The organism is Micromonospora sp. CMU55-4, from assembly GCF_011602315.1.
Classification (GTDB): Bacteria; Actinomycetota; Actinomycetes; order Mycobacteriales; family Micromonosporaceae; genus Micromonospora; species Micromonospora chalcea.
The window spans coordinates 111,218-224,605 of record NZ_JAAOLH010000002.1 but is presented as its reverse complement, the minus strand read 5'-3'; the positions used below and the strand labels follow the sequence as shown (position 1 = coordinate 224,605).

At 72.5% G+C, this 113,388-nt stretch carries 107 protein-coding genes and 1 tRNA gene (2 of these 108 only partly in view); 46 read left to right on the top strand and 62 right to left on the bottom strand.

Annotated elements, in window-relative coordinates; genetic code table 11:
• On the bottom strand, window positions 1–820 hold the 5' portion of the coding sequence (locus HA073_RS04230; RefSeq protein WP_043327164.1) for a DUF3027 domain-containing protein. Its footprint begins 20 nt before the window's first position; 820 of the gene's 840 nt are visible here — the first part of the coding sequence; its start codon is at window positions 818–820; its stop codon lies beyond the left edge, outside the window.
• An 87-nt stretch (window positions 821–907) separates the two neighbouring features.
• On the opposite strand from HA073_RS04230, the gene HA073_RS04225 reads away from it, so the two are divergent.
• Both HA073_RS04225 and HA073_RS04220 read left to right on the top strand, forming a co-directional pair.
• Window positions 908–2,521 (top strand): MFS transporter, encoded by a 1,614-nt coding sequence (locus HA073_RS04225; RefSeq protein WP_043327166.1) that lies wholly within the window; start codon window positions 908–910, stop codon window positions 2,519–2,521.
• A complete protein-coding gene (locus HA073_RS04220; RefSeq protein ID WP_064448810.1) occupies window positions 2,518–3,195 on the top strand; it encodes a futalosine hydrolase in 678 nt (225 codons plus the stop codon). The genes HA073_RS04225 and HA073_RS04220 overlap by 4 nt, the downstream gene beginning before the upstream one ends.
• 56 nt (window positions 3,196–3,251) lie before the next feature.
• Here the strand turns inward: HA073_RS04220 and HA073_RS04215 are convergent, their stop codons facing one another.
• The gene (locus tag HA073_RS04215; RefSeq protein WP_166455739.1) at window positions 3,252–4,235 is read right to left on the bottom strand and encodes an NAD(P)-dependent alcohol dehydrogenase; all 984 of its coding nucleotides are present in this window, start codon (window positions 4,233–4,235) and stop codon (window positions 3,252–3,254) included.
• 117 nt (window positions 4,236–4,352) lie between these two features.
• On the opposite strand from HA073_RS04215, the gene HA073_RS04210 reads away from it, so the two are divergent.
• Window positions 4,353–5,063 (top strand): TetR/AcrR family transcriptional regulator, encoded by a 711-nt coding sequence (locus HA073_RS04210; protein ID WP_140946274.1) that lies wholly within the window; start codon window positions 4,353–4,355, stop codon window positions 5,061–5,063.
• Window positions 5,064–5,097: 34 nt separating this feature from the next.
• Window positions 5,098–5,928 (top strand): 1,4-dihydroxy-6-naphthoate synthase, encoded by an 831-nt coding sequence (locus HA073_RS04205; protein ID WP_043327170.1) that lies wholly within the window; start codon window positions 5,098–5,100, stop codon window positions 5,926–5,928.
• On the opposite strand, the gene HA073_RS04200 is transcribed toward HA073_RS04205, so the two are convergent.
• Together HA073_RS04200 and HA073_RS04195 are read right to left on the bottom strand one after the other, a co-directional pair.
• Complete coding sequence (locus HA073_RS04200; RefSeq protein WP_030503574.1) at window positions 5,889–6,275, bottom strand: cold-shock protein; 387 nt, start codon at window positions 6,273–6,275, stop codon at window positions 5,889–5,891. The genes HA073_RS04205 and HA073_RS04200 overlap by 40 nt on opposite strands.
• A 28-nt stretch (window positions 6,276–6,303) precedes the next feature.
• The gene (locus tag HA073_RS04195; RefSeq protein ID WP_166455738.1) at window positions 6,304–6,927 is read right to left on the bottom strand and encodes an HAD family hydrolase; all 624 of its coding nucleotides are present in this window, start codon (window positions 6,925–6,927) and stop codon (window positions 6,304–6,306) included.
• A gap of 37 nt (window positions 6,928–6,964) precedes the next feature.
• Between HA073_RS04195 and HA073_RS04190 the strand changes: the two genes are divergently transcribed.
• Window positions 6,965–9,427, top strand: a complete 2,463-nt coding sequence (locus HA073_RS04190; RefSeq protein WP_166455737.1) for a helicase-associated domain-containing protein — start codon at window positions 6,965–6,967, stop codon at window positions 9,425–9,427.
• A 4-nt stretch (window positions 9,428–9,431) separates the two neighbouring features.
• Here the strand turns inward: HA073_RS04190 and HA073_RS04185 are convergent, their stop codons facing one another.
• Together HA073_RS04185 and HA073_RS04180 are read right to left on the bottom strand one after the other, a co-directional pair.
• On the bottom strand, window positions 9,432–9,668 hold the full coding sequence (locus HA073_RS04185; protein ID WP_030503577.1) for a hypothetical protein: 237 nt from the start codon (window positions 9,666–9,668) through the stop codon (window positions 9,432–9,434).
• Window positions 9,669–9,793: 125 nt separating this feature from the next.
• The gene (locus HA073_RS04180) at window positions 9,794–10,669 is read right to left on the bottom strand and encodes a L,D-transpeptidase family protein (RefSeq protein WP_064448815.1); all 876 of its coding nucleotides are present in this window, start codon (window positions 10,667–10,669) and stop codon (window positions 9,794–9,796) included.
• Between the two features lie 186 nt (window positions 10,670–10,855).
• On the opposite strand from HA073_RS04180, the gene HA073_RS04175 reads away from it, so the two are divergent.
• A complete protein-coding gene (locus HA073_RS04175) occupies window positions 10,856–12,535 on the top strand; it encodes a DNA repair helicase XPB (RefSeq protein ID WP_043327178.1) in 1,680 nt (559 codons plus the stop codon).
• A gap of 51 nt (window positions 12,536–12,586) precedes the next feature.
• Here the strand turns inward: HA073_RS04175 and HA073_RS04170 are convergent, their stop codons facing one another.
• The 8 genes from HA073_RS04170 to ligD (HA073_RS04135) all read right to left on the bottom strand — a co-directional run bounded on the left by HA073_RS04170 (window position 12,587) and on the right by ligD (HA073_RS04135) (window position 20,621).
• Window positions 12,587–13,534 (bottom strand): zinc metalloprotease, encoded by a 948-nt coding sequence (locus HA073_RS04170; protein WP_069088087.1) that lies wholly within the window; start codon window positions 13,532–13,534, stop codon window positions 12,587–12,589.
• Between the two features lie 387 nt (window positions 13,535–13,921).
• On the bottom strand, window positions 13,922–14,638 hold the full coding sequence (locus HA073_RS04165; RefSeq protein WP_166455736.1) for a PaeR7I family type II restriction endonuclease: 717 nt from the start codon (window positions 14,636–14,638) through the stop codon (window positions 13,922–13,924).
• The gene (locus tag HA073_RS04160; RefSeq protein ID WP_309227985.1) at window positions 14,607–16,328 is read right to left on the bottom strand and encodes an Eco57I restriction-modification methylase domain-containing protein; all 1,722 of its coding nucleotides are present in this window, start codon (window positions 16,326–16,328) and stop codon (window positions 14,607–14,609) included. Before HA073_RS04160 ends, HA073_RS04165 begins: the two co-directional genes overlap by 32 nt.
• 93 nt (window positions 16,329–16,421) lie before the next feature.
• A complete protein-coding gene (locus tag HA073_RS04155) occupies window positions 16,422–16,721 on the bottom strand; it encodes a hypothetical protein (protein WP_166455735.1) in 300 nt (99 codons plus the stop codon).
• Entirely contained in the window at window positions 16,714–17,571 is an 858-nt protein-coding gene (locus HA073_RS04150; RefSeq protein WP_166455734.1) for a GNAT family N-acetyltransferase, read from the bottom strand. The genes HA073_RS04155 and HA073_RS04150 overlap by 8 nt, the downstream gene beginning before the upstream one ends.
• A 410-nt stretch (window positions 17,572–17,981) precedes the next feature.
• The gene (locus tag HA073_RS04145) at window positions 17,982–18,701 is read right to left on the bottom strand and encodes a TIGR03089 family protein (RefSeq protein ID WP_113972164.1); all 720 of its coding nucleotides are present in this window, start codon (window positions 18,699–18,701) and stop codon (window positions 17,982–17,984) included.
• 77 nt (window positions 18,702–18,778) lie between these two features.
• Complete coding sequence (gene ligD, locus HA073_RS04140; RefSeq protein WP_043327186.1) at window positions 18,779–19,693, bottom strand: non-homologous end-joining DNA ligase; 915 nt, start codon at window positions 19,691–19,693, stop codon at window positions 18,779–18,781.
• Entirely contained in the window at window positions 19,683–20,621 is a 939-nt protein-coding gene (ligD, locus tag HA073_RS04135) for a non-homologous end-joining DNA ligase (protein WP_043327188.1), read from the bottom strand. Before ligD (HA073_RS04135) ends, ligD (HA073_RS04140) begins: the two co-directional genes overlap by 11 nt.
• Before the next feature lie 87 nt (window positions 20,622–20,708).
• Between ligD (HA073_RS04135) and HA073_RS04130 the strand changes: the two genes are divergently transcribed.
• Window positions 20,709–21,728: a Ku protein gene (locus tag HA073_RS04130; protein ID WP_043327190.1), complete on the top strand. Its 1,020-nt coding sequence runs from the start codon at window positions 20,709–20,711 to the stop codon at window positions 21,726–21,728.
• A 50-nt stretch (window positions 21,729–21,778) separates the two neighbouring features.
• Here the strand turns inward: HA073_RS04130 and HA073_RS04125 are convergent, their stop codons facing one another.
• A complete protein-coding gene (locus HA073_RS04125; protein ID WP_043327192.1) occupies window positions 21,779–22,171 on the bottom strand; it encodes a PPOX class F420-dependent oxidoreductase in 393 nt (130 codons plus the stop codon).
• A 63-nt stretch (window positions 22,172–22,234) separates the two neighbouring features.
• On the opposite strand from HA073_RS04125, the gene HA073_RS04120 reads away from it, so the two are divergent.
• The 5 genes from HA073_RS04120 to HA073_RS04100 all read left to right on the top strand — a co-directional run bounded on the left by HA073_RS04120 (window position 22,235) and on the right by HA073_RS04100 (window position 26,946).
• Window positions 22,235–22,990, top strand: a complete 756-nt coding sequence (locus tag HA073_RS04120) for an FKBP-type peptidyl-prolyl cis-trans isomerase (RefSeq protein ID WP_166455733.1) — start codon at window positions 22,235–22,237, stop codon at window positions 22,988–22,990.
• Window positions 22,991–23,129: 139 nt separating this feature from the next.
• Complete coding sequence (locus HA073_RS04115; protein WP_205796178.1) at window positions 23,130–23,978, top strand: hypothetical protein; 849 nt, start codon at window positions 23,130–23,132, stop codon at window positions 23,976–23,978.
• A 31-nt stretch (window positions 23,979–24,009) separates the two neighbouring features.
• On the top strand, window positions 24,010–24,663 hold the full coding sequence (locus HA073_RS04110; RefSeq protein ID WP_166455731.1) for an HAD family phosphatase: 654 nt from the start codon (window positions 24,010–24,012) through the stop codon (window positions 24,661–24,663).
• Between the two features lie 41 nt (window positions 24,664–24,704).
• Window positions 24,705–25,841: a glutathione-independent formaldehyde dehydrogenase gene (locus tag HA073_RS04105; RefSeq protein WP_166455730.1), complete on the top strand. Its 1,137-nt coding sequence runs from the start codon at window positions 24,705–24,707 to the stop codon at window positions 25,839–25,841.
• Between the two features lie 91 nt (window positions 25,842–25,932).
• The gene (locus tag HA073_RS04100) at window positions 25,933–26,946 is read left to right on the top strand and encodes an NADPH:quinone reductase (RefSeq protein ID WP_166455729.1); all 1,014 of its coding nucleotides are present in this window, start codon (window positions 25,933–25,935) and stop codon (window positions 26,944–26,946) included.
• A 180-nt stretch (window positions 26,947–27,126) separates the two neighbouring features.
• Here the strand turns inward: HA073_RS04100 and HA073_RS04095 are convergent, their stop codons facing one another.
• Window positions 27,127–28,761 carry a fatty acid--CoA ligase gene (locus tag HA073_RS04095; RefSeq protein ID WP_176722787.1) on the bottom strand — a complete coding sequence of 545 codons (1,635 nt, stop codon included), beginning with the start codon at window positions 28,759–28,761 and terminating at the stop codon, window positions 27,127–27,129.
• Window positions 28,762–28,861: 100 nt separating this feature from the next.
• On the opposite strand from HA073_RS04095, the gene HA073_RS04090 reads away from it, so the two are divergent.
• Window positions 28,862–29,353, top strand: a complete 492-nt coding sequence (locus tag HA073_RS04090; RefSeq protein WP_030503787.1) for an NUDIX domain-containing protein — start codon at window positions 28,862–28,864, stop codon at window positions 29,351–29,353.
• Window positions 29,354–29,360: 7 nt separating this feature from the next.
• Here HA073_RS04090 and HA073_RS04085 read toward each other — a convergent pair whose 3' ends face one another.
• Both HA073_RS04085 and HA073_RS04080 read right to left on the bottom strand, forming a co-directional pair.
• The gene (locus HA073_RS04085) at window positions 29,361–31,028 is read right to left on the bottom strand and encodes an MDR family MFS transporter (RefSeq protein ID WP_064448866.1); all 1,668 of its coding nucleotides are present in this window, start codon (window positions 31,026–31,028) and stop codon (window positions 29,361–29,363) included.
• Between the two features lie 56 nt (window positions 31,029–31,084).
• Window positions 31,085–31,639 carry a type 1 glutamine amidotransferase domain-containing protein gene (locus tag HA073_RS04080; RefSeq protein ID WP_043327208.1) on the bottom strand — a complete coding sequence of 185 codons (555 nt, stop codon included), beginning with the start codon at window positions 31,637–31,639 and terminating at the stop codon, window positions 31,085–31,087.
• Window positions 31,640–31,758: 119 nt separating this feature from the next.
• Here HA073_RS04080 and rfaE2 point away from each other — a divergent pair, with 119 nt between their 5' ends.
• Both rfaE2 and HA073_RS04070 read left to right on the top strand, forming a co-directional pair.
• Window positions 31,759–33,624 (top strand): D-glycero-beta-D-manno-heptose 1-phosphate adenylyltransferase, encoded by a 1,866-nt coding sequence (gene rfaE2 / locus HA073_RS04075; RefSeq protein ID WP_069088078.1) that lies wholly within the window; start codon window positions 31,759–31,761, stop codon window positions 33,622–33,624.
• The gene (locus HA073_RS04070; RefSeq protein WP_166455728.1) at window positions 33,621–34,493 is read left to right on the top strand and encodes a glycosyltransferase family 2 protein; all 873 of its coding nucleotides are present in this window, start codon (window positions 33,621–33,623) and stop codon (window positions 34,491–34,493) included. The genes rfaE2 and HA073_RS04070 overlap by 4 nt, the downstream gene beginning before the upstream one ends.
• Here the strand turns inward: HA073_RS04070 and HA073_RS04065 are convergent.
• Genes HA073_RS04065 through HA073_RS04055 form a run of 3 tightly spaced genes read right to left on the bottom strand, consistent with a single transcriptional unit; the run spans window position 34,468 to window position 36,675 of the window.
• Window positions 34,468–35,628 (bottom strand): glycosyltransferase family 9 protein, encoded by a 1,161-nt coding sequence (locus tag HA073_RS04065; protein ID WP_166455727.1) that lies wholly within the window; start codon window positions 35,626–35,628, stop codon window positions 34,468–34,470. The two genes, HA073_RS04070 and HA073_RS04065, sit on opposite strands and share 26 nt — an antisense overlap.
• 7 nt (window positions 35,629–35,635) lie before the next feature.
• A complete protein-coding gene (locus tag HA073_RS04060) occupies window positions 35,636–36,172 on the bottom strand; it encodes an Hsp20/alpha crystallin family protein (protein WP_043327210.1) in 537 nt (178 codons plus the stop codon).
• Entirely contained in the window at window positions 36,169–36,675 is a 507-nt protein-coding gene (locus tag HA073_RS04055) for a DUF2231 domain-containing protein (protein WP_030503780.1), read from the bottom strand. Before HA073_RS04055 ends, HA073_RS04060 begins: the two co-directional genes overlap by 4 nt.
• A 167-nt stretch (window positions 36,676–36,842) precedes the next feature.
• Here HA073_RS04055 and HA073_RS04050 point away from each other — a divergent pair, with 167 nt between their 5' ends.
• The gene (locus tag HA073_RS04050) at window positions 36,843–37,463 is read left to right on the top strand and encodes a pyridoxamine 5'-phosphate oxidase family protein (RefSeq protein WP_030503779.1); all 621 of its coding nucleotides are present in this window, start codon (window positions 36,843–36,845) and stop codon (window positions 37,461–37,463) included.
• Between the two features lie 9 nt (window positions 37,464–37,472).
• On the opposite strand, the gene HA073_RS04045 is transcribed toward HA073_RS04050, so the two are convergent.
• Complete coding sequence (locus HA073_RS04045; RefSeq protein ID WP_309227984.1) at window positions 37,473–38,042, bottom strand: DUF3592 domain-containing protein; 570 nt, start codon at window positions 38,040–38,042, stop codon at window positions 37,473–37,475.
• A gap of 63 nt (window positions 38,043–38,105) precedes the next feature.
• Here HA073_RS04045 and HA073_RS04040 point away from each other — a divergent pair, with 63 nt between their 5' ends.
• Window positions 38,106–38,930: a TrmH family RNA methyltransferase gene (locus HA073_RS04040; protein WP_069088074.1), complete on the top strand. Its 825-nt coding sequence runs from the start codon at window positions 38,106–38,108 to the stop codon at window positions 38,928–38,930.
• A 15-nt stretch (window positions 38,931–38,945) separates the two neighbouring features.
• Here the strand turns inward: HA073_RS04040 and HA073_RS04035 are convergent, their stop codons facing one another.
• Window positions 38,946–39,308 carry a helix-turn-helix domain-containing protein gene (locus HA073_RS04035; protein ID WP_043327213.1) on the bottom strand — a complete coding sequence of 121 codons (363 nt, stop codon included), beginning with the start codon at window positions 39,306–39,308 and terminating at the stop codon, window positions 38,946–38,948.
• 96 nt (window positions 39,309–39,404) lie between these two features.
• On the opposite strand from HA073_RS04035, the gene HA073_RS04030 reads away from it, so the two are divergent.
• The 6 genes from HA073_RS04030 to HA073_RS04005 all read left to right on the top strand — a co-directional run bounded on the left by HA073_RS04030 (window position 39,405) and on the right by HA073_RS04005 (window position 44,423).
• Complete coding sequence (locus tag HA073_RS04030; RefSeq protein ID WP_166455726.1) at window positions 39,405–40,286, top strand: NAD(P)-dependent oxidoreductase; 882 nt, start codon at window positions 39,405–39,407, stop codon at window positions 40,284–40,286.
• Between the two features lie 102 nt (window positions 40,287–40,388).
• Window positions 40,389–41,060, top strand: coding sequence for a hypothetical protein (locus tag HA073_RS04025; protein ID WP_166455725.1), 672 nt, complete (start codon window positions 40,389–40,391; stop codon window positions 41,058–41,060).
• A gap of 452 nt (window positions 41,061–41,512) precedes the next feature.
• On the top strand, window positions 41,513–41,806 hold the full coding sequence (locus HA073_RS04020) for a hypothetical protein (protein ID WP_166455724.1): 294 nt from the start codon (window positions 41,513–41,515) through the stop codon (window positions 41,804–41,806).
• 117 nt (window positions 41,807–41,923) lie between these two features.
• Window positions 41,924–43,039 carry an acyltransferase gene (locus tag HA073_RS04015; RefSeq protein WP_166455723.1) on the top strand — a complete coding sequence of 372 codons (1,116 nt, stop codon included), beginning with the start codon at window positions 41,924–41,926 and terminating at the stop codon, window positions 43,037–43,039.
• 35 nt (window positions 43,040–43,074) lie between these two features.
• Window positions 43,075–43,644: an RNA polymerase sigma factor gene (locus HA073_RS04010; protein ID WP_069088067.1), complete on the top strand. Its 570-nt coding sequence runs from the start codon at window positions 43,075–43,077 to the stop codon at window positions 43,642–43,644.
• A complete protein-coding gene (locus HA073_RS04005) occupies window positions 43,641–44,423 on the top strand; it encodes a hypothetical protein (protein WP_069088066.1) in 783 nt (260 codons plus the stop codon). Before HA073_RS04010 ends, HA073_RS04005 begins: the two co-directional genes overlap by 4 nt.
• Before the next feature lie 44 nt (window positions 44,424–44,467).
• On the opposite strand, the gene HA073_RS04000 is transcribed toward HA073_RS04005, so the two are convergent.
• Together HA073_RS04000 and HA073_RS03995 are read right to left on the bottom strand one after the other, a co-directional pair.
• A complete protein-coding gene (locus HA073_RS04000) occupies window positions 44,468–44,788 on the bottom strand; it encodes a hypothetical protein (protein WP_030503768.1) in 321 nt (106 codons plus the stop codon).
• Window positions 44,789–44,912: 124 nt separating this feature from the next.
• A tRNA-Thr gene (locus HA073_RS03995) sits at window positions 44,913–44,986 on the bottom strand.
• Window positions 44,987–45,120: 134 nt separating this feature from the next.
• On the opposite strand from HA073_RS03995, the gene HA073_RS03990 reads away from it, so the two are divergent.
• A complete protein-coding gene (locus HA073_RS03990) occupies window positions 45,121–46,851 on the top strand; it encodes a metallophosphoesterase (protein ID WP_166455722.1) in 1,731 nt (576 codons plus the stop codon).
• A 30-nt stretch (window positions 46,852–46,881) separates the two neighbouring features.
• Here HA073_RS03990 and HA073_RS03985 read toward each other — a convergent pair whose 3' ends face one another.
• From HA073_RS03985 to tmk, 6 genes are all read right to left on the bottom strand, one after another.
• A complete protein-coding gene (locus tag HA073_RS03985; RefSeq protein ID WP_043327224.1) occupies window positions 46,882–47,724 on the bottom strand; it encodes a regulatory iron-sulfur-containing complex subunit RicT in 843 nt (280 codons plus the stop codon).
• Window positions 47,725–47,983: 259 nt separating this feature from the next.
• Window positions 47,984–48,652, bottom strand: a complete 669-nt coding sequence (locus HA073_RS03980) for a hypothetical protein (RefSeq protein ID WP_064448457.1) — start codon at window positions 48,650–48,652, stop codon at window positions 47,984–47,986.
• Entirely contained in the window at window positions 48,652–48,957 is a 306-nt protein-coding gene (locus HA073_RS03975) for a hypothetical protein (RefSeq protein WP_030503764.1), read from the bottom strand. Before HA073_RS03975 ends, HA073_RS03980 begins: the two co-directional genes overlap by 1 nt.
• 1 nt (window position 48,958) lies before the next feature.
• On the bottom strand, window positions 48,959–49,288 hold the full coding sequence (locus tag HA073_RS03970; protein ID WP_013473591.1) for a YbaB/EbfC family nucleoid-associated protein: 330 nt from the start codon (window positions 49,286–49,288) through the stop codon (window positions 48,959–48,961).
• Between the two features lie 135 nt (window positions 49,289–49,423).
• A complete protein-coding gene (locus tag HA073_RS03965; protein ID WP_166455721.1) occupies window positions 49,424–50,722 on the bottom strand; it encodes a DNA polymerase III subunit delta' in 1,299 nt (432 codons plus the stop codon).
• The gene (gene tmk / locus HA073_RS03960; protein WP_240925510.1) at window positions 50,719–52,944 is read right to left on the bottom strand and encodes a dTMP kinase; all 2,226 of its coding nucleotides are present in this window, start codon (window positions 52,942–52,944) and stop codon (window positions 50,719–50,721) included. Before tmk ends, HA073_RS03965 begins: the two co-directional genes overlap by 4 nt.
• Window positions 52,945–53,092: 148 nt before the next feature.
• Between tmk and HA073_RS03955 the strand changes: the two genes are divergently transcribed.
• The gene (locus tag HA073_RS03955) at window positions 53,093–54,301 is read left to right on the top strand and encodes an amino acid deaminase/aldolase (protein ID WP_166455720.1); all 1,209 of its coding nucleotides are present in this window, start codon (window positions 53,093–53,095) and stop codon (window positions 54,299–54,301) included.
• Window positions 54,302–54,364: 63 nt separating this feature from the next.
• Here the strand turns inward: HA073_RS03955 and HA073_RS03950 are convergent, their stop codons facing one another.
• Entirely contained in the window at window positions 54,365–54,940 is a 576-nt protein-coding gene (locus HA073_RS03950) for a TetR family transcriptional regulator (RefSeq protein WP_073826205.1), read from the bottom strand.
• A gap of 219 nt (window positions 54,941–55,159) precedes the next feature.
• Here HA073_RS03950 and HA073_RS03945 point away from each other — a divergent pair, with 219 nt between their 5' ends.
• Complete coding sequence (locus HA073_RS03945) at window positions 55,160–56,476, top strand: D-arabinono-1,4-lactone oxidase (protein ID WP_281605233.1); 1,317 nt, start codon at window positions 55,160–55,162, stop codon at window positions 56,474–56,476.
• 111 nt (window positions 56,477–56,587) lie between these two features.
• Window positions 56,588–57,508, top strand: a complete 921-nt coding sequence (locus tag HA073_RS03940; protein WP_069088098.1) for a DUF559 domain-containing protein — start codon at window positions 56,588–56,590, stop codon at window positions 57,506–57,508.
• A gap of 46 nt (window positions 57,509–57,554) precedes the next feature.
• On the opposite strand, the gene topA is transcribed toward HA073_RS03940, so the two are convergent.
• The 6 genes from topA to HA073_RS03910 form a co-directional block, all read right to left on the bottom strand.
• Window positions 57,555–60,380: a type I DNA topoisomerase gene (gene topA, locus HA073_RS03935; RefSeq protein ID WP_166455718.1), complete on the bottom strand. Its 2,826-nt coding sequence runs from the start codon at window positions 60,378–60,380 to the stop codon at window positions 57,555–57,557.
• A gap of 269 nt (window positions 60,381–60,649) precedes the next feature.
• The gene (locus tag HA073_RS03930; RefSeq protein WP_166455717.1) at window positions 60,650–61,258 is read right to left on the bottom strand and encodes a hypothetical protein; all 609 of its coding nucleotides are present in this window, start codon (window positions 61,256–61,258) and stop codon (window positions 60,650–60,652) included.
• Window positions 61,249–61,791: a hypothetical protein gene (locus HA073_RS03925; RefSeq protein WP_043327238.1), complete on the bottom strand. Its 543-nt coding sequence runs from the start codon at window positions 61,789–61,791 to the stop codon at window positions 61,249–61,251. Before HA073_RS03925 ends, HA073_RS03930 begins: the two co-directional genes overlap by 10 nt.
• A 102-nt stretch (window positions 61,792–61,893) precedes the next feature.
• Window positions 61,894–64,242, bottom strand: a complete 2,349-nt coding sequence (locus HA073_RS03920; protein WP_166455716.1) for a sodium-translocating pyrophosphatase — start codon at window positions 64,240–64,242, stop codon at window positions 61,894–61,896.
• 306 nt (window positions 64,243–64,548) lie between these two features.
• Entirely contained in the window at window positions 64,549–64,986 is a 438-nt protein-coding gene (locus HA073_RS03915) for an ATP-binding protein (RefSeq protein ID WP_043327241.1), read from the bottom strand.
• Window positions 64,986–65,336, bottom strand: coding sequence for an STAS domain-containing protein (locus HA073_RS03910; RefSeq protein WP_013283649.1), 351 nt, complete (start codon window positions 65,334–65,336; stop codon window positions 64,986–64,988). The genes HA073_RS03915 and HA073_RS03910 overlap by 1 nt, the downstream gene beginning before the upstream one ends.
• 133 nt (window positions 65,337–65,469) lie before the next feature.
• Here HA073_RS03910 and HA073_RS03905 point away from each other — a divergent pair, with 133 nt between their 5' ends.
• From HA073_RS03905 to HA073_RS03895, 3 genes are all read left to right on the top strand, one after another.
• Complete coding sequence (locus HA073_RS03905) at window positions 65,470–67,965, top strand: DEAD/DEAH box helicase (protein WP_166455715.1); 2,496 nt, start codon at window positions 65,470–65,472, stop codon at window positions 67,963–67,965.
• A gap of 243 nt (window positions 67,966–68,208) precedes the next feature.
• Entirely contained in the window at window positions 68,209–68,415 is a 207-nt protein-coding gene (locus tag HA073_RS03900; protein WP_043327245.1) for a hypothetical protein, read from the top strand.
• 141 nt (window positions 68,416–68,556) lie between these two features.
• On the top strand, window positions 68,557–69,135 hold the full coding sequence (locus HA073_RS03895) for a hypothetical protein (protein ID WP_030503750.1): 579 nt from the start codon (window positions 68,557–68,559) through the stop codon (window positions 69,133–69,135).
• 71 nt (window positions 69,136–69,206) lie between these two features.
• Here the strand turns inward: HA073_RS03895 and HA073_RS30470 are convergent, their stop codons facing one another.
• The 7 genes from HA073_RS30470 to ssd form a co-directional block, all read right to left on the bottom strand.
• Window positions 69,207–69,590, bottom strand: coding sequence for an Rv3654c family TadE-like protein (locus tag HA073_RS30470; RefSeq protein ID WP_166455714.1), 384 nt, complete (start codon window positions 69,588–69,590; stop codon window positions 69,207–69,209).
• Window positions 69,587–69,997 carry a TadE family type IV pilus minor pilin gene (locus HA073_RS30465; RefSeq protein WP_369830107.1) on the bottom strand — a complete coding sequence of 137 codons (411 nt, stop codon included), beginning with the start codon at window positions 69,995–69,997 and terminating at the stop codon, window positions 69,587–69,589. The genes HA073_RS30470 and HA073_RS30465 overlap by 4 nt, the downstream gene beginning before the upstream one ends.
• 92 nt (window positions 69,998–70,089) lie before the next feature.
• Entirely contained in the window at window positions 70,090–70,257 is a 168-nt protein-coding gene (locus HA073_RS03880; RefSeq protein ID WP_013283643.1) for a DUF4244 domain-containing protein, read from the bottom strand.
• A 22-nt stretch (window positions 70,258–70,279) separates the two neighbouring features.
• Window positions 70,280–71,008, bottom strand: a complete 729-nt coding sequence (locus tag HA073_RS03875) for a type II secretion system F family protein (protein ID WP_113972185.1) — start codon at window positions 71,006–71,008, stop codon at window positions 70,280–70,282.
• Complete coding sequence (locus tag HA073_RS30460; protein WP_309227983.1) at window positions 71,008–72,021, bottom strand: hypothetical protein; 1,014 nt, start codon at window positions 72,019–72,021, stop codon at window positions 71,008–71,010. The genes HA073_RS03875 and HA073_RS30460 overlap by 1 nt, the downstream gene beginning before the upstream one ends.
• Window positions 72,018–73,220: a TadA family conjugal transfer-associated ATPase gene (locus tag HA073_RS03865; RefSeq protein ID WP_166455713.1), complete on the bottom strand. Its 1,203-nt coding sequence runs from the start codon at window positions 73,218–73,220 to the stop codon at window positions 72,018–72,020. The genes HA073_RS30460 and HA073_RS03865 overlap by 4 nt, the downstream gene beginning before the upstream one ends.
• Window positions 73,217–74,320, bottom strand: a complete 1,104-nt coding sequence (ssd, locus tag HA073_RS03860; RefSeq protein ID WP_166455712.1) for a septum site-determining protein Ssd — start codon at window positions 74,318–74,320, stop codon at window positions 73,217–73,219. The genes HA073_RS03865 and ssd overlap by 4 nt, the downstream gene beginning before the upstream one ends.
• A gap of 257 nt (window positions 74,321–74,577) precedes the next feature.
• Between ssd and HA073_RS03855 the strand changes: the two genes are divergently transcribed.
• The 3 genes from HA073_RS03855 (at window position 74,578) to HA073_RS30455 (ending at window position 76,819) form a co-directional block, all read left to right on the top strand.
• Complete coding sequence (locus HA073_RS03855) at window positions 74,578–75,276, top strand: hypothetical protein (protein WP_166455711.1); 699 nt, start codon at window positions 74,578–74,580, stop codon at window positions 75,274–75,276.
• Window positions 75,277–75,327: 51 nt separating this feature from the next.
• Window positions 75,328–76,293: a phosphotransferase enzyme family protein gene (locus tag HA073_RS03850; RefSeq protein WP_113972190.1), complete on the top strand. Its 966-nt coding sequence runs from the start codon at window positions 75,328–75,330 to the stop codon at window positions 76,291–76,293.
• A gap of 217 nt (window positions 76,294–76,510) precedes the next feature.
• Window positions 76,511–76,819: a hypothetical protein gene (locus HA073_RS30455; RefSeq protein WP_240925509.1), complete on the top strand. Its 309-nt coding sequence runs from the start codon at window positions 76,511–76,513 to the stop codon at window positions 76,817–76,819.
• A 35-nt stretch (window positions 76,820–76,854) separates the two neighbouring features.
• Here HA073_RS30455 and HA073_RS03840 read toward each other — a convergent pair whose 3' ends face one another.
• Window positions 76,855–77,586, bottom strand: coding sequence for a DUF6928 family protein (locus HA073_RS03840; RefSeq protein ID WP_043327259.1), 732 nt, complete (start codon window positions 77,584–77,586; stop codon window positions 76,855–76,857).
• 512 nt (window positions 77,587–78,098) lie between these two features.
• Between HA073_RS03840 and HA073_RS03835 the strand changes: the two genes are divergently transcribed.
• Window positions 78,099–78,905 (top strand): HAD family phosphatase, encoded by an 807-nt coding sequence (locus tag HA073_RS03835; protein ID WP_043327262.1) that lies wholly within the window; start codon window positions 78,099–78,101, stop codon window positions 78,903–78,905.
• Between the two features lie 11 nt (window positions 78,906–78,916).
• On the opposite strand, the gene HA073_RS03830 is transcribed toward HA073_RS03835, so the two are convergent.
• Window positions 78,917–79,663, bottom strand: coding sequence for an oxidoreductase (locus tag HA073_RS03830; protein ID WP_043327263.1), 747 nt, complete (start codon window positions 79,661–79,663; stop codon window positions 78,917–78,919).
• Between the two features lie 222 nt (window positions 79,664–79,885).
• Here HA073_RS03830 and acs point away from each other — a divergent pair, with 222 nt between their 5' ends.
• The 5 genes from acs (at window position 79,886) to HA073_RS03805 (ending at window position 89,195) form a co-directional block, all read left to right on the top strand.
• The gene (gene acs / locus HA073_RS03825; protein ID WP_043327265.1) at window positions 79,886–81,874 is read left to right on the top strand and encodes an acetate--CoA ligase; all 1,989 of its coding nucleotides are present in this window, start codon (window positions 79,886–79,888) and stop codon (window positions 81,872–81,874) included.
• A gap of 231 nt (window positions 81,875–82,105) precedes the next feature.
• Window positions 82,106–84,889: an immune inhibitor A domain-containing protein gene (locus HA073_RS03820; protein ID WP_223201261.1), complete on the top strand. Its 2,784-nt coding sequence runs from the start codon at window positions 82,106–82,108 to the stop codon at window positions 84,887–84,889.
• A 358-nt stretch (window positions 84,890–85,247) separates the two neighbouring features.
• Window positions 85,248–87,650: an immune inhibitor A domain-containing protein gene (locus HA073_RS03815; RefSeq protein WP_043327268.1), complete on the top strand. Its 2,403-nt coding sequence runs from the start codon at window positions 85,248–85,250 to the stop codon at window positions 87,648–87,650.
• Window positions 87,651–87,819: 169 nt separating this feature from the next.
• A complete protein-coding gene (locus tag HA073_RS03810) occupies window positions 87,820–88,158 on the top strand; it encodes a hypothetical protein (protein ID WP_166455710.1) in 339 nt (112 codons plus the stop codon).
• A gap of 104 nt (window positions 88,159–88,262) precedes the next feature.
• Window positions 88,263–89,195 carry an alpha/beta fold hydrolase gene (locus HA073_RS03805; RefSeq protein WP_166455709.1) on the top strand — a complete coding sequence of 311 codons (933 nt, stop codon included), beginning with the start codon at window positions 88,263–88,265 and terminating at the stop codon, window positions 89,193–89,195.
• Between the two features lies 1 nt (window position 89,196).
• Here the strand turns inward: HA073_RS03805 and HA073_RS03800 are convergent, their stop codons facing one another.
• Window positions 89,197–89,562: a hypothetical protein gene (locus HA073_RS03800; RefSeq protein WP_166455708.1), complete on the bottom strand. Its 366-nt coding sequence runs from the start codon at window positions 89,560–89,562 to the stop codon at window positions 89,197–89,199.
• The gene (locus HA073_RS03795) at window positions 89,559–92,477 is read right to left on the bottom strand and encodes an SseB family protein (RefSeq protein WP_166455707.1); all 2,919 of its coding nucleotides are present in this window, start codon (window positions 92,475–92,477) and stop codon (window positions 89,559–89,561) included. Before HA073_RS03795 ends, HA073_RS03800 begins: the two co-directional genes overlap by 4 nt.
• Window positions 92,478–92,629: 152 nt before the next feature.
• On the opposite strand from HA073_RS03795, the gene mycP reads away from it, so the two are divergent.
• Complete coding sequence (gene mycP, locus HA073_RS03790) at window positions 92,630–93,835, top strand: type VII secretion-associated serine protease mycosin (RefSeq protein ID WP_043327278.1); 1,206 nt, start codon at window positions 92,630–92,632, stop codon at window positions 93,833–93,835.
• 46 nt (window positions 93,836–93,881) lie between these two features.
• Here the strand turns inward: mycP and HA073_RS03785 are convergent, their stop codons facing one another.
• Together HA073_RS03785 and HA073_RS03780 are read right to left on the bottom strand one after the other, a co-directional pair.
• On the bottom strand, window positions 93,882–94,175 hold the full coding sequence (locus HA073_RS03785) for a WXG100 family type VII secretion target (RefSeq protein ID WP_043327280.1): 294 nt from the start codon (window positions 94,173–94,175) through the stop codon (window positions 93,882–93,884).
• Window positions 94,176–94,195: 20 nt separating this feature from the next.
• Window positions 94,196–94,513, bottom strand: coding sequence for a WXG100 family type VII secretion target (locus tag HA073_RS03780; protein ID WP_030503719.1), 318 nt, complete (start codon window positions 94,511–94,513; stop codon window positions 94,196–94,198).
• A gap of 246 nt (window positions 94,514–94,759) precedes the next feature.
• Here HA073_RS03780 and eccE point away from each other — a divergent pair, with 246 nt between their 5' ends.
• The 4 genes from eccE to rarD all read left to right on the top strand — a co-directional run bounded on the left by eccE (window position 94,760) and on the right by rarD (window position 98,503).
• A complete protein-coding gene (eccE, locus tag HA073_RS03775) occupies window positions 94,760–96,544 on the top strand; it encodes a type VII secretion protein EccE (RefSeq protein ID WP_166455706.1) in 1,785 nt (594 codons plus the stop codon).
• A gap of 60 nt (window positions 96,545–96,604) precedes the next feature.
• A complete protein-coding gene (locus tag HA073_RS03770; RefSeq protein ID WP_030503717.1) occupies window positions 96,605–96,991 on the top strand; it encodes a phage holin family protein in 387 nt (128 codons plus the stop codon).
• Window positions 96,992–97,088: 97 nt separating this feature from the next.
• Entirely contained in the window at window positions 97,089–97,577 is a 489-nt protein-coding gene (locus tag HA073_RS03765; RefSeq protein ID WP_064448439.1) for a GNAT family N-acetyltransferase, read from the top strand.
• Window positions 97,574–98,503 (top strand): EamA family transporter RarD, encoded by a 930-nt coding sequence (gene rarD, locus HA073_RS03760; protein WP_166455705.1) that lies wholly within the window; start codon window positions 97,574–97,576, stop codon window positions 98,501–98,503. The genes HA073_RS03765 and rarD overlap by 4 nt, the downstream gene beginning before the upstream one ends.
• 84 nt (window positions 98,504–98,587) lie before the next feature.
• On the opposite strand, the gene HA073_RS03755 is transcribed toward rarD, so the two are convergent.
• Entirely contained in the window at window positions 98,588–99,277 is a 690-nt protein-coding gene (locus HA073_RS03755) for an anti-sigma factor (RefSeq protein ID WP_043327293.1), read from the bottom strand.
• Complete coding sequence (locus HA073_RS03750) at window positions 99,274–99,843, bottom strand: sigma-70 family RNA polymerase sigma factor (RefSeq protein WP_036343884.1); 570 nt, start codon at window positions 99,841–99,843, stop codon at window positions 99,274–99,276. The genes HA073_RS03755 and HA073_RS03750 overlap by 4 nt, the downstream gene beginning before the upstream one ends.
• Before the next feature lie 169 nt (window positions 99,844–100,012).
• On the opposite strand from HA073_RS03750, the gene HA073_RS03745 reads away from it, so the two are divergent.
• Window positions 100,013–102,136, top strand: a complete 2,124-nt coding sequence (locus HA073_RS03745) for a PhoX family phosphatase (protein ID WP_064448436.1) — start codon at window positions 100,013–100,015, stop codon at window positions 102,134–102,136.
• Window positions 102,137–102,209: 73 nt separating this feature from the next.
• Here the strand turns inward: HA073_RS03745 and HA073_RS03740 are convergent, their stop codons facing one another.
• Window positions 102,210–102,992 carry an IclR family transcriptional regulator gene (locus HA073_RS03740; protein ID WP_030503712.1) on the bottom strand — a complete coding sequence of 261 codons (783 nt, stop codon included), beginning with the start codon at window positions 102,990–102,992 and terminating at the stop codon, window positions 102,210–102,212.
• Window positions 102,993–103,145: 153 nt separating this feature from the next.
• On the opposite strand from HA073_RS03740, the gene HA073_RS03735 reads away from it, so the two are divergent.
• Entirely contained in the window at window positions 103,146–104,336 is a 1,191-nt protein-coding gene (locus tag HA073_RS03735) for an MFS transporter (RefSeq protein WP_166455704.1), read from the top strand.
• Window positions 104,337–104,360: 24 nt separating this feature from the next.
• On the opposite strand, the gene HA073_RS03730 is transcribed toward HA073_RS03735, so the two are convergent.
• The 8 genes from HA073_RS03730 to nuoH form a co-directional block, all read right to left on the bottom strand.
• The gene (locus HA073_RS03730) at window positions 104,361–105,401 is read right to left on the bottom strand and encodes a polyprenyl synthetase family protein (protein ID WP_043327297.1); all 1,041 of its coding nucleotides are present in this window, start codon (window positions 105,399–105,401) and stop codon (window positions 104,361–104,363) included.
• Between the two features lie 89 nt (window positions 105,402–105,490).
• On the bottom strand, window positions 105,491–107,044 hold the full coding sequence (gene nuoN / locus HA073_RS03725; RefSeq protein ID WP_043327299.1) for an NADH-quinone oxidoreductase subunit NuoN: 1,554 nt from the start codon (window positions 107,042–107,044) through the stop codon (window positions 105,491–105,493).
• The gene (locus HA073_RS03720; RefSeq protein ID WP_030500781.1) at window positions 107,041–108,573 is read right to left on the bottom strand and encodes an NADH-quinone oxidoreductase subunit M; all 1,533 of its coding nucleotides are present in this window, start codon (window positions 108,571–108,573) and stop codon (window positions 107,041–107,043) included. The genes nuoN and HA073_RS03720 overlap by 4 nt, the downstream gene beginning before the upstream one ends.
• A gap of 64 nt (window positions 108,574–108,637) precedes the next feature.
• Window positions 108,638–110,599: an NADH-quinone oxidoreductase subunit L gene (gene nuoL, locus HA073_RS03715; RefSeq protein WP_064448433.1), complete on the bottom strand. Its 1,962-nt coding sequence runs from the start codon at window positions 110,597–110,599 to the stop codon at window positions 108,638–108,640.
• A 7-nt stretch (window positions 110,600–110,606) separates the two neighbouring features.
• Window positions 110,607–110,906, bottom strand: a complete 300-nt coding sequence (gene nuoK / locus HA073_RS03710) for an NADH-quinone oxidoreductase subunit NuoK (RefSeq protein WP_013283611.1) — start codon at window positions 110,904–110,906, stop codon at window positions 110,607–110,609.
• Window positions 110,903–111,673 (bottom strand): NADH-quinone oxidoreductase subunit J, encoded by a 771-nt coding sequence (locus tag HA073_RS03705; protein ID WP_043327303.1) that lies wholly within the window; start codon window positions 111,671–111,673, stop codon window positions 110,903–110,905. The genes nuoK and HA073_RS03705 overlap by 4 nt, the downstream gene beginning before the upstream one ends.
• On the bottom strand, window positions 111,670–112,317 hold the full coding sequence (gene nuoI / locus HA073_RS03700; RefSeq protein ID WP_030500778.1) for an NADH-quinone oxidoreductase subunit NuoI: 648 nt from the start codon (window positions 112,315–112,317) through the stop codon (window positions 111,670–111,672). The genes HA073_RS03705 and nuoI overlap by 4 nt, the downstream gene beginning before the upstream one ends.
• Before the next feature lies 1 nt (window position 112,318).
• Window positions 112,319–113,388: the 3' portion of an NADH-quinone oxidoreductase subunit NuoH gene (gene nuoH, locus HA073_RS03695; protein ID WP_030500777.1), read on the bottom strand. The gene runs 283 nt beyond the window's last position; only the last 1,070 of its 1,353 coding nucleotides appear in the window; its start codon lies beyond the right edge, outside the window — the gene reads right to left on this strand; it ends in the stop codon at window positions 112,319–112,321.

The window sequence follows — 113,388 nt, the reverse complement described above, 5'->3', positions numbered from 1 at the left end:
CCGCCGGCTCGGACGCCTCGACCGACCCGGGGGCCCGGCTGACCGTCATGGCCTCGACCGCGCTGTCGTCGTAGACGGTGGGCAGCTCCTCGACCGGCGTCTCGGGCGTCTCCACAAGCGTCTCCGAGTGCGCGCCGCACCCGTGGTCGGCGCTGACCACCCGGCCGTCGTCGGGCGCGTAGAAGTTGCCGCACGCGCCGAAGGCCAGTCGCAGCGCCCCGGCCAGCGGCAGGTAGAAACCGCAGGTGCCGCAGCGGGCGGCGGCCGGCGCGGCCGTCGAGATCGCGGCGTCCGGGCCGTGGTCACCGTCGTACCAGCGCTGGGCGGTCTCGGCGCGCCCCTCCCGGGACAGCACCCGGGCCCGGCCCAGCCCCAGCTCCCAGGCGGTCTCCTCGACCGCCGGGTCGTCGGAGAGCAGGTAGCCGGGCGCGAGCCGCTCGTCGTCGGCCGGGGTGGGCAGCAGGTCGCCCGGGCCCAGGTCGCCCGGCTTGAGCCGCTCCTGCCAGGGCAACCAGCCCGGGGCGAGCAGCGCGTCCGGGCCGGGCAGCAGCACCGTCTCGCAGATGGTGACGTGCCGGCTGCGCGGCACCCGGGTCACCGTGACGGCCCAGCGCCAGCCGCGGTAACCGGCCATCCGGCATTCGAAGTAGTGGGTGACGACCCGGTCGCCCTCGGCGACGGCCTGGAGATGGTCGCCGATGTCTGTCGGCTCCACCTCGGTGATGGCGTCGCGGGCCACCTCGACGGCGGCGGCGCAGACCTGGTCGAGCCGGGGAGCGCGGGCGGAGGCGGGCCTGGTCACCGGACCATTGTTCCCCATGCCGGTCCACGGGTGACAGGCACTCCCCGGAGTCGTTCTCCGCGGGTGATGCGGCGCGCGTGGATCGAATGGGCGAGGATGGGACGCATGGCGCTGTCCTCCCGCTCCGGCCGCTCCTTTCTGGGGCGGACCGTCGGCACCGGCATCCGCGCCACCCGGCTGCTGTTGCGCGGGTCTCTGCACGGCGGGCGCTGGATGACCCGCCGCGCCGGCACCGCCCGGGCCCGCAGCGCCGGCAACGAGGTGGGCATGGTCCGGCTGTTCGACCTGCACGCCCTCTCCTGCGCCGGCGACACGCTCATCGCCATCGGCCTGGCCGGGACGATCTTCTTCGACGTGCCGCTGGGCGAGGCACGCAACAAGGTCGCCCTCTACCTGCTGGTGACCATGGTCCCGTTCGCCATGCTCGCCCCGGTGGTCGGCCCGCTGCTCGACCACTTCCGCCACGGCCGGCGGTACGCGCTGGCCACCACCATGCTCGGCCGCGCGTTCCTGGCCTGGCTGATCTCCGACTACATCGGCGGCTTCGGGCTCTACCCGGCGGCGTTCGGCGTGCTCGCGCTCTCCCGGGCGTACGGCGTGGCCCGCTCGGCAGCGGTCCCCCGGCTGCTGCCCGAGGGCCTGGGACTGTCCCAGGTCGGGGCGCGGGCGAGCGTCTACGGCACGGTGGCGGGCGCGCTCGTCGCGCCGATCGGGCTGGCCGCGTTCTGGTTCGGGCCGCAGTGGCCGCTGCGGGTCGCGTCGGTGATCTTCCTGGTCGGCATGGTGATCTCCCTGCGGCTGCCGCCGAAGGCCGACTCCGAGCCGCCGGAGCGGATGCCGCACCCGCTGCGCGCGATGCGCCGCCGTGATGGCGAGCGCCCGCTGGGCCGGGGCCGCCCGGCCGGCCGCCTGGTGATCGCCACGCTGATCGGCGCGGCGGCGCTGCGCGGGCTCTACGGCTTCCTGCTGCTCTTCCTGGCCTTCGCCATCAAGGCCGGCGACCTGACCACCGATTTCTTCGGCCGTGACCTCGGCGCCCAGGGCGCGCTGGGCCTGGTCGGCGGCGCGCTGGCCGTCGGCACGTTCCTGGCCACCGCGATCGGCACCCGGCTGCGCATCCACCGGCCGACCGCGCTCCAGTCCAGCGGCACGATAGTGGTGGCCGGCGTGGCGGTGCTCGCCGCGCTGAAGTTCTCCCTGCCCATGGTGGCGCTGCTCTGCCTGGTGGCGGCGATGATGAGCGGGATCGCCAAGCTGACGGTGGACGCCTCGATCCAGGAACGCATCCCGGAGCGGCTGCGGGCCAGTTCGTTCGCGCACTCGGAGACCGCGCTGATGCTCGCGTTCGTAGCCGGGGGCGGGCTCGGGCTGGTGCCGTTCACCGGGCTGATCGGGGTGACCGTCGCCGCCGTGGTGGCCGCGCTGGTGGCCGTACGCGGCGTGCTGGTCGCCGGCAAGCTGCGGGGTGAGCACCTGGTCGGCCGGCCGCTCGGCGACGAGGAACTGGCGGCGGAGCAGGCCACCCGAGCCGCGGAACCGGCCACCACCTCGTTCGACGACCCGGCGCCCACGTCACCGGCGCCTCAGCGTGCCGGCCCGCCGGAGGACGACGGGCTCGCGCCGCCCGGCTTCCACATCTACCGGCCCTCCTCATCGGTGGGCGGTTCCGGCGGCGTCGAGGACACCGAGCGGCGCGACCCCCGGGGGCCGGTGGCGTGACCGGGCTGCTCGTGGTCACGGCGGTACCCGCCGAGGCCGAGGCGATCCGCGCCGGCCTGACCGCATCCGCCGCGCCGGACGGGACGGCACCGCCGGACGTGACGGTGCTGCCGGTCGGTGTCGGCCCGGCTGTCGCCGCTGCCGCCACGGCACGGCTGCTGGCGCTGGCCGAGGCGGCCGGGCGGCCGTACCGGGCGGTGGTCAGCGCCGGTATCGCCGGTGGCTTCGTCGGCCGGGTCGCGGTGGGCGGCACGGTGCTCGCCGACCGCAGTGTCGCCGCCGACCTGGGTGCCGAGTCGCCCGGCGGGTTCATCCCGGTCGAGGACCTGGGGATGCCCCCCGAGCTGCTGGGCGGCGGCCGGATCGTGCCCGCCGATCCGGGCCTGCTGGCCGGGCTGCGGGCCGCCCTGCCGGGGGCGACTGTCGGCACGGTACTCACCGTGAGCACGGTGACCGGCACCGCCGCGAGCACGGCGGCGCTCGCGCAACGGCACCCGGACGCGGTGGCCGAGGCCATGGAGGGGTACGGCGTGGCGGTCGCCGCCGCCCAGGCCGGTGTGCCCTTCGCCGAGCTGCGTACGGTCTCCAACCCGATCGGTCCGCGCGACCGGAGCGCGTGGCGCATGCGCGAGGCATTCGCCGCGCTGACCAGCGCCGCAGCCGCCCTCCACTGATCTTGTCCACCTGTGGACAACCCTGTGGACAACTCGCCGGGCTGGGGACGACGGCCTCAGATGGTGACGACGACCTTCGCCCGCGCGTGCTCGGTTTCGAGGTAGCGGATGGCGTCGGGCACCTCGTGGAGCGAATAGGTACGGTCGATGGCCACGGTGAGCCGGCCGGCCTCGGCGTGCTCGCGGAGCGCGTCCAGGTGCGCCCGGCCGGGTGAGGTGGCGAGCGCGACGATGCGCTGCCGGACGAAGGGCGCCGTCAGCCGTCCGCGGGCGAGCAGCCCGACCGGTCCGATGAGGCTGCCGCCGCGGTAGACGCCGCCGCCGGAGAGCACGAGCGTCCCGGTCGGCGTCAACGCGCGCCGCAGCGCGCGCAGCGAACGGTTGCCGACCAGGTCGAACACCACGTCGTACCGGCGCCCGGCGCGGGTGAAGTCGTCGCGGGTGTAGTCGACCACGTGGTCGGCGCCGAGCGAACGGACCAGGTCGACGTTGCGGGTGCGGCACACGCCCGTCACCGTCGCGCCGAGCGCCTTGGCCAGCTGGACGGCGAGCGTGCCGACGCCGCCGGACGCCCCGTTGATCAGGACCCGGTGGCCGGGCCGGACCTGCCCGGCGTCGCGCAGCCCCTGGAGCGCGGTGACGCCCGCGAGAGGCAGGGCGGCGGCCTGCTCCGGGGACAGGTTCGCCGGCCGGGGCGCGACCAGGCGTTCGGGTACGCACACGTACTCGGCGAACGCGCCGTCGGCCTCGCCGAGGTCGGCGAAGACGGCGTCGCCGGGACGTATCTGCCGTACCCCGGCGCCGACGGCCTCGACCCGCCCGGCCACGTCGCGGCCACGGATGCGCGCCCGGGGCCGCGTGAGGCCGAGCGCCAGCCGCGACAGCCGGGGATCGCCGCGCATGACGTGCCAGTCGTACGCGTTGAGCGCGGCCGCCTCGACCCGGATCAGCACCTCGTCAACGGCGGGCACGGGCGTGTCGACGTCGACCAGCGTGAGTGTCTCGGGTGGGCCGTACCGGTCCTGGACGATCGCTCTCATGGTCCCGCTCCCTCCCAGGTGTACGGCGTACACCTCGATGGGACCAGGCTAGGTGTACGCCGTACACCAGTCAAGGCGGATACTGTGACAACCGCTCCCGGGAAGGCGAGGAACCACATGCCGAAGCAGGCGGAGAAGGTGCGCCGGGCACCGCTGAGCAGGGACCGGATTCTGCGTGCCGCCGTCGCGCTCGCCGACGGGACCGGCATCGAGTCGCTCAGCATGCGCAACCTCGCCCAAGACCTGGGCGTCGTGCCGATGGCGCTCTACAAGCACGTGGCGAACAAGGACGAACTGGTCGACGGCATGATCGACGTCGTGGTCGCGGAGATCGATCCGCCGGAGGCCGGTGACTGGAAGCAGGCGATCCGGCGGCGCATCCTCTCGGCGCGACAGGTGCTGCTGCGCCACCCCTGGGCGCCGCTGGCGATCGAGTCCCGCAGCACGGCGACGCCGGCCGTGCTCGCGTACCTGGACTCGACGGTCGGGGCGCTGCGCGCCGGTGGGTTCTCCACCGACCTCGCCCACCACGTGATGCACGCGATGGGCAGCCGGGTGCTGGGCTTCAGCCAGGAACTGTTCGACGCCACCCGGCAGGCCGGCCGGTCCGGCGCGACAGTGCCCGAGCCACCGGCCGACCTGCCGCCGGAGATGGCCGCCCGGTTCCCCAACCTCGCGGCGATCGCCACCGCGGCGTCGCACGACGGCGACTCGGTCGTCGGGCCGGGCTGCGACGACCAGTTCGAGTTCGAGTTCGCGCTGGACCTGCTGCTCGACGGCATCGAACGGCTGCACCGGGACGGCTGGACGTCACACCGGACGCTGTGACGGGCGGCCCGGCCCCCGGGGTTACGGTGGGGACGTGGCGCTCTCCCTGGCGATCTCCCCCTGCCCCAACGACACGTTCGTCTTCGACGCCCTGGTGCACGGCCGGGTGCCCGGCGCGCCGCCGGTCGAGGTGACCTACGCGGACGTCGACGTGACCAACACGGCCGCCGAGCGGGGCGCGTTCGACCTGGTGAAGGTCAGCTACGCGGCGCTGCCCTGGCTGCTGGACGACTACCACCTGCTGCCCTGCGGCGGCGCGCTCGGCCGGGGCTGCGGCCCGCTGGTGCTGACCCGCGGCGACCGGACCGACCTGTCCGGCGCGACGGTGGCGGTGCCCGGCGAGCGGACCACCGCGTACCTGCTGTTCCGGCTCTGGGCGGCCGACCAGGCGCCGGCGCGCATCGAGGTGGTGCCGTTCCACGAGATCATGCCGGGCGTGGCCGCCGGCCGGTACGACGCCGGCCTGGTGATCCACGAGGCGCGCTTCACCTACCCGCGGCACGGGCTGACCGCGCTCGTCGACCTGGGCGAGTGGTGGGAGGGCGACACCGGGCTGCCGATCCCGCTGGGCGCGATCCTGGCCCGCCGGGGCGCTGTCGACCCGGCCGAGGCCGCCGCCTGGATCCGCGAGTCGGTACGCCAGGCGTGGGCCGACCCGGCTGCGAGCCGCGAGTACGTCCTCACGCACGCGCAGGAGATGGAGCCCGACGTGGTGGACCGGCACATCGGCCTCTACGTCAACGAGTTCACCGCCGACCTGGGTGAGGCCGGCTTCGCCGCCGTGGAGGCGCTGCTGGGCCGGGCCGCCGACGCCGGGCTCGTCCCTCAGACCTCCAGCTCGCGCGCCACCGCGTGGACCAGCTGAGCGATCTTCTGGGAGGTCTTTCGATCCGGGAAGCGACCCCGGCGCAGGTCCGGCTGGACCTTCGCCTCCAGCACCTTGATCATGTCTTCCACCAGGCCGTGCAGTTCCTCGGCCGGCCGGCGGCGCAGCTCCGCCACCGAAGGCGGCGCCTCCAGCAGCTTGACCCCCATGGCCTGGGCGCCCCGCCGGCTGTCCACGACGCTGAAATCGACCCGCTGGCCACCCTTCAGGTCGGCGACACCCGCCGGTAGCGCGCCCTTCGGCAGGAACACGTCGCCACCCTCGTCACTGGTGACGAACCCGTACCCCTTGGCGGCGTCGTACCACTTCACTCGACCCGTCGGCACCTGTTGAACCCCGCTCCACTCGAACCGTCTACCCCTCCAAGGCTAGCCCGATGATCCGGTCCAGCGCCCTCGGGAATTCGACGAGATCATCAAGCACCAGGTACGCCCCGGCCTCGGTCAGTTCGTCGGCCGAGCACGGACCGGTCGCCACTGCCACGCCTGGGATTCCCGCAGCTCGCGCGGCGGCCATGTCGGCCACATGGTCACCCACGTAGAGCGTCGCGCCGTGCTCGCGCAACGCGACCGCCTTCTGCTCGGCGAACACGTCCCCGGCCAGCTCGTCCACCGGTAGCCCGAGGTGGTCCAGGTGCAGCTTCGCCAGCCGGCCGATCTTCGCGGTCACCACCATCGTCCGGCCGCCGCGCGCCTGCACCGCGCGCAGCGCGGCCTCCGCACCCGGCATCGGCACCGTCGGAGTGATCGCGTACGCCGGATACAGCTCCCGGTAGAGCGTCACCGCCTCCTCGATGCGCTCCGGCGGGAACCAGTGCGCCAGCTCGGTGCGCAGCGGCGGGCCCAGCCGCGACACCGCCAGATCCCCGTTTACGTGCACGCCGGTCCGCGCGGTGAGCGCCCGGAACGCGGCGGCGATCCCGGGGCGGGAGTCGACCAGTGTCATGTCGAGGTCGAAGCCGACCATCAGCGGAGGCATGCCGAGAACCTACCCAGCGGGCTAGCGTGGTACGACGATGACCACCTCACTCGCCGACCACCTGCGGGCCCTCCCCGACGAGTCCCTCGCCGCGCTGCTCCAGCTGCGGCCGGACCTCGTCGTACCGGTGCCGGCCGACGTGTCCGCCCTCGCCCTGCGCGCCCAGTCCCGGGTCTCCGTGGCCCGGGCGCTCGACGGGCTGGACCAGTTCACCCTCCAGATCCTCGACGCCGCCCGCCTCACCCGCGGCCCCGAGGGCGCCACCTCCACCGACCAGATCCTGGCCATGGCCACCGCCGGGCCACGACCCCCCGCGCCCACCGCGGTCCGCGCCGCCGTCGACCGGCTCCGGGCCCGGTTCCTGCTGTACGGCCCCGAGCACGACCTGTGCGTGGCCGGGGGCATCGACGAGGTGTCCCCGTACCCGGCGGGGCTGGGCCGGCCGGCGGCGGAGCTGGACCCGCGCGTGGCGGCCCTCTGCGCGGACCCGGCGAAGCTGCGGCGGACGCTGCTGTCCGCCCCGCCCTCGGCCCGCGCCGTCCTGGACCGGCTCGCCGCCGGACCGCCGGTCGGCACCGTCGCGCCGGGCGCGTTGGAGGCCCCCGCGACCGGCGCCGAGGACGTGCTCCCGCCGGACCTGGTGAACGGCGGCGCGCCGACCGGCTCCCCGATCCGCTGGCTGGTCGAGCACCGGCTGCTGGTGCGGATGTCCGGCGGCCGCAACGGCACCGTCGAGCTGCCCCGCGAGGTGGGGCTGGTGCTGCGCCGCGACTCCGGCCCGCTCGGCCCGCTGCGCACCAGCCCACCCGTGGTGTCCGGCCCGCCCCGCGAGGTCAAGTCCGTCGACTCGGCCGGGGCCGGGCAGACCATGGAGGTGGTCCGGCACACCGAGGCGCTGCTGGAGGCGCTGATCGTGGAGCCGGCCCCGGTGCTGCGCTCCGGCGGCATCGGCGTCCGCGACCTGCGCCGACTCGCCCGTGGACTCGGACTGGACGAGACGACCACCGCGCTGCTGTTCGAGGTCGCGTACGCGGCCGGGCTGACCGGTGAGATGGAGCTGACCGGCGCGGCCACCACCCGCTACGGCGGCGACCAGCAGATCCTGCCCACCGGCGGGTACGAGGTGTGGCGCGCGGCGTCGCTGGCCCAGCGCTGGGAGCAGCTCGCCCGCGCCTGGATGTCGATGCCCCGCCAGGCCGGCCTGATCGGGCAGCGCGACGACCGGGACCGGCCCATCTCGGTGCTCTCCGCCGAGGCGGAACGAGCCGGCGCGCCCGCCGCCCGGCGTGCGGTGCTCGCCGTGCTCGCCGACCTGCCGGCCGGCACCGCGCCCACCCCGGACGAAGTGCTGGAACTGCTGGACTGGCGCGCGCCCCGGCGGGCCCGGGGGCGGGAGACGGCGCACCGGGAGGTGCTGGCCGAGGCGGCCTCGCTGGGCGTGACCGGGCTCGGCGCGCTCACCACGTACGGGCGGCTGCTGCTCGCCGAGCTGACCGACGCCGACGAACGCGGCGACGACCCGCTCGGGCTGCGCTCCGACGCCGAGTCGGGCGACCCGTCGACCACCGTCCGCGCGCTGGACGGGCTGCTGCCCGCCCCGGTCGACCACGTGCTGATCCAGGCCGACCTGACAGTCGTGGTGCCCGGCCCGCCCGACCCGGCGCTCGCCGCCGAACTGGACGTGGTGGCCGAGCACGAGTCGGCGGGCGGTGCGAGCGTGCACCGGGTCACCACGGGAAGCATCCGGCGGGCGCTGGACGCCGGCTACACCGCGGAGGACCTGCACGCGCTGTTCCGCCGCCGGTCCCGTACCCCGGTGCCGCAGGGCCTGACCTACCTGGTCGACGACGTGGCCCGCAAGCACGGCGGGCTGCGCGTCGGGTCGTCCGGCGCATACGTGCGCAGCGACGACGAGGCGCTGCTCACCGAGGTGCAGGCCGACCGGCGCCTGGAGCCGCTGGCGTTCCGCCGGCTCGCACCCACCGTGCTGGTCACGCCGTACCAGGTCAACCGGATGCTCACCGCGTTGCGCGACGCCGGGTACGCCCCGGTGCCCGAGGACGCCAGCGGAGCGACGGTGCTGGCCCGGCCGAAGACCCGGCGGGCGCCGGCCCGTACCGGGATCGGCCGCGCGGTGGACCCGCTCGCCACGCCGAAGCTGCCGATGCCCCGTCTGCTCGGCGTGGTGGAGCAGATCCGCCGGGGCGACGCGGCGGCCCGGGCGGCGCGGCGGGCCCCGGCGGTGGTCCGGGGCGGCGCGGCGGCGGGCGGTCCCGCCCCGGTGCCCGGTCACGGTGACGCGCTGGCGGTGCTCCAGCAGGCGGTACGGGACAAGGCGCTGGTCTGGGTCGGCTACGTCGACGCGCACGGGGCGACCGCGTCCCGGCTGGTCCGGCCGGTGTCTATCGGCGCCGGCTACCTGCGCGCCGAGGACGACCGGACGGAGATGCTGCACACGTTCGCGCTGCACCGGATCACCGCGGCCGTGCTGGAGGAGTGAGGCGTCACTCCCCGTTGCGGCGCAACGTGCCCACCACCGACACGGCCAGCAGCAACGCGAACGCCGCGCCGGCCGACTCGCCGACCGAGTCCACGAAGCCCTGCTGCTGCACCAACAGCCCGAACAGGAACCAGCCGAACACCCCGACGGCGGCGGCCGCGTAGCCGAACAGGACCGCCGTGGGCACCTCCTGCTGCTGCGTCCGCTCCTCGTCGGGAAGCACGTCCTGGTCAACGGTCATGGCAGTCCCTCCCCGTCCCGGCTTGGACCCGGCTTCCAGAGTGGCACCTGCCGGACCGGGCGGACAGGGGTTAAAACCCTGATCCGGGCCGTCCGGTCACGGGTGAGGGCGGGTTCCGGGCCGGTTCAGGTGCCGGGGCGGCGGCCGATCACCACCACGCGGGTGCCGACCGAACCCAGCTCCCACAGGCGTACCGCGTCGCGGTGCAGCAGGTTCACGCAGCCGTGCGAGCCGATCGCGCCGTTGTGCAGGTATGTCGTGGTCTCGTGGAAGCCGATCCCGCCGTTGAACTGCTGCCAGTACGGCAGCCACACCTCGTACGGGTTGGACCACTCGCGCGGGTTCTTCCGCCCCACCGAGTACGTGCCGGCCGGGGTGGCGTAGCCGGACATGCCGGTGCGGGTCACGGTCGGGCCCATCACCACCTCGCCGCCGCGCATCGCCCAGACCGTCTGCCGGGTCAGGTCGACGCAGAACGTCAGCCGGGAACCGGCCTTGCACCGCGCGGTGTCGGTGGCGGCCAGCCGCTTCGCCACGTCGTACGTGGTGGGGCCGGCGCGACCCGAGGACGGGCTGATGCCGTACCGGACCTGGAACTTCTTGATCGCGGCGCAGTCGGCGGCGGACTGCTCGCCGTCCACGGTCAGCGTCCCGAAGCCGCCCAGCCGGGTCAGGTACGTCTCCACGGCCCGCTGGTGCTCGCCCTGCGGGCACCCGGCGGACGCGCTCGGCTTCGGCCCGGGTTTCGTCGTCTTCGTCGCCTCCGGCGATCGGGAGGGTTTCGGCGAGGCCGTCCGGCTCGGCTGCGCCGACGGGGACGTGACCGGCTGCTCCGGCGTGGGCGACGCGCTCGCCCCCGATGCTCCCTCCGTCAGCCCGACCGGGCCGGGGGTGCTCCCCCCGGCGCCGTCCGCCTGCGGATCGAGCGCGCAGGCGCCGACACCGACCAGCACGACCACCGCCAGGGCGGTGACCCGGGCGAGAAACCGGACACGCTGCATGGGCCCTCCCTGGACAGTCGTCCCGCTTGCTAGACGTGTGGGACGAGTATGACGTTGCCTGTCCAGCCGGACTTTTTTGCGCAGCCCTCCGGCGTGCAACACTGGTTGGTCGGCCTCCGGCAGGTCAGCCGGGGTGCGGCGGGGTTCCGGGCAGCGGGGTTCCGGGCGATGCGAGAGGACGCTGGCGTGAGCGGTGGACCACTGATCGTGCAGTCGGACAAGACGCTCCTACTGGAGATCGACCACCCCGACGCGCAGGCGTGCCGGATGGCCATCGCGCCCTTCGCCGAGCTGGAACGCTCCCCCGAGCACGTGCACACGTACCGGCTGACGCCGCTGGGTCTGTGGAACGCGCGGGCCGCCGGCCACGACGCCGAGGGCGTGGTCGACTCGCTGATCAAGTACTCCCGCTACCCGGTGCCGCACGCGCTGCTGGTCGACGTGGCCGAGACGATGGACCGGTACGGCCGGCTCCAGCTCGCCAACGACCCGGTGCACGGCCTGGTGCTGCGCGCGCTGGACCGGGTGGTGCTGATCGAGGTCGCCAAGAGCAAGAAGCTCGCCGGCATGCTCGGCGCGAAGCTCGACGACGACACCATCGCGGTGCACCCGTCCGAGCGGGGCCGGCTCAAGCAGGCGCTGCTCAAGCTGGGCTGGCCGGCCGAGGACCTGGCCGGGTACGTGGACGGCGAGGCGCACCCGATCGAGCTGGCCGAGGCCGGCAAGGACGGCGGCAAGCCGTGGACGCTGCGGTCGTACCAGCGGGAAGCCGTCGAGGCGTTCTGGGCCGGCGGCTCCGGCGTGGTGGTGCTGCCCTGTGGCGCCGGCAAGACGCTGGTCGGCGCGGCGGCCATGGCCGAGGCGAAGGCGACCACGCTGATCCTGGTCACCAACACCGTGGCGGGACGGCAGTGGAAGCGGGAGCTGATCGCCCGCACGTCGCTGACCGAGGAGGAGATCGGCGAGTACTCGGGCGAGCGCAAGGAGATCCGCCCGGTCACCATCGCCACGTACCAGGTGCTCACCTCGCGGCGCGGCGGCGCGTTCACCCACCTGGACCTGTTCGGCGCCCGCGACTGGGGCCTGGTCGTCTACGACGAGGTGCACCTGCTGCCCGCGCCGATCTTCCGCTTCACGGCGGACCTCCAGGCCCGTCGCCGGCTCGGCCTCACCGCGACTCTGGTACGCGAGGACGGCCGCGAGGGCGACGTGTTCAGCCTGATCGGCCCGAAGCGGTACGACGCGCCGTGGAAGGACATCGAGCAGCAGGGCTGGATCGCCCCGGCGGAGTGCACCGAGGTACGGGTGACGCTCACCGACGCCGAGCGCATGGCGTACGCGACGGCGGAGGCCGAGGAGCGCTACCGGATGGCGGCGACCGCCCGCACGAAGCTGCCGGTGGTCCGGGCGCTGGTGGACCGGCACCCGGACGAGCAGGTCCTTGTCATCGGTGGGTTCCTCGATCAGCTGCACCAGCTGGGCGAATACCTGGACGCGCCGATCGTGCAGGGTTCCACCACGAACAAGGAACGCGAGCGGCTGTTCGACGCGTTCCGCTCCGGCTCGTTGCGGACGCTGGTGCTCTCGAAGGTCGGCAACTTCTCCATCGACCTGCCCGAGGCGGCGGTGGCGATCCAGGTGTCCGGCACGTTCGGCTCCCGGCAGGAGGAGGCGCAGCGGCTCGGGCGGGTGCTGCGCCCGAAGGCCGACGGGCGGCAGGCGCACTTCTACACGGTGGTCTCCCGGGACACCATCGACACCGAGTACGCCGCGCACCGGCAGCGCTTCCTGGCCGAGCAGGGGTACGCGTACACCATCGTGGACGCCGACGACGTGCTCGGGCCGACGCTGCCGACTGTCGACTGACCGGCGCGCGGCCGGGCGGGCCGCCGTGGTGCGGCCCGCCCGGTCTCGCGGTCAGCCCTTGCCGCTGGCCCGGAACGCGACCCAGGCGTCGCTCATCCGGTCGGCCTGGCCCGGGGTGAACATGTTCATGCAGGAGTCCTGCGTGTAGTCCATGAAGTTGTGGATCGGGTCCAGCCCCGGCGCGGTGCAGGTGTCCGCGCCGATCGGGCAGTTGAACTGCGGCGCCGCCTCACGCGGCGTGTCCGCCACGAAGTCGCCGGACGCGGAGCAGCCGTGCGCGAACGTGTGCTCCAGCATCAGCCAGTGCCCCACCTCGTGCGTGAGCGTGTCACCGAGCGCGTACTTGCCGGCCGTACCGCCCGGCATCGACTCGTCCAGCATCACCACGCCGTCGATGTAGTCGCGGCCGTTGTTGTAGCCCTTCGGGAAGTACGCCCAGCCGAGCAGCCCGTCACCGATGTTCGCCGCGTAGACGTTCAGGGTGCGGGAGTCGCCGGTGTAGAGCGCCTTCTTCATGTCCCGCTCGTTCTTGCCCGGCACCACCGTGTACCAGGTGCTGTTGACGGTCCACGTGGTGTCGACCAGCGAGAAGCGGAACGGCGTGTCCGACGCGTCGGCCGCGGTACGACCCGCGAACGAGTCGTTGAGCACCGTCATCTGCGCCGAGATGAGCGTGTTCCAGCGGGCCTTCTCGGCCGCGCTCAGCTCGTGGTCGGAGATCATGTGGAAGACCGTCGGCACGGTGACGCTGCCGTTGGCGAGGCGCGGCGAGTCCTTGATGACGCCGTACGCCTTGGCCTCGTTCGTCGAGTAGAGCGCGGGCTCCTTTGCGGTGGCGCCCTCACGTACCCGGGCGGCGCTGTGGTTGTCCGCGCCCGGCTCGCACTCGGCGGCGGCGGGAGAGGCGGCCGTGGCCGCGACGGGGGCTCCGCCGGCGGTCAGGAAGGTGGCGGCGGCAGCGACGAGCACTGCCAGGTGAATCGTCGGTTTCCTGTGCATCGTTGCACCTTTCGGAAGGCATGAAAGGAGTACCGACGCGGGGTTGTCAAAGCTGCGGATCGATGACGTCGTCGTCCCGCCATAAGACCACGTCAATGGGCATCGGCAACAGTCCCCCGCGAGGAGGGCTCGCCCTGAGGCGGGTCAGCGGTGCTCAGCTTCCGGGGCACGGCTCTGGAATCTGCTCGCTCTGTTTCGCCATGTCAGCAATCACCGCTCGCAGCATCTCCTGGAGCCCTTGCAGCGCCTCAACCCGGGTGGTCCCGAGCCACGAGAGAGACGGGAACTCAGAACACGTAGCGACGAACTCCTGGTCTTCGACGGACCGCGCGACGCGGTACGTGTAGTGCGAGAAATCGGGGCGGGATTGAGACATCACCCGATCGCTCAGTTCCCTTCCAACCGGAGAACGCCGAGCTCTTCCGTCCGAGCCATGACGGAACTGACGAAGGCGGCGAATCCCACCTCAGGGTCGGGTTGCCGGATAGGGGCGTCAACGTCGCGGGATGAAGTCACCAAGCAGGTGGCGTCGTAAAGCCCAGCAGCGCAGAGGCGCTTACACAGCGTCACATACCGGTCGACGTACGACGTCCCAGCAAAGGTTGGGTCGATCGGGAAAGTGCCGCTTCGCGGCGTTCCCGGACGTGTCGACCCCGGCGCATCCTCCACAAGCAGGACGTAGCCGAGCCATGGCCTGAGCCGACCGAGCAAGCCGTGGTCATAGGCTCGCCGGAGGTCGACCGCGCTGCCGATGGCCTCCTCGTTCCTGTTGTTGAAGTTGTTTCCGAACGATGGACCGACGTGTGACTTGAGCTCCACAGCGGCAACGAGCTCACCGTCGTGGACCACTACCAGATCCCACTTCTTCGCCGGCCGGAAGTAACCAGGCACCTCCAAGCCCGAGCGATGGCGTACGGCGTCGTCGGGGAAGCCAGCGTCGCGGAAGAGCTGAGCGAGCAATTCCGTCATTGCGTCGAGGTGACCACCACCGGTCACGGCGCCGCGCCCGCCGGTATCCGTCTTGCCACCTATGAGCTTCTTGGCAGCCTGAGACTCGCGTACCAGCCAGGAACTACGAACCGCCTCTTCCAGCCGCCGGTCCACCGAACAGATCCCCCATCGCCTCGATGCCGTACACGCGCAAGGCAGCCTCCGTGGCCGCTTGCGAGTCTCGCGCATCGAAGGCCGTCGCCAAAGCAGCGCGGTCATCCAAAGAGATGCTGCCCGGCCTAGGAACACGGATTCGGCGCAGATACTGGGCCTGAAAACGAAGGGTGCCGCCACGCATCCTAACGGCATATGCCTCCACAAAGGCCTGTGCAACACCCGACAACAAGAGCCCACCCAGGACTCGCAGGTCCCAGACGTCGGAGACGATGTAGTACAGGTTGTGGTGCGGGTAGTAGCCACCCGCATCCAACACCGGATGGATCGCTGACTTCATGTCCGGAAAAAGCAGTTTTGGGCGATCAACCAGCGCGGGGTCGACTCTGTCGATCGTCCGATACCACTGGCCCGGCCGTCGTCCCGCAACATGTCGGCGCTTAAGAGCGACCGCGTGCCGTTCGTAGTACGCGCGCAGTCGTGGCAGCCAGGACAAGTCGACGAGTACACCGTCCTCGTCCCACGGGTTGACCAGGTAGTGGCCGGACCACTCGAACTTCCCTGACGCGGTGTCCCTCACCATCGACAGCGGCAGCAGCCGCCGTGGCTCAACATCCGCATACTTCGTTACGAAGACCTTGTCGGCGCCGGTCGCTACGCCGATCCCGACCCGCGTGCCGGTGCTGCGATCCTCCAACAAAGGGAATCTGTCGTTCAGACTCTCGATGAGCGCCAACCGTGAAGGCGAACCGGTCGGCCAAGGCCCCTCACCAGTGAACCAGTGGGTCAACCGCGCTGCCGTGAAACTTCCGCTAGACACCGCTGTGGGGGCGTTGGCACGAATTGACTCCACCAACTCTGGTGCATCCTGCGGACCAAAACTACGTCGGGTGTCCACCACCGTGCTGGCACCCTGCGCAGCACGCCGGAGCACCGTGATGGCTGGATACGCGGACACCTGCTCCTCGAACGCATCGACATCGTGCATGCTGATGGTGAGATCAACGCTGTAGCTGCTACTGACAAGCTCTCGCAAGTGCCGCCCGTACTGGTTACGCATCCACCGATCAGCGCAGATGAACGCGAGGACGCCGCCTGGCCGGAGGGATTTCAACCCTCGCTCGTAGAAACCGACATAGAGATCAGACCGACCGGTCATGGTAGGACACGCGGCACGATAGGCGAGCATCCGGTCAGCCGGCACGTCTTCCAGGCGGACGTATGGCGGGTTACCGACGACAAAGTCCACGTTCACCGGCGGCTGCGGGTCGAGCAAAAAGTCACCCTGCTGCACCCACGCCTGGGCCAACTCGCTCGCCTCAGGGAGCGACCAACCATCGTCGGTCAACACGTTCCGAACGAGCGTCCTGCTGGCCGCCACGCTCGGCCCAAGTAGGTCGAAGGCCCTCAGCGCCGACTTGGCGTCAAGAATCGACCGGTCGTGCTTGCGACACGAGGCGCTGACCCGCCCGGCCATCGCCGCCAGAAAGGCGCCGCCGCCACACGCGGGCTCAACAGCCACCAGCGTGGCCAGGTCACGATCAGCCGTGAAGCCGGCGAGATCAAGAATGAGGTCGACAATCCAGCGACGCGTAAAGACTTCACCATGCTCGACAGGGTTCGCCGAGACGGCGGACAACACCGACGTCATCTCACCTGACGCGAGCTGCCGCCCTGCTATCGCCTTCACCTGACGAGCATAGGACAGCCGAGTCGTCGCCCTTCACGCCAGCACGCCGCGCTCTACCCGCAACCTGGTCAAATGCTGAGTCAAGGCGGCAGATCAGTCCTGGGTCGCCGTTACGGCGTCGGCGATCACCCGCGCGACGCACTCGTAGTCGCGTACCAGCGGCCCGACCAGCTTGGGGTCCGGCTCGAACGCGGCGACCAGTCCGCGTACCAGATCTCTCAGCCGGTCGTCCGGGCCGAGCCGCCGCCCCCGGTGCCGGCGGGCGACGCTGTGCCAGCGGCGCAGGCCGACGTCGGCGAGCCGTTCGTGGAGCTCCGGCGCGGGCACCGGGCAGCCGCTCGCCCACAGGTCGGCGAGGCCCCGCAGGATCGCCTCCCGCGTCGGGTCAGTCACGCAGGTAGCGGGCGCGGCGGCCGAAGTCGCGGAAGCCCAGCCGCCGGTACAGCCCGGCCGCCGGGTTGTCGTCGTTGACGCAGAGCCACGCGGCGTCCGCGCCCGCGTCGGCGAGGCCGCGCAGCACGCGCGCCACCAGGTACGCGCCGACCCGCCGCCCGCGCCAGTCCGGCACGACGCCGACCTGGTCGATCCAGTTGTCGAGCACGGTGACGAATCCGGCCGCCACGCCGTCCGGGCCGCGCGCGAGCAGCGTCAACTCCGGCCGGAAGTCCTCGTCGTCGCGCAGGTCGCCCAGCCACTCGTCGGCCTCCGGCTCCACGAATCCGGGCCGGTCGGCGAACGACGCGCGGTAGGTGGCGAACAGCTCCGGCCCCAGCGTGGCGGGCTCCACCGTGACGCCGTCCGGCGCGGTGACCTCGGGCAGCGCGTCGAGGTCGTGCCGCAGCACCCACTCCAGAAACGTCCGCGTGTAGCCGCGCTTGGCGAACAACTCCTCCGCGCCTACGTTCCACGTCTCCGTGGTGACCAGCAGTCCAGCGTCGCCGGCGTGCTTCTCCGCCCAGTCGAGCAGCGCGCCGCCGAGCCCGCGCCCGCGCCACGCGGGGTGCACGAGGCCGGTGGCGGTGGCCGGCGTCCGCCCGGCGCCGACCCCGACGGCCGCGACCAGGTCGCCGCCGGACCACGCCCCGTGGGTACGCGCTTGAAGCAGCCGCGCCCGCACCAGCGGGGTACGCCCGAACAGCGACAGCCCGCCGTCAGTGGCGAGGCACGCCTGCGCCAGGCCGGTCAACGCGGGCAGGTCGTCCTCGCCGACCTCCCGCCACACAAGCGCACCCGTCCCGCCCACGCCCACTCCCGTCCCCCGCCCGACCCAGCACTCCGACGCAGTAGGCCAAACCCCGTCCCTCACGGTCAACCGGATTCCCCACCCACCCCCCGCGTCGATCTTGGAGTTGTGGCGCCTCAGATGCCCGCTTCGCGGCTTACGCGAGGCACCACAACTCCAAGATCGGCGCGAGCGCGTGGGCAGCGCAGAAGAGGGCCGTGCGCGACTACCCCGCGCGCCCGCAACATGAGACGAGCGTTTCGCTCACTGGGACTCGCGGAGATCTTGGAAGGAGAGGGCCCTCATGACGACCGCCTCCTTCCAAGATCTCTGCGTGGATCGACGCGAAACGCCAGGAGTGCCGTTGATCATGCAGTTGCGGCCCGGGCAAGAGCTGCAAAACGGGCACCCGAGGGGCCGCGACTGCAAGATCAGCGAGGCGAGGAGGCGGATGCGGAGGCGGAGTTGGCGTGGATCAGGACCGTGGCACTCGCGGAGAGGGGGGCCAAGAGCCACTTCAGGGGCTGCTCGTCCTCGGTCGGGTCCACCCGGAGGCGGTCGCCGGGGTGCAGATCGAGCTGGGTGGCGATCTCGGCGGCCAGGCGACGCCACGCGCCGAAGCTGGTGCCGTCCGCGGTGGCCGGGCCGGACGGGTCGACTGCCGTGTAGTCCGGCGGGTCGGTGGGGTGCCGCAGCACCTCGGCCGACCAGTCCAGCCAGCCCGGCGGCACCTCGCCGAGCGGCCCCGGACCGGTGCCCACCAGGTAGCAGTGCGTCCCCTCGGGCACGTCCTCCAGCCAGTCGTCGAGGCGCTCCGGCGTCACGAACACCGCGTCGTACGGCCGGTCCGCGCCCGGTTCCAGCACCGGCAGGCCGGCCAGCGCGCGGGGACGGAACGACACCGTCAACCCGACCGACCAGGCCCCGAGCAGCACCGCCGCGGTACGCCAGTGCGGCGGCAGCAGCACCGCCACCCGGTCACCGGGGCGCAGCCCGCAACCGTCGCGGAGCAGCCCGGCGCTGCGGGCCGTCCACTCGCCGAGCTGCGCGGCGGTCAGGTCGGTGCGTTCGCCCGTCCCGTCGTCGTGGTAGCTGAGCAGCGGGTACCCGACCGCGTCGGGCGCGACGGCGACGGCTGCCTGGTGGGCCATGCGCGAAACTCCTGTCTGCCGGTCCGCTCACCCTAACCGTCCGAGCCGCCGGTCCGGAGCAACCGAAGCGGCCCGGATCAGCGCACGGGCAGCTCGGGACCGCCGTCGAGCAGCGGCGCCAGCAGGTCGCCCTGCTTCTCCACCCGCTTGAGCACCTCCCCGGCGGTGTACGGCCGCGTCGACGGCCGCTTCCCGGCCGCCCCGGCCTCCACCTCGTCCCAGGTCAGCGGCGTCGACACGGCCGGCACCGGCTGGGCCCGCAGCGAGTACGGCGCCACTGTCGTCTTCGCCGCGTTGTTCTGGCTCCAGTCGATGAAGACCTTGCCGGGCCGAAGGTTCTTCGCCATCTTCGACACGACCAGCTTCGGGTGCGCCTGCTCCAGTTCCTGCGCGATCCGCTTGGCGTAGTCGGAGACGATCTCGGCGTCCTGCGTACCGGCGATCGGGCAGCACAGCTGCATGCCCTTCTTCCCGGACGTCTTCGGGAACGAGGAGATCCCGTCGGAAGCCAGCCGGTCGCGCATCAGCAGCGCCACCTGGCAGCACTGCTTGAGCGCGGCCGGAGCGCCCGGATCCAGGTCGACCACCATCATGTCCGGGTGCGCGCCGATCTTCCACTGCGGAGTGTGCAGCTCCAACGCGGCCAGGTTGGCCAGCCACACCAGCGTGGGCAGCTCGTCGCAGACCACGTAGTCGATGGTTTCCCGCCCCTTCGTGGAGCCGGGGGCGGGCAGGTTCTCGGTGCGTACCCAGCCGGGGGTCGCGGCGGGTGCGTTCTTCTCGAAGAACGAGCCGCCGTCGACGCCGTTGGGAAACCGGATCCGGGTGAGCGCGCGGTCGTGCAGGTGCGGCAGCAGCACCGGGGCGATCCGGGTGTAGTAGTCGATCACCTCGCCCTTGGTGAAGCCGGCCTGCGGGAACAGCACCTTGTCCAGGTTGGACAGCTCCAGCGAGCGCCCCTCGACCTCGACCTTGAGCCGGTCAGCCGGCATCGTCGACCTCCTCGGGCGGCTTGTCCGGGCGCAGGCGCAGGATGCGCGGGAAGCGCAGCCTCCCGTCCGGCGTGCGCTGGCCGTACTTGACCTCCACCACGATCCGGGGAGTTACCCAGATCGCGCCGCGGGCATCCTCGCGCGGCACCCCGGCGGCGAACGGCGACGCGGTGGCCCGCAGCGGTTCCAGCTCACGCAGCAGTTCCCGTTCGATGGCCGCGCCGATCCCGCCGCCGACCCGCCCCCGGTAGATCAGCCGCCCGTCCGGGCCGGGCACGCCGACGAGCAGACCGCCGACGCGCCGCGCGCCGGGCCGCCAGCCGCCGACCACGAAGTCGCCGGTGACCTCCAGCTTGACCTTCACCCAGTCCGGGGAGCGCACGCCGGGCCGGTAGAGCGAGTCGACCCGCTTGGCCATCACCCCCTCCAGCCCGTGCTCGCCGGCCGCCGCGTAGGTGGCCGGGCCGTCGCCGAAGACCGGCGGCACCGCCCACCGGGCGGCGCCGAGCCCGAGCGACTCCAGCGCCGCCCGCCGCTCCCGCCACGGCCGGGCGGTCAGGTCCTCGCCGTCGAGCCGCAACAGGTCGAAGATCATGTACGTGACGGGCACGGTCGCCGCCAGCCGAGCCGCCTTGGCCGGGTTGCGCACGTGCATCCGTTCGGCGAGCGCGGTGAACGAGGGCTGCCCGTCGGTGAAGAGGACCACCTCGCCGTCGAGCAGCGCGTCACCTACCTGCTCGGCCAGGTTGAGCAGTTCCGGGTACGCGGTGGTGATCTCGACGCCGGAGCGGGCGTAGAAGTGCCGGTCGCCGCGGGAGATGTCGGCGAGCGCGCGGACGCCGTCCCACTTGAACTCGTACGACCAGGCGGCGCCGGCCGGGAGCTGCCCGGTCGTCGCGAGCATCGGCTTCAACGGCGCGCCGGGCACGTTCCGACTGTAGTTGGGTGCGGAAGCGCGTGCGTCCCGTTCGATCGTTTGCGATTCTGGTGGTCAACCGGGGAGAGGAGCGCGGGTATGCGGGCGATCTGGAAAGGAGCGGTGTCGTTCGGCCTGGTGTCGATCGGGGTGAAGGTCTACTCGGCCACCGAGGAGAAGGACATCCGTTTCCACCAGGTGCACCGTGAGGACGGCGGCCGGATCCGCTACAAGCGCACCTGCTCGGTCTGCGGCGAGGAGGTCACCTACGACGACATCGCCAAGGGGTACGACATCGGTGGTGGCGAGATGGTCATCCTCACCGACGAGGACTTCGCCGACCTGCCGTTGAGCACCTCGCACGCGATCGACGTGCTGGAGTTCGTACCGGCCGAGCAGGTCGATCCGATCCTCTACAACAAGGCGTACTTCCTGGAGCCGGAGGGCTCGGCGACGAAGCCGTACGTGCTGCTGCGCGACGCGCTGTCCGACTCGGAGCGGGTGGCGATCGTCAAGGTGGCGCTGCGCCAGCGGGAGCAGCTCGCGACGCTGCGGGTCCGCGAGGGCGTGCTGCTGCTCAACACCATGCTGTGGCCGGACGAGATCCGCCGGCCCGACTTCGGTTTCCTGGACGAGGACCTGAAGGTACGCCCGCCGGAGCTGGCGATGGCCAGTTCACTGATCGACTCGATGGCCGGCGAGTTCGAGCCGGACGCCTTCACCGACGACTACCGGGCGGCGTTGCAGGAGGTCATCGACGCGAAGGTCGAGGGCCGCGAGGTGGTGCAGCCGGAGGAGGAAGAGGCCGCGCCGGCCGCCGCGGTGGACCTGATGGCCGCGCTGAAGGCATCCGTGGAGCGGGCCCGGGCGGCCCGGGGCGAGGCGCCGTCCGGCGGTGGGGCCGAGCCGACGCCGATCTCGTCGGCCCGATCGGCGAAGAAGGCCGCGAAGAAGGCCCCGGCCCGGAAGCCGGCCGAGAAGAAGGCCGAGCCGGCGAAGAAGACGGCCGCCAAGAAGACCCCCGCGAAGAAGACGGCGGAGAAGAAGACCGAACCGGCCAAGAAGACCGCCGCCAAGAAGACGACGGCGAAGAAGGCCGCCGCGAAGAAGAGCGCCTGACGCGCGTACGGCCGGGGCCCCGCCCTCGGTGGAGGGCGGGGCCGGGCCGCTCAGCCTCGCCCGAGCTTCTCGGTCGGGGTGACCCGGACGATGACACGCTCCTCGCCGGGGCGCCGCCACGGGTACGTGTCCTGGCCGAGGTACTTCTTCGCCAGCCGGTCGATGTGCTCGTCGGCGCCCTCGGTGACGAACTCGACGGTGCCCTTGATCCAGAGCGTGCGGAAGTCGTCGGCCTTGTCCGCCACCGACACCGCGACCACCGGGTTGCGGGCCATGTTCAGGTACTTCTGCCGCCCCTTGGCCGTGTTGAACACGATGTGCTCGCCGTCGGTGTCGACCCAGACCGGGGTGACGTGCGGGGTGCCGTCGGCCTCGATCGTCGCCACGTGCGCGAGCTGCGGCTCGCCGAGCAGGGCCAGGTCTTCTTCGCTGAGGATCGCCATGCCCGAAACGTACCCTGTGCGGTGCCCCCGTATCGGTCTCCGTGTCCTGATCGGTGCGGGCGTATGGGCACGCTGGGGGTCCGGGCGGGTACCGTGTGCGCTGGCCTCGGCGGCGGCCCGCCGGGGGCGCACCCACCCACCCTGCAGGGAGTCGACGTGAGCGAGCGTGTGGAGAACCGGTCGGAGGGCCAGGCCGCCCCGGCCACCAAGGCAGGGCGGCGGCTGGCCGCCCAGCTGGCCGAGAAGAAGGCCGCCGAGGCGCGTCGCCGCCGGCAGTCGATGCTCGGCGCGGCTGTCGGCGTGCTCGCCGTGGTGGCCCTGGTCGGTGGCCTGGTCTGGCTGAACAGCGGGGACGACGACAAGGCGGCCACCGCCGGCTCCTCGGCCAGCCCCACCGCCCCGGTCGAGCCCACCGAGATGCCCGCTCCGGAGCTGCCCGCCGGCATCGACCCGGCGCTGAAGACCAAGCCGACAGTGCAGGCCGGCACCGGCGAGCTGACCAAGCTCACCGTCACCACGCTGGTGAAGGGCACCGGGCCGGCGGTGAAGGCCGGGCAGAACATCACCACCAACTACGTGGGCGTGTTCTACTCCGACGGCAAGCAGTTCGACGCGTCCTGGGACAACGGCCAGCCGGCCACCTTCCAGATCGGCGTGGGCCAGGTCATCAAGGGCTGGGACCAGGGCCTGGTCGGCGTGCCGGTGGGCAGCCGGGTGCAGCTGGACCTGCCGGCCGATCTGGCGTACGGCAACGACGCCGCCGGTGGCCGCCCGGCCGGGCCGCTGCGCTTCGTCGTCGACGTGCTGGCTGCGCAGTAGCTCACTCCAGGCTTCCGTCCGGTCACCCTGCGGCAGTAGGTTCATGGTCACCGCGGGCGGCACGTCCGTCCGCGGTGATCTGCTCACCGACGCGGAGGTGCACGTGGCGGCGCTGGACGGGGCCGGGGCGACCCGGCAGATGTGGACGCTGTACGAGCCGGTCCACGCGGTGACCTACTTCCATCCGCGGGCCCGCGCCGCGTTCGAGGCGGTCGGGTTGCGCGGCTACTGGCGCGGCTACTTCGCGGGGCGGGCCGCGCCGCTCGGCGCGGTCGACGCGCCCGCCGTGACCGCGGCGTTCTTCAGCTTCGCGCCGGCCATGGTGGCCCGCGCGCTGCCGTCGGTGTGGCGTCTGGCCACCCCGGAGGAGGCGCTGCGGGCGCGGCTCACCGGTGGTGTGCAGGCGCTCGCCGAGTTCACCTACGAGCTGCCCGAGTCGCATCTGGTCGAGGCCGCCGACCTGCTGGAGGAGGCGGCCGCGCGGGTGGACGTCGCCGGCCGGGTGCTCGGCGCGGTGAACGCCGCCCTGCCCCGGGGCGAGTACCCGCTGGCCCGGCTCTGGCAGGCCGCCACCACGCTGCGCGAGCACCGCGGTGACGGCCACGTGGCGGCGCTGGTGACGACCGGGCTGGAACCGGCCGAGGTGGTGGCCTGGCGGTGCCGGGTCGACCAGTCCCGCGAGTTCCACCAGCCCGCCCGGGGCTGGACCGACGAGCAGTGGACCGCGGCCGAGGAGCGGCTGGTGGAGAAGGGCTGGCTGACCGCCGACCGGACGGCCACGCCGTACGCCACGGAGACGTTCCGCGCGGTCGAGGAGGCCACCGACCGGGCCGCTGCGGGGCCGTGGCGGGCGCTGGGCGCGGAACGTACCGCCCGGCTGCGGGACCTGCTGGAGCCGATCGCTACCCGCTGCCGCACGATCATCCCGGCCAAGGCGCCGATCGGCCTGCCGGCGCAGCGGTCGGTCGGAGCCGCGCTGCCACGGTGAGCCGGGCCGCCGGCTGGGGCAGGATGGCGGCATGGTGGACGCGGTGCTTTTCGACCTGGACGGCGTGATCGTGGACTCCGAGCCGGTCTGGGAGGAGGTCCGGCGCGCGTACGTGGCCGAGCACGGCGGCGTCTGGCAGCCGGACACGCAGCGCCGGCTGATGGGCATGAGCACCGGCGAGTGGGCCGAGTACCTCAGCGGTGAGCTGGGCGTCGGCAGGTCGGCCGAGCAGGTCGCCACCGAGGTGGTGACCGAGATGGCCCGCCGGTACGCGCAACACGTACCCGTGATCGACGGGGCGGAGGAGGTCGTGCGCCGCATCGCCGCGCGGTGGCCGCTCGGGCTGGCCAGCTCCTCCCCGACCCGGCTGATCGCGGCGGCGCTGGACGCGACGGGCCTGGCCGGCTCGTTCGGGGCGACGCTGTCGACGGAGGAGACCGCCCGGGGCAAGCCCGCGCCGGACGTGTGGCTCGCAGTGGCCGGGCGGCTGGGCGTCGACCCGGCCCGCTGCGTGGCCGTGGAGGACTCGTCGAACGGGGTCCGTTCGGCAGCTGCCGCCGGGTGCCGGGTGGTGGCGGTGCCGCACGGGTCGTACCCGCTCGATCCGGACGCCGAGGCGCTCGCGACCGTGCTGCTCCCCTCGATCGGCGCGCTCACGCCCGCTGTGGTGGCGGGGATCGACTGAACCACCCACCCGCCGCCACCACCCGGCCTACGGTCGGTGACATGAGGGCTGTGGTGTACGAGGGGCCGCACGAGGTGGCCGTCAACGAGGTCGACGACCCGCGGATCGAGGATCCGAACGACGTGGTCGTCCAGGTCACGACGACCGCGATCTGCGGTTCGGACCTGCACATGTACGAGGGACGGACGGCCGCCGAACCGGGCATCGTGTTCGGCCACGAGAACATGGGCGTGATCGTCGAGACCGGGCCGGGCGTGACGAGCCTGCGCGTGGGCGACCGGGTCTCGATGCCGTTCAATGTGGCGTGCGGGTTCTGCCGCAACTGCCGGGAGCAGCGCACCGGGTTCTGCCTGACGGTGAACCCGGGCTTCGCCGGCGGCGCGTACGGCTATGTGTCGATGGGGCCGTACCGGGGTGGGCAGGCGGAGTACCTGCGGGTGCCGTTCGCCGACTTCAACTGCCTGAAGCTGCCGCCGGGCACCGAACACGAGAACGACTACGCGATGCTCGCCGACATCTTCCCGACCGGCTACCACGGGGTCGCGATGACCGGGCTGCGGCCGGGCGAGAACCTGACCGTGATGGGCGGCGGGCCGGTCGGGCTGATGGCGGCGTACTCGGCGGTGCTGATCGGGGCGTCCGAGGTGTTCGTGGTGGACCGGGTGCCGGACCGGCTGCGGCTGGCCGAGTCGATCGGCGCCACCCCGATCGACTTCAGCGCGGGCGACCCGGTCGAGCAGATCCGGGACCGGACCGCCGGGGTGGGGACCGATCACGGCGTGGACGCGGTGGGATACCAGGCGTCCGCGCCCAGCGGCGAGGAGCAGCCGGCGCTGGTGCTGAACACGCTCGTGGAGGTGGTGCGCGCGACCGGGGCGATCGGCGTGGTCGGGCTCTACCTCGCGGCGGACCCGGGCGCCCCGGACGAGCACTCCGCCCGGGGTGAGCTGCTGTTCAAGGTGGGCAAGCTGTTCGAGAAGGGCCTGCGGATCGGCACCGGGCAGGCGAACGTGAAGACCTACAATGCGTACCTGCGAAACCTGATCATGGCGGGGCGGGCGACCCCGAGCTTCGTGGTGAGCAAGGAGTTGCCGCTGGACGCGGCGCCGGAGGCGTACCAGCGCTTCGACCGCCGCGAGCCGGGCTACTCGAAGGTCGTGCTCAAGCCGGCCGCCTGACGAGCCGTCGTACGGTGGCCGGGTGCGCCCTGGGCCGCATGTTCGGGCGGCTGCCGGGTAGCGCACCCGGAAGGACGGCGGAGGGACGGCGATGAAGGCGATCGTGTACGAGCGCAGCGGGGACGCCTCGGTGCTCCAGGTGGTCGAGCGGCCCGTGCCGGAGCCCGGCCCCGGCGAGGTGCTGGTGCGGATGGCCGTGTCGGGGGTGAACCCGACCGACTGGAAGGCCCGCCAGGCGTGGCCGCTGCCGAGCGGCTGGCAGATTCCGCACCAGGACGGCGCCGGGGTGGTCGAGGCGGTCGGTGAGGGCGTGGACCGGACGCTGATCGGCGAGCGGGTCTGGGTGTGGGAGGCGGCGTGGCAGCGGCCGTGGGGCACCGCCGCGGAGTACACGCTGGTTCCGGTCCGGCACGCGGTGCCGCTCGGTCCGGCGTCGTTCGATCTGGGGGCGGCGCTCGGCATCCCGTTCATGACGGCGCACCGCTGCCTGACCGCGGGCGAGTACATGCCGGACAAGCTGCACGCGGGCGCGCTGAGCGACCATGTGGTGCTGGTGCAGGGCGGCGCGGGCGCGGTGGGCAACGCGGCGATCCAGCTCGCGAGCTGGGCCGACGCCTGTGTCATCGCGACTGTGAGCAGCCCGGAGAAGGCGCAGCTCGCGGCGGCGGCCGGGGCGGACTTCGTGATCAACTATCGCGAGCAGGACGTGGTCGAGGAGGTCCGCAAGGTCGCGCCCGACGGGGTGCACACGATCGTCGAGGTCTCCGCCGCCCGCAACGCCGCCGCCGACGTGCGGATGCTGCGTACCGGCGGGGCGGTCTGCGTGTACGCAGACGACGGCGGCGACGAGATCACGTTGCCGATCCGGCCGCTGATGGTTCCGAACGCGCGCTGGCAGTTCGTGCTGATCTACACCGCGCCGAAGGTCGCCAAGGCGCAGGCGGTCACCGACATCGCGGCGGCGGTGGCGCAGGGCGCGATCCGGGTCGGTGAGGACGCCGGGCTGCCGCTGCACCGGTATCCGCTGGCGGACGCCGCTGCCGCCCAGCAGGCGGTGCAGGACAGCGTGGTGGGCAAGGTGCTGGTCACCACCGCGGACGAGTAGGTGACCGGATTTCCCCGACAGCCGGACAGACGCGAACAAGTTTCGCAACAATGACGGTGCGGGTCAGCCCGTAACGGACGGGCGGCCCCGGCGCGGTGCGAACGCCGGGGCCGCCCTCTGGGAGGAATGCCCGTTGGAAACGTGTTCCTGCCCGTGTAGGCGACGGTACGCCCCGAAACGTTACGACGCGGTCAGTTCCCGTACGTCGAGCCCGCCGTCGGCGTACCGCGAGCGCACCACCTTCTTGTCGAACTTGCCGACGCTGGTCTTGGGCACGGCGTCGATGAACGCCCAGCGTTCCGGCAACTGCCAGCGGGCCACCGAGCCGGCCAGGAAGTCCCGCAGCTCCTCGGCGGTCACCGAGGCGCCCTCGCGAACCACGACGGTGGCCAGCGGACGCTCGTCCCAGCGCTCGTCCGGTACGCCCACCACGCACGCCTCCAGCACCGCCGGGTGCGCCATCAGGGCGTTCTCCAGCTCGACCGAGGAGATCCACTCCCCGCCCGACTTGATCACGTCCTTGGCGCGGTCGGTGAGCGTGATGTAGCCGTCCGGCGAGAGCGTGCCGACGTCCCCGGTCCGCAGCCAGCCATCCCGGAACTTCTCCTCCTCCGGCACGTCGTCGCCGATGTACCGGGCGGTCACCCACGGCCCGCGCACCTCCAGCTCGCCCACCGACGTCCCGTCAGCGGGCAGCGGCTCACCGGCCGGGCCGACGATCCGCGCGGTCACGCCCGCCGGTACGCGGCCCTGCGTGTAGCGGTAGCGCCAGGCGTCGTCGCCGGTCGCGCCGGCCGGCGCCCGGGACACCGAGCCCAGCGGCGACATCTCGGTCATGCCCCAGGCGTGGATGACGTCGATGCCGTAGCGGTCGTGGAAGGCGTGCATCAGCGCCGGCGGGCACGCCGACCCGCCCACGATGACCTCCTTCAGTGAGGAGAGGTCCACCTCGTGCGCGTCCAGGTAGGCCAGCAGGTCGGTCCAGATGGTCGGCACCGCCCCGGCCAGCGTGGGGCGCTCGGCGGCGATCATCGCGGCGATCGGCTCGGCCTGGAGGAACCGGTCCGGCATGATCAGCGAGGCGCCGGAGAGGAAGGCCGCGTACGGCAGGCCCCAGGACATGGCGTGGAACATCGGCACGATGGCCAGCTCGCGGTCGTTCGGCCCGAGCCCGAAGCCCTCCGGCATGCAGACCTGGAGCGAGTGCAGGTAGATCGAGCGGTGCGAGTAGGCGACGCCCTTGGGGTGGCCGGTGGTGCCCGAGGTGTAGCAGAGCGCGGCCGCGTCCCGCTCGTCCACCTCCGGCCAGTCGAAGTGGTCGGGGCGGTCGGCCAGCAGCGCGTCCCAGTGGTGCACGGTGATCCGGTCACCGGCGGCGGCCAGCAGCGGGGCCGGGTCGCCGCCGCCGACCACCACCACGTGCGCCACGGTGGTCATCTCGCCGATCACCCGGGCGAGCAGCGGGATGAGCGTGGTGTCGACGAGCACCACGCGGTCCTCGGCGTGGTTGGCGATGTAGGCGACCTGGTCGGGGAAGAGCCGGATGTTGAGCGTGTGCAGCACCGCGCCCATGCTCGGCACGGCGAAGTACGCCACCAGGTGCTCGTTGTTGTTCCACATGAACGTCGCGACCCGCTCGTCGCCGGTCACGCCGCACTCGTCGCGCAGCGCGTGGGCCAGCCGGGCGGCGGCGCGGCCGACCTCCGCGTACGTCATCCGGCGCGGTTCGGCGCCGGTCCAGGTGACCACCTCCGCCGCGCCGTGCACGGTGGAGCCGTGTTCGAGGATCCGGGCGACCTGGAGGGGGGCGTCCATCATCGTGCTACGCATGGGTAACAACGTAGTGGCGGCGGTCACATCTACGGAACCCCCCGGAACCACCGAGGTGATCACGGATGATGCGTAGATTGTCCGGGTGAGCATCTCGTGGGCCGACTCGTACGTGGGGCAGCTCCGCGCCCTGGCCGGTGACCGCACCCTGATGTTCGTCGGCGCCCGCGCCGTGGTGCGCGACAACGCCGCCCGGGTGCTGCTGATCCAGCGCTCCGACAACGGCCAGTGGGCGCTGCCGGCCGGCGCCATGGAACTGGGCGAGTCGATCGCAGACTGCGCGGTCCGCGAGGTGCGGGAGGAGACCGGCCTGCGGGCGCTGCGGGTCAGCGCGTTCGCGCTCTACACCGGCCCGGACCGCACCCACACCAACATGTACGGGCACACGTACCAGGTCTTCACCACCGCGTTCCGGGTCGACGAGTGGGACGGCGAGCTGGACCGGTTCACCGACGAGACCACCGACGCCGCCTTCTTCCGTCCGGCGGACTTCCCGCACCCGCTCTCGTCGAGCGTCCACGAGACGCTCGCCGACCTGGACGTGTTCGAGCAGACCAACCGGCTGATCCTCAAGTAGCCGCCGGTCACAGCATCGTCTGCGACTTCGCCTCCATGTCGGCGGCGGCCTCCTCCTTCGACTCCTTCGTCAGCGGCTTGCCGCCGGGCGCCGGGGCCTTGCCGCCGATCGGGTCGGCGCCTCCGGTGGCGCCCTGCGGGCCCGTGCCGCGCAACTGGTGGTTCGGCATGGCCAGCGTGACCAGCACCGCGACGATCGCGATCAGCCCGGTGGTCAGGAAGACCAGGTGCAGCGACTCGACGAACGAGGCCTGGACGGCAGCGCGTACCGGGGCGGGCAGGGCCAGGATGGCCGCCGGGTCGTTGATCGAGAAGTTCCCGCCTGCAGACACCGCGGCCCGCTGCTCCGGTGGGAGCTGCGCGAGCGCGCCCGGCAGCCGGCCGGCCAGCTCGGTGGTGAGCCGGGACGACAGCACCGCGCCCAGGATGGCCACGCCGAACGAGCCGCCGAGCGACCGGAAGAACGTGGCCGAGGACGTGCCCGCCCCCAGGTCGCGCACGCTCACCGCGTTCTGCACGGCGAGGATCAGCGACTGCATGCACAGGCCCAGCCCGATCCCGATCACCACCATGTAGCCGAACGCGGCCCAGAGCGAGGTGGCCACCCGCAGCTGCTGGAACAGCAGCATGCCGACCACCAGCACGGCCGCGCCCGCCACCGGGAACCACTTGTACCTGCCGATCCGGCTCATCGCCCGGCCGGTGACGATCGAGGTGATGATGACGCCCGCCATCATCGGCAGCATCAGCAGACCGCTGCGCGTCGGCGAGGCGCCCTTGACGATCTGGAGGTAGAGCGGGATGAAGATGATCGACCCGAACATCACCAGACCGAGGACGAAACCCGCCGCGTTCGCCAGCGCGAACGTGGCGCTGCGGAACAGCCGCAGCGGCAGGATCGGCTCCTTGGTCCGCGCCTCCTGGACGACGAACAGCACGCCCAGCACCGCGCCCGCGGCGAACAGGCCGACGATCACGCCGGAGCCCCAGGCGTACTCGGCGCCGCCCCAGCTCAGCGCCAGCAGCAGGCAGCTCACGCCGGCCACCAGCAGCGCCGCGCCGATCCAGTCGACCGTGTGCTCCCGCCGCTCGAACGGCACCAGCCGCATCACGTGCCAGCAAACCACGATGGCGAGGATCGCCAGCGGCACGTTGATGTAGAAGATCCACCGCCAGTTGGTCTCCGCGAAGTAACCGCCGACGAGCGGCCCGGCCACCGAGGAGACGCCGAACACCGCGCCGAACAACCCCTGGTAGCGCCCGCGCTCCCGGGGCGAGACCACGTCCGAGATGATGGTGAACGCCAGCGTCATCAGCCCACCCGCGCCGAGACCCTGCACGCCGCGCGTGACGATCAGCTGGGTCATGTCCTGCGACAGCCCGGCCAGCAACGAGCCGAGCAGGAACATGCCGATCGAGAACAGGAAGACCGGCCGGCGTCCGTACAGGTCGGCCATCTTGCCGTACAGCGGCGTCGAGGCGGTCGACGCCAGCAGGTACGCGGTGACCACCCACGAGTAGTGGTTGATGCCGCCCAGCTCCCCCACGATCGTCGGCAGGGCGGTGCCGACGATGGTCTGGTCGAGCGCCGCCAGCAGCATCCCGGTCATCAGACCGAACATCAGCAGGCGGATCTGGCGGGCGGGCAGCGCGGGCGGGGCGGTCTGGGCGGTCATCCCGCTTCCTATCCCACCGGGGGCGGATCATGCCCCCGGTGGGCCTGTGACTTTCCTCAGGCGGCGTGCCGACCCTCGGCGAACTCCTCCACGATCTTGGCGCAGAACGCCGGCAGGTCGTCCGGCTTGCGGCTGCTGACCAGCCCGTTGTCGGTGACGACCTCCTTGTCGACCCAGTTCGCGCCGGCGTTTGTGAGGTCGGTGCGCAGGCTCGGCCAGGAGGTGATGGTGCGGCCCCGCACCACGTCCGCCTCGACCAGCGTCCACGGGCCGTGGCAGATCACGCCGACCGGCTTGCCGGCGTCGAAGAACGACTTCACGAACCGGACCGCGTCCGGGTCCGCGCGCAGGAAGTCCGGGTTCGCCACGCCACCGGGCAGGACCAGACCGTCGTACGCGCCGGCGTCCGCCTCCTTGACGGTGACGTCGACCCGGTACTGCTTGCCGTGGTCCAGGTGGTTGAAGGCCTGGATCGAGCCGGAGTCGAGGGAGACCAGCTCAACCTGCGCGCCGGCGTTCTCCACCGCCTCCCGGGGCTGGGTGTACTCGACCTCCTCGACGCCGTCGGCGGCCAGGAAGGCGATGCGCTTGCCCTGAAGTGTCGCTGCCATGCTCTTCTCTCCTCTCCGGGGTATGTCTGCACCGTTCCCCCGGCCGATGCGGCGAAACCGGGCGCACCGGGTGGCCCGCGTCGCGTTTGGCCCGACGGCGCGGGGGGATCCGCAGAGGCATGGCAGGAGCAGCAGCGGAAGAGCGCCGGCTGGCCACCGTGGTGGCGAGCTGGCAGCAGCGTCCCGTGCTGGTCGTCGGGGACGCCATGCTGGACGAGTGGCGGTTCGCCGAGTCGGAGCGGCTCTGCCGCGAGGCGCCCGCGCCGGTCCTCACCCTGCGACGGCGGATCTCCGCGGCCGGGGGCGCCGCCAACACGGCGGTCAACGTGGCGGCGCTCGGTGGACGGGCGGCGCTCGTCGCCCCGGTCGGCGCCGACGTGGCCGGCGACGAGCTGCACGACTGCCTGGACCGCGCCGCGGTCTGGGACCGTACGGTGAGCCAGCCCGGCCGGCCCACGCCGGTGAAGCGGCGGATGCTCGCCGGCAACCAGATCCTGCTCCGGGAGGACTCCGGCGGCCCGGAGGACGCGCTGGACGACGACGGGGTGGCACGGCTGCTGACCGCCCTGCACTGCGCCACCGAGGAGCTGCGCGCGGTGGCCCCGGGACAGCCGCTCACGCTCGTGGTCTGCGACTACGGCCTGGGCGCCCTGCCCTCGGCGGTACGCGCCTGGCTGGTCGCCAACCGGGACCGCTACGGCACCGTGGCGCTGGACGCGCACGACCTGGCCGACTGGCGTGGACTGAACCCGACTGTGGTGACGCCGAGCTTCGCCGAGGCCACCCGGCTGCTGGCCCGCGCCGCCGCCGGTTTCGCACACGGCGAGCGCAACGCCGTACCCAATGGGGGTGACCTGCACCTGGACCACCCGGCGGAGGCCGACGGCCCGTCCGAGCTGATGGTCGGCGCGGCGCCCGGCGGGTCCGGCGACCGTGCGCCGGGCAGCCCGCACCCGACCTCGGGCGCGCCCGCCGCAGCGACGTCCGGCGGCTCGACCGGCCCGACCGGCGAGCCGACGCCCGGCGAGGAGCGGGTGGCGCTCACCGGGGACGGGCTGAGCGTCACCGGCACCGGCGTGACGGTGAGCGCGACCGCCGGCACCGGCGTGGACCGGGCCGTGCTGGCCGAGTCGCGCCTGCCCGAGCTGCGCGCGCACACCGGCGCGGACGTGGTGGCGGTGACCCTGGACACCGAGGGCGCGGTGGTCGGCGGCGCCGAGGGCGAGCCCCGGCGCAGCCACAGCACCCCGGTCCCGGCCAGTCACGCGGTGGGCGCCGGGGACGCGTACCTGGCGGCCATGACGCTGGCGCTCGCCGCCGACGCGGGCCTGCCCACCGCCGCCCAGCTCGCGCAGCTCGCCGCCACCATCACGGTCGCCGACACCGGCACCTGCGTGTGCCGCCGCGAGGATCTGCTCGCCGCGCTCGGCACCGGCCCGGACGACGGCGGGCACCCGGCGCTGGTCGGCGCCGACGAACTGGCCGCGCTGGTGGACGAGCACCGGCAGGCCGGGCGGTCGGTGGTGTTCACAAACGGCTGCTTCGACGTGCTGCACCCGGGGCACGTCCGCTACCTGACTCAGGCCCGCGCGCTCGGTGACCTGCTGATCGTGGCGGTCAACTCGGACGGCAGCGTCCGCCGGCTCAAGGGCGCGGACCGGCCGGTCAACCCGGTCGAGGACCGGATCGCGCTGCTGGCGGCGCTGGCCTGCGTCGACCACGTGGTGGTCTTCGAGGAGGACTCCCCGGCCCGGCTGATCGAGGCGGTCCGCCCCGACGTCTACGTCAAGGGCGGCGACTACCCGCCGGAGATGGTGCCGGAGGCGCCGCTGGTACGGCGGCTGGGCGGGCAGGTGCGCACGCTCGGGTACGTGCCGGACCGCTCCACCTCGGCGATCATCGACCGCATCCGCGCCCAGTCGCTCATGAGCGAACGCACCGAGCGGAGCGAGGACAGCCCCGTGGGCGAAGGCAGGCCGGCGTGACCCGACCGCTCGACCCGGGCACGCCCGGGCAGTTCCGGCAGTGCCGCCGCCTCGACGTGCTCATTCCCACCCGCAATCGGCCCGCCGAACTGGCTGTCACGCTGTCCGGGCTGGCCGCGCAGGAGGGCGTACCCGGGTTCGGGGTGGTGGTCAGCGACCAGTCCGACGGCGAGCCCGCGTACGCGCATCCGGCCGCCGCCACCATGGTCCGGGCGCTGCGGCACCGGGGGCATCCGGTGCTGCTGACCCGGCGGCTGCCCCGTCGCGGCCTGGCCGAACACCGGTGCTACCTGCTGGCCCAGTCGGCCGCCGACGCGGTGCTCTGCCTCGACGACGACGTGTGGCTGGAGCCGGGCACGCTGTCCCGGCTGATGACCGCGCTGGACGAGCTGGGCTGCGGGTTCGTCGGCAACGCGGTGCACGGGCTCTCCTACGCCGACGACGTCCGCCCGGAGACGCACCAGCACTACGAGGAGTGGGCCGGACGGCCGGTGCCGGAACGGATCCTGCCGGGCACGCCGGAGTGGCATCGGGCGTCCATCCACCCGGCCGCGAACCTGCTGCACGTCACCGAGAAGCTGAACCTGCCGCCCGGGCAGTGGCGGGCGTACAAGGTCTCCTGGATCGGCGGCTGCGTGCTCTACGACCGGGCGAAGCTGGTCGAGGCCGGTGGCTTCGACTTCTGGGAGCGGCTGCCCGACCGGCACCAGGGCGAGGACGTCGCCGCCCAGCTCGCCGTGCTGGAGCGCCACGGCGGCGCCGGCGTGCTGCCCAGCGGGGCCTACCACCTGGAGTCGCCGACCACAGTCACCGAGCGGGACGTGGAGGCGTGGGAAGTGGTGCTCAGCGAGTCGACGGCGGAGGTGTGAGCAGCTCGCGGGCCGCCTCGATCACCTCGGCCGCCGGCACGTCGGCCACGAACGACACCCGGTGCGGGCACTCCCCGTCGCCGGGCCGGTGCGGGTAGATCCCGGGTGTGCAGTCGACGCCGCAGACCGGGCAGTGGGTGGTCCAGGCGGCGATCGGGCGGTGCCGCCCACGCAGCGGCGACGCCCCGTTGATCAGGTTGCCGACCCAGAACACCCCGACGGTCGGCGCGCCCACGGCGGCGGCCAGGTGCAGCGGGCCGGTGTCGTTGGAGACCACGAGCGCGCAGTCCGCGTACGCGGCGGCCAGCGCGCCGAGGCTGAGCGTGCCGACCTGCGGACGCACCGGCACGCCGGCCGCCGCCACCACAGCGTCCACCGTCTCCTGCTCGGCGGGGGTGCCGGTGACAAGCACCTCGTACCCGTCGCCGGTGAGCGCGCGGGCGACCTCGGCGAAGCATTCCGGCGGCCAGCGCCGCCGCGTGTCGGTGGCGCCCGGGTGCAGCGCCACCCGGGGCCGGGTGGGTTCGCCGAGCACGGCGGCGGCCTCGGCCCGGTCGGCGGCGGTGACCGCCAGCGACGGGGTGATCGTGGTGGCGGGCGCACCGACCAGCGCGGCGACCTCCAGGTAGCGGATCACCTCGTGCTGGTAGTAGACGTAGCGCAGCCAGCGGTCGAGCGGCGGCGCGCCCTCGGCCCGCAGGCCCGCGGTGACCCGGGCGCCCAGGCCCGCCACCAGCGGGTTGGAGTTCGCGCCACCGCCGTGCACCTGCAACGCCAGGTCGAACCGCTCGGCGCGGGCCGCGGCCAGGAAGCCCGGCACGTCGCCCGGCGACTCGCCCGGGCCCGGATCGCGGATGCCGGGCGCCGCCGGCACCACCAGCACCCGGTCCACCGGGCCGGGCCGGTCGCGCCAGAGCACCGCGTGCCACGGCGCGCCGAGCAGCACGATCTCCGCCGACGGGTACGCCGACCGCAGCGCGTCCAGCGCCGGCAGCACGAAGATGAAGTCGCCGAGCGCGTTGGCGCGCAACACGGCGATCCGCTCGACGTCGGGCACACGCTCGCCGACCGGGCCGAGCAGCGACGGCTCCGGGTCGCGGCGCGGCGGGTCGGAGTCACCCGACGGGCTGGTCACGCGGCCCCTACGGCCTGTCGATCTCGTCGAGCGCGGTGTCCGGGTGGTGCAGCTCCCGGTCCGCGGCCGGGTCGGCAGGCATCGGCGTACGGTCGACGCCCGCGCGCGGGCCGGTGCGGCCGACGGTGATGGTGCGCGGCGCGGGCCGGGCCGCCCGGGGCAGCCGCACCCGCAGCAGGCCATGGTCCATCACCGCGTCGATCCGGTCCGGGTCCACCCGGGACGGCAGGTCGACGCGGTACTCGAAGCCGCGCGTGGTGAACCCGCCCGGGATGCCGTGGTCGGCATTGACCTCGGCTTCCGACCGGGCGCGTACGCACAGCTCCCGGTCGTCCAGCTCGACGGCCACCTCCTCCGGCGCCACACCGGGGAGCCGGACGACCACCTCCCAGCCGTCCGCCGTCTCGGCCAGATCCACGTCCTGGCTGCCGGAGCGTCCGCCGACCAGCCGGCTCAGCTCGGAGCGCAGCGACTGGAGCTCGCCCATCGGGTCCCAGCCCTGCTGGCGGCCACGCCAGCCCCGTCCGCTGCCCTGTTCCGTCATCGCGCGTCTCCGATCCGCTGGGTCGCCGAGGGGGGTCGCAGCGAGCTGGGCGCGTTGAGATCGTGCTCCGGGTCGACGCCGACGCCGAGGCGATCCACCAGTTCACCGCCGAGCCACGCGCTGACGCCGAGGATCGCCAGGGCGACCACCTCGATGGCGACGAGCGCGCCCCCGGCCGCCCGCGAGTCGGCGTTGAGCCGGACCACCCAGACCGCGGCGAACAGCAGGATCACCGCCACGTTGGCGGCGGCGTGGGTGACACCGACCCGCTTGGCGCGGGTGCCGGCCGGCAGGGCGAGCAGGTCGAACGCCCCGGCCGCCGCGGCCAGCAGGCCGCCGATCAGACCGACGGTGATGTTCCAGTACGCGACTTCGGCCAGGAAGCCGGGCCCGCCCACGGTGTCCACCACGTCGAAGATCACGGCGGTCACGAAGAGCGCCACCGGAAACATCACGAGCATCGGGTGCACGGGATGGCCGAGCACCTTGAGCCGGCTCTCCATCTCGGCCTCCATCCGTCACGTCCGGCCGCACGCTGCGAACCGGTCCCTACCCGCCGGCCCCGGGGGCAAACCCGACACTCGACGCGCTCTCCTAGGCTGACCATGGCGGAACGCGGCCCGTCGCGGGCCGGAACCGTCGTGACGATCAACGGACGGGGGAGGAAGACGTGACGACCCGGGAGATCACCAGCGAGGCCGAACTACGCGAGCTGATCGGCACGCCGATGCCGCGCGCTGCCGCCAAGGACCGCCGTACGCTGCACGAACGCGACCGGGAGTGGCTCGCCGCGTCACCGTTCTGCCTGATCGCCACCGCCGGCGCGGACGGCACCTGCGACGTCTCCCCCAAGGGTGACCCGCCCGGCTTCGCGCTGGTGCTCGACGACACCACGATCGCGATTCCGGAGCGGCCCGGCAACCGGCGGGCCGACGGCTACCGCAACATCCTGGCCAACCCGCACGTCGGGTTGATCTTCCTGATTCCCGGCCGCACCGACACGCTGCGGATCAACGGGCGCGCCCGGCTGATCGCCGACGCGCCGTGGTTCGCCGACATGGAGGTCAAGGGCCACCGGCCGGTGCTGGCCGTCGAGGTCGCGATCGAGCAGATCTTCTACCACTGCGCGAAGGCGTTCCTGCGCTCCGAGCTGTGGCAGCCGGAGACCTGGCAGCCGGACGTGCTGCCGACCCGGGCCCGGCTGATCAAAGAGGTGGAGGCCCCGGCGGAGAGCCTGGCCGACCTGGAACGCCACTACGGCCCGGCGTACCTGGAGACCCTGTACCGCTGAGTCCCGTGGTCAGGGCCGGACGTTGCGCTTGCGCTTGCCCCGGCCCACGTACCCGTGACCGCCCGTCGCCGGCTCCACCCGGCGCGGCCGGTCGCGGCGCGTCCGGTTCCGGCCCGGCCGTTCGGCACGCCGACGGCTGATCTGGGACCAGGTCAGCACCACCCCGACGCCCAGGACGGCCAGGCCGACCACGCCGAGGACGCCCTGCACCCGGCCGCGGTGGCCGCTGAGCTGGCCGAAGTCGGTCACGAAGTCACCCGGGTCCGCCGGGTTCACCCAGATCGACACCTCCGCTCCGGCGGCCCGGCACACCTCGAAGCAGGCCACCTCCTGCGCGTGCGTCCGGCCGTCCACCTCGTAGCTGAAATACATCGTGCTCGACGAGGGACTCCGGTTGCCGCCGCTCTCCGTCACCTGGTCGACGACGACCGCCCGCGCGGGCGTACCCCGCTCGCGCAGCGTCACCGCCCAGTCGTCCAGCTCCATCTGGGTGTGGAACGGCAACCACAGCAACGCGCCGCCGCCGACCACCAGCAGTACGCACGCGAGGCGGATCAGGAACGACCGGCGGATGATCACCCGGCCATCGTCGCCGGGGCCCGCAACCCCGGGACCGGCACCGGATGGGGTTGAATCGGCTGCGTGGCGAAGACCTTGACGATCACCACCCGGAACGCGAGCTTCCAGCAGTGGCAGGCGCTGCTGACCAACCGCAACAAGCGCCAGCGTGCCGGGGAGTTCCTGGTCCAGGGGGTACGCCCGATCACCGTCGCCCTGGAACAGGGCTGGGAGATCCGGGCGCTGCTGTACCCGGACCGGCAACAGTTGTCCCGCTGGTGCCGGGAACTGCTCGACCGCACCGACGCCCGGCGGGTGGCCCTCGCGCCCGAGCTGATGCGGGAACTCAGCGGCAAGGAGGAGGAGTCCCCCGAACTGCTGGCCGTGGTGGCGCAGCCCGATGACGACCTGGCCCGCATCCCGGTCGGGCCCGACATGCTCGTGGTGGTCTTCGACCGCCCCAAGACCCCGGGCAACATCGGCACGCTGATCCGGTCCGCCGACGCCTTCGGCGCGTCCGGCGTGGTGGTCACCGGTCACGCCGCCGACCCGTACGACCCGAAGGCGGTACGGGCCAGCACCGGGTCGCTGTTCGCCGTACCGGCCGTGCGCGTCCCCAGCCACCACGCCGTCCTCGACTGGGTCGCCGCGGTGCGGAAGGCGGGACCACAGATCCAGATCATCGGTACGGACGAACACGGCGACGTGGACGTAGCGGAGCACGACCTGACCGGGCCCACTCTCCTGCTCGTCGGCAACGAGACGCACGGACTCAGCAAGGGCTGGCAGGAGGCGGCCGACCGGATCGTACGCATTCCGATCGTCGGTGCGGCGAGTTCGCTGAACGCGGCGGCGGCCGGGACGGTGGCGCTGTACGAGGCCGCCCGCCAGCGCGCGAAGCAGCGGTGACGCCTCGGCTCGCTGCTACGAGGCGGCCGTGCCGGTTGCGGTCCTCGACGGCCGCTCGCGTCCCCACGCGGCCAGCGGTTCGAGCGCATCGTTGAGGCGTACGCCGTCCTCGGTCAGCGAGTACTCGACGCGGGGCGGCACCTCGTCGTAGGAGACCCGGTGCACGACGCCGTCCGCCTCCATCTCGCGCAGGTGGGCGGCCAGCACCTTCTCGGTGATCCCCGGCAGCAGCCGGCGCAACTCGCCGAAGCGGCGGTACGGGTGCTCGTGGAGTGCCCAGAGGATCAGCACCTTCCACTTGCCCCCGATCACCTCCATCGCGGCGTCGATCCCGCAGACATGGCCGTCCGGTGCGCCCGGCCGGTTCAACGTCGTCATGCCCCACCCTTCCGACCTGCTCGCTCACCTCAGAGTAACCACCTACTCCGAAGTGCGTACTTGTTCACCTGCGGGCCTGCGACCAGCCTTTTCGGCATGGCACACGACACTGTGGAGAAGACGCCCGTGACGCTGCTGGGCCTCGGCGCGATGGGCGCCGCGCTGGCCCGCGCCTGGCTCGCCGCCCGCCACCCGCTCACCGTCTGGAACCGCACCCCGGCCCGCGCCGCGGCGATCTCCGCCGAGGGAGCGACGGTCGCGAACAGCGCCGCCGAGGCCGTCGCCGCGAACACCCTTGTCGTCGTCTGCCTGCTGGACGACACCTCGGTCGAGGAGGTGCTGGCCGGCGCCGACCTGGCCGGCAGGGATCTGGTCAACCTGACCACGGGTACGCCCGCCCAGGCCCGCGCCCGAGCCGACTGGGCCCGCGAGCGCGGGGCCCGCTACCTGGACGGCGGAATCATGGCCGTTCCTCCGATGATCGGCGTCCCGGACGCCGGCGGCTACGTCTTCTACAGCGGCTCCCGCGAGCTGTTCGAACGGCACCGGGAGACGCTCGCCGTCCCGGCCGGCACCACCTACGTCGGCCCGGACGCGGGCTTCGCCGCCCTGCACGACGTCGCCCTGCTCAGCGCCATGTACGGAATGTTCGCCGGGGCGGCGCACGCCTTCGCCCTGATCCGCCGCGAGGACATCGACCCCGCGTCGCTGGCCCCGCTGCTCGCCGACTGGCTCGTCGCGATGGCCCCGGCCGTCCACCAGACCGCCGACCAGCTGCGCAGCGGCGACTACACGAAGGGTGTCGTCTCCACCCTCGCCATGCAGGTGGCCGGCACGCCGTCGTTCCTGCGCACCGCTGAAGAGCAGGGCGTCAGCCCGGAACTGCTCAGCCCCTACTTCGCGCTGATGCGCCGCCGCCTGGCCGAGGGCAGCGGCGACGAGGACCTGACGGGCGTCATCGACCTGCTGGTGCGTTGACCGCCACGGACCGAGACAACCCACGTGGACAGCCGATACACCGATGGTGATCTCGGCTGTTCCCCTGATGAGAATTCCCAGCGACGCAATGACGATCGTCCGATGCGACAGAAGCATCCGCAGCGCGTACCCGATCGTGCCGGCCCGACCGGCGTCGAGGGCAAGTTGCCGGTCGCCCGCTGGCGGCGCGTCCTGGCGGTTCTCGCGCCGGTGATCGCGGCGGTGCTCGGCGCCGCGATGGCCACGCAGTGGGAGGTCGGCGGCGGCCGCGCCGTCAGCTCCCTACCCGCTCCGTCGCGATGGATGGCCGAGAACCTGCCGTTGTTCGACGGTGGGGAGCCGGCGTGGATCTGGCGCGGGCCCTTCTTCGTGTCCGTGCTGCTGGCGCTGCCGCTCGTCTGGACGGTCACCGGCCACGCCACCGCGATGCCCCGCCGCCTGACGAGGTACGGGCTCCTCACCGCAGGCATCGCGATCGGCCTGGAATACAGCACCCCCGGGTACGGGTGGTTGTTCGACCTCGTGGCCCTGTTGACGGCGCTGGTGGGCACCGTCTGGTGCGGGCTGCAGGGGCTGCGTCGCGGCGTGCTGTCGCGCCGCGTCGCATGGGCGCTCGTCGCGGCACTGCCGTTGACGCCACCAGCCGGCTTCCTCACGTTCTGGTACCTGCCGCCCGGCCTGACCATGGGCTTGCTGCTGGCCTGGGCCGCTGCCGCCGTCTTGTCCGGCTCCCCCGCACCATCACCTGGAGGTGTACGTGGCTCTGTTCGGTGACGACCTGGACGCCGTCGCCAACCGGCTGGGCAAGGCGGTCGCAACGCGAGATGCGGAATGGATGCGGGCCGCTCACCTCGGGCTCGTGGGTCTGCGTGGGGTTGCTCTGACCGGCCAACTGCGGCGCACCGTAACAGGCGCTTACGACATGGGTCGGTGCCGTCAGCGCCTGCGGCTTTCCTTGCCTGTACGGATGGCTAGGGAGCCATCGGCCGCCGCAACGATCCGCCGACACGTTGTCGCTCCCTCCCCGTAGCCTGCCCGGCAGAGTTCGTACGACGGAGGGTGCGTTGTCTGCTGTCGCGTCACTGACCCTGGTTCCCAGGAGAAGCATCCCCGAGTTGGCCCACCTAGCCCGCACATCGTCGTCGTCACTCGGCTCCTACCTCGCCGAACACGGACGCGAGCCGCGGGAGGAGTACGACTGGTCCGGGTACTGCATGCTGCACGTCTTGAGCTATCTGGAGGAGCGCGACGTAGACCTGGAGCAGTCGGAGTTCGATGCCGAGTCGGCGGCCATCAACAAGGTGCACGACCTGACCGTGCTCATCACTCCCGCACACAAGCGGTTCCTGGATCAGCTCGACCCCGCCGGGCACGGCGAGGCGGAGTTGGCCGCTCACTTCGAGGAAATGGGGCTGGACTTCGAGGAGAGCGGCACGGCCGGTTTGGATGGGCTGAGGCTGTTGCGCGACAGCATCTCCGAACTCCGCGACGACCAGGTGTTGCTGCTGCACATCGGCTGAGGCCAGAGGCGCCAGATCCGGTCGAACCACCCGTGACGGTGATCACCTGTAGCACTTGACGCGGTGCTGCACATGTCTGTCCTGGATGCAGTCGTGTGTCCAGGACAGGAGCAGAGTATGACGACCGCGGTGCTCGACCGCGCGCCGACGACGCCGCCCGTCAGCAGCCCTCCCGGGCGGGCGCCCCGGTTGTACGTGCTGGACGGGTTGCGGCTGATCTGTGCTCTTGCGGTGGCCGGATACCACTTCGGCGACTCATGGAGGTTGGACGGCGTGCGCCCGCCGGCATACTTCCTGCCGGACGCGGCACCGGTGCTGATCTATGGCTTCCTCGGAGTCGAGACGTTCTTTCTGATCAGCGGATTTGTGATCCTCATGAGCGGCTGGGGGCGTACCGTTCGCGAGTTCGCTGCCTCCCGCGTCGCGCGACTCTATCCGGCGTTCTGGGTGTGCGTGCTGACCACGACAGCCGTGGCGGCAGTGCTGCCGATCAGTGGCGGGCTGCCTTTCCCACCTCTGCCGGACGGGTGGGGCGTGCTGGTCAACCTGACCATGTTGGCGGAGCCCCTCAACACGCCGCTTGTCGACACCGTGTACTGGACCCTCTGGATCGAGCTCCGGTTCTATCTGATCGCGGCGTGCATTCTTGCGGCCAAGCCGACCGAGCGGGGAGTAAAAATATTCGGCGCGGTGTGGCTGGCAGTCGCCGTGGTCATGCCCGTCTTCCGGGGTGCCGCCCTGGACGAGGTCGTGATGTCCGACTTCGCGCCGTACTTCATCGCCGGAATCACCCTGTTCCTGCTTCGCCGCAACCGATCCGATCCATGGCTGTGGGTGCTGCTACTCGCCACGTGGCTGGTCAGCCTGCAGCGCGTGTACGGGCGGACCCTGGAGTTGAAGCCCGGCTTCGAGGTGCCCGTCTGGCCGGCACCGGTACTGCTCACCGGGGTGTACCTTCTGATGCTCGTCATCGCGCTCGGCTACACCGACCGGGTGAGAATGCGCTGGCTGGCCATTGCGGGTGCCATCAGCTACCCCTTCTACCTCTTGCACCCGCGCATTGGATACAGCGTGATCCGCAACGTGTACGAGGAAACCAACCTTCCCGCGTCGATACTGATCGGCGGCACCGTGCTTGGGCTGCTGGCGGCAGCCTGGCTTGTCCATCGCTTCGTCGAGCGCCCACTCGCACCCTTGATCCGCGGCTTCGTATTGGACCGGCGACGACTATGAGCACCAGACGCCACGCGCCGAACACGAGGAAGGGTGTGGATCCGACGACCGCGGAGGCCGATTCCGCCTTCCGCGAGCTGTTCGAGGCCGCGTATGACGATTTGCTGCTCTTCGTCGAACGCCGTGCACACCTCGCCGTTGCCGAAGACGTGGTCGCCGAGACGTTCTTGATAGCGTGGCGCCGCTTGGACGAAGTACCGAAGTCACTCGGCGAGGCCCGCGCCTGGCTGTTCACCGTCGCCCGCAATGTTCTGCACAATCGGCAGCGCAGCGACCAGCGGCAGCAGAGCCTCGCGCTTCGCGTCCTCCAGGAACCCGATGCTCCGAGCAGCGCCGAGGCCGACCTCGCGGCTACCCGCGTCGACCTGGTGAAGGCTTGGCAGCGCCTGTCATCGGCCGATCAGGAAGTGCTGACGCTGACCGCGATCGAAGACCTCACCGGGCCGCAGGCAGCACACGTACTGGGCATTTCCCGGCCCGCGTTCAGTTTGCGCCTGCTGCGCGCCCGTCGCCGCCTGCGTCAGCATCTTGGTCAGCGGCCGATCAGCGAACCCACAAGCGTCCCTGCACCGGCCGGCCCTTCACGACGCGGAGGCTCCGCATGACCCACGACGACGTCCTCGCCCGGACAATCCGCTCTGCCGCCGTCCCGGTGCCCGCACGCGTCGCGCAGGAACCCGCGCGAGAATTGCTCGAGCGGATCGTCGCCACTGATCGGCGACCGCGCCCGGCACCAGCGCGCACACCGCACCGTCGGCCTCGCCTGGCGATCGCCGGCGCGGCCGGAGCGCTCGCCGCCGCTGTCGCCTTCACCCTGACATTTCTCAACGCTGGTCCCGCGTTTGCGTCGTGGACGCCCGAGCCGAGTCCGATCTCGGATACCGAGGCACGCGACATCGCCGGCAAATGCCTGCCTGCCCAGGACGCGAGCGTCGCAAGGGTGGTCATCGGTGAAAAACGCGGCGAGTACGCATACGTGAACGCCGTGTCGCCGGCTGGAAGCCAGACATGCTTCCGCGATCGCAACGGGGACGTGACGAATACCAGCATCCTGACCGTGCTGACCAGCACCGAGCGGCTCGGCGCCGGGGGTGTCGAGCTGTACTCGTGGGGTCAGCTACGCACCGACGAAGGCTACGTCCGGATCATGGCGGGACACGTCGGCTCACAGGTGACGAGCGTGGAGATCAACTTGCGGACCGAGGATGGCGATTCGTCACGGACGGCGCGCGCAACCGTTCGCGACGGTTACTTCGGCGCCTGGTACCCCGAAGGCCTCGATGAGTCGAGCAGCAACACCACCACACTGACCGTCCGCCTCGCAGACGGCAGCGCGGTGATCCTGTCCGCCCGCGAACTGTACGAACAACCGAAGCTGGACTGAGGGTGGCTCGGCAGGCCCCGCCCGCCCACGTGCTGGCCGGTTTGCTACCGATCAGTGACGGGCTCATCACGCCACCGGAAGCGCGCCTCGTCCCCTTCGATGACCAAGATGAACCATGGCACCTCGCGCCCGGTCGGGTCAGTCATCGTCACGGCCGGATAGATGGCCTCGTGCGCCTGGCGCAATGCCTCAACATCCCCGGAGTTCACGGCCTCGATCCATGCCGCGAAAATCGGTCGCAGTGGTCGGAAAGCAGGCTCTGGCCGAAAGCGGCCGCGGATCCAGGGGAAGTCGAGCTCCCGCTCATCGACCTCACCGACCAACTCGCTGCGGTGGTGCACCCGCCAGACCCTGCCCACCTTCATTCCGGCAGCGTAGGCCGCGCTGCCGCCAACCACTCCTCTTCCGGAAGCCCATCTCCGTCGAAGGGCGCTGTTGTCCGCCCCGGAAACGGCGAATCCCAGGCCGATGACCTGGGATTCTGTACCGAGCCGCCTGACGGAATCGAACCGTCGACCTACGCATTACGAGTGCGTCGCTCTAGCCGACTGAGCTAAGGCGGCAACGATCGTAAAGTGTACGGCACTCCCCGGCCGAAGCCGAACCGGATCCCCCCGCCTCCGAACCCCGGACACCGAGCCACATCCGCCCCGTCACGGGAGAGACTTCGCGCCGCGTCCCGACTACCCTGCGGCGGGTGACCGACGAACCGCCGCGGCCAGCGGCCCCCGAGGCGCATCCCGGCGAGCGCGCCACCCGCCGCCCCCGCAAGATCGACCCGCAGGAGTTGGGCTTCACCCCGCGCCGGCCGGTGCCCTGGCTCGCGCCGCTGCTGTTGATCAGCACCGGCCTGCGTACGCTGCTGGCGATGCTGTTCGGGGCGTACCTGGACAAGCGCGAGCTGCAGAACGCGTTCGGCGACGGCACGTTCCGGCAGGTCGGGCCGGACGGCGGGCTCTGGCTCGACTACGTGGCCGACCTGGGTGACGGCTTCGACGCCACGTACTCGGTGGCGTACCTGCTCGCCCAGCCGGAGCTGACGGTGGACGGGCATCGCCTTCCGCGGGCGCAGACGCTGGTGATGGGTGGTGACCAGGTCTACCCGGCGGCGGGCTACGAGGCGTACGAGGACCGCTGCAAGGGCCCGTACCAGTCCGCGCTGCCGGTCGCTCCGCCGGAGCAGCCGACGCTGTTCGCGGTGCCGGGCAACCACGACTGGTACGACGGGCTGACCGCGTTCCTGCGGCTGTTCGTGCGGACCCGGGACCGGCACTTCGGCGGCTGGGGCACCGGCCAGTCCCGCTCGTACTTCGCGGTCGAGCTGCCGGCCGGCTGGTGGCTGCTCGGCCTCGACGACCAGTCCGGCTCGTACCTGGACGACCCGCAGCTCACCTACTTCGACGAGGTGGCCCGCAAGCTCACCCCGGAATCCAAGGTGATCCTGGCGGTGCCGGCGCCGACGTGGGTCAAGGCCGTGGACCACCCCAACGCGTACGACTCGATCGACTACTTCATCCGTACCCTCGTCGCGCCGACCGGCGCGCAGGTGCGGGTGCTGGTCTCCGGCGACCTGCACCACTACGCCCGCTACGCCGGGGCGGACCGGCAGCTCGTCACGTGCGGAGGTGGCGGCGCCTACCTCTACCCCACGCACCGGCTGCCGGAGAAGCTGGAGGTCCCGCCGCGTGACACGCTGACCCGGCGGGCCAGCAACACCCAGGAGTACGACCTGGCCGCGCGCTACCCGGACAAGGCCCGCTCCCGCCGGTACGGCTGGGGCATCTTCGCCCGGCTGCCGTTCCGCAACCCGGGCTTCACCACGCTGCTCGGCACCCTGCACACGCTGCTGATGCTGGCCATGGCCGGCGTGGCGGTGCAGCGGGTGGGCACCACCGAGCAGCGGCTGTTCAGCGTGCCGCTGGCGATCATGCTGGTGGTGGCGATGATGGGCGCTGTGTTCTTCGCCAAGCCGCCGACGGCGGGCGGGAAGCGGCACGCCCGCCACTGGATCCTCGGGGTGGCGCACGGACTGGCCCAGATAGCTCTCGCCGCCGGCGGCACGTGGGTCTGGTTGCAGCTGCCGTTCTACGACTGGCCGTGGCCGCTGCCGGCGGTCGCCGCAGCGGTGCTCTACGGGCCGGTGAGCGGTCTGGTCGCCAGCCAGCTCGTGGCGCTGTACCTGCTGGTGGCCGGCGCGTTCGGGGTCAACCTGAACGAGTTGTTCGCCGCCCAGGGCATCGAGGACTCGAAGGCGTTCCTGCGGTTCCGGATCGACCCGGACGGCACGTTGACGATCTACCCGATCGCCGTGGACAAGGTGTCCCACGACTGGCAGCTCAACCCCGACCAGTCCCCCACCGCCTCCTGGCTGACCCCGAAGACCCCGCTGACCCCCCGCCTGGCCGAACCCCCCATCGTCATCCGCTGACCCCTGATCGCCGCCGAAGGGGCGGGAGGGTCAGGGCTGGGGGTAGTGCTGGTCGTGGGCCTGTCTGGGGCCGCACACCGACGCCCGCGAGCACATCGAGCGGGAGCCGTCGGCGTCCAGGCGGACCGTCACCGCGTCGCGCGGGACGCTGTGGCCGACCACCTTGCCCTCACCCTGCGGCGTGGACACCCGGCTGCCGACCGCGGGGGCCGTCTCCTGGAACTTCTGGTACAGCGGGTGCTCGTACTTCAGGCAGCACATCAGCCGCCCGCACGCGCCGGAGATGCGCAGCGGGTTGAGCGGCAGGTCCTGGTCCTTCGCCATCCGGATGGTCACCGGCTCGAAGTCGGTCAGGAACGTGGCGCAGCACAGGTCACGCCCGCAGGAGCCGATGCCGCCCTGCACCCGTGCCGAGTCGCGGGCGGACAGCTGCCGCAGCTCGACCCGGCAGTGCAGGGTGGCGCCCAGGTCACGGACCAGGGAACGGAAGTCGACCCGGTGCGGCGCGGTGAAGTAGATGGTGGTGCGGTCGCTGCCGTTCTCCGGCGTGGCCAGGACGTGGTCGACGGCTACCACCTTCATCGGCAGGCCGTGTTCGCGGATCAGCCGCTTGGCGGCCACCTTCGCCTCGGCCTTGCGCCGGCGCAGCATCTCGTCGCGGCGCAGATCGTCGTCCTCGGCGAGCCCGGCGAGTTTCGGGAATCCGTCGGTGTCCTCGGTGACCCACTGGGCCGCCCAGACGCACTCGGCCACCTCGGGCCCCTCGTCGGTGGGCACCAGCACCCGGTCGCCCACCTGCGGGCGCAGCTCGCCCGGGTCGAGGTAGTAGAGGCGCCCGTACCGGTTGAAACTGACCGCGCAGAGCATGCCCATGCGCCCCACCCTACGCGGATCGGGGCCCGCCGTACGGCGGGCGGTCGCCGTACGGTCACCGACAGCGGCGATCGGCTCCGTCGACCCGGCCGAATCGCCCCTTCGCCTCGCCCGGACGGCTGAAACCTCGCCCGCCGCCGGGACAAGCGTCTGCCGACAGCGTTGAGTGAAGACATACCTGCGGGGGGTGCAGGGGAAGTCCACGGCGTCGCCGCCGTTGCCCGGCCACGGCCGGTCCGGCGCGCGGCGCCGTGGACCGTCAGTAGCCGATTCGGGTGGTGCCGCCGTAGTGCGGCGCGACCGCCGGCCGATCCCGCCAGACCGTCTCCGCGAGGCTCGGCCCCCACTGACGCAGCAGCGTCTCGGCGCCGTCGTAGGCGACTCCGAGCACGCCCAGGATCCGGGTGGCGATCTCGGCCGCGGCCGACGCCCCGGCCGGTCCGGCGTGGACGCCGGGCCGGGTCGCCGCGTGCACGGCGACCGCTTCGGACGAACCCAGCACCTCGGCCAGCGCGCGGGCCAGCGCGACCCGGCTGCCCTCCACCCAGCCGGCCAGCGCGTCCGCGTAACTCGCCGTCGACTCCAGCCGCCCGACCAGGCTCTCCGGCCCCTCGTCCAGGTGCCGGAGCAGTGTTGCGCGCGCCTCGTCGTACGCCGACGCGGCGGCGCCGGACCAGGCGACCTGGTCGCCGAGCAGGGCGCAGGTGTCGTCGTACCCCCGGACGAGCCGGCGCACGGCGTGGCCGGCGTCGGTCAGCGGCGCGGGGTGCAGGTCGAGGAACTCGCGCACGGCCGCGCCGGGGAGCACCTGCATGCGGCGCAGCAGCGGCCAGAGGCGGTGGCCCTCGGGTGCGCCGGCGGCGAGCAGCGTGTCGACGCGGGCGAGCAGGTCGAGCCCCGGCTCCGCGAGGCGGTCGAGCGCGTCCATCAGGCCTCCCGGGCCAGCCGCCGGGCCACGCCGTCGTCGGCGGCGGCATAGCGGTCGGCGGCGCTGCGCAGCGCGGCCGCGGCGGCGGCCAGCCGGACGGCGGCAGCCTGTGCCTCGCGCGCTCGGTCGGCGGTGGCGGCGGTCCACTGCCGGTGCAGCGCGCGGCCCACCTCACCGGGCCGGCCGGCGGCGTGCGCGCCGAACGCGGGGTGCGGCGGGTCGGTGGCGGTGACCGTACGGGCCAGCGTGGCGAGGGTCGCGCCGGCCTCGTCGAGGCGGGCGGCCAGGGCGCGCAGCGTCTCCATGTCAGGCTCCCGCCAGCGGCCGGTAGGCCGCGAACGTCTCGTTGTGCAGCTTCTCCCGCGCCCACTGCGCCGCGTCGGCGGCGGCGGTGACCGCCGCCTGCACCGATCCGGCCACGTCACGTGGGCTGCGGTGATGCAGCGGCCCGAGGAAACGCACGTCGGTGATGCGCCCACCGGCTGTCACCACCACCTCGACAAGGCCGTCGGGCGAGCGGACGGTGACCTCGACAGTGGCCACCGCCTGGTCGAACTCGGCCTGCAGGTTCTCGATGCGGCGGTAGCGCCGCACCGCCTCCTCGATCCAGGCCTCGTCGATCTCGCCCCGCGGCATCGGCGGACTCCTCCCGGCCGGTCGGCCCCAACATCACTGAGCGTGCCGCCTCGATCACGGCGGCATCACCGGGGACCGTACCGCACGCCAATCGCGCGTGTCGATGCCCTGTGGACAGCGTGGAGCGGGCGTGGGTCAGCCGCGCCAGAGGGCGAGCATCATCGCCTCCACCGCGATCCGCGGCTTGACGTTCGCCTCGATCGCCGCCCGGCACTCCAGCACCGCCTCCAAGCGGCGCAGCGAGCCCTCGGCGTCCCACTTCTGCGCGCCCGCGCCGGCCAGCGCCGCGGTGTCGGTGTGCACCGGGGCGACCGGCGCCCGCAACGCCATGGTGAGCGCATCGCGGTAGAACCCGGCCAGGTCGACCAGCGCCCGGTCGAGCGCGTCCCGCTGGGCACGGGTGGCCCGCGACTTCTGCCGCTTCTCCAGATCCTTGAGCTGGCCGGCCGCGCCGCGCATGGCGCCGGCCGCGCCCCGGCCGGTGCCGCCCGCACCGAGCGCGGTCTGCAACGCCGTACGCTCCGCCTCGTCGATCTCGACGACCGAGGCGGCGGCCTCCGCCTCGGCGGCCTCGATCAGCGCCGAGGCGGCGTCGAACGCCGCGCCCACGCCGGTCAGCCGGCGCGGCACGGCCAGCACCGCGTCGCGCCGCTGCCGGGCCTCCGGGTCGCGGGCCAGCCGCCGGGCCCGGCCCACGTGCCCCTGCGCGGCCGCCGCGGCCCACTCGGCCACGTCCGGCGCGACGCCGTCCCGGCGGACCAGCACCTCGGCCACCGCGGCCGGCGGCGGCTGGCGCAACGGTACGACGCGGCAGCGCGACCGGATGGTCACGGAGATGTCGTCGGGGTGGGTGGACGGGGCGCAGAGCAGGAAGACGGTACGCGGCGGCGGCTCCTCGATCGCCTTGAGCAGCGCGTTGCCGGCGGCCTCGGTGAGCCGGTCGGCGTCCTCGATGATCACTACCTGCCACCGGCCGCCGGACGGCGTGCTCGCCGCCCTGAGCACCAGCGCGCGCATCTCGCCGACACCGATGGAGAGCCCGTCCGGAACGACGAGGCGCACGTCGGCGTGCGTGCCGGTGAGCGTGGTGTGGCAGCCGGGGCAGCTGCCGCATCCGGTGCCGTGCACGCACTGCAGGGCGGCGGCGAACGCGCGGGCGGCCACCGACCGGCCGGATCCGGGCGGCCCGGTGAAGATCCAGGCGTGGGTCATCCCGGCGCCGGGATCGGCTTCAGCGGCGGGCGCCGGAGGCGGATCGGCGTCGGCGCCGTCGAACTCCTCGGCGAGCGCGTCGAGGTCGTCGTACCCGCCCGCCGGCGCGCCGGCCGCGACGGGCACGGCGGCGCGCAGCAGCGCGGCGGCCGAGGCGGCGGCCCGCCGCAGCGTGTCCACCGCCTCGTCCTGCCCGACCAGATCGCCGAAGACGTCGGTCATCTTCGGGGTTGCTCCATCGTCACCAGCTCCGCGTCGGATAACTCAGGCTGGACCGAGGTGTCCGGGCCCTGCGCCGGACGCGGGTGCACGATCCCGCCCGGGTCGGCGAGGAGCTCACCCACCCGGCGGGCCACCGCGTCGGCGATCTCGTCCACCGGCCGGGACGCGTCGAGCACGAGGTAACGCTTCGGGTCACCGGCGGCCAGGTCGAGGAAGGCGTACCGGACGCGCTCGTGGAACGTCAGCGACTCGGCCTCCAGCCGGTCGGCCCCCTCGTTGCGCGTCTCCACCCGGCTCAGGCCGGTACGCGGCTCGACGTCGAGCAGCACCACCAGATCGGGCTTGAGCCCACCGGTGGCCCAGGACGAGAGCCAGGAGACCTCGTCCACCGGCAGCGTCCGGCCGGCGCCCTGGTAGGCCAGCGACGAGTCGACGTACCGGTCACTGATCACCACCGCGCCGCGCACGAGCGCCGGGCGGACGACGGTCGCGACGTGGTGCGCCCGGTCGGCGGCGTAGAGCAGCGCCTCGGCGCGCGGCGACGGCGCCTCGGCCGTGCCGGTGTCAAGCACCAGCGAGCGGATCCGCTCACCGACCGGTGTGGCGCCCGGCTCGCGGGTGACCACCACGTCCCGCCCCTGCGCGCGCAGGCGCTCGGCGAGCACGGCGAGCTGGGTGGACTTGCCGGCGCCCTCGCCGCCCTCGAAGACCACGAAGAGACCGCTGGAGACGAACGGCTCGGCCGGCATCAGCGGGCGGCCCCGGATCGAGCCCCACAGGTCGGCGAGGACCGGCACGCCCTTCTTGTCGTCCATCTGGCCGAACGCGCTGATGCCGGCGATGATGCCGGCCGCGCCGGCGGCGAGCAGCAGCAGGCGCGTCGAGGAGATGGAGATGCCCAGGTCGGCGATGGTGAGCTGGCGGGAGCCGCCGACGCCGACCAGGAGGCTGCTGAGCGCGATGGCGAGGATCAGCACCAGCCGGGTGCCGATCTGCACCACCGCGAAGACGCGCCCGCGTACCTCGTCGGCGACCTCGCCGCCGAGCAGCGTGGTGCCGGCCAGGAACGCCATGCCGGCGCCCGCGCCGACCAGGATCGCGCCGAGGATGGCCATCGACAGGTGGATGGCGAACGCGAGCACCAGCACCGAGGCGCTGGCGAGCACGATGCTCATGCCGAACCAGCGGCGGCGGGACATGTCCCGCACGATCATCGGACCGAGGCCGATGCCGAGCGCCAGGCCGACGAAGATCGCGCCGAAGAGCAGCGAGAACGCGGCGTCACCGGCGCCGAGCGAGTTGGCGAAGAACTTGGCCGTGCCGACCACGATGCCGCCGCCGGCGAACGCGCCGAAGATGCCCAGCACCAGGCCGCGGACGAGCGGGGTCTGGCCGATGTACTTCCAGCCCTCGGAGAACTGCCGGAACATGCTCTGCTCGGAGCGCTCGGCCTCGCCGCGCTGGGCGTGGCTGATCTCCTTGATCCCGAACGCCACCACGAGCGCGGTGGCCAGCCGGGAGAACGCGTTGAACCAGAGCGCGAGCTGGGCCGGCTCGGCCCAGTTCGGCAGGTCGCCGCCGACCGCGCCGCGGACGCCCCGGTCCAGCACGGCCAGCGCGATGGCCGCGGCCACCGGCGTGAGGCCGTACGTGGTGATCAGCGTGAGCTGGTTCGCCGCTTCCAGCCGGGTACGCGGGATGAGGTTGGGAACCGCCGCTTCCTTGGCCGGGATCCACATCAGCGTGATCGACTCGATCAGGAACGTGGCGATCAGCGCCCAGCCGACCACCAGCCCGCCGGCGGCACCGGTCAGCGCGTAGAGCGGGATCGAGGCGAACAGCACGAAGCGCAGCAGGTCGCAGATGACCATCGTCCACCGGCGGTCGAACCGGTCGGCGAACACGCCCGCCACCGGGCCGAGCACCAGCGCCGGGAGCAGCCGGATCGCTGTCACACCGCCGAACGCGGCGCCCTGGGCGGTGCTACCGGAGACCTGGGAGGCGGCGAACAGCGCGGTGGCGAGCAGACCGAGCCAGTCGCCGAAGGAGGCGGCGCTGAGGACGATCCACAGCCTGCGGAACGGCCGGATGCGCAGCACCGAGCGGATGGCGGCGACGCCGGAGTGGTCGGCGGCTGTCCCGGGCGACGACACGCCGGGCGACTCGCCGTTGTTCTGGCTTTCGATGGCCGTACCTCCACGTGCCGGCCCAGGTTTGGGCATCCCCGGTGGAACACTCTAGTCGCGCGGGAGGAGCAGGCCTGCGCGACATTCACCTGCTCGCTGAGCCTAGGCCGCCGGGACCACCGCCCGCAGCCCGGACAGACGCGAGGGTATTTCGCATTCTCGCCCAGACAGTTAGCGTGCAGACGTGGCCATCGACCGTGACAAACTTCGCGAGCGTCTCGACCGGGCGACCGCTCACCTCGACCCGCCGTACGCGGTGGTCGACCTCTCCGCGTTCGACGCCAACGCCGGCGCGCTGACCGGACGGGCCGACGGCAAGCCGCTGCGCGTGGCCAGCAAGTCGGTACGGGTCCGCGAGCTGCTCACCCGCGTGCTCGGCCGCCCCGGCTGGCAGGGCGTGATGGCCTTCACCCTGCCCGAGGCGGTCTGGCTCGCCCGCTTCGGCGTCAGCGACGACGTGCTGGTGGCGTACCCGACGGCGCACCGGGCCGGCCTCGCCGAACTGGCCGCCGACCCGGCGCTCGCCGACGCGGTGACGCTGATGGTCGACGACCCCGCCCAGCTCGACCTGATCGACCAGGTCTGCCCGCCCGCGCGCCGCCCCGCGCTGCGGGTCTGCCTCGACCTGGACGCCTCCTGGCGGCCGCTGCGGGGCCGGGTGCACGTCGGCGTGCGCCGCTCCCCGGTGCACAGCGCCACGGCGGCCGGCGCGCTCGCCGCCGCCGTCGCCGCCCGGCCGGGCTTCCGGCTGGTCGGCCTGATGTCGTACGAGGCGCAGATCGCCGGTCTGGGCGACGCGCCACCCGGGCAGGCGGTGCTCGGCTCGGCGATCCGGGTCGCGCAACGCGGGTCGTACCGGGAACTGCTGGCCCGCCGCTCGGACGCGGTCGCCGCGGTACGCGAACACGCCGACCTGGAGTTCGTCAACGGCGGCGGCACCGGCAGCGTGGCCGCCACCAGCGCCGACCCCGCGGTCAGCGAGGTCACCGCGGGCTCCGGCCTGTACGGGCCGACGCTGTTCGACGCGTACCGTGCCTGGCGGCCGACCCCGGCGGCGTTCTTCGCCTGCGCGGTGGTCCGCCGCCCGGCGCCCGGGCTGGCGACGGTGCTCGGCGGCGGCTGGATCGCCTCCGGCCAGGCGGCGAGCAGCCGGCTGCCCCGGCCCTGGCTGCCGGACGGCCTGAAGCTCCTCGGCGCGGAGGGCGCCGGTGAGGTGCAGACGCCGCTCGCCGGGGACGCCGCGGACGGCCTGCGCGTCGGCGACCGGGTGTGGTTCCGCCACGCCAAGGCCGGCGAGATGTGCGAGCACGTCAACGAGGTGCACCTGGTCGACGGGGACGCGGTGGTCGCGACGGTGCCCACCTACCGGGGCGAGGGCCACGCCTTCCTCTGACAGGCCCCGGCGTGACGACGGCGGGCCCCGGCGCACCCGGGAACCCGCCGCTCGGCGTGCCGCTCAGCCCTGGGACACGGCCTCGGCCGGGGCGTTGACCTGCCGGTGCAGGTACTCCCGGATGAGCGCCTTCGCCTCGACCAGCACCCGCTCGTCGCCGTCGGTGCGGCGGCGGAAGGCCAGCTTGATCAGGGCATCGGCCGCCTCGACCGCGACCTCCAGGTGGAACCGCAGGTCGGGCACCCCGGCCAGGCCGAAACGCTCGGTGAGTACGCGGGCGAGCTGCTCCGCGATGACACCGTTGTTGTCCCGCTGGTCGTCCAGCAGATGCAGGTCGACCACGTCGCCGAAGTGCAGGGTACGGAAACCGGGGACGGTGCGGTGCATCGAGATGTACTCGTCGATCGCCGCGTCGACGCCGTCCCACCAGTGCGTCAGATCGTCCGACGCGAACCGCTCGTCGAGCCGCTGGAGGTAGGACTCCATGGTCCGCAGCGTCAGCGCCTGCACGATGGCCCGCTTGTCCGGAAAGAACTGGTACACCGACCCGATCGCCACCTCGGCGCGCTCGGCGAGCAGGGTCGTGGTCAGCCCTTCGTACCCCACCTCGTCGACGAGCTCGGCGCAGGCGTCCAGCATCCGCTGGACCCGCGCGACACTTCGACCCTGCACCGGTACCCGACGCAGCGGCCCGGTCGTGGCGGCTGGTGTGGACACTCGGCGCCACCCCCCTTCGACGGATGAACATATCTGCACGTCACGAGTCTGTGACTACCGGTACAACGAGCCGGGCTCGATTGCGGTATTTACCAGGCACAACGTTCCTGATATGAATTCAGTTCATATTCATGTCGAGGAGTGGCCGCGATGACCGGTACCACCGCCACCTGGTCCAACTGGGCCGGCAACCAGCACAGCTCCGCGCTCCTCACCGTGCGCCCGCGTAGCGTCTCCGACGTCGTCGAGGCGGTCCGTCAGGCCGCCGCGGCCGGCCGGACCGTCCGGGCCACCGGCAGCGGCCACTCCTTCACCGCCACGGCTGTGGCCGACGGGCACCGCATCGACCTCGCCGAACTGGAGACAGACGTCACCGTCGATGTGGCGCGCCGCCTGGTCACCGTACCGGCTGGAATGACGTTGCACACGCTCAACGAACTGCTCGCCGGGCACGGCCTGGCGATGCCGAATCTCGGCGACATCGACGCCCAGACCATCGCCGGCGCGCTCTCCACCGGCACCCACGGCACCGGGGCGAAACTGGGCTGCCTGTCCACCTTCGTGGCTGGGCTGACGCTCGTCACCGGCACCGGCGAGGTGCTGCGCTGCTCGGCCGAGGAGAACCGCGACGTCTTCGACGCCGCCCGGGTCGGGCTCGGCGCGGTCGGCGTACTGGTCGAGGTCACGCTGCGCTGCGTCGACGCCTTCGTGCTGCGCGCGCACGAACGCCCCGCCCCGCTCGCCGAGGTGCTCGGCGACCTGCCCGGCCTGTACGAGGCGCACGACCACGCCGAGTTCTACTGGTTCCCGTACACCGACCGGGTGCAGGTCAAGACCAACGACCGGGTACCCGCCGACGACCAGCCGCTGCCCGGCTGGCGCGGCTGGCTCGACGACGAGTTCCTCTCCAACACCGTCTTCGCCGGCGCCTGCCGCCTCGGCCGCGCCGTACCCGCCCTCGCCCCCACGATCAGTGCCGTCTCCGCCCGCGCGCTCACCGAACGCACCTACACCGGCCGTTCCGACCAGGTCTTCTGCACACCGCGCCGGGTCCGCTTCGTGGAGATGGAGTACGGCCTGCCGCGCGAGGCGCTGCCCACGGCGCTGGCCGAGCTGCGCCGGATCGTGGACCGGCTGCCGTTCAAGGTGCTGTTCCCGGTCGAGGTGCGGTTCACCGCCGCCGACGACATCTGGCTGTCCCACTCGTACGGGCGGGACTCCGCGTACATCGCCGTGCACCAGTACGTGGGCATGCCGTACGAGCCTTATTTTCGCGCGTTCGAGCAGGTGGCGACGGAGCTGGGTGGCCGCCCGCACTGGGGCAAGCTGCACTGGCGCGATGCGGAGTCGCTGGCCACCGCCTACCCGAGATTCGAAGACTTCCGATCCGTCCGCACCCGCCTGGACCCCCACAACCTTTTCCAGAACCCGTACTTGACCCAGGTCCTGGGCTCCTGAAGATCTTGGTACGAAGACGCCCATCGAGGGGCGTCTTCGTACCAAGATCTCGGCGGTTGTCCACAGGGGCAGCGTGACGGGTGCTGTTCGGGTGGGGTTGCCGGTGTGGAGATGCCGGGGGACGACGCGGGGGAACTGAGCTGGTTGCTCTTCCGTCAGGCGCGAGTGCTGGGTGCGGCGCAGGCTCGGCGGTTCCTGTCCGAGAAGACGATTCGGCACCGCATCGCCAGCGGGCGCTGGCGGCAGGTGCACCCCCGGGTCTACGTCACGCACGACGGTCCCGTCGGCCCGGATGAGCGGCGCTGGATCGCGGTGCTGGCGGCTGGACCGGCCGCGACATTGGGCGGGCTGACCGCAGCCCAGTGCTGGGGGCTCAGGCGCTACGAGAGCCGACTCATCCATCTGCTGCTGCCGGCCCGGCACCAGACCCGGGCGATACCACCTGGCGTACGGGTCCACCGCACCACAGTGCTACCGCCGGAGGACGTGCTCGCGATCGGCCGGCCCCGCCGGACCATGCCGGCCCGCTCGCTCGTCGACGCGGCGCAGTGGGCAGCGACCGACGAGGAGGCACGGGCCGTCATCGCGGCGGGCTTCCAGCAACGCCTGGTCTGGGGCGACGACCTGCACCGGGTGCTGGAACGGCTTCCCCGGGCGCGTCGCCACCGCCTGATCCTGACGACCGCCACCGACGCGGCGGGCGGCGCCCACTCCCTCGCCGAACTCGACTTCCTCGATCTAGTCCGGCGGGCCGGGCTACCCGAACCGTCTCTCCAGGTCGTGCGGCGAGACGCCACCGGGCGGCGCCGCTACCTCGACGTCTGGTTCGAGCGGTGGCGTGTGCACGTCGAGATCGACGGCGGGCAGCACTTCGACCCGAGGACCGCCTGGGCGGACATGCAGCGGCAGAACGACGTCTGGTCCACCGGTGACCGGGTGCTCCGCTTCCCCGCCTGGGCCGTCCGCAACGACCCCACCCGCGTGATCACCCAGTTGCGTGCCGCCCTGCGATCCGCAGGCTGGCCCGGCTGAGATCTTGGTACGGAAACGCCCTTCCAGGGGCGACTCCGTACCAAGATCACTCGTTCGGGGTTGAGGTCGCCTTCTTGGGGGCCGCCTTCTTCGCGGGGGCCTTCTTCGCCGCGGTCGTCTTCTTGGCGGCCGTCGTCTTCTTGGCCGCCGTTGCCTTCTTGGCCGGGGCGGCCTTCTTTGCGGCCTTCTTCTTCGGGGCCGGGCCCTTCGCGCGCTTCTCGGCGAGCATCTCCGACGCCTGCTCCAGCGTCAGCTCCTCCGGCGTCTGCCCGCGCCGCAGCGACGCGTTGAACTCGCCGTCCGTGACGTACGGCCCGAAGCGCCCGTCCTTGATCACCAGCGGCTTCTCGGTGAGCGGGTCGTTGCCCATCTCCCGCAGCGGCGGCGCGGCGGCCCGGCGCTGGCGCGTCTTCGGGGCGGCCAGCAACGCCAGCGCCTCGTCCAGCGTGACGGTGAACATCTTGTCTTCCGAGTCCAGCGAGCGGAACTCGTCACCGCGCTTGACGTACGGGCCGTAGCGGCCGTTGTTGGCGAACACCTCGGTGCCGTCCGGGGCCACGCCGATGAGCCGGGGCAGGCGCAGCAGCTGCAACGCCTGCTCCAGGGTGAGGCTGTCCGGCGACTGCGAGCGCAGCAGCGACGACTTGCGCTCACCGCTGGCCACGTACGGGCCGAACCGGCCGGACTTGAGCAGGATCGGCTCGCCGGTCGACGGGTCGTCGCCGAGCTTGCGCTCACCGCCGCCGCCGAGGAACAGCTCGTGCACCTTCTCCGGGGTCAGCTCGTCCGGCGCGAGGCCCTCCGGGATCGGCGCCCGGTCACCCTGCGAGCCGCCCTCCTCGCCCTCGCCCTCACCCGAGGCCGAGCCCGAAACCGAGGCCGTGCCCGAAACCGAGCCGGGGAGCGCCCGCTGCAGGTACGGCCCGTACCGGCCGACCCGGACGACGACCTCGCGGCCCTCGTCGTCGGTGAACAGCGGGATCGAGTTGACGCTGCGCGCGTCGATCTCGCTGAGGTTCTCGGTGACCAGTTTCTTCAGGCCACCGGCGTGCGCGATGGCCTGGTCGCCGGTGCCGTTGGTGCTGCCGAAGTAGAAGGAGGTGAGGAAGTCGACGGCGGCGTGGTCGCCACCGGCGATCTCGTCCAGCTCGTTCTCCATGCTGGCCGTGAAGTCGTAGTCGATCAGGCGCGGGTAGTGCCGCTCCATCAGCCCGATCACCGCGAACGCCAGGAACGTGGGGATCATGGCCTGGCCGCGCTTGGTCACGTACCCGCGGTCCTGGATCGTCTGCATGATCGACGCGTACGTGGAGGGGCGGCCGATGCCCAGCTCCTCCAGGGCCTTCACCAGCGACGCCTCGGTGTAGCGCGACGGCGGCTGGGTGTGGTGGCCCTGCGCGGCCAGCTCGTCGGCGGTCAGCGGCTGATCCTTGACCAGCGTGGGCAGCCGCCGCTCGGCGTCCTCGGCCTCGGCGTTCTCGTCGTCGCTGGACTCGACGTACGCGCGCAGGAAGCCCGGGTCGGTGATGGTCTTGCCGGTCGCCCCGAAGTCGGCCTCCTCCTGGGCGGAGGAGACGGCACGGATGCGCACCGACACGCTGGAGCCGACCGCGTCGGTCATCTGCGAGGCGATGGTGCGCCGCCAGATCAGCTCGTAGAGCTTGTACTCCTCGGCGGACAGCTCCTTGGCCACCTCGCCGGGGGTGCGGAAGTTGTCGCCCGCCGGGCGGATCGCCTCGTGCGCCTCCTGCGCGTTCTTCACCTTGCCGGTGTAGCGGCGCGGCTCCGGCGGCACGCTGCGCTCGCCGTACAGCTCGACGATCTGCCGGCGGGCCGCCGCGATGGCGGTCTCGGACAGGTTCACCGAGTCGGTACGCATGTAGGTGATGTAGCCGTTCTCGTACAGGCGCTGCGCGGTGCGCATCGTCTGCTGCGACGAGAACCGCAGCTTGCGGGCCGCCTCCTGCTGGAGCGTGGAGGTGATGAACGGCGCGTACGGGCGGCGGCGGTAGGGCTTCTCCTCTACCCGGGTGACGGTGAACGGCCGGTCGGCCAGGCGGGCGGCCAGCCCCCGGGCCCCGCCCTCGTCGAGGTGGACGACACCCGCGCCGGCGCGAACACGACCCGTGGTCGGCTCGAAGTCCTTGCCGGTGGCGATCCGGTCACCGTTCAGCGCGACCAGCGTGGCGTTGAACGTGCGCGGGCCCTCGCCCGGCTTCGCCACCGCGAGCGTGGCCAGGATGTCCCAGTACTCGGCGGTGCGGAACGCCATCCGCTGGCGCTCCCGCTCGACCACGATCCGGGTCGCCACTGACTGCACCCGGCCCGCCGACAGCTTCGGCATGACCTTCTTCCACAGCACCGGCGATACCTCGTACCCGTAGAGCCGGTCGAGGATGCGCCGTGCCTCCTGGGCGTCGACCAGGTCGCGGTCGATCTCCCGGGGGTTGGCCACCGCGGCCTGGATGGCCGGCTTGGTGATCTCGTGGAAGACCATCCGCTTGACCGGCACCTTGGGCTTGAGCGTCTCCACCAGGTGCCAGGCGATGGCCTCGCCCTCGCGGTCCTCATCCGTCGCCAGGAAGATCTCGTCGACCTCCTTGGCCAGCTTCACCAGCTTGCTGATCTGCTGCTTACGGTCGGGCGACACCACGTAGAGCGCGTGGAAGCCGTTGTCGACGTCGACGCCGAGACGCGCCCAGGGCTCACCCTTGTACTTCGCCGGGACGTCGGCGGCGTTGCGGGGCAGGTCCCGGACGTGGCCGAAGCTGGCCTCCACGACGTACCCCGGGCCGAGGTAGCCCGAGATCGTCTTGGCCTTCGCCGGAGACTCGACGATGACCAGACGGGTGGTTCCAGCGTTGCTCGGCACGTCTCTCCCCGACCTCACTCCTACGCCATGCCCGCTTCGGGCCGTGTTGCGCCACCCGGACCACGGGCGGTCCGGATGTCCAACGTAACGCGCCGTCCGCGTTCCGGGTTTCGTGGGCGGCAAACGGGCCGCTCTCCCGGCGACCGCCGGCCGCACCCTGCCGGACGGCGTCACGGTACACCGTGGGTAGGGCGGCAGGCGTGTCACTGTGACGATCGCGTACACCCGGCGGAGCCGTCTCCGGGTGTCCGGGTTCGGACACCGGACGGTCAGCCGGGCGCGCCCGGCCACTCCGCCGCCGGCGCCGTGACCGGCCGTTCCCCCACCAACTCGGCGAGCCGCGACATGCGCCGCCCGCCGATCCGGAACGCGGGCCCGCCCTCGTCCGGCTCCACGAACGCGGCCGGCAGGCCGACCGCCGCCAACGCGGCGCGCACCACCGGCCAGCACGGCTCGTCGGCCGGTCCGAGCCGCAGCCGGAACCCGGCCGGCTCGGCCGTGCCGGCCGCGGCCGCCCAGAGCCGCAGCCGCCGCCCGTCCAGGTGGAATCGGGCCGGTGGCCGTTTCACCGCCCCGCGCAGCCAGGCCCGCGCGAGCGGCGCCAGCATGCTCGTGTACGCGGTACGCACCCGGTGCCGCCCGTCCTCGGTCGGCTCCCAGCTCGCCGGCACGCCCCGGGCGCCCAGCTCCGCCACCAGCACGTGCACCCGCCAGGCGGCGTCCACCACCACGGAGATCCGGGCTGTTCCGCCCATCCGCCCCACCTCACCGGGCCCGGCGAGCAGGCCGGCGAGATCCGCCAGCACGGGATCGGCCGCCTCGGTGGAGAACAGCGAGGGCTGGCGGGCCGGTTTCGGGGTGGGAGGGGTCAGCGACACTCCGGGACCTCGTCGAAGGCCTCTTTCAGCTCGGTCGAGTTGAGCTTGCTGGTGTCCAGCGCGCTCGCGTCGTACTCCTTGTTGAGCGTGTCCACAGCGGCGCGCACGCCGTCGTAGAACGGGCCGGCCTGGGCGGTGTCGAGCCCGTCGATGGCGGACCGGGCCCGGCCGTACGCGTCGCGCATCTTGCTCAGCGACCCCAGGAACCCGGCGGACACCTCGGCGCCGCGCTCGGCCTCGGGCACGCCCGCCTCCTCGACCTTGCGCCGGGCCGTCTCGCTGGCCTGCTCGGCGCCGGCGAAGAGCCGGACCAGGTTCTCCTTGGCCTGCGCCGGAGTGGTCTGCGCGGTCATCTGCTGCTGGGTGCTGCTGGTCAGCTTGGAGATCTCCGCGCGCCACGGGGTGAGCGCCTGGCACACCGACGCGGCCCAGACCCGGGGGCTCGGGCCGCCGCCGCACCCGGCGACGACGAGGACCAGCGTGGCCAGGACCACCGTGAGCTTTCCGGCGGTTGCCGCCCGGCGCGTACGCATGCGTTGCAGCGTACGACCTCCGGGCGGAACCGCCACCGCTCAGGTTTGCCGGGCACGGGGCTCCCGGCCGGCCGGGACCGGCCGGGAGCCGTCGCGTGGACCTCAGGCGTTGACCGTCTCCGGGCGCTGGTCCGGCTTGCCGGCGTCGCTGTCCGAGTCGGTCATCGCCACGCCCTTGCGCTTGCTGAACACCACGGCCCCCGCGATGATCAGCGCGGCGACCACGGCGATCGTGATGCGCAGCGGGTTGTTCTGGTCGTTGCCCACGCTCCAGGCCACCACGGCCGGCGCGATCAGCAGCGAGACCAGGTTCATCACCTTGATCAGCGGGTTGATCGCCGGGCCGGCGGTGTCCTTGAACGGGTCGCCGACGGTGTCGCCGATGACGGTGGCGGCGTGCGCGTCGGAGCCCTTGCCGCCGTACGCGCCGTCCTCCACCAGCTTCTTGGCGTTGTCCCAGGCGCCACCGGAGTTGGCCAGGAACACCGCCATCAGCGTGCCCGCGCCGATCGCGCCGGCCAGGTACGCGGCCAGCGCGCCCGGGCCGAGGCCGAAGCCGACAGCGATCGGGGCCAGGATGGCCAGCAGGCCGGGGGTCAGCAGCTCGCGCTGGGCGTCCCGGGTGCAGATGTCCACGACCTTGCCGTACTCGGGCCGCTGGGTGCGGTCCATGATGCCGGGCAGCTCACGGAACTGGCGGCGCACCTCCATCACCACGGCGCCGGCCGAGCGGGACACCGCGTTGATGGCCAGGCCGGAGAAGAGGAAGACCACCGCGGCGCCGATGATGAGGCCGACCAGGTTGCGGGGGTTGGCGACGTTGAGCGAGTTGAGGATCTCGTTGCCGACGTCGCTGACGCCCGCGTCCTCGTACGAGGAGCGCAGCGTGTCGGTGTACGAGCCGAACAGCGCGGTGGCGGCCAGCACGGCGGTGGCGATCGCGATGCCCTTGGTGATCGCCTTGGTGGTGTTGCCGACGGCGTCCAGCTCGGTGAGCGTCCGCGCGCCGTGCTCGTCGATGTCGCCGGACATCTCGGCCACGCCCTGCGCGTTGTCGGAGATCGGGCCGAACGTGTCCATGGCGACGATGACGCCGACGGTGGTGAGCAGGCCGGTGCCGGCCAGCGCGACGGCGAACAGGGACAGCGTGATCGAGCTGCCGCCGAGCAGGAACGCGCCGAACACGCCGGCGCCGATCAGCAGCGCCGAGTAGACGGCCGACTCCAGGCCGACGCTGATGCCGGCGAGGATGACGGTGGCCGGGCCGGTCTGCGAGCTCTTGCCGATGTCCTGCACCGGGCGCCTGTTGGTCTCGGTGAAGTAGCCGGTCAGCGCCTGGATCGCGGCGGCCAGCACGATACCGATCACGACCGCGCCGATGGCCACCAGCCGCGGGTTGCGGTCGACGTCGGTCAGCCCGCCCTCCAGCTCGGCGAACGTGGCCGGCAGGTACGCGAACGCGGCGATCGCGACGAGCACCGCGGCGATGAGCGCGGAGAGGTAGAAGGCCCGGTTGATGGCGGTCAGGCCGTTGCGGTCGCTGGCGCGCAGCCGGGTGATGAAGACGCCGACGATCGCGACGAGCACGCCGATGGTGGAGATGATCAGCGGGAAGACCAGGCCGGTCTCACCGAACGCGGCCCGGCCGAGGATCAGCGCCGCGACGAGCGTGACCGCGTACGACTCGAACAGGTCGGCGGCCATGCCGGCGCAGTCGCCGACGTTGTCGCCCACGTTGTCGGCGATGGTGGCGGCGTTGCGCGGGTCGTCCTCCGGGATGCCCTGCTCGACCTTGCCGACCAGGTCGGCGCCGACGTCGGCGGCCTTGGTGAAGATGCCGCCGCCGACCCGCATGAACATGGCGAGCAGCGCGGCGCCGAAACCGAAGCCCTCCAGCACGGTCGGGGCGTCACCCCGGTAGATCAGCACGACGAGCGCCGCGCCGAACAGACCGAGGCCGACGGTGAGGAAGCCGACCACGCCGCCGGTGCGGAAGGCGATCTTCATGGCGCCTTCGCGTCCGCCTTCGCGCTCCCGCGCGGCCGCTGCCACCCGCAGGTTGGCGCGGGTGGCCAGCCACATGCCGGCGCCGCCGATGAACGCGCTGAACAGCGCACCCACCACGAAGAACGCCGAGCGGCCGAGCTTCACCAGCGTTTCGTTGCCGTCGGTGTCGTGCACCGGCAGCAGGAACAGCAGCACGACGGCGATCACGACGAAGATCGCCAGCGTGCGGAACTGCCGCAGCAGGTACGCCGACGCGCCCTCCTGCACCGCGCCGGAGATCTCCTGCATGTTTGTGGTTCCCTTACCGGCCGCCAGGACCGCCCTGGTGAGGGCGGCCGCGAAGACGAGCGCCACCAGCGCGATGACCGCGGCGATGACGACGTACGTCACGTTGGCTCCGGTAAGGGACAGTGCGCCGCCGTCAGCGGCCAAGGTCCCGGACATCTATGTCCTCCTGTACCGAACAACTCGCGCCGGCCGGTGGAGACGCACGGGCCGACGCCTGGATGCGGACTCGCAAGCGCGCGCCAACCCACTCCGGCGGACCGTTCCCGCTGGCTACGGGACGGGATCACTTGCTGACAACCCGGGTACTGTAGCCCTCCGGCGTGGCGAGGGTCACAGGCAGGGGGCACCGTGTCTCGATGATCTTCGTAACTGTGTTATACGAAGAAATCTGATATATGGCCCGGTCAACACGACGAGGCCGCGCTCCCCGTGCGGGGAACGCGGCCTACGTGAACGGAAGGGTCAGGCGCGTCCGGCCGGCCAGGTCATCCGGACCTCGGTGCCGACGCCCTCGTCGACCGGGCGGACCTGGAGGTCCTCCACGAAACCGGCGAGCAGCGCGAAGCCCACCCCGGTGGTGAGCGCGTCCTCGCTCAGCGACTCCTTGGCCAGCTCGTCCGGCCCGAGCGCGGCCAGGCCGAGGCCCGCCTCGATCGGCGCCCGGTCCACCACCCGGACCGTGTAGCCACCGGTGTCGGACATTTCCACGTACACCGGATCCGCCAGGCCGTACTGCCGGTGCAGCGCGACCGCCCGCGTGCACGCCTCACCGATGGCCAGGCGCACCTCGTCCAGCAGGTCCTCGCGTACGCCGGCCCGCCGGGCCACCGCGACGCCGACCAGGCGTGCGGTACGCACGTGCACCGGGGCCGGAGAGAAGGAAAGCTTGACGGTGGCCATCACGCGCCGGTGGAGTCGGCGGCGATGGCCGCGTCGACCGTCGGATGCAGCGGGAAGACCTGGTCCAGGGCGGTGATCCGGAAAATCTTGAGCAGCGGCTCCTTGTCGCAGACCAGGGCGAACGAGCCGCCGGCCGAGCGCAGCCGCTTGAGCGCGCCGACCAGCACGCCCAGTCCGGTCGAGTCGAGGAAGTCCACCCGGCCCAGGTCGACCACCACGTGGCGGGCCCCGCCGTCGATCAGCTCAAGAAGCCGTTCCCGCAGGCGGGGGGCGGTGTAGACGTCCACCTCACCACCGACCTCGAGCACCGTGTGCTCCCCCACGGCGCGGGTCGCCAGCGACAGCTCCATCGGCCCCTCCTCGGTAAACTCTCCAGGGCATCTAACCATCCCCCGTGCGGCCCTCTCGGATCACCGGCCACGCCCCTCCCTTACCCCCACCCTGCGGTTCCCAATTCCGAACACCAGTGCGAGAGTGCAGGACGTGACCGACCACAGCCCCGGCCCGCGGCGTGCTCCGGGTGAGCTGCTGCGCCGGCTGCGGCTGCGGCACTCCACCGACCCGGTCACCCACGTCGAGCGCGTCCCGGCCCGAACCGGCGAGCCGGTCGGGTGGCCCGGCTGGGCGCCGGAGGAACTGCGGGCGGCGTTCGCGCGGCGCGGCGTCACCGCCCCGTGGCGGCACCAGGCCGAGGCCGCCGAGCTGGCGTACGCCGGCAGGCACGTCGTGGTGGCCACCGGCACGGCGTCCGGCAAGTCCCTGGCGTACCAGCTGCCCGCGCTGAGCACGCTGCTCGCCGACCCGCGCGCCACTGTGCTCTACCTGGCGCCGACCAAGGCGCTCGCCGCCGACCAGCTCCGCGCCGTCGCCGGTCTCGACCTCGACGGGGTACGCCCCGCCACCTACGACGGGGACACTCCGCGCGCCGAACGGGAGTGGATCCGGCGGCACTCCCGGTTCGTGCTGACCAACCCGGACATGCTGCACCACGGCATCCTGCCCGGCCACGCCCACTGGTCCGGGTTCCTGCGCCGCCTCGCGTACGTGGTGGTCGACGAGTGCCACACCTACCGGGGCGTCTTCGGCTCACACGTCGCGCACGTACTGCGGCGGTTGCGGCGGCAGTGCGCCCGTTTCGGGCGTACCCCCGTGTTTCTGCTGGCCTCGGCCACGTCGGGTGACCCGGCGACGGCGGCCGGGCGGCTCACCGGTCTAGCAGTCACCGCCGTCACCGAGGACACGTCGCCGCGCGGCGGCGTGACGTTCGCGCTCTGGGAGCCGCCGCTGCTGCCGCCCTCCGACTCGGCTCCCGACGCCGACCTCGTCCAGGTCCGGCGCTCCGCGCTGCGGGAGACCGCCGACCTGCTCGCCGACAGCGTGGTCGAGGGGGTACGCACGCTCGCGTTCGTGCGGTCCCGCCGGGGCGCCGAGGTGGTCGCCGCGAACGCCCGGCGGTCGCTGGACGAGGCGGTACCAGGGCTGGGCGAGCGGGTGGCCGCCTACCGGGCCGGCTACCTGCGCGAGGAACGCCGCGAGCTGGAACGGGCGCTGCTGCACGGCGACCTGCTCGGGCTCGCCTCCACGAACGCACTCGAACTCGGCGTCGACCTGGTCGGGCTGGACGCGGTGCTGATCTGCGGCTGGCCCGGCACCCGCGCGTCGCTGTGGCAGCAGGCCGGGCGGGCCGGGCGCTCCGGCGACGAGGCGCTCGCCGTGCTGGTGGCCCGGGACGACCCGCTCGACACCTATTTGGTGCACCACCCGGAGGCGCTGTTCGGGCGGCCGGTCGAGGCGACGGTGCTCGACCCCGCCAACCCGTACGTCCTCGCGCCGCAGCTCGCCTGCGCCGCCCACGAGTCCCCGCTCACCCCCGCCGACCTTGACCTGTTCGGTGAGGGCGCGAAGGAGGCGGTGGACTCGCTGGTCGAGGCGGGAGCGCTGCGGCAGCGGCCCACCGGCTGGTACTGGCGGCACCGGGAACGCCCCGAGGTCGACCTGCGCGGCGAGGGCGGCGCCCCGGTCTGCGTGGTGGAGGAGTCCACCGGCCGGCTGCTCGGCACCGTCGACGGCGGATCGTCGCACTTCCTGCTGCACACCGGCGCGGTCTACCTGCACCAGGGCGTCTCGTACGTGGTCGACTCACTCGACCTGGCCGACGGGTGCGCGCTGGTGCACGCCGAGGAGCCGGACTGGTCCACCCACGCCCGCGACGTCACCTCACTGTCGGTGGTGTCGGTCCGCTCGTACGTGGACGCCGGCCCGGTCGGGCTCTTCCTCGGCGAGGTGGACGTGACCAGCCAGGTGGTGTCGTACCAGCGGCGGCGCATCGTCACCGGCGAGGTGATCGACACCCGCCCGCTCGACCTGCCGGCCCGGGAGCTGCGCACCGTCGCGGTGTGGTTCACGCTCTCCCCCGAGTCGCTGACCGCCGCCGGTGTCGAGGCGGCCGACGTGCCGGGCGCGCTGCACGCCGCCGAGCACGCCGCCATCGGCCTGCTGCCGCTGATGGCGACCTGCGATCGCTGGGACATCGGTGGGCTGTCCACCGCCCTGCACCCGGACACCGAGGCGCCCACGGTCTTCGTCTACGACGGGCATCCCGGCGGGGCGGGTTTCGCCGAGCGGGCGTACGGCACCGCCGCCGCCTGGCTGCGCGCCACCCGGGACGCGATCGCCGAGTGCGGGTGCGAGACCGGGTGCCCGTCCTGCGTCCAGTCCCCGAAGTGCGGAAACGGCAACAATCCGCTGGCGAAGGCAGAGGCGGTGAAGGTCCTCGACGTGGTGCTGGCGAATCTCGCCACGGTCGGCGGCCCGGACGCGGTGTCTGACCCGGATTCGCCCGCCTCTGGCCCGGAGGCGGGCGGCCCGGAGGCGGGTGCCGGCCCGGAGGCGGACGGCCCGCGGAGCGGCGAGGTGTTGCCCCGGCAGGGCGACCGGGTGGCCCGCCCAGCTCAGACGGCCGGCGGCCCACCCGCCTGACCTGGTCCGCGCCCGTCGGGTGGGGCCTCCCGCCAGTTCGGGGAGGTTGCTGTATCGGCGGGTGCTGGACCCCGCCACTTCGCCGAACTGGTGTCGATCAAGGTGGGCCGTGCCCCGGGAGTCTGGTTGGTGGGACGGGTGCATGAGGGCAGGGCCCTCGGGGCATTGATGTATGGGAGCGCTTCCATGCATCATTTCCGGTAGCGCAGGTGACCCCAGACCCGTCCCGCCGGAGGTGCCGCCGTGGCCGACACGATCGCCGAGACCGTCGAATTGCTCTACACCATCGACCAGGAAAACCTAACCCCCGACCAGCAGATCGCGCTGGGCACCGCGCTGGCCACGCTCGCCCAGGCGGAGCGGCTGGAGCAGATCAACGAGCGCCTGCGCGGCATTCACCAGGTGCTGAACAGTTGGGCGATGAAGGCCACGGTCGACGGCGGTCGTTGACCTTTCGTCGTCGTTCGCCTTGTGGGGTGGGTGGGTGCCCGGAAGCCGGAGGCCCTCGCGAGCGGTGATCCTGGCGCGAGCGGGGGCAAGCGGCGGCGGGCCTGCTGTGCGAGACTCCGGCGACCCCTCGAAGGAGATCTGATGTCGCTCGACAACCTGCAGGCCCATAACCGGTTCATCGTCCGACAGCGGATCCGGATGATGGTCAACCAGTACGAGGTGCACGCCGCGGCACCCGACGGCTCCGAGGCCGGGCTGCTCGCGTTCGCGCAGCAGAAGCGGCTCGCCTTCAAGGAGCAGGTGACCATCTACACCGACGACTCCAAGCAGTACCCCCTTCTCGGGTTCAAGGCCCGGCAGCGGCTCGACCTCGGCGCCACATACGACGTGACCGACCACGCCGGCAACCCGATCGGGCTGTTCCGCAAGGACTTCGCGCAGTCGCTGCTGCGCTCGACGTGGCACGTCGAGCAGCCCGGGCTGCCGCCGGCCACCGGGCAGGAGCGCAGCCTGCCGGTCGCGCTGCTGCGCCGGTTCGTCGACTCGCTCTCCTGGCTGCCGTACCACTTCGACTTCGTGGCCGGTGGCCAGCCGGTGTTCTCGGTCGACAAGAAGTGGGGCCTGCGCGACCGGTACGTCGTCGACATCCACCACCCGCAGATCGACCGGCGCCTGGTCATCGCGATGGCCGTCGGGTTGGACGCGCTCCAGTCCCGCTGACCCCGCGCCACCTTTTCCACCCGCCGGCCGAGCCCGGAGCGCCAGCGATCGACGCCCCCGGCTCGGCCGCCTCAACCGTCGGTGTCCCGGGCCGGCCCGGCCCGGGACGTCGCGGTGGCGTCCCGGGTCAGCCCGGGCAGCGGCTCGACACGTACCCGCGCCGTGACGATCAGATCGAGCCCGTCGATCCGGCAGCCGGTCATCCGGCCGCCGTTGGCCGCCACCAGCTCGGCCGCGCGAGCGCACGCGCCCTCGACGCCGTCGAGCACCCGCCCGGCACCGGCGAGCGCCCCGAAGTCCGCCGCGTTGCGGGCCTGGTGCCGAGCACAGCGGGCGGCCCCGAGCGCCGCGCCGAACATCCCGACCAGCACGAACACCAGCCCGATCGCGAGCAGGCACACAGTGGCTCCGCCCCGCTCGGCGGCGGTTCGGCACGACGCCCGGACGGCCGTCACGGCACCGGCCCCGGCGCGCCGGGTTCCACAGCCGCTGCCGCCTGCCCCGACACGCTCAGTCGCGGCAGCAGCGCGCCGAACGTCCGGACCGGCGCCCGAACCGTCGCCGTGACCCGGTCGCCTGCCACAGTCACCGACACCTCGGCACCGTCGGGGGCGTACCGCTGGCCGGCGACCTCGCCGGACTCGCCCCGGGCCGCAGCGAGCGCCGCCTCCCGGGCTGCGTCGACGCAGCCGACCCGGGTACCGACCGCGTTCACCGCCGTCAGCCCCGCGACGAGCAGCAGCATGAGCGCCGGCAGGCCGGCCGCCAGTTCGGCGGTGAAGGAGCCCCGCTCGCACGCTGCCCACGAACGTCCCCGGCGGAGCAGGCGGACGAGGGCACGCCCGACCGCCCCGGCCCGGATGCCGGCAGCGCCGCGGATCGGGCCCGCTTCGGCCGGGACGCCCAGCGGGTGCGCCGGAGCGGGAAACCAGCGGCCGGCCCACCGGCGCCGGATCACTTCAGGGCCCGGTCGATGACGGCGGTCAGCGCGGACTGCACGTTGCCGGAGGTCAGCACCTTCAACAGGATCCCGGCGAAGGCGACCGCGGCGAGCGTGCCCACGGCGTACTCGGCGGTGTTCATGCCGGCGTCACCCCGCAGGCGGGTGAGGAGTTTGCGCATGTCGTAGTCCCTTCTCGATGGTTCACAGCACGTCGCCGAGAACAGCGACGATCACCGGCACCAGACCGGCGAGAATGAAGGCGGGCAGGAAGCAGAGCCCGAGCGGCAGCACGATGAGCACGCCCGCGCGCCGGGCGGCCGCCTCCGCGGCGGTCGACCGTTCGGCGCGGAGGTCGTCGGCGAGCCGGGTCAACGCGCGAGCCAACGCGGCACCACTGTTCGACGACCGGACCGCCGCCGCGACCACGGGTTCGGCCCCGGCCACGCAGCTCAGGTGCGCCCATGCCTCGGTTGCCGTACCGCCCAGGCCCAGCGTGCGGCCCACCCGGCCGAGCCGGTCAGCGAGCGGACCGCCGAGCGCCTCGGCGACCGCCAGCGCCGAACGGTCGACCGGCGCGCCCGCCCGCAGCGCGGCGGCCAGCAGGTCCGCGGCCAGCGGCAGATCGGCCGTCTCCCGCAGCCGTCGGTCCCGGACGGCGCGCGGCTCGATCCGCCGGAGCAGGCGATCGGCGGCGACACCGGCCAGCAGCCCGAGGAACAGACCGGTCCAGCCGCCGACCACCACCGGCACGGCCAGCCCGGCCAGCGCCGCGCCCAGCCGTACCCGATCCGGCCACCAGGCCGGGCGGGGCCGCCGGGGCGCCGGGGCGAGCCGGCGCAACCGCCGGGCCGGGCGGGCCGCCGGAACGGCGACGACCAGGAGCGACGCGGCGCCACCGAGGCACACGGCGGCCAGCACCTGGCGGGACATCAGACGGCCCGCCCGGGTGTGACGCCGAGCCGCTCCGCCCAGAGCAGCCCGCCGACCTGCAACGCGACGGCCGCCAGCGCGCTGCCGCCACCTACCGGCGTGTGCAGGAGCACCGCCACCGGGTCCACCCCGATGCCGTAGCCCAGGCCGATCCCGCCCAGGGGCAGCGCGGCGAGCAGCCAGGCGGTCGCCCGGGCCCCGGCCGCCTGGGCGGCGGCAGCGGCGAGCCCCCGGTCGGCGGCGCGGGCGTCGGCCTCGATCCGTTCCAGCAGGTCGGCCAGGGGCGCTCCGGTGCGGTCGCCCAGCTTCCCGGCGGCCCGGGCCAGGCGCGCGACCCGGCCCGGCCCGTCGTCCAGGTCGGCCGGCAGCCCGGCCCGCAGGTCGGCGGCGACGGCGGCGAGCCGGTCGAGGTCGCGGCGATGCGCGAGCGCGGCCGCCCTTCGGGTACGCCGACGCAGCACCGCCCGGGCCGCGAGGACGCCGTAGGTGGCCAGCGCCAGGGCCGCCACCGGACCGCCGAGCAGCGCCCCGGACACGGCGCCGAGCAGCGCCGCCACGGGTAGCGCGCGTCGAGGCGTGAACAGGACCGGCGGACCGGCGGCCCGGTCGCCGTCCGCCGCGAGCGTCCCCGGGCCGAGGCCGACCCACCGCCGTGCCCGATGCGCCAGCGCGGACGCAGGCCCGAGGCCGGCCCGCTTCCCTGCCCGTTGCGCCGGCTCGGGAGCAGGCCCGACGCCGGTCCACTGCCCTGCCCGGTCGGCGGCAGGGCCGAGGCTGATCCACTGATGTGCCGGGTGCCCGGCTCCGGGCCGACGTGGTTCCCGAGCGCGGCCCGGTGGCTGGCCGGACGACTGCGGCCCGGCGTCGAGCGGACGGCGCGAACCGCCTGCCCGCTGGGCCGGACCGCCGCCCAGGACCGCCAGTCGCCGGGCGCGACCCGCGCGTACCGGCCAGGCGACGGCCGCTGCCGCGACCGCGAGAAGCAGCGCCACCAGCCCGAGCTGCGCGGTCACGACGGTTCCGCCCCGGGCACCTGGAGGACCGGCGGCACCGGCACACCCCGCTGCCGCAGCAGGGCGCCGAGCGCACGGGCCGCCGGACCGGGACCCCGTCCTCGTACCCAGGCCGGAACCACTGTCACCACGCGGTCGGGGCCGTCGGGCAGCAGCAGGCCGATGGAGTCCAGCACCCGTCCCTCGCCGGTCCGGCGGAGCTGGAGGACGACCTGCAGCGCGGCGGCGACCTGCGCGTGCAGTGCGAGGCGCGGCAGACCGCCGAGCATCCCGAGCGCTTCCAGCCGGGCCGGGACGTCGGCCGGAGCGTTCGCGTGCAGCGTCCCCGCCCCGCCGTCGTGGCCGGTGTTCAACGCGGCGAGCAGGTCCACCACCTCGGCGCCCCGGCACTCGCCCACGACCAGCCGGTCCGGCCGCATCCGCAGTGCCTGCCGGACCAGGTCACCGAGCCCTACCGCCCCGGCGCCCTCGACGTTCGCGGTGCGCGCCTGCAACCCGATCACGTGCGGGTGCACCGGCCGCAGCTCGGCGGCGTCCTCCACCAGCACGATCCGCTCGGTGCCGGGCACCAGCCCGAGCAGCGTGTTGAGCAGCGTCGTCTTGCCGGAGCCGGTGCCGCCGCTGACCAGGTACGCGAGGCGGCCGGCCACCACTGCGGCGAGCAGCGGCGCGACCGGCCGGGCAACCGTGCCCCGGTCCACCAGCTCGTCGAGGGTGAACGGCCGCTGCCGGAAGGTACGCAGCGACAGGTACGGCCCGTCGGTCGCCACCGGCGGCAGCACGGCGTGCAACCGGGTGCCGTCGGGCAGCCGCGCGTCGGCGTACGGCGCGGCGTCGTCCAGCCTGCGTCCGGCAGCGGCGGTGAGGCGCTGCGCCAACCGGCGCACGTCGTCGAGCGTGCCCAGCGGCACCGCCACCTGACGCAGCCCCTGCCCCCTGTCGACCCAGACCCGTACCCCGTTCACCAGCACGTCGGTGACCTGCGGGTCGGCGAGCAGCGGCGCGAGCGGACCGGCGCCGATCAGGTCGTCGTGGACCCGGTCGGCGATCCGCAGCAACGTGGTGTCGCCGAGCACCGCGGTCGCCGGTTCGGCGCGTACGGCCGAGACGATCGCCGCCGGGGTGACCGGCGTCGCCTCGGCGGCGAACCGGTGCCGGACCCGGACGGCCAGTTCCCCGGGGTCGGCCGGCCCGGTCATGCCGCACCCGCCGCCGACGACCCGACCAGCTCGTCCACGAGCCGCTGGCACAGGACGGCGAGTGGGCCCTTGCCGCTCGCGCCCGGCGCCTCGCCCCGCTCCAGCCCTCGGCACAGCCCCGGCTCGGGCCGCAGCGTGCCGGCGAGCGGCAGGCCCAGCGCCCGGGACACCTCGGCCGCGCGGAGGCGGCCGGGCGCCGGGCCGCGCACGATCACCGACAGGTCGACGCAGTGCGGCGCGGCGAGGGTGGCGACCCGGGCTGCCGCGGCTGCCGCCCGCAGCTCGGCCGGTACGACGAGCAGCGCGCGGTCGGCGGCCTGGAGCGCGATCACCGCCGCGTCGTCGAGGTGCCGAGGCAGGTCTAGCACGACCAGGTCCCGCCCGCGACGGCCGGCGTCGACAGTGGCGGCCATCGCCTCGGCCGGCAGGTGCCGCAGGTCCCCGCGATCCCAGGAGAGCACCACCAGGTCGCCTCGGCTGGGCAGCGCGCGGACCAGCGACGGCGGGTCGACGCGCCCGTCCGTGCCGGCCAGCTCGGGCCAGCGCAACCCGTCGAGCTGCTCCCACCCGAGTACGAGATCGAGGCCTCCGCCGAGCGGGTCGGCGTCCACAAGCAGCGTGCGCAGGCGTGACCGGGCCGCGGTGACGGCGAGCCCGCCGGCGAGCACGCTGGCCCCGGCGCCGCCCCGCCCGCCGAGCACCGCCACCACCCGCCCCGACGGCGGACCCGCCGGGCCGGCCCCGCATTCGGCGAACCGGTCGATCAGCCAGGGCTCGGCCGCCGGCAGTGTCGCGACGTGCTCCGCGCCGATCAGCTCGGCCAACTCCGTACCCGGATCGAGTTCTCCGGAGCGACCGACCAGGACCGTGCGGGCGCGGCGGGGAAGGCGTGCCCGCAGGCAGGCCGCCGCCTGGTCGGCGCCGATGAGGACCAGCGGCGCCGGCGCCCAGCGGGCCCGGGCGGCCGCCGGGTCGGCGGCCAGTTCGACCTCGGTGCCACCGGCGGCCGCGAGTCGCAACAGCTCGTCGAGAAGGTCGCCGTCGGAGGTGACGAGCAGAGGCAGGCGACGGTACGGCGGGAGCGGAGTGCGGGGCGGCATGGCTGTCTCCCTCGGTCGGACTCGGACGTGCCCGGCAGCCTGCCCGGCCGATGAGCCGAATGCGGGAGATGCGGACTCCCCTGTGGACGGCGGAATGCGATGTGGACAGACCTCGGCGGAGGAGTGGATCTGCTATGTGGCGCGAGGGTTTAGCAGCGAACGCACGGTCAGCCATTGACTACGGGGATGATCAGTAACGGATAATCGGGGACCCCTCGCCGCTCCATGGACGGCACCGGCTTTGCGGATTCGAGGCCATGACCGATTCATCGCATCCCCTCGCGATTCCCCCACCTCCGCGCCACGCGCTGCCCGACGGACCGACCGGCGGCGAGGCCTGGCTGCGCGATCCGTCACCGGCAGCGCTCGCCGCGATCGCGGTCGGGCTCGTGGTAGTGGTGCTCGCCAGCATCGTCAGCGCCTTCGCGACGCCCCGCCGCCCCGACCTTCCACCGCCGATCGAGGGGCAGGCGATCCTGGCATCCCCGGCGCTGTCCAAGGGGGCCGCGGAACCACCGGAGGCGTCCTGGTCGCCGCCGCCGGTGTCGCTCTCCAGCCGCTCCGTCCTGCCCACCCGGACGGCCGAGCCGAGCCGGGCGGCCGCTCCGACCAGTCAGCCGGCGTCGCCGAAGCCCTCCCGTTCCAGACCTTCGAAACCGCCTGTCGCCGGGCCCGACGAGCTCAGATCGTTGTCGCCGACACACGAACGGAGGCTGCGTTCACACGGCGGCGGACCGGAGACGTTCATCGACTTCGTCAACACCCGGCGGGAGCGCGTCGCCGTCTACTGGCTCAACTACGAGGGCCGGCGCCAGCGGTACGCGCTGCTCGAGCCTGGGCAGTCCTACCGGCAGCAGACGTACGTCGGTCATCCCTGGGTGGTCACCGACGAGCGCGGCGGAGCGCTGGTGTGTTTCGAGCCGGCCAGGCACACCTCGCGCGCGGTGATTCGCTGACCCGACCACAACTCGCTTGCCGGCCGGGACCCCGGCTGCGACGCTCCGGCTGTGATCGACAGACCTGGCGTCGACGAGCCGCTGCTGGCCGCCGAGGTGGCCGCCGCTTGGGCCCTGAGCGTCGCCGACCTCGTGTTCCTGCCGGTGGGGCTCGACGGGAACGCCTGGGCGTACCGGGTGGACACGACCGGCGGTGCGCGGTACTTCCTGAAGCTGCGCCGCGGCGAGTTCACAGGGGCCGCCGTCGCGCTGCCCGGATTCCTCCGCGCGCGAGGCCTCCGGCAGGTCGTCGCGCCGATCGACCTGCCGGACGGCGGCGCCGTACACGGCTTCGAGGGCTACCGGCTGCTGCTCTACCCGTTCCATGAGGGCGGCAGTCTGTGGGCTCGCGGTCTAACCGACCGCCAGTGGATCGGGTACGGCGAGTTCCTGGGCCGGCTGCACCAGGTCACGCCGAGCGCCGAACTCGCCGCCGTCCTGCCGGTGGAGACCTACCGGTCGACCGCGGGCGACCGGCTGCGAACGCTCGGCGATCAGGCCGCGGCGAGCGACGCCCTCGGCGCGTTCTGGAAGCGGTACGGCACCGCGCTGCACCGATTGGCGGACACGGTGGATGAGCTTGCGTCCGGTGTCACGCGCGCTCGGCACGTCATCGCCCACGCCGACATCCACCCGGGCAACCTGATCGCCGACGGCGACGGTCCGCTACACGTCGTGGACTGGGACGCGCCGATGCTCGCGCCGCGCGAGCGGGACCTGATGTTCGTCTACAGCCGGGACTTCGGCGACCACCCGGCCGACGCGCGCCGGGCCGAGCTCTTCCGGCGGGGCTACGGCCCGGTCGAGCCGGATCAGAGGTTGCTGAGTTACTACCGCGGCGAGCGACACCTCGACGATGCCGCCGAGTTCCTTCGCAGCATCCTGAGGCCCGGGGCCAGTCCGGAGTCCCGGGCCAACGACCTGCATTGGCTCACCCGCATCGCCGAGGCCGTCGCCGACCCCGCCTACGCGCCGTGAACAGCTACTCTGGCCGCCCTGCCGACATCTGACGTTGCGAGGTGACGTGCACAAGAGCCCTCGTCCACAGGATTGGACGGTCCGAGGTCTCCCCCTGCCCACCACGCTGGCCACCTTGCTGGAACAGGACCGTTGGCGGCACCCCGGAGACCACGTGCTCCGGAGCGTCATGCCGTGGTTCGAATACCCACTGATGTTCCCCACCAGTCTTGACGGAATGCGGTTCGAGAACAATGCCCTGGACCTCTTCGCCGACGACGCCCCGTTGTCGCAGCTGTTTCGAGTGACCCGCGGCAGCCGCATGAATCGTCCGGTCGCCCTGCCGTGGCTCGATGCCGATCGCGCGGTGTTCATCGCGGTCAACCGGGACCCTGGAGACGATGTAGCCCTCGCGCTCGACTACCGCACCGACGTCGCCGACCCGAGGGTCGTCGCCAGTGACTTCTGGACCGACCCCACCCGATGCTCCTGGCGGCTGGTGGCGCCCAGGTTCACGCAACTCCTCACGGCGCTCGGCCCCACCTGACCGGGCACGCGCCTGCTGGTCCGCCCGTCGGCGGGTCAGGAGCTGATCTCGTGCATCGTTCCGTCCGGTCCCATGCGGTACCTCCGCGGCGGTCCCATGGCTCGCAGTGCCTCCGCATATGCGGCCTGACGGGCGGCCTGTTCCTCGCCGGACGGGTCGCTCACGCGGAAGCCGTGCAGATGAACATCGTCGGGGTCGATGTCGTCGGGGGACGGACGGCCCTCGACGACGAAGCCGAACAGCGCACGCAACGCTTCCTCGCCGAGGTCGAGGGGATGAAACGGCAACGGGTACGGGCCCGGCTCGACGCGATGCTCACCGGCCCAGTACGGCAGCTCGAAGTCGTACGGCTCGCCGATGTTCTCCTGGATGCTGCCGCCGGGCGACAGGCTCAGCGATCTGACCAGTACGCCGTCCTCCCACTCCGCGAAGCCGAGCCAGTCCACGGCAGAGTGCATCCCGTGCATGATGATTCGCCGGCCTGCTCCGGCCAGGCGAAGGTGCTCCGGCAGCTCGGACGGGCGGTCGAGCATGACCCGTCGGTCGCAGTACAGCTCCGCCCCGGCCAGCACGGTGGCGTACGTGACACCGTCCGGCGGGTAGACGCCGTCGAGCAGGGTGTCGTCGTCGGCTGGTTCGACGACGTGGCCGGGGTGGACTCGACGTATCAACGCCTCGACTTCGGCTCGCGCCGATCGCCCGGCGCCACGCAGCGCCGGACGAATGTCGCCGTCAGTAAACGCCAGCAGTGCCGTCTTCGCGCCCACGCCGTTCCTCCCCGTACCGCAGAAAGCCACCTCGGACGATCATGTCGGCCTGCTGGTTCTGCGACAGGGCCTTGAGACCGATCTGCAACCAGGCCGGAGTCCGGGCATCGCGGGAAGCCGTACGGTTTCAGCCCGCCCGATGCCGGGGACGCCACCCGTAGGCGACGGGGAGGGGCTGTGACCTGCGGCGGAACGCTCACGGCGCAAAGGGACGACCCCCGTCGGGGGGAGACGGGGGTCGTCTTGTGGTTCGGCTCCGGGGGGGTCGAGCCGAACCGACTCAGCGGTTACGGGGGGTGCAACCGCCGAGGCCTGCGGCGTCGGGAATGTGAACTCCCGTCGCGAGGACAAGCATGCCGCAGCCGACCCTTATACGTCGAGTGGTGTTCAGTCCACGCAAAGCTAATTTCTTGCACATCAGATGTGACCGCCGTCACTCCTGCGGGTGCTCATCCACTTCCATGACCCTGGGCGGACGCCTCCGCGCCGCTGTCGGGCTAGACTTTCGCGCCGTGGGCCGCAGCGCCGCTTTCTTCGATCTCGACAAGACCGTCATCGCCAAGTCAAGCGCACTGGCATTCGGTCGGCCGTTCTACCGGGACGGGCTGATCACTCGGCGTGACGTGGTCAAGTCGGCGTACGCGCAGTTGATGTTCCGGCTGGGCGGCACCGACGAGCAGACCATGGCCCGCACGCGGGACTACCTGGCCACCCTCTGCAAGGGCTGGCCGGTGGAACAGGTCCGCCAGATCGTCGCGGAGACGCTGCACGAACTGATCAACCCCTATGTGTACGCCGAGGCGGCCGCCCTCATCGAGGAGCACCAGGCCGCCGGCCGGGACGTGGTGCTGGTTTCCGCGTCGGGTGACGAGATGGTCCGGCCGATCGGTGAGCTGCTCGGGATCACCGACGTGATCGCCACCCGGATGGGTGTGGTGGACGGCCGCTACAGCGGTGAGGTCGAGTTCTACGCCGCCGGTCCGAGCAAGGTCGAGGCGGTCAGCGAGCTGGCTCTGGAACGCGACTACGACCTCAGCGACTCGTACGCGTACTCCGACTCGTACTCGGATCGGCCGCTGCTGGAGTGCGTGGGGCACCCGACGGTGGTCAACCCGGACCGGGCGCTGCGCAAGCTGGCGGTGGAGAACTCGTGGCCGGTGCTGGAGTTCCGGCACCCGATTCCGCTGGGCCGCCGCCTGCGTGAGCGGCCGGCCGTGCCGGTCGCGGCCGCGGCGCTCGGTGTCGGAGTCGGCGTGGCCATCGGCATCGCCTGGTACGGCCGGCACCGCCGCACCCGCGCCGCCGCGCCGACCGCCTGACACCCGCGACCTCAGGACGCGGCGAGGATCTCGTCGCCGATGAGCGTGATCTGGTCGGCGCCGACCTCGACAGCCGTCATGTAGTGCCGCAGCCAGGAGCGCAGGCCGTCGGGCGTGCCGGTGGCGAACGCGCCGGCCGCGCCCACGTACTCCGGTTCGCGCTCGCGGTGACCGACGTCGACAGCGACCAGCCCACGGGGGTCGAACCCGGTGGAGATCAGCACCAACCGGGCGGCGGCGCGGGCCACCACCCCGGACGGGCCGGGGAACGGGCGCAGGTTCAGCAGCTCGCCGTGTACGACGGCGGCCAGCACCAGCGGCGGCACCTTGGTGCCGCCGGCGACCAGGGCGGCCAGGCCGTCGAGGCGGGCCGCGACCACCGGGTCGGCGACCGGCCGGCCCAACTCCTCCTCGGTCACCACGTCGCGGGCGGCGAGCACGTGCAGCCGGGCCAGCACCTGCCGGGGCGCCTTGGGCCAGAGGTCGCTGAGCCCGGGCAGCGCTCCGGCCACCCGCAGCGCGCCCTGCATCACCGGGTCGGTGACGGTGCCGGCGCGTACCTCCTCGCGGTCGTGGACGCGGCCCTCCAGCGCGGCGCTGGCCACGGCGGAGCGGAGGCTGACCTCGGCGGCGACCTGGCCGCCCTGGCGGCGCAGCGCGCGGTGCCGGTGGGCCAGGTCGACCCGCTCGCGGGCCTGCTCGACGGCGGGGGCGACGTCGGCGAGCGCGAGCAGCGGGGCGAGCGGATCGGTGGTCACCCCGTCACGCTAGCGACCGCCGGGCTCCCCCCATGCCCGGGGTTGTTAATAAGGGTCCCTTCCTCTACCGGAGGCGTTAACAAGGGGCCCTTCCTTACACCTCGGCGCGAGGGGAGGGCCGCTGGGCGCGCGGTGCGGGGCCGGGCGGTCGCGACCGGGGTACGGCGGGACTAACCTTCCCCGGAGTAGGAGACGCAGGTCACGCGACGAAGGAGTCACCGCATGAGCGAGGCATTGGCCAACTTGCTGAACGAGACGCGCCAGTTCCCGCCGCCGGCTGAACTCGCCGCGAACGCCAACGTGACCGCCGAGGCGTACGAGGAGGCGGCCGGTGACCGGCTGGCCTTCTGGGCGCGTCAGGCCGGCCGGCTGGCCTGGGCCCAGCCGTGGGAGCAGGTGCTCGACTGGTCGAACGCCCCGTTCGCGAAGTGGTTCACCGGGGGCACGCTGAACGTGGCGTACAACTGCCTGGACCGGCACGTCGAGGCGGGCCTCGGCGACAAGGTGGCGATCCACTGGGAGGGCGAGCCCGGCGACACCCGCACCGTCACCTACGCCGACCTGCACCGGCTCACCTGCCAGGCGGCGAACGCGCTGACGGAGCTGGGCGTGACCGCCGGTGACCGGGTGGCGATCTACATGCCGATGATCCCGGAGGCGGCGGTGGCGATGCTCGCCTGCGCCCGGATCGGCGCCACGCACAGCGTGGTGTTCGGCGGCTTCTCCGCCGACGCGCTCACCAACCGGATCCAGGACGCCAGCGCCAAGGTGGTGATCACCGCGGACGGCGGGTACCGGCGGGGCAAGCCGTCGGCGCTCAAGCCGACCGTGGACGAGGCGGTGGCGAAGTGCCCGTCGGTGGAGCACGTGCTGGTGGTGCGGCGTACCGGTGAGGAGGTCGCCTGGTCGGGCAGGGACCACTGGTGGCACGAGACGGTGGAGACGGCGGCGCCGGAGCACGAGGCGCAGCCGTTCGACGCCGAGCACCCGCTGTTCATCCTCTACACCAGCGGCACGACGGCCCGGCCGAAGGGCATCCTGCACACCACCGGCGGCTACCTGACCCAGGCGTCGTACACCACGCACGCGGTGTTCGACCTGAAGCCGGAGTCGGACGTCTACTGGTGCACGGCCGACATCGGCTGGGTGACCGGGCACTCCTACATCGTGTACGGCCCGCTCTCCAACGGCGCCACCCAGGTCATGTACGAGGGCACGCCGGACACCCCGCACAAGGGCCGGTTCTGGGAGATCGTCGACAAGTACAAGGTGACCATCCTGTACACGGCGCCGACGCTGATCCGCACCATGATGAAGTGGGGCGAGGACATCCCGGCCGGGTACGACCTGTCGTCGCTGCGTCTGCTCGGCAGCGTCGGCGAGCCGATCAACCCGGAGGCGTGGATCTGGTACCGGCAGCACGTCGGCCGCGGCGAACTGCCGGTGGTGGACACCTGGTGGCAGACCGAGACCGGCGCCATCATGATCTCGCCGCTGCCCGGTGTGACCGAGGCGAAGCCCGGCTCGGCGATGGGCCCGCTGCCCGGCATCGTCGCCGACGTGGTGGACGACCAGGGTGAGTCGGTGCCGAACGGCGGCGGCGGTTACCTGGTGCTGAAGGAGCCGTGGCCGTCGATGCTGCGGACGGTGTGGGGCGACGACAACCGCTTCCTGGAGACGTACTGGTCGCGGTTCGGCGCGGGCGCCAACATCGGCGACGAGTGGGTCTACTTCGCCGGTGACGGCGCGAAGAAGGACGACGACGGGCACATCTGGCTGCTCGGCCGGGTGGACGACGTGATGCTGGTGTCCGGCCACAACATCTCCACCACGGAGGTGGAGTCGGCGCTGGTCAGCCACCCGTCGGTGGCGGAGGCGGCGGTGGTCGGCGCGACCGACCCGACCACCGGGCAGGCGATCGTCGCGTTCGCCATCCCGCGCGGCACCGCGGAGACCGCCGGCGACGCGGGCGAGCAGCTCATCGCCGAGCTGCGCAACCACGTGGCGAAGACGCTCGGCCCGATCGCGAAGCCGCGGCAGATCATGCTGGTGCCGGAGCTGCCGAAGACCCGCTCCGGCAAGATCATGCGCCGGTTGCTGCGGGACGTGGCGGAGAACCGGTCGCTCGGCGACGTGACCACGCTCCAGGACTCCTCGGTGATGGAGTTGATCTCGTCGGGGATGAGCGGCGGCAAGTCCGACGAGGACTGACGACAGCCGACCAGGGGGCGGACCGAGGCGCGGTCCGCCCCCTTCGTCGTATCCGGGATCCGCGCCGGTCGATCGGGGGACCCGATCTGACCTGATCGGCCAGAGCACTTTTCCACCACTGTCGATGTCGCTTGTTGTCGGTTACGTTCAGCCGCACCGGCGGATTTCGACGAGCGTCAGTGAGACGGCCGGTTCCCCACCATTCCCTACGAACGGAGTGGCATGCTCCCCATGTCGCAGCACAGGGCACGGCGACGCTTACTCGTCGCGCTGCCCGTCATCGCGCTCGCGGCCACGTCGCTGACCGTGACGGGCAGCGCGGCGGCCCAGCCGTCCCGGTCCGCACCGGTCACGATCGGGGCGGACGAGCACTACATCAACTACGCCGAGCCCGAGGTGCAGCCGGACACCGGCGGCAAGGAGATCAAGGGCCGTGACGGCGTCTTCACCTCGCCCGCGGACGAGGCCCGCGCCTACGACCGCAAGTACGCCGGGGGCAACCCGATCGCGGCCCGTGAGCTGGCCAAGCTGGAGGCCAAGTCCATCCGGACCGGCAAGAGCCCTCGCAAGATCAAGCAGGCAAAGAGTACGCAGACCGCCAAGCTGCTGACGCTGCTCGTCGAGTTCAACGACAACGCCAACGACGACTTCACCGACGTGATGGTCCCGAAGACGGTGTTCGAGGACCGCACCTGCGTTCCCGGCACGGTGCAGAACGGGCCGCGGCACAACACCATCCCGAACCCGGCCACGCTGCCGCACAAGGACAACAACTCGATGTGGGTGCCGGACTTCTCGCCGGCCCACTACGACAAGATGCTCTACAGCAAGAAGGGCATCACCGAGCGGGTCCGCAAGGACCTCAAGGGGCCGGACGGCAAGCCGGGCATCAGCCTCGCCGGGCGGACCATGCACAACATGTACCTGGAGATGTCCAAGGGCGCGTACACGGTGGACGGGCAGGCCACCCCGTGGATCACGGTGCCGCACTCGGAGGGCTGGTACGCCGCGTCGCGCTGTTTCCAGGACGAGAACGGCAACTGGGTCGCCGGGCGTGAGCAGTCGATGAACGGCCACCCGGACAACCCGCAGGGCGCCGGCCGCCTCGCCACCGACGCGATCGACGCGCTGGCCGCGGCCGACCCGAACTTCCCCTGGGCCGACTACGACATCGAGGACCAGAGCGACCGCGACGGCGACGGCAACTACCACGAGCCGGACGGCGTGATCGACCACCTGGTGCTGGTGCACGCCAACCAGGGCAAGTCCCGTGGCGGCGGCGACATCGGCATCTACTCGGTCTGGGCGCACTCCTCGACGGTGGCCGGCGGCTACACGATCCCCGGCACCAACCTGAAGGTGTCGAACTACATCGTGCAGCCGGAGGACGCCGGCGTCGGCGTCTTCGCCCACGAGTTCGGCCACGACCTGGGCCTGCCGGACCTCTACGACACCTCCGGCAACGCCGACTCGGACGTGGACTTCTGGGACCTGATGGCGTCCGGCTCGCACTCCGGCGAGATCTTCCAGGCGCTGCCCACCCACATGGGCCTGTGGGACAAGTGGGTGCTGGGCTGGGCCGAGCCGAAGACGTTCGGGCCGGGTGACCGGTCCAAACTGGTCAAGCTCGGGCAGACGTCGCGTACGCCGGTCGGCACCGAGGACGGCATCAAGATCGACCTGCCGGACAAGGTGATCTCACTGGCGACGCCGCACAGCGGCGGCAACATGTGGTACTCCGGCGCGGACCAGAACTGGGCCGACGTCAAGCTCAGCCGCACGGTGACCGTCCCGAACGCCGCCGACGCGAAGTTCTGGATGTGGAACAACTACGTCATCGAGGCGGACTGGGACTTCGGCTTCGTCGAGGTCTCCACCGACGGCGGCGCCACCTGGAACGAGCAGAAGGTGTACGCCGAGGGCGGTGCGCTCGTCTCCACAAACGACGGCTACGCCGACCCGAACGGCCGGATGGTCGACTTCGGCAACAAGAAGTACGGCCTGAGCGGCAGCACCGGCGGCTGGCGGCACGACTACGTCGACCTGTCGTCGTTCGCCGGGCAGACCGTGCAGGTGCGGCTGCGGTACGCCACCGACGAGGCGTTCGTCGAGCGCGGCTGGTTCGCCGACGACTTCTCGGTGACCGGCGGCGGCGCCACCACCTGGAGCGACGACGTGGAGAGCGGCGCGGCGGGCTGGACCCAGACCGGCGGCACCTTCACCGACACCAGCGGCGCGGGTTGGTACATCGACTCGGGCACCCAGGTCAAGTCGCACTACTACCTGGCCGAGTGGCGTAACTTCGACGGCTTCGACAACGGCCTGAAGTACACCTACGACACCGTCTACTCGCACGAGGCGTGGAAGGTCGACCGGATCGCGTACAACGCGCCGGGCATGCTGGTCTGGTACCGGGACACCCAGCTCGGCGACGTCAACCACGTCACCGCGCAGATGACCGCGCTGCCCAGCTACGGCGCCAAGGGCGGTCTGCTGATCGTCGACTCGCACAACGACCCGCTGCGCCGCAAGGGCACCGCGGCCGAGAAGGACCCGTCGGTGCTGAAGAACCTGCCCAGCCGGCCGCAGTCCTCCAACGCCGCGTTCGGCCTCAAGCCCACGTACCCGTTCAAGGAGTGCCTGGAGGCGGCGGACGAGCCGTACAGCGAGTACTGCACGAAGTTCGGCCCGCAGGCGCCGGTGAAGGGCTTCACCGACGCCAAGGGCTGGTACCCGGGCATCGAGATCCGTGACGGCGCCGCGTACGCGCGGGACAACGACGCCTCGGTGGTCGTCCCGTCGCGGGGCAACCAGCAGTACACGACCCGGGTGGTGAACCCGGACGGCACTCCGGCCACCGACTACTACGGTTCGACGCTGGGTGGCGGGGCGATCGTGCTCGGCACCGGTAACCCGGGTGACGCGGGCGTCCAGTACGGCGTCTCGATCATCATCAAGCGGGCCGCCAAGGACAACTCGTACGCCCAGGTGTACGTGGTCCCGCCGCGTCCCTGAAACGGGCGCGGTCAAAGCGGAACCGGAATGACCGAAAAATGATCTGATCTAGCTCGATGGGGGAAGGGCCGGGAGCGCTCACGCTCCCGGCCCTTCCGCGTAACCCATTAATCCATGCATGTCTCTGCAATCGCCGCTCCGCGCATCGTCGCTGGTCAACGGCTCGGTGACGGGCAGGTGTGTGACGGTGAAAAGCGTTCTCAACAAAAAGTTGCAACAAATCGACGCACGCGTCTTCCCACCAGTCGCAGCAGTGTCTATGTTCACCCTTGGTCCCACCAGTGGACCGTTCCACCGGCCCGTACCCCCAGTTGGGCCGGTTCCCTCACACCGGAGGTACCACGTGCGCAAAGTCGCAGTGGGTCTGCTCGGGCTTTCGCTGACCGCGACGGGGCTGGTGGCAGGCACGGCCGCCAGCGCCGCGCCGACGCCGAAGCTGCCGGCCGCCGCTCCGTCGGTGGCCGAGCCTGCGCAGGCTGAGCACGACCTGCCCAACCCGCTCGAGGAGAAGCGGCGCGCGCTGCGCCAGGAAGGCCTCAGCGAGGTCCTGTCCGGCAGGGCGAAGGCCCAGAAGATCAACGGCAGCACGGTCGTCAAGGTCGGCGAGCGGGCCGCCGCCGGTCCCGCGGCGGGCAAGGCAGCCAAGAGCACCAAGGCCGGCAAGGGTCCGACCAAGGACCAGTACGTCGAACTCTCCCGCGAGCGGACCGACAGGATCTTCGTCATCCTCGCGGAGTTCGGCGACGAGCGGCACCCGAACTACCCGGACCAGGACACCGACCCGGACACCCCGGGCCCGACCCGGTTCGACGGTCCGCTCCGCAACCAGATCCCCCAGCCCAACCGCGCGGTGGACAACTCCACGGTCTGGCAGGCGGACTACAGCGCCGACTACTACCGGCAGCTGTACTTCGGCACCAACCCGGGCGACGAGTCGCTGAAGCAGTACTACGAGGCCCAGTCCTCGGGTCGGTACAGCGTCGACGGCGAGGTCACCAACTGGGTGAAGGTGCGGTACAACGAGGCTCGCTACGGCCGCTCCGGCGGCTACCCGTGTGCCTCGAACGTCTGCACCAACACCTGGGCCCTGGTCCGCGACGCCGCCAACCAGTGGGTCGCCGACCAGAAGGCGCAGGGCCGCTCCGACGCGGAGATCGCCGCGGACGTCAAGGCGATGGACCAGTGGGACCGGTACGACTTCGACGGCGACGGCGACTTCAACGAGCCGGACGGCTACATCGACCACTTCCAGATCGTCCACGCCGGCGGCGACGAGGCCGACGGTGACCCGTACCAGGGTGAGGACGCCATCTGGAGCCACCGGTGGTACGCCTTCGCCAGCGACCAGGGCAACACCGGCCCGGAGAACTTCCCGGCCGGCGGCACCCAGATCGGCAACACCGGCGTCTGGATCGGTGACTACACGATCCAGCCGGAGAACGGTGGCCGGAGCGTCTTCTACCACGAGTACGGCCACGACCTCGGTCTGCCGGACGACTACAACGTGGTCAGCGGTGGGGACAACAACAACGAGCACTGGACCCTGATGGCCCAGAGCCGGCTCGGCGCCAAGAACGACGGCGGCATCGGCGAGCGCGGTGGCGACCTCGGCGCCTGGAACAAGCTCCAGCTCGGCTGGCTCGACTACGAGGTGATCGTGGCCGGCCAGAAGCGCACCCTGGAACTCGGGCCGCAGGAGTACAACTCCAACAAGGCCCAGGGCGCCGTGGTGGTGCTGCCGCAGCGGGAGTACACGTTCCAGAACGGCAAGCCGTTCGAGGGTACGAAGCAGTTCTTCTCGGGCAACGACGACGACCTGAACAACACGATGACGCGCACTGTCGACCTCACCGGGAAGACCAGCGCCGCGCTGTCGATGAAGGGTCGCTACAGCATCGAGGCGGACTACGACTACCTGTTCTTCGAGGCGTCCACCGACGGTGGCCAGACCTGGACCTCGCTGCCCGGTACGGCCAACGGCACCCCGCTGAAGGAGATCTCCCCCGGGCGCTACGCCCTGGACGGCTCCAGCAACGACCAGTGGGTCGACGTCAACATCCCGATGGACGCGGTCGCCGGCAAGGTCGTGCAGTTCCGGCTCCGCTACCAGACGGACGGCGGCGTGTCCGAGGGCGGCTTCTACGGTGACGCGATCACCGTGACCGCCGACGGTCAGACCCTCCTCACCGACGGCGCCGAGGCCGGTGCCAACGGCTGGACCCTCAGCGGCTTCAGCATCGTCGAGGAGACCTACACCCGTAAGTTCGACAACTACTACATCGCCGGTCACCGGTCGTACGTCTCGTACGACAAGTACCTCAAGACCGGCCCGTACTTCTTCGGCTACGCGAACACCCGCCCGGACTACGTGGACCACTACGCCTACCAGGAGGGTCTGCTGATCTCCTACTGGAACCTGCGGTTCGCGGACAACGACACGTTCGCGCACCCGGGTGAGGGTCGGAACATGATCATCGACGCGCACCCGCGGCCGATCTACAACCTGACCGGCCAGCCCTGGCGGGCCCGTGTCCAGGTCTACGACGCGCCGTTCAGCCTGAAGAAGGCCGACTCGTTCACGCTGCACATCAACAGCCAGCCGCAGTACATCCGCGGTCAGGACGCGCAGCCGCTGTTCGACGACACCAAGCAGTACTGGTACCCGGAGCTGCCGAACCACGGCGTCAAGCTCCCGGCCACCGGCACCAAGATCAAGGTCCTGGAGCAGAACGGCACCTCGCTGAAGGTCCGCTTCTCCTGATCCACTGATCGACGCGCCACGCGATGCCCGGGCGGGCTCACCGCCCGGGCATCGCCCTTTCCGGGAACCCGGCGTACCCCGCCCGCGTCCCATCCGTTCGACACCCGCCCCACGCTGCCGGCCGCCCCACGATGGCGCTGATCGACGGCGCGGCCGAGACGGAGGATCCGTGTCCGACGACCACCAGCCGGCCGCGAGCGACGCGGGCACGCCCGCCGACCGGCCCACGCCACTGCCCGCCACCGAACTGCCGACGCTGCGGCGTCCCGCCGGCCCGCCGAGGAAGCCGACCGACAACCGGCCAGCCGGCGTCGTCGCCGGATGGATCACCCGGGGCGGCTCCGGACCCTGCTACGGCCTGATGGACGAGAACGGCACGGAGTACGCCGTGTACGGCCCGAACGCCGGGGAGTTGCGAAAGGGCGACTTCGTCTCGCTGCGGCTCACCGCACGGGCCCGCTCGGTGGACTGCGGGCCCGGCATCCCGATGCGCGTCGCCGAATCCTGACCCCGCAAGCGGTCGCCGGGCCACATGGGTCACCTCCCGGAGAAATCCCTGATCCTGGTCACCTGCGAGCCCGATGCGCGATCGGCGGCCCTAGGCTGTGCCCCATGACCGACCAGCGCGGCGGACCCGTCGACGAGTCCTGCGTCCTGCCCGAAGGGCCGTGGACGCACCGGTTCGTCGGCGCCAACGGCAGCCGGTTCCACGTCGTCGAGGCGGGCGCAGGCCCGATGGTGCTCTTCCTCCACGGCTTCCCCGAGTACTGGTACGCCTGGCACGAGATGCTGCCGGCAGTCGCGGACGCGGGCTTCCGGGCGGTCGCCGTCGACCTGCGCGGCTACGGCGCGAGCGACAAACCACCCCGGGGGTACGACGGCTACACGCTCGCCGCCGACGTCGCCGGCCTGATCCGCGCGCTGGGCGAGCGGTCGGCCACGGTGGTCGGCACCGGCGCGGGCGGGCTGATCGGCTGGACCGCCGCCTCCTTCCACCCGACCCTGGTCCGGCGGCTCGTGGTGCTCGGCGCGCCGCACCCGCTGCGGCTGCGGGCCGCCATCTTCGCCGACCCGCGCGGCCAGTTCGCCTCGGCCACCGCCACGCTGAAGTTCCAGCTCCCCCGCTACGAGCACGTCCTGACCCGGGACGACGCCGCCGAGGTGGAGGAGATCCTGCGCCGGTGGGGCGGCCCACGCTGGGCGAACAGCCCCGACTTCGCCGACTACGCCCACTGCTGCCGGGTCGCGATGCAGATCCCGCAGGCCGCGTTCTGCGCGATGGAGGGCTACCGCTGGGCGTTCCGCTCGGTGCTGCGGCTGCACGGCTACCGCTTCGTGAAGCTGATGCAGAAGCCGCTCGTCACGCCGACCCTGCAACTGCACGGCGCGCTGGACCGTGCCTCGCTGCCCCGCACCGCCCAGGGCTCCGGCCGCTACGTCAGCGCGCCGTACGAGTGGCGGCTGCTCGACGACGTGGGGCACTTCCCCCACGTGGAGGCCCGTGACCTGGTGCTCGGCGAGGTCCTGCGCTGGGCGAAGTCCTGACTCAGACCCGCTGCTCGCCCAGGTCGGCCACCTCGGTCGCGGGCGCCCAGCCCTGGTAGACGCCGAAGTCGAACGCCTCCAAGCCCATCGCCTCGGCCACCGGCCAGCGCCCGCCCGTGTACTCCAGCCGCAGCCAGCCCTCGTGCTCGGCCAGCACGATGAACGGTTGTCCCTGCCAGGTGCAGGTGGTCCGCACGTACGCGAGATCGTCGACCTCGGCCGCCGGCACCACCCGGACGTACCGGCCGGGGCGTACCTCGGTGAAACCCTCGTCCGGACCGGGCTGGTAGAGGCGGACCTCGTCCCCGGCGGGGCTGGCCTGGTACTCCCGTCCCCGCCAGCGGGCCACGTAGCCGTCGCGGGTCACGCCTCGTCCGCCTTCCGCCAGACCAGCGCGTCGGTGTCCAGGACCGCGACCAGCCGCGTCTCGCCGTCCGCGCCGAGCCGCCACAACTCCGCGCCGTGCGGCAGGCGGGCGCTGTCCACCTTGAACTCGGCGATCACGTCGCTGCTCTCCCCGGGAGCGAAGCCGTTGCCGCGGAACGGCGGCCGCTCGATCACCCAGCCCTCCATCGCCCGCATCGCGGCCTCGTTCGGCCCGCCGTAGGGAATCCGGTAGAGGCTCGGCCGGTAGGCCGGCCAGCGCAGCAGGTAGATCTCCTCGTCGTCCGGGGAGAACGGCGATCCCGGGTGGCCGAGGCCGAGCGCCCGGTACATCTCCGCCGGGGTACGCAGGTGCGCCAGCTCCCCGGCCCGGTGCACGAAGCCGGAGACCCGGTCGTAGCCACGCTCCAGGTAGTACGCGAGCTGGCTCGCCGCGATCGCCTTCTGCATGCTCACCGGCCGGTTCGCGGCGATCGTCGGCGCCTCCGGGCGCTGTCGTTCGGCCGGCTGCGGCGCGGCGGCCGGCTCCGGGTCGTCGCCGAGGCCCACCTCGGCCGCCCAGTTGGCGAGCGCCAGAACCTGCTCCCCCGGGTACGTCGCACCGACCGGGCTGCCCGGGTTCACCCGAAACGACCAGGACACGTCCGGCCACTTGCGAATGAGCTGGACGAACTTGACCCGTACCGTCTCGACCGCGTCTCCGGCGTGCTCGGCGAGGCGTTCCGGGGAGGTGTAGACCGAGACGGACGTCTCGCCGTCCACCGGCTCGGTGTGCCAGACGAACCCCGGCTCACCCGGCCGGCTGCCCGCGGCCGAGTCGGGCGCGGCCGGCAGCAGCACCCGGGCCAGCAGCAGGGTGGTGAGGAAGCCGTCGGTGCTCCCGCTGCCCGCGGCGGCCAGCAACTCCTCCTCCACGTTGTTCGCCGGCACGAAGTCGGCCGGAGCGGCGGCGCTCACCGGGTCGCCGTCGATCGGCGCCGGCTCCGCCAGGGGCGCGGGCGGCGCCGAGGTGTCCGGCGTCTCGTGCGGGGTGGACAGCGCGACGGTCGGCTCACCCGGCGCGAACAGCGACGTGGTGACGGAGTCGTCGAAGGCCGCCGGTTCGGCCTCGGTGGCCGGCTGCGTGGCCGGCTCGGCGTCGGCGGCCGGCTCGAAGAGCGACACGGTGGCCTGTTCCCCGGCGGTGGCCGGCGCGAACAGGGCCGCCGTCTGCTCGGGCGGCGTCGGCGCGAACAGCGAGGTGGTCGGCTCGGCAGCCGGCGTGTGCGCCTCGAACAGGGAAACCGTGGGTTCGGCCGTCGAGGTGAACGACACCGTCGGATCGTCGAGCCGCCCGGCCCGGTCGAACGGCGCCGTCTCGGCCGGCGCAACGGTGTGGGCGGCCTCGGTGAGGTTCATCGTCTCGTCGCCGGTCGTCAGCAGCGGGTCGGCCGGGAGCGGCGCGGTCGGGTCACCGGCCCAGGGTGCCGCCGCGTGATCGGCCGGCGCGGCACGCACCGGGTCGGCGTACTGCGCGGACCAGGGCTGATCGGGCTCGGTCAGGTCGCGGGCCTCGATGACCGTGCCCTCGATGACGATGGGGGTGAAGTCCCGGCGCGGCGCGGGCGGGCTCGACACCGGCTCGGCGATCGAGGGCGACAGCGCCTCCGTCGGGTCCTCGGCAGCGTTCCAGGGCGGGGCCTCCCGGTCGGGGCCGACCGGGTCGGCCCACGTGTCCGTCGCGGGGGTGGCAGGGCCGGAGTGACGTCGGGGCAGCGTCCCGATGGCGTCCTCGGGTGGGCGGCTCGGCCGGAACGCCTGGGTCGCCTCGTCGGTCCGGAGCGCCGGAGGTGGCTCGTCCGCCTGCGCCGCGAACGCCTGGGTGGGGTCCTCCCGTACCGGCTCGTTCAGCGGACGGCGACGCGGAAACGGCTGGCCACCGGCGAACCGGGTCGGCGGGGTGGCCCGGTCGGCGGCCCGCCGTGGCGCGTCCAGCGGTGACGGGCGCCGGGCCGAGCGACCGGAGGCGGGCTCGAAGAAGGACCGCGACGGTGGCGGTGGCGTGGGGGTCGGCGGCGGCTCGTCGGTCGACGCGGGCTCGGCGGCGAAGGGGTCCGGCTCGTCGGGGCGGCGGCGCAGGTCGGTGAGCCAGCCGTCCAGGGCGTCCGTACCCGGTTCGTCGCCCGGGTCGGCGCGGCCCGGGCTGTCCCGGTCCGGCTCCCGGCGGCGGGGCGGCACGGTCGGCAGCCGCCGCCCCAGCACCGAACCGCCGCGTACCGGCACCGTCGGCGGCTCGTCGTCCGCAGTCCGCCGTCCGCCCCGGTCGCCCGGCACCGCCGGAGGCGGCACCGCGGGAGGCGGCACCGCGGGAGGCGGAACGGCTGCGGGCGGAACCGCGGGAGCCGGAACGACAGGGGGCGGGACGGCGGCCGGCGGGACGGGTACGGCGGACGGGCGAGGCGCGGAATCGGGTACGCCGTTGCGAGCGCTCCGGGCCGCGCCCTCCACCCGCTCCAGCCGGGCCCGAGCGCCCATGGTCCGCCCGGGCAGCCGGACGTCGCCCCGGGAGAGCTGAGCCACGTACCAGGCGGGCAGGTAGCCCTCGATCGGCAGCCCGGGGTTGACCGCCAGCCACCACTCCGGGTTGGGCCAGCCGTCCGCCAGTTCCGGGTAGGGGACACGGCGGGCCGTGCCGGCGTTCTCCCCCAGGCTGGCCCGCAGCGCGGCGGCGGAGGTGAAGGCGAGCACGTGCGTGCGGCCGCCGGAGGTCCAGGTGCCCCATCCGCCGGCCGGGCCGCCCGCGACCGGCAGAAACAGATCGACGCGCGTCAGCACCCGAAAGTACTGCTGCTGGTCCTGGGCGCGCAGCGCGTCCCGCATCGCCACCTCGGCCTCGGTGGCCGGCTCCCATCCGGTCACGGCCACCTCTCCTTCCGCGAACAGGCCACAGGCATCGCCTACAACCTACAAGGTGACAGCAAGATCAGGACTTCTGGCCATCGACGGTCCGCCCCGATGTCCACGAGGCGATAACATCCCGTCCCGGAGCCGACACGTTACGGAGGTCGTCGATGTATCGGCCTGTCGCGCACCCGGCCGTGGCCGCCCTGGCGACGCTCCTCGCCGTCGGGTCTCCGGTCGCCCCCGCGGCGGCTCGCGCGCCGGCCGGCTGCGCCTCGCCACCCGCCCCGGCGCGGCCGGTCGCGCAACAGCCGTGGCCGCAGCAACGGTACGCCCCGGACCGGCTCGCCCCGCTCGCCACCGGCGCCGGAGTCGTGGTCGCGGTGATCGACTCGGGCGTGGACCGGTCCCATCCGCAGCTCGCCGGGCGCGTCCTGTCCGGCGCCGACTTCCTCGACCCGGGCGGGGACGGCACCCGGGACTGCGCCGGGCACGGCACCGGTGTCGCGAGCATCGTCGCCGCCGCCCCGCAGCCCGGCGTCGCGTTCCGCGGCCTCGCGCCGGACGCGCGCATCCTGCCGGTACGGGTGAGCGAGCAGCAGGTGGTCGAGGGGCGGGAGTCGGGGCGTACCGTCGACGCGGCCGGGTTCGCCCGGGCGATCCGGTGGGCGGTGGACCACGACGCCGACGTGCTCAACCTGTCGGTCGTGCTGTACGCGGACGACCCCGACGTGCGCGCCGCCGTCGCGTACGCGCTGCGACAGGACGTGGTGGTGGTGGCCGCCGCCGGGAACCTGCACGACAACGGCGATCCCCGGCCCTACCCGGCCGCGTACGACGGCGTGCTGGGGGTGGGCGCGATCGGCCCGGACGGCACCCGCTCGGCGTTCTCCCAGACCGGCCCGTACGTCGACGTGGTCGCCCCGGGCAGCGAGGTGCTGATGGCGGCGCCCCGCCAGGGACACCACCGGGCGGAGGGCACCAGCTACGCCACTCCGTTCGTGGCCGGCACCGCGGCGCTGCTGCGTCAGTACCGGCCCCGGCTGAGCGCGGACGAGGTGGCCGCCCGGATCGTGGCCGCCGCCGACCCGGCCCCGGGACGGGAGACCGGCTACGGAGCGGGGGTGCTCAACCCGTACCGGGCGGTGACCGAGTCGGCGGGCGTGGTGGACTCCCGGCCCCGGCCGGGCGCCGCGCTGCCCGCCGACCGGCCGGATCCGGCCGCGCTGGCCCGCGAGGCTCGCCGCGGGACGGCCCGGGACCGGGCGCTGCTGACCGCCGCCGTCGTGGGCGGGACCGTGGCACTCGTGGCGGCGCTCGCCCTGGTGCTGCCGCGCGGAGCACGGCGCCGCTGGCGGGCGGCCGACCCGGCCTGAACCGCCGTGCGGCCCGGATCGGCAGACCCGGGCCGCACGGGACGCTTCACTGGAACAGGTTGGTGTTGCGCTTCTCGGTGTCGAGGTAGTCGGCCGCGGAATCCTCCACCGCGAGCTTGATGTCGCGCAGCATCGCCTGCAGGTCCTGCGAGGCGGCCCGCCACCGGGACTGCCGCACCTCGTACGCCTCGCGGGCGGCGCCGTTCCAGCTCGCCACCAGCGGGGCGGCGTCGCGTTCCAACTGGCCGAGCTGGCTCTCCAGGGTGGACAGCGCCCGTTGGATGTCGGCGCCGGCCTGTTGCAGGGCGGCGAAGTTGACGACCAGCACACCGTGCTCCATGAGTTCGATCCTTCCGGTTGTCAGAGCGGCAGCTGGATGCCGCGGTTGGTGCCCGCCACCCGGCCGGCGGCCTCGGTGTCGGACAGGTCGTACTGCCGGCCGGCGGTGCGGATCGCGGTGGCGGTCTCCCGCAGCGCCCGCTGCAGGGCCGCCTGGTCCTGCGCCCACTGCTGCTTGACCTGCGCGAACGAGCGCCCTCCGGCGCCCCGCCAGGCCTGCTGCAGCACCTCCAGCTCGGCCATCAGGCCGCTGAGCATGGTCTGCAGCGACTGGTCGACCTGCTCGAACTTCGCGGCGGTCTGCTGCATCACCGCGGCTTCTGCCTGGGTCTGGGACATCCCCGACGTCACCTCGTCTCCTCGGTCGTGGCTGGTCACCCCGGTGACCACCGTGGACTCGCCGGGGGCGCCCGGGGCCGGTGGAGGGGAAGACCAGGCGGCGGCGGACACGCGACTCGACGATTTCGTCGCTGACGGTAGCCGCCCCACTCCGGTTCTGCTACCCCCTCGGGCTCCCCTGTGGACAACTCGGCCATTACGATGTGCCACGGTGATGTCACAGCGGGACCCGGGCGAGGAGGTGCGGTGGCCGCGACGACAACGATCCGGCCGGCCGCGTCCGCCCCACTGTGGACACGGCGGCCGGGCGCGCGGCAGCGGGCCGGTCAGGTCGTGGCGACACAGGTCGCGGCGGCCGTGCTGGTGGCCGCCGCCGGGCGGGGCTTCGTGGCGACCGCCGCCGCGCTGCTCACCGCCGCGCTGATGCTGCCGGCCGCGTGGATCCGGGTGCGCGGCCGCTGGCTGCACGAATGGCTCGTCACCGCCGTCGCCTACCTGACCCGGCGCCGCGCCCTGCCGTCGGCCGCCGATCCGGCGGCGCTGCTGGAACTGGTCCGGCCGGGGGCGGTGGCCGGCTCCACCGAGCTGGCCGGCGGTCCGGCCGCGGTGCTGCACGACGCCGCCGGCCTGACCGCGCTGCTGGAACTCGGCGACCCGGACGACCTGCTCGGTGACCACGCGCGCCGGCTGCCCGTACCGTCCGACCTGCTCCCGCCGAGCGGCCCGGACGCCCCAGCGGTCCGGTTGCAGCTCGTCTTCTCGTCCTCCCCCGCGCCCGTGCCGGCCGTCGCGGGCGGTCCCGCCGGGACGTCCTACCGGCAGCTCACCGACGGCCGGGTGCCGGGGCGGACGCGCGCGGTCCTGGCCGTCCAGGTGTTGCGGGCGGACGGCTGGCCGGACGAGGAGTTGCTGCGGGCGCTCTCCGGCACGCTGCGGCGGATCGTCCGCCGGCTCGGGCCGCTCACCGCCCGGCCGCTCGGCGGGGACGCGGCGCTGCGGGTGATCGCCGAGCTGGCCCATCACGAGCCCGGCGCCCCGGTCCGGGAGACGTGGCCGCTGCTCACCGTGGGCGGGCTGGCGCAGGCCACCTGGCGACTGCGCCGGTGGCCCGATCCGCGGGGCGAGCCCTCCCCGGGGCTGGTCACCCGGCTGCTCGCGGTGCCCGCCACCGCCACCACCGTCGCGCTGACGGTCGGACCCCGCGCCGGGACGAATCCGGCCCCGGCCGAGTTGGCGGTGCGGGTCGCCGCCGGCAGCGCGGACGAGTTGTCGGCGGTGGATCGGACGCTTCGGCGCGTCGCCGGTGACGTCGGCGGGGAGCTGCGCCGGCTCGACGGGGAGCACCTGGCCGGGCTCGCCGCCACGCTGCCGCTCGGGGTGACCGGTGGGTCCGGGTCGCCGCCGCCCGCGCTGGAACTGCCCCCGGCCACCGCCGGCCTGATGGTGGGCGCCAACCGCCACGGCGCCGCGCTCACCGTGCGCCTGTTCCGGCCCGCCCCGACACGGGTGCTGCTGATCGGCGGTGTGCCGGCCGCTCAACTGCTCGTGCTGCGGGCGCTGGCGCTGGGCGCCCGGGTGGCGGTGCAGACCGGCCGTCCCCGGGCCTGGGAGCCGTTCGTCCGCGGCGTCGGGACGCTCGGTGGCGGCGTACCGCTGCTTCCGCCGGGGCGTCCGCCCGGCGGCGCGCCCGCCTCACCGCTGTGCCCGCTGCTGGTGGTGGTCGACATCGGCCCGGTGCCGCCGGAGGCCGGGACGGACGCGGCCTGGCAGTCCGTGCTCGTGGTCCGCGACGAGCTGACCGCGGCCGACACGGCGACGCTGGCCCGCGCCGACCTGGCGATCCTGCAGCCACTCGACCCGGACGAGGCGGCGCTGGCCGGAGCGGCGCTCGGGCTCGGCGGATCCGCCGACTGGTTGACCCGCATCCGCGACGACATGGTGGCGGTGGTCAACCGGCGGGCCCTGCGGTGGGCGCTGCTCTCACCGACGCCTGTGGAGTCGCAACTGGTCGGTCGCCCGGTGCGACGCTGAGGCGCGCGGGGGGCGTCACGCTGCTTTCCCTGGTGGTACGTCCGTGGCACGATCCCGACCATGGATTTCCTGAAGGGTCTTCTGATTCGTGTGGGCTCGACGGCAGTGGCGTTCTGGCTCGCCACGCTGCTCATCCCCGGCATCTCGCTGGACTCCGGGTCGGCCACCGAGACCGTGATCACGCTGGTTCTCGTCGCGGTGATCTTCGGAGTGGTCAACGCGGTGCTCCAGCCGATCATCAAGACCGTGGGTTGCGGCTTCTACCTGCTCACCCTCGGTTTGATCGCGCTCGTGGTGAACGGCCTGCTCTTCCTGCTCACCAGTTGGATCGCCGGTGAGGCCGGGTTGCCCTTCCACGTGGACGGGTTCTGGCCGGAGGCGGTGCTGGGCGCGCTGTTCGTCGGCATCGTCACCTGGATCCTGGGCGCCGTCCTCGACCGCGACTGACACCCCCGGCCCCGGCCCGGCGCGACGGCGACCGGCCGGGGCCACCAGGAGGGAATTGGCTGGCGAGCGGCCCCTGTGACGGCGCTAGCGTCGGCGGGTGTTCACTGTGACCCGCGCGGACGGCTACCAGATCAGCACCGACCCGGACCGGATCGACCTGGACCGGGTGCACGCCTGGCTCGCCGGCGACGCCTACTGGGCGCGGGGGCGGGAGCGGGAGACGGTCGCGCGCTCGTTCGCCGGCTCGATCGGCTTCGGCGTCTACCGCCCCGGTGACGGCCGGCAGGTCGCTGTCGCCCGGGTGGTCACCGACCGCGCCACGTTCGCCTGGCTCTGCGACGTCTACGTCGACCCGGCCGAGCGCGGTCGCGGGCTGGGCACCTGGCTGGCCGGCGCGGTCCGCGACCACTTGGCCGAGCTGGGCGTACGCCGGATCCTGCTGGCGACGCTCGACGCGCACGGGGTCTACGCGAAGCTCGGCTTCCGCCCGGTCGCGCCGGATCGGTGGATGGAGCTGGATCAGCGGGTGACGCCGGTCACCGATAAGGATCAGCAGACAGATCCACCACTTACGGTGGAGCGGTGAACCAGCTCCGGCTCGGCTACCTGTACGGCGTCGGCGCGTACCTGATCTGGGGTTTCTTCCCGATCTACCTGAAGCTGCTGCGCCCGGCCGGGCCGATGGAGATCCTCGCGCACCGGATCCTCTGGTCGGTGGCGTTCGTGGCGTTGCTGCTGGCCGCCACGCGGCACGCCGGTTTCCTGCGCAGGCTGGCCGGGCGGCCGCGGGCCATCGCCGGCATCGGGCTCGCGGCCGCGCTGATCGCCGTCAACTGGGGCACGTACATCTACGGCGTGAACTCCGACCGGGTGGTGGAGACGGCGCTCGGGTACTTCATCAACCCGCTGGTGTCGGTGCTGTTCGGCGTCTTTCTGCTGCGCGAACGGCTGCGCCCGGCGCAGTGGGCGGCGCTCGGCGTCGGCGGGCTCGCGGTGGCGGTGCTCGCCGTCGACTACGGCCGGCTGCCCTGGCTGGCGCTCACGCTGGCGTTCAGCTTCGCCGGGTACGGCCTGGTCAAGAAGCGCCTCGCGCTGCCCGCCACGGAAGGGCTGTTCGTGGAGTCGGCGGTGCTGGCGCTGCCCGCGCTGGCGTACCTGGGCTGGCTGTCGGCGCGCGGCGACTCGACGTTCGGGCACGTCTCGGCCGGGCACACCGCGCTGCTGGTGCTGGCCGGCGCCGCCACCGCGATCCCGCTGCTGCTGTTCGCCGGGGCGGCGAACCGGCTGCCGCTGTCCACTGTCGGCATGCTGCAATATCTGGCCCCGATCCTCCAGCTCGGCTGCGGCGTGCTGATCTTCCACGAGCCGATGCCCCCGGTCCGGCTGGCCGGCTTCGCGCTGGTGTGGCTGGCCCTGATGGTCTTCACCGCCGACGCCCTGCGCCACTCCCACCGCACCCGCCAGGCCACCCGCACCCCCACCCCGGCCGCCGCACCCACCCCGTCCCGTTGATCTTGCACTTACCGCCCCGGCGAAAGGGACCAATCACCCGCGCCGAGGGCCGCAACTGCAAGATCAACGGGGAGGGGACGGCGGTCAGCGGAAGTCGTAAGCCAGGACGGGGGAATTGGCGCCTCGGAGGAGTTCCAGGCGGACCAGTTCACCCTTGGTGAACCGGGTTACCCCGGAGAACCGCAGGTCGTCGCCGGGGGCGGCGAGCCAGGAGCCGATCTGCTCCGTCGCGCCGTCCGGGCCGTGCGCCACCAGCCGGAACGTGTACGCCTCCCGGTGCCCGGCCCGCCTGTCGTAGCCGCAGTGCATGGTGACCTCGGTGCCCCACGGCGTCTCGGTCAGCCCCACCTCGGCGTGCACCGGCACCGTCCCGGCCACCGGCCGCATGGAGGTCAACGCCACCTGCGGCGTGGACGGCTCAGCCGGCGGCTGGACCAGCGCCACCCCGACGCCGGCCAGCACCGCGAGCGCGGCGGCGGCGAGCGCGGTCAGCGCGTACCGGCGGCGGGAGCGGGACCGCTCGCGGCGCTTGCGCTCCCGCGCGGCGTCGAGCAGCGCGGGCACCCGCGACGTCTCCGGCCCGACCTCCAGGAACTGCTCCAGGCCGGCCGGGTCGAGCCGGCCCAGCAGGCCGGGCAGCACGGCGATCTCGGCCACCGCCTCCCGGCACTGGGCGCAGCCGGCCAGGTGCCGCTCGTAGGCGACCCGGTCCGCCGGGGCGAGGGCACCAAGCACGTACGCCCCGTCGTCGTGAGCGAACTCGCAGCGTGTCATCCGGTCACCCCCATCTCGGCCAGCGCCAACCGTAGTGAGCGCAGCGCGTAGTGGGTACGCGACTTCACCGTGCCGGGCGGTACGCCCAGCCGCGCCGCCGCCTCCGCCACCGAACGCCCCTGGTAGAAGCACTCGACGAGCACTTCCCGATGGGTCGGGCTGAGCCGGTTGAGCGCCTCGGCCACGGTCCACGCCTCCACCGCGCGCTCCGTCTCGTCGACCGTCTCGGCGGTCTCCGGCAGTTCGTCCGTGTACACCTCGCCGACCCGGGCCGAGCGCCGCCGCCAGGCGTCGATGGCCAGGTTCCGCGCCGTGGTGAACAGCCAGGCGCGTACCGAGCCGCGTCGCGGGTCCAGCGACTCGGGGTGCCGCCAGGCGCGCAGCAGCGTCTCCTGCACCAGGTCCTCGGCGCGGGGCCGATCGCCGTTGACCAGCCGCAGGGCGTGCGCGTACAGCGCGTCGGCATGCTCGTCGTGCAGCGCGCGCAGCAGTTGGGCGTCGTGGTCGCTGATGGCGGTACCTCGCTTCCGGCGGCGGGGAGACCGGCGATGTGTACGCCCTTCCATACGTGCCGTGTCGCCGAACGGTTCAGCCGCAGGTCACGACGGAGCTGTTCACGTCCGGTTCAGCTGCGGGCCGACCGCCGCTCACGGCGCCCTGGCAGCGTCCGGCGGGTGAGCGCGGGCTCCCTCGCCCGTGCGCCTTCCCCCTCGTCCGATCTGGAGGCTCCACCTCATGAGCGACCGGCCTCGCCTGCTTCCGCTGCTCGGTGGCACCCGCCACGGCAGCCGCGACGCGATGACCTGTCTGTACCGGTGCGGCAACGCCTGCGACCACCCGGTGCCCAACCCGACCGACAACCCGTACTTCGGGGACGTGGTCGACACCGAGATCTCCCGGCGCGGCGTGGTCCGGGCCGGCGCGGTCGGCGCGCTGGTGCTCGGCTTCGGCGGCGCCGCGGCGGGCGCGCTGGCCGGGTCCCCGGCGGCCGCCGCCCCCGCCGCTCCGCCGGTGCCCGGCGAGGGCGGGGTGGCCGCCACCGGCGCGGGTCGTCCCGGCAGCGGCGCGCTGACGTTCAAGCCGATCCCGCCGAACAAGCTCGACACGCTCGTGGTGCCGAACGGGTACGACCACTCGGTGGTGATCCGCTGGGGTGACGAGGTCGTGCCCGGCGCGCCCGCGTTCAACCTGGGCCGGCAGACCGCCGCCGCCCAGTCCAAGCAGTTCGGCTACAACAACGACTTCGTCGGCGTGCTGCCGATCGACCGTCGGCGCGCGCTGCTCGTGGTGAACCACGAGTACACAAACGAGGACCTGATGTTCCCCGGCTTCACCAGCCAGGACGCGCTGACCGTGGAGCAGGTGCGGGTGGCGATGGCCGCGCACGGCATGTCAGTGGTCGAGCTGGAGCGGGTGGAGAACACCGGGCAGTGGCAGCCGGTCCGGCGCGGTCGGCGCGAGTACAACCGCCGGGTCACGGCGCTGGCGACGAAGTTCGAGATGACCGGCCCGGCGGCCGGGTCGGCGTGGCTGCGTACCGCCGCCGACCCGAAGGGCCGGACCGTCGTCGGCACGCTCAACAACTGCGCCGGCGGCGTCACCCCGTGGGGCACTGTGCTCTCCGGCGAGGAGAACTTCAACCAGTACTTCGTCGGCGGCGACGCGGTGGCCGAGGAGCAGAAGGCGAAGCTGACCCGCTACGGCATCCCGACCGACGTGCGCTACCCGAGCGGCAGCCGCAAGTGGGACCGGGCGGACGAGCGCTTCGACCTGGCCCGGCACCCCAACGAGGCGAACCGGTTCGGCTGGGTCGTCGAGATCGACCCGTTCGACCCGCAGTCCAAGCCGCGCAAGCACACCGCGCTGGGCCGGTTCAAGCACGAGGGCGCGAACGTCATCGTGGCGCGCGACGGCCGCGTGGTCGCGTACATGGGCGACGACGAGCGCTTCGACTACCTCTACAAGTTCGTGTCGGACAAGAAGTTCATGCCGGGCAAGTCCTCGGTGGCCCGGCGGCACAACCTGACGCTGCTGGAGTCGGGCACGCTCTACGTCGCCAGGATCGAGGGGGACAGCCCGGCCGCCGAGATCGACGGTTCCGGCAAGCTCCCGGCCGACGGCGGTTTCGGCGGCCGGGGGCGCTGGATCAAGCTGGTCAGCGGCAACCGCTCGTACGTCGACGGCATGACCGCCGCCGACGTGCTCACGTTCACCCGGCTGGCCGGGGACAAGGTCGGCGCGACGAAGATGGACCGCCCCGAGGACGTCGAGCCGAGCCTGCTCACCGGCAAGGTGTACGTGGCGCTGACGAACAACAGCGACCGCGGCAAGGCGGGCAAGGCCCCGGCTGACGAGGCGAACCCGCGCAACAGCAACCGGCACGGGCAGATCCTGGAGCTGGTCGAGGACCGCGGCGACAACACGGCCGAGACCTTCGCCTGGTCGCTGCCGATCGTCTGCGGCGACCCGGCCGACGCCTCGACGTACTTCGCCGGGTACGACAAGACCAGGGTCTCGCCGATCTCCTGCCCGGACAACGTCGCCTTCGACGCCACCGGCAACCTGTGGATCTCGACCGACGGCAACGCGCTGGGCAGCAACGACGGTCTGTTCGCCACCGCCGTGGAGGGCCCGGAGCGGGGTCACCTGAAGCAGTTCCTCACTGTGCCGCTCGGCGCGGAGACCTGCGGCCCGTTCATCACCGGTGACAACCGCTCGGTCTTCGTGGCGGTGCAGCACCCGGGCGAGGTGACCGGCGCGTCGGTGGAGAACCCGGCCTCCACCTGGCCGGACGGCGACTTCGCCAAGCCCGGCGTGGTGGTCACCTGGCGCCTCGACGGCGGCCCGGTCGGCAGCTGACCCACCCCGGGAGCGGTCCGGCGCTGGTCCGCTCCGCGAGGGGCCGTCGACCCACCAGGTCGGCGGCCCTTCGTCAGTTCTCGGAGGCGATGCCGTCGGCGATCGACCTGGCGGCGGTGAGCAGCTTCGCGCGGACCACCCGGGCCGACGTCATCATCTCGCCGGCCGGCAGCGCGCACGCCAGCACCACCCGGCGCTCGATGTCCTTGTCCGGGGCGACGAGCACCGCCGCGCACGCCACGCCCTGCCGGAACTGCCCGAGTTCCAGTTGCATGCCGCGCCGGTCACCGGCGGCCAGGTCGGCCTCGAACGCCTCCACGGTGGTGAGGGTGGCGGTGGTGAACGGGCGCATGCCGTACTCGCGCAGGTAGCGGAAGCGCTGTTCGGTGGTGAGCGTGGCGAGCAGGCTCTTGCCGAGCGCGGTGGCGTGGGCGCCCTCGTCGAAGCCCGGCACCAGGTCTTCCAGGAAGGGCGAGCGCGGCCCCTCGGCGGAGGCGGTCACCGCCACCTGCCCGCCGATGAAACGGCCGAGGTAGTGGCTCCAGCCGGTGTCCGACGCCGCGCGGCGCAGCGCCTCGCCGACCGCGGGCGGCCCGCGGAACGCGGTGACCAGCTCGCGGTAGCGGTCGGCCACCTCCAACCCCACGATGTACGTCCCGTCCTCGCGCCGGATCACATAGCCCTCGTACGCGAGCGTGCGCACCAGGTGGTAGGTCGTGGCGACTGTCAACTCGCAACGCCGGGCGATCTGCTTCACGGTGAGCCCTCTCGGCGCACGGCCGACCGACTCGAGCACTCGAAGCGCGCGGGACACGCTGCGGATCAGGTCCGAGGGTTCCGCCAAGGGGTCGCGCACAACCACCTCCGCCGCCGGGGACTTACACCATATGAAAAACCGGCCGAGTGCGAAATGCCTGTTCGGATGGAGGATGCCAGATCACCGGACACAGACGGTAGGTCGACGGACACGATGAGCAGCCAAAACGTGCGGGCGTAGGGTGTGCTCGCAATGACTGAAACAGTTTCGCAAGACGCGCCCGCGTCGGCCCGGCGGGCGGTCCGGGCGGGCGCCGGCGCCACCGTCACCACGATCGTGTGCGTCCTGCCCGTCTTCCTCGTCGGCGGGCTCGCCGTGCAGCTCGGCGACGAACTCCGGTTCAGCCCGGCCGGCCTGGGCCTGGCCGTCTCGATCTACTTCGGCGTGAGCGCGCTCGCCTCGGTGCCCTCCGGGGCCCTGGTCGAGCGGTACGGCCCGGCCACCGTCGCCCGCGCCGGCATCCTGCTCTCCGCCGCCTCCCTGCTGGCCGTGGCCGGGCTGGCCCGGTCGTACCCGATGCTGGTGACGCTGCTGGCGCTCAGCGCCGCCGCCAACGCCCTCGGACAGCTCGCCAGCAACGCCGCGCTCGCCGAGCACGTGCCCGCCCACCGGCAGGGGCTCTCGTTCGGCGTGAAGCAGGCCGCCATCCCGGTCGCGACGCTGCTGGCCGGCGTGGCGGTCCCCACCGTCGCGCTCACCGCCGGCTGGCGCTGGGCCTTCGTGGTCGCCGCCGGGGCGGCGCTGGCCGCGCTGCCGGCCGTACCCCGGACCCGACGGGACCGGCACGCCCGGGCCGCCTCCGGGGGCCGCTACGGCGGCACCGCCCCGCTCGTGGTCATCGGGCTGGCCGCGACGCTGGCGGCAGCCGCGGCGAACGCGCTGGGCACGTTCCTGGTCGACTCGGCGGCGACGCGGGGTCTCTCCCCCGGCCTGGCCGGCCTGACGCTCACGCTCGGCAGCGCGGTGTGCGTGCTGGCCCGGGTGGGCGTCGGCTGGCTCGCCGACCGGCGCGCCGACGGGCACGTCGGGCTGATCGCCGGGATGCTGCTGACCGGGTCGGTCGGCCTGATCCTGCTCGCGGTGGCCGGCTCCGCGCCGCTGGTCGCGGGCGTGGTGCTCGGCTTCGGGCTCGGCTGGGCCTGGCCCGGGCTGATGAACTTCGCGGTGGTCCGGCTGCACCCGCAGGCCCCGGCCGCCGCCACCTCGATCACCCAGACCGGCGTGTACGCGGGCGGCTGCCTGGGCCCGCTCGGCCTGGGCGCGCTGGCCGGCGCGGCCGGCTACCCGGCGATGTGGCTGACGGCGGCGGCAGCCATGCTCGTGGCCGCCGTGCTGATGCTGCTCGGCGCCCGCCTGCTCCGCCGCGCCCCCGCGCTCGGCTGACCGCCCTCGCCCTGGGTGCGGGGGTCAGCTGGTGCGGTCGGCGATGTAGTCGCAGAGGGACTCCAGCGCGCGGCGCGCCGGGCTCTCGGGCAGCGGGGCCAGCCGGGCCCGCGCGTCCTCGGCGTAGCTGCGCACCGTCTCCCGGGCCCGCTTGAGCGCCGGGGACTCCCGCAGCAGGCCGAGCGCCTCGGCGTGCAGCGCGTCGTCCACCAGCGGGCCGGTGGCCAGGATCTCCCGCAGCCGTACGCTCGCCGCGTCCGCGTCGTCCGAGGCCAGCGCGTAGAGCACCGGCAGGGTGGGCACGCCCTCGCGCAGGTCGGTGCCGGGCGTCTTGCCGGACTGGATCGACTCGCTGGAGATGTCCAGCAGGTCGTCGGAGAGCTGGAACGCGACGCCGATGATCTCGCCGTACCCGGCGAGCGCCTCGATGTGCTCGGGCGACGCGCCGCCGAACATGCCGCCGAAGCGGGCCGACGTGGCGATCAGCGAACCGGTCTTCTCGGCGATCACGTGCAGGTAGTGCGCGACCGGGTCGTCGTCGCGCGGGCCGACCGTCTCGGCGATCTGGCCGTGCACCAGCCGAGCGAACGTGCGCGCCTGCAGGCGTACCGCCTCCGTGCCCAGTTCGGCGGCGATGTCCGCGGCCCGGGCGAAGAGGTAGTCGCCGACCAGGATGGCCACCGAGTTGGTCCAGCGGGAGTTGGCGCTCGGCGCGCCCCGCCGCACGGCGGCCTCGTCCATCACGTCGTCGTGGTAGAGCGTCGCCAGGTGGGTGAGTTCCATCACCACGGCGGCCGGGACGACCTGCGCGGCCTCCGGGTCGCCGAACTGGGCGCTCAGCGCCACCAGCAGCGGGCGGAACCGCTTGCCGCCGGCCTCGACCAGGTGCCGGGACGCCTCGGTCACCAGCGGGTCAGCGCTCGCCACGCTCGCCCGCAGGCTCGTCTCGACCCGGTCGAGCACGCCCAGCACCGAGGCTTCGACGCGCGGGTCCGCGAGGTGCAGGCCGAGCGCGCCGAACTGACCTGAACGCTCGCCAGCCGGATTCGCCACGTCCTCAACCATGCCACACCCGTTCGACCTGCTCGTCGAGGGGGATACGGGCCGGGGGCCGGCACGCCACGGCGTACCGGCCCCCGGTGGGATCACGTCGGTCATCTGACGAATTCGGCAGCACCGGTGGTCAGGTCGAGCAGCGGACCGGGGACCACACCCAGCGCCAGCGTGGCCACCACGCCGATGACCAGCGCCGCCGAGGTGAGCGCGCCCGGCACGGTCACCGTCGGGGTGGACTCGCCCGGCTCGGACAGCCACATCATCACCACGACCCGCAGGTACGGGAAGGCCAGCACCATGCTGGTCAGCACACCGGCGATCACCAGCCACGCCTGGTTCGCCTCCAGGGCCGGGCCGAAGACCGCGAACTTGCTGGTGAAGCCGCTGGTCAGCGGGATGCCGGCGAAGGCCAGCAGGATGAACGTGAAGATCGCCGCGAAGAACGGCGAGCGGCGGCCCAGCCCGGCCCAGCGGGACAGGTGGGTGGCCTCCCCGTCGGCGTCGCGCACCAGCGTCACCACGGCGAACGCGGCGAGCACCGAGAAGCCGTACGCGGCCAGGTAGAACATCGTGCCGGAGAGCCCTTCGCGGCTCGGCGCCAGCACACCGACCAGCAGGTAGCCGGCGTTCGCGATGGACGAGTACGCCAGCAGGCGCTTGATGTCGGTCTGGGTGACCGCGAGCACCGCGCCGACCAGCATGGTCAGCACCGCGATCGCGCCGAGCACCGGGGTGAAGTCCCAGGACGCCCCGGCGAACGCCACGTGGAAGACGCGCAGCAGCGCGCCGAACGCGGCGACCTTGGTGCAGGCGGCCATGAAGCCGGTGACCGGGGTCGGCGCGCCCTGGTAGACGTCCGGCGTCCAGACGTGGAACGGCGCGGCGGCGGCCTTGAACAGCAGGCCGATGGCGAGCAGCGCCATGCCGGCGAAGAGCAGCACCGGGCTGGACGAGGAGTCGGTGACCGCCGCGTGCACGGTGGCGAAGTCGACGCCGGCCCCACGGCCCGGGATGCCGGAGGTGAAGCCGTAGATCAGGGCGACACCGAACAGGAAGAACGCCGAGGCGTACGCGCCGAGCATGAAGTACTTCAACGCCGCCTCCTGGCTCAGCAGACGCCGGCGGCGGGCCAGCGCGCAGAGCAGGTAGAGCGGCAGCGAGAAGACCTCGAGCGCGATGAACATGGTCAGCAGGTCGTTCGCCGCCACGAAGATCAGCATGCCGGCGATCGCGAACGACATCAGCGGGTAGACCTCGGTGGCGCCACCGACGCCCTCGGCCTGCCGGCGGTCCTCGGCCGACTCGGCGGTGACCGCGGCGTGCGCCACGAACGCGCCGCCCCGCTCCACCGTGCGCTCGCCGACGAGCAGCAGCGCCATGACGGCCAGGACCAGGATCGCGCCCTGGAGGAACAGCGTGGGCCCGTCGACCGCGATGGCCCCGCCGATGGTGATCAGCCGGGCGTCCGCGTTCAGGATCACCATCACGATCGCCGCGAGCATCGCCACCAGGGCAAGCCCGAGCTGCACCGCGTTGCGCAGCCGACGCGGCACGAACGCCTCGACCAGGATCCCGACCAGGGCCGCGCCCAGCATGATCAGGATCGGAGCGAGCGCCGCGTAGTCGATCGACGGCAGCTTCAGTTCACTCACTTCGCGGCCTCCTGGACGCTGCCGACCTCAGGGGCGGGATCGGACTTGCCGACGTCCTGCATGGTCGCCTGGACGGCGGGGTTGATGACATCGGTGACCGGCTTCGGGTAGAAGCCGAGCAGCACGATCAGCGCGATCAGCGGCGCGACGACGACCTTCTCGCGCAGCGTGAGGTCCCGGCGCATGCCCTCGACCTCGGTCAGCGCCGGGTTCAGCGTGCCCTGCGTGGTGCGCTGCACCATCCACAGCACGTACGCCGCCGCCAGGATGATGCCGAGCGTGGCGATCACCGCGACCGGCTTGTTGACGGTGAACGTGCCGATCAGCACCAGGAACTCGGAGACGAACGGCGCCGTGCCGGGCAGCGCCAGCGAGGCCAGACCGGCGAAGAACAGCACGCCGGCCAGCACCGGCACGAGCTTGCCCGCGCCGCCGAAGTCGCTGATCAGGGCCGAGCCGCGCCGGGCGATCAGCATGCCGACCACCAGGAACAGCAGGCCGGTGGCCAGGCCGTGGTTGAGCATGTAGAGCACCGCGCCGGTGCCGGCCTGGGTGGTGAAGGCGAAGATGCCGATGCCGATGAACCCGAAGTGCGCGATCGAGGTGTACGACACCAGCCGCTTCAGGTCGTTCTGGCCGACCGCCAGCAGCGCGGCGTAGATGATGCCGATGACACCCAGCGCCAGCGCCCACGGCGCGAACCACCGCGACGCCTCCGGGAACAGCGGGAGGCAGTAGCGCAGGATGCCGAACGTTCCGACCTTGTCCAGCACGCCGACCAGCAGCGCGGCGGCGCCGGCCGGGGCCGCGCCACCGGCGTCCGGCAGCCAGGTGTGGAACGGGAAGAACGGCGCCTTGATCGCGAAGGCGACGAAGAAGCCGAGGAACAGCCAGCGGGCCGTGTCGGTGGCGAACTCCGCCTGGCTCAGCGCCTGCCAGTCGAAGGTCTTCCCGCCGACCACCCAGAGGCCGATCACCGCGGCCAGCATGAACAGACCGCCGACCAGCGAGTAGAGGAAGAACTTCACCGCCGCGTACTGCCGCTGGTGGCCGCCGTAGCTGCCGATCAGGAAGTACATCGGCACCAGCATGACCTCGAAGAACACGTAGAACAGGAAGACGTCGGCGGCGGCGAAGACGCCGATCATCGTGCACTCGAGGACGAGCAGCAGCGCGAAGTAGGCGGGCACCGAGCGCTTCGACGCCTCGGCGTCGTGCCAGGACGCCAGGATCACCAGCGGCACCAGGATCGCGATCAGCATCAGCATGACCAGCGCGATGCCGTCCACCTCGAAGGTGAAGTTCACGCCCCAGTTCGGGATCCACGGGTACGACTCGCGGAACTGGAACCGGTCACCACCGGCGGAGAAGGCGAACCACATCACCACCGAGAGCACCAGCACCAGCAGCGACCAGCCGAACGCCACCAGCTTGGCCAGGTCCGGACGGCTGCGTGGCAGCAGCGCCACCACCAGGGCGCCGACCAGCGGCGCCACGGTCAGCACCGAGAGGAACGGGAAGTTGGACATTATTCGGCCTTACCTCCGTCGTGACTGCGTGGCCCGCCGGCGGGGGCGGCCGCGTTGAGGTCGATCACGCCAGCCACCCCGCCTGCACCGCCAGGAACGCCGCGACCACGAGGAGCGCGCCGGTCAGGATCGAGGTCGCGTACGACCGCACGAAGCCGGTCTGCAGCCGCCGGAGCCGGCCCGAGCCCCCGCCCACGGCGGCGGCCAGGCCGTTGACCAGCCCGTCCACGCCCCGGTTGTCGAGGAACACCAGCGCCCGGGTGAGGAAGATGCCCGGCTTCTCGAAGACCGCCTCGTTGAAGGCGTCCGTGTAGAGGTTCCGGCGCGCGGCGGTGACCACCACGCCGGCCGGCTGCGGCTCGGTGGCCGTACCGCCCCGGAACAGGAACCAGGCCAGCCCGGCGCCCAGCACGGTTACCAGCAGCGACAGCGCGGTGAGCAGCCAGTGCGCCAGCACCGGCGCGTGCTCCCCGCTCTCGCCGCCGAGCCCGTTGGTGGCGGTGAGCCAGTCCGGCACGGAGGTGGCGAGCAGGAAGCCCGCGCCGACCGAGCCGATCGCCAGCAGGATCAGCGGGATCGTCATCAGCTTCGGCGACTCGTGCGGGTGCTCGATGTCCTCGGTCCAGCGCTTCGGGCCGTGGAACGTGAGCACGAACAGCCGCGTCATGTAGAACGCGGTGAGCCCGGCGCCGAGCAGCGCGGCCATGCCGAACAGCCAGGCCGTCCAGCCCTCCCGCTCGAACGCGGCCACGATGATCGGCTCCTTGGAGAAGTAGCCGGAGAACGGGAACATGCCGATGATGGCGAGCCAGCCCATCATGAACGTCAGCCAGGTGACCTTCATGTACTTCGACAGCCCGCCGAAGCGGCGGATGTCCACCTGGTCGTTCATGCCGTGCATGACCGAGCCGGCGCCGAGGAACATGTTGGCCTTGAAGAAGCCGTGCGCCAGCAGGTGCACGATGGCCAGCGCGTACGCTCCGCCGCCGAGCCCGACGCCGAGGAACATGTAGCCGATCTGGCTGACCGTCGACCAGGCCAGCACCCGCTTGATGTCGTCCTTGGCCGCGCCGATGATGCAGCCCATCAGCAGCGTGAGCGCGCCGACGCTGACCACCACGAGCTGCAGCGTCTCGTTGGCCGAGAAGATCGCGTTGGAGCGGGCGATCAGGTAGACGCCCGCGGTGACCATGGTGGCCGCGTGGATGAGCGCGGACACCGGGGTCGGGCCCTCCATCGCGTCCGGCAACCACGCCTGCAGCGGGAACTGGCCGGACTTGCCGGCCGCGCCGAGCAGCAGGAGCAGACCGAGCACCAGCACGGTGGTCGAGGTCATCGAGCCGACCCCGTTGAACACCTCGTCGTACTGGGTGGTGCCGAGCATGGCGAACATGATGAAGATGCCGATGGCCAGGCCGGCGTCGCCGACCCGGTTCATCAGGAACGCCTTCTTGCCGGCGGTGGCCGCGCTCGGCCGGCCGTACCAGAAGGAGATCAGCAGGTACGACGCCAGACCGACGCCCTCCCAGCCGAAGTAGAGCATCACGTAGTTGTTGCCGAGCACCAGCAGCAACATCGCGGCGACGAACAGGTTGAAGTACGCGAAGAACAGTCGCCGGCCCGCGTCGTGCGCCATGTACTCCACGGCGTAGAGGTGGATCAGGAAACCCACCCCGGTGATCAGCAGGACGAAGACCGCGGCCAGCGGGTCGAAGAGCAGACCGAAGTCCACCCTCAGGTTGCCGACCGCCATGAAGTCCCAGAGGCTCAGCTCGACCTGCTTGTTCTCCAGGCCGCGAAGCTGGAAGAAGTAGGTGAGACCGAGCAGGAAGGCGGCGCCGATGGCGCCCACGCCGAGCCAGTGGCCCCAGCGGTCGGCCCGCTTGCCGAGCAGCAGCAGGATCGCCGCGCTCACCAGCGGGATCGCCACCAGAAGCCAGACCGAGCCCAGCATCCCGTCCGCCGTGGCGAAGGTGACGGCCTCGGCTGGCTCAGACTGGGCGATCGTCAGAATCTGTTCCACCACGAGCCCCTCAGTACTTCAGCAGGTTGGCGTCGTCGACGCTCGCCGAGCGCCGGGTACGGAAGATCGCCATGATGATCGCGAGACCGACCACGACCTCGGCCGCCGCGACCACCATCACGAAGAACGCCATGATCTGGCCGTTCAGGTCGCCGTTGATCCGGCTGAACGTGACCAGGGTCAGGTTGGCCGCGTTGAGCATCAGCTCGATGCACATGAACAGCACGATCGCGTTGCGCCGGACCAGCACGCCGACGGCGCCGATGGTGAACAGCACCGCCGCGAGGATCAGGTAGTAGTCCGGGGTCATTTGTCCGTCCCCTTCGGTGCGGTCTCCTCGGCCGTCAGCTCGCGCACCGGCAGGATCTCCGGGATGCTGCGGTCGGTCAGCCGGCCGTCGGGCAGGCGGGCCGGGGTGGCCACCGAGGAGGAGGTGGCGTAGACACCCGGGCCGGGCTTCGGGCCGGGGTAGTTGCCGGGGCGGAACCGCGCCTTCATGGTGGCGATCTGGTCCATCCGGTCCGCCTTGCGCCGCTCGACGTGTGCCAGCACCATCGCGCCCACCGCGGCGGTGATCAGCAGCGCCGAGGTCAGCTCGAAGGCGAAGACGTACTTGGTGAACAGCAGCCGGGCGATGCCCTGCACGTTGCCCTCGGCGTTCGCCTCGTCGAGCCCGGCCGCCGGCACGCCGTCGAGCGCGCGGTACAGGCCGCTGCCCACCAGGCCGGCGAAGCCGAGCCCGAGGACGACGGCGGCGACCCGCTGGCCGCGCAGCGTCTCGATGAGCGAGTCGGAGGCGTCCCGGCCGACGAGCATCAGCACGAACAGGAACAGCATCATGATCGCGCCGGTGTAGACGATGATCTGCACCATGCCGATGAACGGCCCCGCCTGGAGCACGTAGAACACGCCCAGGCAGAGCATGGTCAGCACGAGCCAGAGCGCGGAGTGCACCGCGTTGCGGGCCCACACCATGCCGACCGCCCCGAGCAGGGCCAGCGGGGCGAGGATCCAGAAGGTGACCTCCTCACCCCCGGACACCTGGCCCGCAGCGGCGAGCACCGTTGCCGAGGTCATGCCTTGCCTCCCTTGCCCGCCGCGGCGGCGGACCGCTGCTCGGCCTGCTCGGCGCCGGGGAAGGTCACGCCGGGGTGCTCCTCCACCTGGTACCGGCCGGGGCCCATCGGCGAGCGCTCGGCGCCGGCCGAGGTGCCCGGGTTGGTCAGCGCGCCGACGTAGTAGTCCTTCTCGCTGTCGCCCAGCCGCATCGGGTGCGGCGGCTGCTCCATGCCTTCGAGCAGCGGCGCGAGCAGCTGCTCCTTGGTGAAGATCAGGTCCTGCCGGTTGTCCCGGGCCAGCTCGTACTCGTTGCTCATGGTGAGCGAACGGGTCGGGCAGGCCTCGATGCAGAGCCCGCAGAAGATGCACCGGGCGTAGTTGATCTGGTAGATGCTGGCGTACCGCTCACCCGGGGAGAAGCGCTGCTCCTCGGTGTTGTCGCCACCCTCCACGTAGATCGCGTCGGCCGGGCAGGCCCAGGCGCACAGCTCGCAGCCGATGCACTTCTCCAGCCCGTCCGGGTGCCGGTTGAGGATGTGCCGCCCGTGGTAGCGCGGCGCCGAGACCGGCGGCTTGAACGGGTAGTCGGTGGTGACGACCTTCTTGAACATGTGCGAGAAGGTGACACCGAAGCCCTTGAACGTTCCGGTGATCGCGCCCACGTCACACCTCCCTGGAGTCCGGGCCGGCGACCACGTTGGCCGGCTCCCGCTCGGCGAGCACGCGCTTGGTACGCGGGCTCGGCGGAACCTGAAGATCCATCGGCGGCAGCGGGAAGCTGCCGTACGGCCGGCTGTCCGCCTGCTCCTGGGGCGACGGCTTCAGCTCCTTCTTCCGGCTCGGCCAGAAGAGCGTGACCAGCAGCAGCACGCCCGCGCCGACGGCGGTGACGAGCAGCCGGTCCCGGGCCTGCCAGTCCTCGATCGAGCGCAGCCCGGCGAGCACCATGATCCAGACCAGGTTCAGCGGCAGCAGCACCTTCCAGCCGAAGCGCATGAACTGGTCGTAGCGGAGCCGGGGCAGCGTGCCGCGCAGCCAGACGAAGACGAACACCAGCAGGATGACCTTGCCGAAGAACCACAGCATCGGCCACCAGCCCTCGTTGGCGCCCGACCAGATCGTGATCGGCCACGGCGCGTGCCAGCCGCCGAGGAACAGCGTCACGGTGAACGCCGACATGGTCACCATCGCGACGTACTCGCTGAGCATGAACAGCGCGAACTTCAGCGAGCTGTACTCGGTCTGGAAGCCGGCCACCAGCTCCGACTCCGCCTCGGGCAGGTCGAACGGCGCCCGGTTGGTCTCACCGACGATGGCGATGAAGAACATGATGAAGCTGGGCAGCAGCAGGATCGCGTACCAGCCGGGGGCGGCGAGGTCGAAGCCGCCGATGCTCAGCCGGGTGCCGTCGCCCTGCGCGGCGACGATCCCGCTGGTCGACATGGTGCCGGCGGTCATGAAGACCGCGACCACGCTCAGGCCCATGGTGACCTCGTAGGACACCAGCTGGGCGGCGGAGCGCAGACCACCGAGCAGCGGGTAGGTGGAGCCGCTGGCCCAGCCGCCGAGCACGATGCCGTACACGGCCAGCGAGGAGAAGGCCAGCACCACCAGCACCGCCACCGACACGTCGGTGACCTGCAGCGGCGTGCGGTGCCCGAAGATGCTCACCATCGGCCCGAACGGGATCACCGACAGCGCGGTGACCGCGCAGACCACGGAGATCACCGGGG

What these genes read in the sequence shown, in the direction of transcription:
- HA073_RS03925 (WP_043327238.1), bottom strand. Translation starts at nt 61,791, where the DNA reads ATGCGTACGCGCCGGGCGGCAACCGCCGGAAAGCTCACGGTGGTCCTG.
- nuoK (WP_013283611.1), bottom strand. Translation starts at nt 110,906, where the DNA reads ATGACCCCGGACTACTACCTGATCCTCGCGGCGGTGCTGTTCACCATC.
- HA073_RS03880 (WP_013283643.1), bottom strand. Translation starts at nt 70,257, where the DNA reads ATGCGCAAACTCCTCACCCGCCTGCGGGGTGACGCCGGCATGAACACC.
- HA073_RS03865 (WP_166455713.1), bottom strand. Translation starts at nt 73,220, where the DNA reads ATGACCGGGCCGGCCGACCCCGGGGAACTGGCCGTCCGGGTCCGGCAC.
- HA073_RS04195 (WP_166455738.1), bottom strand. Translation starts at nt 6,927, where the DNA reads ATGCCTCCGCTGATGGTCGGCTTCGACCTCGACATGACACTGGTCGAC.
- HA073_RS04170 (WP_069088087.1), bottom strand. Translation starts at nt 13,534, where the DNA reads ATGCACAGGAAACCGACGATTCACCTGGCAGTGCTCGTCGCTGCCGCC.
- HA073_RS04190 (WP_166455737.1), top strand. Translation starts at nt 6,965, where the DNA reads ATGACCACCTCACTCGCCGACCACCTGCGGGCCCTCCCCGACGAGTCC.
- HA073_RS04015 (WP_166455723.1), top strand. Translation starts at nt 41,924, where the DNA reads ATGACGACCGCGGTGCTCGACCGCGCGCCGACGACGCCGCCCGTCAGC.
- ligD (WP_043327186.1), bottom strand. Translation starts at nt 19,693, where the DNA reads ATGCCGGCTGACCGGCTCAAGGTCGAGGTCGAGGGGCGCTCGCTGGAG.
- HA073_RS03920 (WP_166455716.1), bottom strand. Translation starts at nt 64,242, where the DNA reads ATGTCCGGGACCTTGGCCGCTGACGGCGGCGCACTGTCCCTTACCGGA.
- HA073_RS03745 (WP_064448436.1), top strand. Translation starts at nt 100,013, where the DNA reads ATGAGCGACCGGCCTCGCCTGCTTCCGCTGCTCGGTGGCACCCGCCAC.
- HA073_RS03965 (WP_166455721.1), bottom strand. Translation starts at nt 50,722, where the DNA reads ATGACCGACGTCTTCGGCGATCTGGTCGGGCAGGACGAGGCGGTGGAC.
- HA073_RS04030 (WP_166455726.1), top strand. Translation starts at nt 39,405, where the DNA reads ATGGCACACGACACTGTGGAGAAGACGCCCGTGACGCTGCTGGGCCTC.
- HA073_RS03970 (WP_013473591.1), bottom strand. Translation starts at nt 49,288, where the DNA reads ATGCCGCGGGGCGAGATCGACGAGGCCTGGATCGAGGAGGCGGTGCGG.
- HA073_RS04225 (WP_043327166.1), top strand. Translation starts at nt 908, where the DNA reads ATGGCGCTGTCCTCCCGCTCCGGCCGCTCCTTTCTGGGGCGGACCGTC.
- HA073_RS03910 (WP_013283649.1), bottom strand. Translation starts at nt 65,336, where the DNA reads ATGGAGCTGTCGCTGGCGACCCGCGCCGTGGGGGAGCACACGGTGCTC.
- HA073_RS03785 (WP_043327280.1), bottom strand. Translation starts at nt 94,175, where the DNA reads ATGGAGCACGGTGTGCTGGTCGTCAACTTCGCCGCCCTGCAACAGGCC.
- HA073_RS03950 (WP_073826205.1), bottom strand. Translation starts at nt 54,940, where the DNA reads ATGCTGGACGCCTGCGCCGAGCTCGTCGACGAGGTGGGGTACGAAGGG.
- HA073_RS03755 (WP_043327293.1), bottom strand. Translation starts at nt 99,277, where the DNA reads ATGACACGCTGCGAGTTCGCTCACGACGACGGGGCGTACGTGCTTGGT.
- HA073_RS04125 (WP_043327192.1), bottom strand. Translation starts at nt 22,171, where the DNA reads ATGGCGATCCTCAGCGAAGAAGACCTGGCCCTGCTCGGCGAGCCGCAG.
- HA073_RS04210 (WP_140946274.1), top strand. Translation starts at nt 4,353, where the DNA reads ATGCCGAAGCAGGCGGAGAAGGTGCGCCGGGCACCGCTGAGCAGGGAC.
- HA073_RS04130 (WP_043327190.1), top strand. Translation starts at nt 20,709, where the DNA reads ATGCGGGCGATCTGGAAAGGAGCGGTGTCGTTCGGCCTGGTGTCGATC.
- HA073_RS04185 (WP_030503577.1), bottom strand. Translation starts at nt 9,668, where the DNA reads ATGACCGTTGACCAGGACGTGCTTCCCGACGAGGAGCGGACGCAGCAG.
- mycP (WP_043327278.1), top strand. Translation starts at nt 92,630, where the DNA reads ATGTATCGGCCTGTCGCGCACCCGGCCGTGGCCGCCCTGGCGACGCTC.
- HA073_RS30455 (WP_240925509.1), top strand. Translation starts at nt 76,511, where the DNA reads ATGCGGTTCGAGAACAATGCCCTGGACCTCTTCGCCGACGACGCCCCG.
- rfaE2 (WP_069088078.1), top strand. Translation starts at nt 31,759, where the DNA reads ATGGCAGGAGCAGCAGCGGAAGAGCGCCGGCTGGCCACCGTGGTGGCG.
- HA073_RS03805 (WP_166455709.1), top strand. Translation starts at nt 88,263, where the DNA reads ATGACCGACCAGCGCGGCGGACCCGTCGACGAGTCCTGCGTCCTGCCC.
- HA073_RS03855 (WP_166455711.1), top strand. Translation starts at nt 74,578, where the DNA reads ATGACCGATTCATCGCATCCCCTCGCGATTCCCCCACCTCCGCGCCAC.
- acs (WP_043327265.1), top strand. Translation starts at nt 79,886, where the DNA reads ATGAGCGAGGCATTGGCCAACTTGCTGAACGAGACGCGCCAGTTCCCG.
- HA073_RS03735 (WP_166455704.1), top strand. Translation starts at nt 103,146, where the DNA reads ATGACTGAAACAGTTTCGCAAGACGCGCCCGCGTCGGCCCGGCGGGCG.
- HA073_RS04005 (WP_069088066.1), top strand. Translation starts at nt 43,641, where the DNA reads ATGACCCACGACGACGTCCTCGCCCGGACAATCCGCTCTGCCGCCGTC.
- HA073_RS03915 (WP_043327241.1), bottom strand. Translation starts at nt 64,986, where the DNA reads ATGGCCACCGTCAAGCTTTCCTTCTCTCCGGCCCCGGTGCACGTGCGT.
- HA073_RS04100 (WP_166455729.1), top strand. Translation starts at nt 25,933, where the DNA reads ATGAAGGCGATCGTGTACGAGCGCAGCGGGGACGCCTCGGTGCTCCAG.
- HA073_RS04110 (WP_166455731.1), top strand. Translation starts at nt 24,010, where the DNA reads ATGGTGGACGCGGTGCTTTTCGACCTGGACGGCGTGATCGTGGACTCC.
- HA073_RS03720 (WP_030500781.1), bottom strand. Translation starts at nt 108,573, where the DNA reads ATGTCCAACTTCCCGTTCCTCTCGGTGCTGACCGTGGCGCCGCTGGTC.
- HA073_RS03730 (WP_043327297.1), bottom strand. Translation starts at nt 105,401, where the DNA reads ATGGTTGAGGACGTGGCGAATCCGGCTGGCGAGCGTTCAGGTCAGTTC.
- HA073_RS04025 (WP_166455725.1), top strand. Translation starts at nt 40,389, where the DNA reads ATGCGACAGAAGCATCCGCAGCGCGTACCCGATCGTGCCGGCCCGACC.
- HA073_RS04060 (WP_043327210.1), bottom strand. Translation starts at nt 36,172, where the DNA reads ATGACGGAACAGGGCAGCGGACGGGGCTGGCGTGGCCGCCAGCAGGGC.
- HA073_RS03895 (WP_030503750.1), top strand. Translation starts at nt 68,557, where the DNA reads ATGTCGCTCGACAACCTGCAGGCCCATAACCGGTTCATCGTCCGACAG.
- HA073_RS04120 (WP_166455733.1), top strand. Translation starts at nt 22,235, where the DNA reads ATGGGCACGCTGGGGGTCCGGGCGGGTACCGTGTGCGCTGGCCTCGGC.
- HA073_RS03750 (WP_036343884.1), bottom strand. Translation starts at nt 99,843, where the DNA reads ATGGAAGGGCGTACACATCGCCGGTCTCCCCGCCGCCGGAAGCGAGGT.
- HA073_RS04055 (WP_030503780.1), bottom strand. Translation starts at nt 36,675, where the DNA reads ATGGAGAGCCGGCTCAAGGTGCTCGGCCATCCCGTGCACCCGATGCTC.
- HA073_RS04080 (WP_043327208.1), bottom strand. Translation starts at nt 31,639, where the DNA reads ATGGCAGCGACACTTCAGGGCAAGCGCATCGCCTTCCTGGCCGCCGAC.
- HA073_RS03820 (WP_223201261.1), top strand. Translation starts at nt 82,106, where the DNA reads ATGTCGCAGCACAGGGCACGGCGACGCTTACTCGTCGCGCTGCCCGTC.
- ssd (WP_166455712.1), bottom strand. Translation starts at nt 74,320, where the DNA reads ATGCCGCCCCGCACTCCGCTCCCGCCGTACCGTCGCCTGCCTCTGCTC.
- HA073_RS04105 (WP_166455730.1), top strand. Translation starts at nt 24,705, where the DNA reads ATGAGGGCTGTGGTGTACGAGGGGCCGCACGAGGTGGCCGTCAACGAG.
- HA073_RS04085 (WP_064448866.1), bottom strand. Translation starts at nt 31,028, where the DNA reads ATGACCGCCCAGACCGCCCCGCCCGCGCTGCCCGCCCGCCAGATCCGC.
- HA073_RS03975 (WP_030503764.1), bottom strand. Translation starts at nt 48,957, where the DNA reads ATGGAGACGCTGCGCGCCCTGGCCGCCCGCCTCGACGAGGCCGGCGCG.
- HA073_RS04115 (WP_205796178.1), top strand. Translation starts at nt 23,130, where the DNA reads ATGTGGACGCTGTACGAGCCGGTCCACGCGGTGACCTACTTCCATCCG.
- HA073_RS04095 (WP_176722787.1), bottom strand. Translation starts at nt 28,761, where the DNA reads ATGGACGCCCCCCTCCAGGTCGCCCGGATCCTCGAACACGGCTCCACC.
- HA073_RS03940 (WP_069088098.1), top strand. Translation starts at nt 56,588, where the DNA reads ATGCCGGGGGACGACGCGGGGGAACTGAGCTGGTTGCTCTTCCGTCAG.
- HA073_RS04035 (WP_043327213.1), bottom strand. Translation starts at nt 39,308, where the DNA reads ATGACGACGTTGAACCGGCCGGGCGCACCGGACGGCCATGTCTGCGGG.
- HA073_RS03980 (WP_064448457.1), bottom strand. Translation starts at nt 48,652, where the DNA reads ATGGACGCGCTCGACCGCCTCGCGGAGCCGGGGCTCGACCTGCTCGCC.
- HA073_RS04180 (WP_064448815.1), bottom strand. Translation starts at nt 10,669, where the DNA reads ATGCAGCGTGTCCGGTTTCTCGCCCGGGTCACCGCCCTGGCGGTGGTC.
- HA073_RS04000 (WP_030503768.1), bottom strand. Translation starts at nt 44,788, where the DNA reads ATGAAGGTGGGCAGGGTCTGGCGGGTGCACCACCGCAGCGAGTTGGTC.
- HA073_RS03875 (WP_113972185.1), bottom strand. Translation starts at nt 71,008, where the DNA reads ATGTCCCGCCAGGTGCTGGCCGCCGTGTGCCTCGGTGGCGCCGCGTCG.
- tmk (WP_240925510.1), bottom strand. Translation starts at nt 52,944, where the DNA reads ATGCCCAAACCTGGGCCGGCACGTGGAGGTACGGCCATCGAAAGCCAG.
- HA073_RS03780 (WP_030503719.1), bottom strand. Translation starts at nt 94,513, where the DNA reads ATGTCCCAGACCCAGGCAGAAGCCGCGGTGATGCAGCAGACCGCCGCG.
- HA073_RS03770 (WP_030503717.1), top strand. Translation starts at nt 96,605, where the DNA reads ATGGATTTCCTGAAGGGTCTTCTGATTCGTGTGGGCTCGACGGCAGTG.
- HA073_RS03705 (WP_043327303.1), bottom strand. Translation starts at nt 111,673, where the DNA reads ATGACCTCGGCAACGGTGCTCGCCGCTGCGGGCCAGGTGTCCGGGGGT.
- HA073_RS03985 (WP_043327224.1), bottom strand. Translation starts at nt 47,724, where the DNA reads ATGGGCATGCTCTGCGCGGTCAGTTTCAACCGGTACGGGCGCCTCTAC.
- HA073_RS04145 (WP_113972164.1), bottom strand. Translation starts at nt 18,701, where the DNA reads ATGGCCCACCAGGCAGCCGTCGCCGTCGCGCCCGACGCGGTCGGGTAC.
- HA073_RS04215 (WP_166455739.1), bottom strand. Translation starts at nt 4,235, where the DNA reads ATGAGAGCGATCGTCCAGGACCGGTACGGCCCACCCGAGACACTCACG.